The following is a 115343-nucleotide window of genomic DNA, read 5'->3' as shown; positions in this document are numbered from 1 at the left end:
AGGGCGTACGTCATGAGGGGGCGCGGCCCCCCGCCGCGGCCCCGGGGCGCGGCGGCGGCGCGGTCGGTGCCGTCCATGCCGGGATCATGACGGCTCGCTGGCTGGGCATGCTCCTCGACACACGCACGGGCACGCGGACGGATCCAGGCCGTAGGGTTGACGGCACGTGACGCCCTCCCGTAGGTCCGCGGCGTGTCCACGAGAGCGCACGGAAGGCGGAAGCGCGCACACCGACCGGTCCGACCCCAAGGAAACACCGACCTCAGGAATCGAGGACTCACGACGATGGCGGTCCCCACGCCCACGGACGAGACCCGCTGGCGCTGCACGCTGTGCGGCAACCTGACCCGGTTCGATGTGACCCGGTCCAGCAAGGTGGTGGAGTACGTCCATCTGGACCTGGCCGGAGCGCCGAAGGTGGAGGAGCGCGAGGTGCTCAGTGAGACCATCGAGTCCGTGCGCTGCCGATGGTGCAACGCCGTGGACCAGATCGAACTGGTGGACCGGCCCAGCGCTCAGGTGTAGGGCTCGGACAGGACAGGGCTCGACGAATCAGGGCTTGAGACGGCAGGTGTGACCGGTGGAGGAACGGACGGGCGGCGAGCCTCGGCGGCCGGAGGAGGCTGCCGACGCGCCCCCGGGACCGGCCGGTCAGGACACGGGCCCTCAGGCGCGGGGCGGCTCCGGCGGACATGACCCGGACCCCGAGGGCCTGGAGCGGCCCCTGCCGGAGAGGGTGCGCCGGCGCGTCGTCGCGTTCACCGGCGACGCGCTGGGCGGGCTGACCGTCGCGGAACTGCCTCCCCCGCTGCGCCAGTACGCACGCTTCACCCCGCAGCGCCGCGTCAAGTTCGGCGGCAACGCCATGGCGGCGGCCCTGGAGTCGGACGCCGTCTTCCGGCAGCGGATCGCCGCCCGGCTGCGCGAGCAGCTGCCCGAGCTGGCGGGCGCGCTGGACGAGGGCACCCCGCCCCCTGCCGCCGACCCGGTCGACGTGGCCGCCGTCGGCTACGTCCTGCGGCCCGCGGGATGGGCGAAGCTCGTCGCCGCGGCGGGTGAGGAGGCCCAGCGGGCGCAGGCCGAGCGGGCCGGCGAGGAGGCGCAGCGCGAGCTGGCCAGGCTGCGCGAGGAGCTGACCCACGCCAGGAGCGCGGCCCGCGACGAGGCGGAGCGCGCGCGGCGTGACGTGGAGGCGCTGCGCAAGGAGCTCGACGGCGCCCAGCGCAGGCTCCGCAGCGCCCAGGCGGACGTGCGCCGCGGTGAGGCCGCGCTGCGCAAGGTGCGGTCCGAGCTGGAGGCGGCGCGGTCGGCCGCGGGCGCCGACAAGGCGGCCTCCGACAGCGAGGTGCGGCGTCTGAAGTCGAGGCTGGCGGAGAGCGAGTCGGCGCTGGAGGCGCAGCGCCGTGCGGCGCGTGAGGGCCGCAGCGTCGAGGACATGCGGGTGCGGCTGCTGTTGGACACGGTGCTGGACGCGGCGCAGGGGCTGCGCAGGGAGTTGGCGCTGCCGCCGTCCGAGTCGCGTCCTGCCGACACCGTCGAGGCGGTGGAGCCGGGCCGGATGTCGCCCAAGGATGTCGCGGCCAGGGCGTTGTCGGCGACGGATCCCGCGCTGCTCGACCAGTTGCTGGCGCTGCCTCAGGCGCATCTGGTGGTGGACGGCTACAACGTCACCAAGACCGGCTATCCCGCGATGCCGCTGGACAAGCAGCGGCTGCGGCTGCTGGGCGGCCTGGCCGGGCTGGCGGCCCAGTCGAACGCGGAGGTCACCTGCGTGTTCGACGGCGCCGAGCTGGCGGCACCGGTGCTGCTGGCGCCGCCGCGCGGGGTGCGGGTGCTCTTCTCCAAGCCGGGCCAGACGGCGGACGAGCTGATCCGCCGTCTGGTGCGGGCCGAGCCGCCTGGCCGCCCTGTCGTGGTGGTCTCCAGCGACCGCGAGGTGGCGGACGGTTGTGCGGCCGCGGGGGCCAGGCCCGTCGCGGCTGCTCTTCTCCTCAAGCGCCTCGCGCGCACGTAGGGCGCCAGGTCCGCCCTCCTCGAACCCCCGTGCGCACGTAGGGCGTCAGGTCCGCCCTCCTCGAACCCCCGTGCGCGCGTGGGGCGTCAGGTCCGCCCTCCTCGAACCCCCGTGCGCGCGTGGGGCGTCCGCGTGTGATCTTCAGCCGGCCCGTCGCCGTGTCACGTGTGCGAAGCGTGAGGCCGCGCTCGCCCTGAGTGGGTTCCGGGTAAAGAATGCGGCCGCGAGACATCTTTTTTCTGGAGGGATTTGCTCCGATCACTACGCGTGGCTAATCTCTGGCCTCGAACCTCCGCTCGGGTGATCACCTATCCGGGGTGACGGCGGAGGACCGCCTCGTTCCGTCGAGTTGAGACTGGCGCCCCTGTCGGGTGGCGCGGTCCGGCGACGCGGAGCCGGAACTGACCGACCGGCAGGCGGCTGAGAGGAAGAAGGAGCTCGCCCCAGTGGCGTCCCACCGTCGTCCCAAGCAGCCGAACCGCGCTCGCGTCAGTGTCCTCACGATGACCGCCGCCGCGGCCGTCGCCCTCACCTCCCAGGCGGCACACGCCGACCCGCAGACCTCCAAGAAGAGCGTCAAGGAGAAGGTCGACAAGCTCTACGAGGACGCTGAGGCCGCCACCGAGAAGTACAACGGCGCCAAGGAGAAGCAGTCCAAGCTCTCCACTGAGGTCGAGAACCTCCAAGACAGCGTCGCGCGTGGCCAGGGCCAGCTCAACAAGATGCGTGACCAGCTCGGTTCCGTCGCCACCGCGCAGTACCGCACGGGCGGTATCGACCCGTCGCTGCAACTCTTCCTCTCGTCCGACCCGGACAACTACCTGGACAGGGCCTCGGCCATGGACCAGTTGAGCACCAAGCAGACGACCGCGCTCAAGAAGATCCAGACCAAGCAGCGGAGCCTCGCGCAGCAGCGCAAGGAGGCCTCAGGGAAGCTGAAGGACCTCTCCAGCACGCGCACCGCGCTCGGCAAGAAGAAGAAGGAGATCCAGGGCAAGCTCTCCGAGGCCCAGACACTCCTCAACTCGCTGACCGCCAAGGAGAAGGCGAAGCTCGCCGCGAAGCAGAAGCGCGCGGACCGCGCCTCCAGCGGCCGTGCCGACCTGGGCGACGTGAAGCCCGGTTCGGGCCGTGCCGCCGCCGCGCTGGCCGCCGCCAAGACGAAGATAGGCAGCCCCTACGTGTGGGGCGCCACCGGGCCGAGTTCGTTCGACTGCTCCGGGCTGACGTCCTGGGCGTACCAGCAGGCGGGTGTCTCGCTGCCGCGGACCTCCCAGGCGCAGGCGAGCGCCGGCACCCGGATCGCCAGCCAGAGCGCGCTCAAGCCGGGCGACCTGGTCCTCTTCTACGGCGACCTGCACCACATCGGGCTCTACGCCGGCAACGGGCAGGTGCTGCACGCGCCGAAGCCGGGCGCCTCGGTGCGCTTCGAGGCGATGGGCAACATGCCCTTCCAGTACGGCGTCCGGGTGGGCTGAGGGCGCCGGCCCGCACGCGGGTGACGGGGCCGCCCGAACGCGGGGGCACGAGCGGGGGACGGCACCGGCCGCCCCACGATCAACAGCCAGTGTGATGACCGCTAAACGTCCTTCGTCCGGGTGAAAGCCTCCGGCGGCCGATGACCCGGGGACCCGCCCGGTGACCTGCGTGATCGCCGAACACCGCACCGCACGCCAGGACTTACCCGCCGTGAGCGGTCCTTTGCCGTCCGTGAGGGCACGGCTACATTCTGCGGGCGCACGTCGCCTAGCGGAAGGAACGCGTCCCCCAGTGGCATCCCACCGGTCTCCCCGACGTACCTCGCCGCCCGCGCAGGGCTGGACCGCGCGGGTCACCGTGCTGTCCGCCGCTGCCGCGGGTGCGGCGGCCGCGCTCACGCCCGCGCCCGCGGGCGCGGAACCCGGCGGTGACAAACCGACCGCCGAGAGCGTCAACGCCCGTATCGACGGCCTCTACGAGCAGGCGGAGGTCGCCACGGAGAAGTACAACGGGGTGGCGGAGCGCGCTGGCAAGCTGCGCGAACAGGTCTCCGACGCACAGGACGCCGTCGCACGCGGCCAGTCGGAGGTCAACCGGCTGCGCGACACGCTCGGCGGCCTCGCGGGCGCCCAGTACCGCTCAGGAGGCATCGACCCGGCGCTGACGCTGATGCTCACCTCCGACCCCGAGGGCTATCTGGACAAGGCCGCCACCCTCGACCGCATCGGCAGCCGCCAGATGCTCAAGCTGCGCCAGCTGAAATCGGCCCAGCGGAGCCTCGAACAGCGGCGCACCGAGGCCGCAGGGAAGGTCGAGCAGCTCGACGGGTTGCAGGACGCGCTCAGCCGGCAGAAGAAGAGCGTGCGCAAGAAGCTCTCGGCCGCCAAGCGGCTCCTGGGCCGGCTCACCGCCGAGGAGCGCGCCGAGCGGGAGCGCGCCTCCCGGGGCGGGCGCGGCGCCGACGGCGGCCCGAAGGTGGGTTCCGGCGGGGCCAAGGCCTCCTCGGGCCGTGCCGCCGCCGCGGCCGCCGCCGCGCGGTCCGCCGTCGGCCGCCCGTACGCGTGGGGCGCGGCAGGGCCCGGCGCTTTCGACTGCTCGGGGCTGACGCAGTGGGCGTACGCGCAGGCGGGCACCTCGATCCCGCGCACCTCACAGGCGCAGCGCTCGGCGGGCCGCCAGGTCCCGCTCGGCGCGGCACGCCCCGGCGATCTGATCGTCTACCGGGACGACGCCAGCCATGTGGCGATGTACATGGGCAACGGGCAGGTCGTGCACGCCCCTCACCCCGGCGCCCCGGTGCGCTACGACCCGGTGGGCATGATGCCGATCTCGTCCGTCACCAGGCCCTGACCGGCCCCTCACCGGCGCACCGGCCCACCGGCCTGCCGGCACCCGCTCTGCCGGCGCACCGACCCACCCGCCTGTCGGCACCCGCTCTCCCGGACCACCGGCCCGCCGGCCGCGGGGGCCCGCGGCCCGCCGCCCGTACCCTCGATGGGGTGAACAGGCCACACGGTGCCCCCGGCGGGCGCGCAGCCCGCCGGGCGCTCGTGCCCGTCCTGCTGTGCGTGCTCGGCGCCTGCGCTCCGGCCGCCGGCGACGCGGGGGACGAGGGCGGCAGCACCCGCCCCTTCCAGGCCGTCCTGGAAGAGCAGGCGGCCGCCGTGCGCGACGGCGACAGGGCCGCCTATCTGGCCACGCTCGACCCGCACGCCGACCGCTACCGTGCCGCACAGCGGCGGGTCTACGCCAACCTGCGCAGGCTCCCGCTGGGGGAGTGGGGCTACCAGGTGGCGCACGTCAGCCGCGACGGCGACGAGGCCGCGGTGGAGGCCCGGCTGCGCTACCGCCTGGCCGGGTACGACCGGGTCGCCACCACCGACACCGAGCGGCTGCGCTTCGTGCGGCGGGACGGCGACTGGCGCCTGGCCCGGGAGGCGTCCGGCAGCGCCACCCAGCTGTGGGAGCAGGGCACGGTGACCGTCGTGCGTGGCGAGCGCTCTCTCGTGCTGGGCGTGGGCAGGAAGCGGTCGGCGCTGCGCGCCCTCGCGGACGCCGCCGACCGTGCGGTACCCGCCGTCGCGCGGACGTGGCCGCACGGGTGGACCCGCCGCACGGTGCTCCAGGCGCCGTCCTCCTCCGAGGCGATGGGCCGCCTGCTGAGGTCTCCAGCCTCCTCCTACGAGGGGATCGCGGCCGTCACCACGGGAGAGACACCGGACGGGGCCGGAGAGGAGGAGGCGCCCGCCGACCGCATCGTCGTCAACCCGCAAGCCTTCGCCGAACTCAGCGAGCAGGGCAGGCAGGTGGTCCTCACGCACGAGACCACCCATGTGGCGACCCGGCGGCAGACGACCGCCGCGACGCCGATGTGGCTCTCCGAGGGGATCGCCGACTGGTCGGGCTACCGCACCGCGAAGCTCACGCCCCGCCGGGCGGCGCCCGAACTCGCCCGCGCGGTGGACGATTGGGACGCGGGCCGTGGCGGGGCCGCGCCGCTGCGGTCGCTGCCCACCGACGGGGACTTCCGCTTCGACAACGACCCCACCCGCCTCGCCCGCGCCTACGAGGGCGGCTGGCTGGCCTGCCGCATGATCGCCGAGGAGTGGGGCGCGGACGCGCTCGTCGCGCTCTACGAGCGGGCGGGCCGTGAGGACGGCGGTGAGAGCGCGGGAGTGGACGCGGCGCTGCGCTCCGTGCTGGGGGTGAGCCGGGAGAGGTTCACCGACCGGTGGCGGGCGTATGTGACGGCGCAGCTGGGCCCGGAGCGGTCCCCGGGCTGAGCGGCCGGGCCCCGCCGGGGCCCCGCATCCCCGGCAGGGCGCCGCCCCGGGCGCCGTCGGGTCCGTGCCGCTCCGCGCCGTCCGCGTCCCCGTCGTCCTGGCCTTCCTCGCCGCCCCGGCTCTCCCCGTCGTCCCGGCCCCTCCGCGTCCCGGCCACCGTCGTACGCCACAGCCGTGCGCAGGCGAGCACGGCGGCGGCCACCAGCAGGGCGTTGCGGACCGCCAGCGCCAGCAGGCCAGGTCCTTCGCCGCCGACCACGTCGGTGAACCAGACGGGGAACTCCAGCTGGGTCAGCCCCGTCGCCGCCAGCACCAGCCAGGCGGGCAGCGCCTGGCGGCCGGTGTGCAGGGTGAGGCAGACGGCGGCCAGCCCGACCAGCCAGATCAGGTACTGAGGAGAGAGCACCCGGCTGGTGACGACGAAGACCAGCACGGCGGCCAGCGACGCCTGCGCCATGGTGTCCGGCGCCCAGGTCCGCGCCCGCAGCCGCCACAGCAGCAGCCAGCCGAAACACGCCCCGGTCACCACCATGGCCGCGTCGGTCACCAGCCACACCCCGGGCCCGACGAACTCCATCGAGCCGTACCGCAGCAGCACCTGGCCGTCCCAGTCGAAGAAGTACCGGGCCGCGTGCAGCGCCAGCGAGCCGACCGACTCCACCTCGGTGCCGCGGCCGCGCTGCCCGGCCAGGAAGTCCAGGGAGCCGGGCATGGCGGCGGCGAACCCGGCGGCCACCGCCAGCACCGTCGCCAGTGCGGTGAGCCAGACGGTGCGGGTGGTACGGCCGCGCCGGGTGCCGAGCAGCAGCAGGACGGGCCACACCTTCACCATCGCGCCGAGCCCGGCCAGCACCCCGCACATCCGGGGGTGGCGGGCGGCGGCCAGCAGCGCGGCCACGGCGAGAGCGGTCACCATCAGGTCGTAGCGCGCGTACGCGGTCGGGCCCAGCAGCGGCACCCCGGCCACCCACGCCCACACGCCGGCCCGGTGGCGCGGCCCGGCCGCGTCGGCGCGGGCGTCGCGCGGGTTGCGGCGCCGCACGCCGTACAGCAGCAGCGCGAGGACCGCCGCGTCGGCGACGCAGGCCAGCACGAAGAAGGCGGAGGCGTAGCCCAGCAGGCCGGCCAGCAGCCCGGGGGAGAGGATGACGAGGGCGGCGGCCGGCGGGTACTGCCAGGTCACGTCCTGCGACGGGAACGCTCCGGCGCTCAACCGCTCGAACCAGCCGTGGTAGATCACCGAGACGTCCGAGGTGATGTCCATGCCGCCGGGCACCGTGAAGACCTTGAACACGAAGGCCAGCAGCACCGCCCGGGTGGCCACCCAGGCCACCGAGGGCGCCACCACGCCACGCCACTGTTTTCCCGGCGTCCTCGGCGTCCTCGCCCTCCTCGTCCCGCCGCGCATCCCGCCCATTCCCTCGCTGTGCCCGCCCGCGCCCGCGCCACCAGCCCGCGCGCCCGCGCGCGGTACTGTCGGCGGCGATGCACAAGACCCTCATCGTCACCAACGACTTCCCGCCCCGTCCGGGCGGCATCCAGGCCTTCCTGCACAGCATGGCGCTGCGCCTGGACCCGTCCCAGGTCGTGGTGTACGCCTCGACCTGGAAGCGGAGCCGGGAAGGTGTGGAGGCCACCGCGGCGTTCGACGCGGAGCAGCCGTTCACGGTCGTGCGCGACCGCACGACGATGCTGCTGCCCACTCCGCGCGTCACCAAGCGTGCCGTCTCGCTGCTGCGGGAGCACGGATGCCGCTCCGTGTGGTTCGGCGCCGCCGCACCGCTCGGCCTGATGGCGCCCGCGCTGCGCGGCGCCGGGGCCGAACGCATCGTGGCGACCACACACGGGCACGAGGCCGGCTGGGCCCAGCTGCCCGCGGCCCGCACCCTGCTGCGGCGCATCGGCGAGGGTACCGACACCCTCACCTACCTCGGCGAGTACACGCGCAGCCGGATCGCCGCGGCCCTCACCCGCCAGGCGGCCGCCCGGATGGTGCAACTGCCGCCCGGCGTCGACGAGAAGACCTTCCACCCCGGCTCCGGCGGCGACGCGGTCCGCGCCCGGCTGGGGCTGACCGACCGGCCCGTCATCGTGTGCGTCTCGCGGCTGGTGCCGCGCAAGGGCCAGGACACGCTGATCGACGCCATGCCCCGGGTGCTGTCCGCCGTGCCCGAGGCCGTGCTGCTCATCGTGGGCGGCGGCCCCCACCGCGCCGGCCTGGAGAAGCGCGCCGCCTTCCACGGCCTGACCGACGCGGTGCGCTTCACCGGGCCCGTGGCGTGGGAGGAGCTGCCCGCGCACTACGGGGCGGGTGACGTCTTCGCCATGCCCTGCCGCACCCGGCGCGGCGGGCTCGACGTCGAGGGCCTCGGCATCGTCTACCTGGAGGCGTCCGCCACCGGCCTCCCCGTCGTCGCGGGGGACTCGGGCGGGGCGCCCGACGCGGTGCTCGACGGCGAGACCGGCTGGGTGGTGCGCGGCGGCGCGCCGCAGGAGGCCGCCGACCGCCTCGTCGAACTGCTGCGCGACGCGGAGCTGCGGGCCCGCATGGGCGCCCGCGGCCGCCGGTGGGTGGAGGAGCGCTGGCGCTGGGACCTGCTGGCGGACAAGCTACGCGCCCTGCTGTGAGCCCGCGCCGGCGGCCGACCCCGAGCCGCACCCGACGGCCGCGTACGCCCGGCCCGGGTACCGGGCCGGAGCGGCACCGTCCCGGCGGACGGGCAGGCGGCGCCCTACCCGGCGTAGATGGCCTCTATCTCGTCGGCGAAGTCCTTGGCCACCACGCCCCGCTTGAGCTTGAGGGAGGGGGTGACGTGGCCGGACTCCTCGGTGAACTGCTCGCGCAGCACGCGGAACTTGCGGACCGACTCGGCCTTGGAGACGGCGCTGTTGCCCTCGTCGATGGCGGTCTGCAACGCGGCGAGGAGATCGGGGTCGGCGAGCAGCTCTTCGTGGCCGAGCTGCTGCTTGCCGTGCTCGGCGGCCCAGCGGGGCAGGAACTCCTCGTCCACGGTCAGCAGCGCGCCGACGAAGGGACGCCCGTCGCCGACGACCATGCACTCGGCGACGAGCGCGTGGCCGCGGATGCGGTCCTCGATGACGGCCGGCGCGACGTTCTTGCCGCCCGCCGTCACCAGGATCTCCTTCTTGCGCCCTGTGATGGCCAGGTAGCCGTCGACGTCGAGGGTGCCGAGGTCGCCGGTGTGGAACCAGCCGTCGGCCAGCGACTCCTCACTGGCCTGCGGGTTGTTCCAATATCCTGTGAACAGGTGCTCGCCGTGCAGCAGGACCTCGCCGTCGTCCGCGATCCGGATGACGGAGCCGGGCAGCGGCTGGCCCACGGTGCCGATCTTGGGCCGGTCGTAGGGGTTGAAGGCCGTCGCGGCGCAGGACTCGGTCAGCCCGTAGCCCTCCAGCACGGTGAAGCCGACGCCGCGGAAGAAGTGGCCGAGCCGCTCGCCCAGCGGGGCGCCGCCGGAGATGGCGTGAGTGGCCCGGCCGCCGAGGACGGCCCGCAGCTTGCTGTAGACCAGCTTGTCGAAGACCTTGTGCTGGAACCTGAGTTTGAGGGAGGGCCCCTCCGGGTCGTCCAGGGCGCGGCTGTAGGCGCCGGCGACCTCGGCGGCCTTGTCGAAGATCTTGCCCTTGCCCCCCGCGACGGCCTGGGCCCTGGCGGAGTTGAAGACCTTCTCGAAGACGCGGGGCACCCCCAGCACCATCGTGGGCCGGAAGGCGCCGAGTTCGTCGGTGAGGGTCTTCAGGTCGGACACGTGGCCGAGTTTGATGGGCGCCATCACGGCCGCGACCTGTACGAGGCGGCCGAAGACGTGGGCGACGGGCAGGAACAGCAGCACCGAGCCCTCGCCCGGCTGGAACATCGGGCGCAGCCTCTCGACGACGTTGCCGCACTCGGCGAAGAAGCTGCGGTGGGTGAGCACGCAGCCCTTGGGGCGGCCTGTGGTGCCGGAGGTGTAGACGATGGTGGCCGGCGAGTCGGCGTCGGCGACGGAGCTGCGCTCCTCCACCGTCTCGTCGGTGACCTGGGCGCCGAGGGCGGCGAGTCGGGCGACGGCGGCCTCGCCTCCCTCGGCGGCGGGCTCGATCTGCCAGACCTCGCGCAGCGCGGGCAGCCGGTCGCGGACGGACTCGACGGCTGCGGTGTGCGCGTCGGTCTCCACGAGGCAGGCGACGGCGCCGGAGTCGCCGAGGATCCAGGAGATCTGCTCGGGGGAACTGGTCTCGTACACCGGGACGGTGACGCCGCCCGCGCTCCAGATGGCGAAGTCCAGCAGCGTCCACTCGTAGCGGGTGCGCGACATCAGGCCGACGCGGTCGCCCGGCTCGACGCCCGCGGCGATCAGCCCCTTGGCGGCCTCGTGGACCTCGGCGAGGAAGCCGGCGGCGCTCAGGTCCTCCCAGCGGCCCTCGCGCTTGCGTCCGATGACGGTCAGGTCGGGATGCTGAGCCGCGTTCCGGCGGATGAGGTCCGTCAGGTTTCCCTCTGCGGGGACTTCGTAGAGGGCCGGAAGGCTGTACTCGCGCAAGACTGCTGCTCCTCGTCGGCGCGCCAAGAGGGGAGGGCCGCGGGGTCGGCCTCCGTTGGCTCGGCTCCCGGTCCGCGGGACGGTCCTGCGATCCCGGAAGAATGACGGCCCGGACGTTACCCATCGGTACGGGCGTGGGGGTAGAGGGTGACGCGTAGATGTCTTGTGCGTCACAGGTGGAGTTGGCCGATATGCAGCCTAGTCGAGGCGTTCGGGGACACGGAAGCCGCGAGGGAAGAGAGCGGTAAGAGCGGGCGTACGGTGCTTTTCGGCCAGCACCGGTCTGCTCCCTCCCCGCGGGGCCGCGCGCCGGCGGCCCGGCCGACCCCTCCCCGCCCCCGCGGGGAGCGCTCTAGGGTGGGGCGCATGCGAGTCCACGTAGTCAGCGACGTACACGGCAACAGCGAGGACCTCGCGAAGGCGGGCGAGGGCGCGGACGCGCTGGTCTGCCTGGGAGACCTGATCCTCTTCCTCGACTACGCCGACCACTCGCGCGGCATCTTCGCCGACCTGTTCGGCGTCGAGAGCGCGGACCGCATCGTCGCCCTGCGCACCGCCCGCCGCTTCGCCGAGGCCCGCGCCTACTCCCGCGAGCTGTGGGACGGACTGGACCGCGAGGCGGCCATGGAGGCGGCCGTACGCAAGCAGTACGCCGAACTCTTCGCGGCCTTCCCCACCCCCACGTACGCGACCTACGGCAACGTCGACATGCCGCCGCTGTGGCCGGAGTACGCGCGCGCCGGCGTGCACGTCCTGGACGGGGAGACGGCCGTCATCGGCGGGTGGCGCTTCGGCTTCGTCGGCGGCGGGCTGCGCACGCCCATGAACACGCCCTACGAGATCGACGACGAGACCTACGCGGCGAAGATCGCCGCGCTGGGCGAGGTGGACGTGCTGTGCACCCACATCCCGCCCGAGGTGCCCGACCTGTGCTACGACACCGTCGCGCGCCGCTTCGAGCGCGGCAGCGCGCAGCTGCTGGAGGCCCTGCACACGGTGCGCCCGCGCTACCACCTGTTCGGACACGTCCACCAGCCGCTGGTCCAGCGCATGCGCGTCGGCGCGACCGAGTGCGTCAACGTGGGCCACTTCAACGCGACCGGCACCCCGTGGGTGCTGGAGTGGTGAGCGACCGGCTTCCCACGGGTGCCGGAGTGGTGACGGGTGTGGCAGGCGTGAGGGGCGCGGCGGTGAGCAGGGCCACGCCCCGCCCGGCGTCGGGGCCGCCGGACGCGCGGTAGCCTTCCACCGCAGAGACTCCCCGCGCCACGACGGGCATTCGCGCGGTCTTTCCGCGCCACGGCGGGCATTTCGGACACGGGTACATCGGAGGGCCATGGCGATGGCGGAACACACCAGCTCGAGCATCACCGTCGACGCGGCACCCGAGGCCGTGATGGACGTGATCTCCGACTTCCCCCGCTATCCGGAGTGGACAGGCGAGGTGAAGGAGGCCGAGGTCCTCGGCCGGGACGAGCGGGGCCGCGCCGAACAGGTCCGCCTGCTGCTGGACGCCGGAGCCATCAAGGACGAGCACACCCTCGCCTACGAGTGGATCGGCGAGCGCGAGGTGCGCTGGTCCCTGGTGAAGTCCCAGATGCTCCGCTCGCTCGACGGCGTCTACCGCCTCGCCCCCCTCGCCGGCGGCGCGCAGACGGAGGTCACCTACCAGCTCACCGTCGACGTCAAGATCCCCATGCTCGGGATGATCAAGCGCAAGGCCGAGAAGGTCATCATCGACCGCGCCCTCGACGGCCTCAAGAAGCGCGTCGAGTCGGGCGGTGCCCAGGCGCCCGCCACGGACGAGGACGGCAACTGACCGGCCGGCGCCCGCAGACCCTCCTGGTCACCGGCGCGGGCGGAACGGGACGCTCTACGGTCGCCGCCGCCACCGCCTGCGCGGCCGCAGCGCAAGGACACCGCACCCTGCTGCTGAGCCCCGAGCCCGCCCGGCGCCTCGCCGCGCTGCTGAGCCCCGGCGACGGCGCCGACGACGCGGCCCAGTCCGGCGAAGGCGCCGCCCCCGCGCCGGGCCCCGGCGCCTTCGAGGCCGTCACCGGGGTGCCCGGACTGTGGCTGGGGCGGGTCGACTCCGGCGAGGAGTTCCGCAGGCAGGCCGTCGACCTCCAGCAGCGCGGCAAGACCGTGCTCGACCTGCTCGGCGCCGTCCCCCTCGACGAGGACGAGCTGACCGAACTCCCCGGCGCCAACGCCTTCGCACTGCTGCGCGCCCTGCACGCGGCGCACCGCACCGAAGCGCTCCCCGCCTCGGCCGAGAACGGCTGGGACATCGTCGTCGCCGACCTGCCGCCCACGCCCGAAGGTCTCAACCTCCTCGCGCTGCCCGAGCAACTCCGCCGCTACCTGCGCCGCCTCGTCCCCGCCGAACGCCAGACGGCCCGCGCGCTGCGCCCCGTACTCGCCCAGCTGGCCGGCGCCCCCATGCCCGCGCAGTGGCTGTACGAGACCGCCACCCGCTGGTCGGAACGGCTCGCAGCCCTCCAGGAGATCGTCGAAGCGCCCACGACGGTCGTCCGGCTGGTCACCGAGCCAGGACCGCTGGCGGCCGAGTCCCTGCGCACCGCGGGCGCCGGGCTGCGGCTGCACGGGCTCGCGCTGGAATCCGTCGTCGCCAACCGGCTGCTGCCCACCGGATCCTCAGACAGGTGGCTGGCCGCACTGGCCGGACAGCAGCAGGCCGCCCTGCGGGAGCTGCGCGGCACCTGCGCGGCCGATTCCGTCCCGCTGTGCGAGCTGCCCCACCTGGGCCGCGACCCGCGCGGGGTCGAGGACCTGACGGCCCTTGCCGACGCCGCCCGTACCGCCGTCGCGCCCGAGGCGTCCGGCGGGGGCGAGGGCCTTCAGCCGCCGGCCGGAGCGGACACCGCGCCGGGCACCGACGTCGCCTACGGTTGGGTCGAGGACAGGGTCGCCGAGGACGGCAAGCTGGTGTGGCACCTCCCGCTGCCGGGAGCGGGCCGCGACGAGCTCGAACTCGTGCGGCGCGGCGACGAGTTGACCGTCGGAGTCGGCCCCTACCGCCGCGTCCTCGCCCTCCCCTCCGCGCTGCGGCGCTGCCGGGTGACAGGCGCGGGCCTCAAGGGCGGCGTACTCGGCGTCCGCTTCACCCCCGACCCGCAGCTGTGGCCCAAGGACCCCGACGCGGTCCCCCGGCCCTGAACCTTTCCCTGGCCCGTTCCGCGCCTCGGATCGGCCCCCCGTTCGGGTACCGTCGAACCTGCACCGCCCCAGCGACCCCCCTTCGCCCACAGGAGCCCGCCATGAGCGATGACGCCGAGCGCCGCGACGCCCCGGATCCCGACGCCTGGGCGACCGCGTGCGAGGAGGACCTGACCGCCGAGAAGGCGCGCCGCCGCGCCCGGTACGGCCCGCCGCCCACCAGCCCCGCCGAGGAGCTGCGCCGGCTGGCCGACGCGGTGACCGAGAAGGTCGCCGAGATCGGCAAGCCCTTCGTCGGCGCCGCCGGGTCCGCCGCGGCACAGGGCGTGGCACGGCAGCTGTTCGCGCAGGCCAGGTCGACCCTGGAGCCGGTCGTCGAACGGAACCCTGAGTTCTTCGACCACCTCACCGCGGCGGGCGGCGAACTGCTGGCCGCCTACCGCTCCGTCGTCGAGGAGTCGGAGCGCCGCTGGTCCACGCCCAGGGACGCGAACGCGGCCGACCCGGCGGCGGGGGCCGAGCGCGTCGACCGGATCGACGTGGAGGAGGCGGCCGACCTCTCGCACGCCGCCGACCTGGACGGCCGCGTCGTCGACGAGCAGCGCGTCCCCCTCGACAAGGACGGTGACGGCGCCTCCGGCGACGGCGGCAGCGACGGCGAAGGGGACGGCGGCGGCACCGGCGGCCGCCGGGACGAGACCCGAGGGCGGCACGGGGAGCGGGGCCGGGACGAGGCCGGCGGTGAGGAGCCGGGGGGCTCGGGGCGGTCCGGCGACGACGGCTGAACCCGCCACAGCCCTGACGGTGTGACGGTGCCCTGCGCGTCGGGGCCCTCCGGTACGGTTTACGGCGGCGGGGATCAGACCGGACGACCGAGGGACACATGGGACTCACAATCGGGGTCGACATCGGCGGCACGAAGATCGCGGCCGGCGTTGTCGACGAGGAAGGCACGATCCTCGAAACCAGCAAGGTGCCCACGCCCGACACCCCGGAAGCCGTGATCGACGCCATCGCGGACGCCGTACGCCAGGCCAGCGCCGAGTATCAGGTGGAGGCCGTCGGCATCGGCGCCCCCGGATACGTGGACGACAAGCGCGCCACCGTGCTGTTCACCCCCAACCTCAGCTGGCGGCACGAGCCGCTCAAGGACAAGGTCGAACAGCGCATCGACCTGCCCGTCGTGATCGAGAACGACGCCAACGCCGCGGCCTGGGGGGAGTACAAGTTCGGCGTCGGCACGGGACACGAGGACGTCGTCTGCATCACCATCGGTACGGGCCTGGGCGGCGGCACCATCATCGGCGGCAGGCTGCACCGCGGCCGGTACGGCGTGGCCAGCGAGTTCGGTCACATCAGGATGGTCCCCGACGGACTCCTGTGCGGCTGCGGCAACCAGGGCTGCTGGGAGCAGTACGCCTCGGGGCGCGCGCTGTTGCGCTACGCCCAGCAGCGCGCCACCGCCACCCCCGAGCGCGCCGAGACCCTGCTGAGCCTCGGTGACGGCACCACGGAGGGCATCCAGGGCCGGCACATCAGCGAAGCGGCCCGGCGGGGCGACCCGGTGGCCGTCGACTCCTTCCGCGAGCTCGCCCGTTGGGCGGGCGCGGGCCTCGCCGACCTCGCCTCCCTCTTCGACCCCGGCGCCTTCATCGTCGGCGGCGGCGTCTCCGACGAGGGCGAGCTCGTCCTCGACCCGATCCGCAAGTCCTACCGCCGCTGGCTGGTCGGCAGCCGCTGGCGCCCGCACGCCGAGGTGCTGGCCGCCCAACTGGGCAACAAGGCGGGCCTCGTCGGCGTCGCGGACCTGGCCCGCCAGGGCTGAGCGGAGCGGGGACGCGGATGGGGGCGGAGAGAGGCGGCGCGCCCGTACCGGTGCGCGCGGGCGAGCTGCCGGCGTCGCGGACCGAGCCGGACGGCACGACAGTCGTCCGGCTGCTCAGCTACAACGTCCGCTCCCTGCGGGACGACACGGAGGCGCTCGTCCGGGTCGTGCGGGCCTGCGCCCCCGACATCGTCTGCGTCCAGGAAGCCCCGCGCTTCTTCCGCTGGCGCAAGCACGCCGCCCGGCTGGCACGCCGCACCGGCCTGACGTACGTCACGGGCGGTGCGACGGCCGCGGGGCCCATGATCCTCGCCTCGCTGCGGGCCCACGTCGAGCACACCGAGGACGTGCTGCTGCCCCGCACCCCGGGGCTGCACCAGCGGGGCCTGGCCCTCGCGCGGCTCCGCTTCGGGCCCGCGCCCGGCGGCCTTCCCCCGGTCAGGATCGGCGTCGTCAGCTTCCACCTCGGCCTCCAGGCCGCCGAGCGGCGCCGGCAGGCCGGCGCGCTGCGGGAGCGGGCCGCCGTACTCGCCGAGGGCACGAGCGGAGTCGTGGCCGCGGGCGACGTCAACGAGCGGGCGGGCGGCCGCACCTTCCGGCTGCTCGGCCAGGCGCCCTCCGAGGGGCGGCCCGGGGTGGAGCTGCGGGACGCGTGGGCGTCGGCGCCGTGGGGCGCGGAGTACACCTCGACGCCCCGCGAGCCGGTCCAGCGCATCGACGCCGTGTTCGCCACCGAGGGCGTCGAGGTCCTCGCCGCGGGCGTGCCCCGCGGGCTCCCCGGGGTGACGGACGGTGACCTGGTGGCCGCCACCGACCACCTGCCGGTGCTGGCGGCACTGCGGGTACGTCCCAGGAGCTGACCGGCACGGGCACGCCGGCAGGGCCCGGTGGCCCCCTCACACGACGGCGCCGCGGCCCGGGTCGTCCCAGTCGTCGTCATCGCGCCCGTCGCGCAGCCGGGTCAGCAAGGTGGCGAAGCCGCCGAGGAAGCCGCCGACGCCGAGCGTCACGATCCACCAGGTGAGGTCGGCCTGGAGCAGGATCGCGCCGAGCAGCAGCAGCGGCCCGCCGACGGCGGCCAGCCACGCGAACTTCGTCGCCACGTCCGTCTCGGGCAGCGGCGGCGGCTCGGGCGGCTCGAAGTGGCCCTCGCCCTCCTCCTCGGCCGTCTCCCAGTCGCGGGGCCCGGCAGGACCTGTCCCCGCGGCGTAGACGGTGAAGCTGCGCACCTGCGGCCCCGGCGGCTCCTGAGGCGCGCTCGGATCCGGCGGCTCCTTGTCCTGCGCGGGCCGTGACGCGGTGAGGGTGTCGCTCTCGTCGCCGCCCGGGCCGCCGGGCGGGTCCGGCTCCAGGCCGGCTCGCGGACCGGGCTCAGGGTCTGTGGGCTCCTCTCCGTACGCGGCGACGATCGCCGCCCACGCGGCCTCCTCCTCGGGAGGGAGCGGCGAGCCGTCCTCGCGGGGCTCGCCCTCCTCCGGTTCACGCCCCGTCACGTGCCCCCGCCCCTCGCGTCGCCGTGGCCGGTGTCCCCGCGGTGAGCCGGTCGATGAACCCGCGCGTGTCGGCGAAGATCCGTGTCGCGTCGTGGTCGAGCGTGGCGACGTGGAAGCTGTGCTCCAGCACCGTCTCGGTCACGTCGGTGGAGGAGACGCGGCCGAGGACGAGCGCCGAGTCCGAGGGCGGCACCACGTGGTCGGTGCGGCTGTGCAGGAGCAGCAGCGGCTGCGTCACCCCGGGCAGGTCCCGGCGCACGACGCGGTGGTAGGCGCGCAGGGCGTACGCGGCCCGCGTCGGCACCCGGTCGTAGCCCAGTTCGTGACGGCCGTCCTTGGCGATGTCGTCGGTGATGCCGCGCACGGACCTGACGAGGAACCGCCCGGCCGGGACGGCGTACCCCTGGAGCCGGGGGAAGGTCACCGAAGGGTTGACGACGGCGACGCCGCGCACCGCGTCCCCGTGCAGCGCGGCCAGCCGCAGCGCGAGGGCACCGCCCATGGACAGGCCGCAGACGAACACCGTCTCGCAGCGCTCGCGCAGCAGCCGCAGCTCGCGGTCGACGGTGGCGTACCAGTCCTCCCAGCCGGTCATCGCCATGTCCTCCCAGCGGGTGCCGTGCCCCGGCAGCAGCGGCAGCGAGACGGTCAGGCCGTGCCGCGCCAGGTCCTCGGCCCAGGGGCGCAGGGACTGCGGCGACCCGGTGAAGCCGTGACAGAGCAGCACGCCGGTCGCTGATCCGTCGCGGCGGTACGGCTCGGCTCCGGGGAGGATGGGCGGCACGGTGGGCCTCCAGGGGCTCAGCGGGAAGGCGTGCTGCCACCCTAATTCGTCGCCGGTCAGTGCGGCAGTGTCCGAGGCTCCCACGCGCCCCGGCCCGTGCCGGTACCCGGCCACGGGGACGCAACCAGGCAGGGCGGGGCGACGAGGCGAGCGCGCGTGGGGGAACGGCGGCGGGATAGGCTCGAAGGGTCCCACGAAGGAGGTCGCGGTGTTCTACGGGGCGATGAAGCTGTCTGTGGGCAGCGCGCTGAAGCTCACGTTCCGGCCGTGGGTCGAGGGCCTGGAGAACGTGCCGGACGAGGGGCCCGCCATTCTGGCGAGCAATCACCTGTCCTTCTCCGACTCCTTCTTCCTGCCCGCCGTCCTCGACCGCAAGGTCACCTTCATCGCGAAGGCCGAGTACTTCACCTCGCCAGGGCTCAAGGGCAAGCTGACCGCCGCCTTCTTCAAGGGCGTCGGACAGCTGCCGGTCGACCGCTCCGGGGTACGCGGCGCGGGAGAGGCCGCCATCAAAAGCGGGCTCGAAGTGCTGGAGCGCGGGGAGCTGTTCGGCATCTATCCCGAGGGCACCCGCTCGCCCGACGGCCGCCTCTACCGCGGCAAGCCCGGCGGCCTGGCCCGGGTCGCGCTGCGCTCGGGCGCGCCCGTGATCCCCGTCGCGATGATCGACACCGAGAAGATCCAGCCGCCCGGCAAGTCCGTACCCAAACTCATGCGCCCCGGCATCCGGATCGGCGCCCCGCTGGACTTCAGCCGCTATCAGGGCATGGACAACGACCGGTTCATCCAGCGCGCCGTCACCGACGAGGTCATGTACGCCATCTTGAAGCTGTCGGGCCAGGAGTACGTGGACATCTACGCCACGGCGGCCAAGCGGCAGCTCGCCGAGGCCGCGAAGGCGGCGAAGGAGGCGGAGAAGTCCGCGCAGAAGGAGGCCGCGGGGCGGGGCGGCGACGAGGGCGCCGGCGACCGCGCGAGCGGCGGCGGGGACACCAGGACGAGCAGGGGCGACGGGGGCCACGAGAACAACGGCCGGGCCGCCTAGGGACTTTCGTCGTCCGGGCGCCTCCGCCGGGACCCGGGCGGGACACGAGAGGCCCCGAGAGCGGACGCCCGGGGCCCGGAACGGCGGAGGGGGAGACGTGGCCGTGAAGATGATGTCCGTGGAACAGCCGCTGTGGCGCGCGCTGAGCGGCTACCGCATCCTGGCCGTCCTCTACGCCGTCGGCGTCTTCGTCTCCAGCTACCGCGAATACAGCGCGCCCGTGCCCGGAGTGGTGTTCCTGCTCGCCCTGACGTGCTGGACCTTCGCGACGCTGCGCAACGTCGCCTCGGCCGACCGGTGCACCCTGCCTTTCCTGGCCACGGACATCCTGCTGGGCGTCGCCGGCATCCTGCTGTCCCCGGTCGTCGACGGGCACGGCCGGGTCGGCCCGACGCTGCCCTCCATCTGGGTCGCGGGCCCCGTCCTCGCCTTCGCGCTCAAGGGCGGCTGGCGCTGGGCCGCGGGCGTCTCGGTGCTGGTCGGGGCTGCCAACATCATCGAGCGCGGCACGATGACGCGCACCACCTTCCACAACGTCCTGCTCGTCTGCGTGGCGAGCGTGGCCATCGGCTACGTCATCGAGGTGGCCCGCGCGAGCGAGCGCACCCTGGCGCGGGCCCTGCAGATCGAGGCGGCCACGCGCGAACGCGAGCGGCTGGCCCGCGACATCCACGACAGCGTGCTCCAGGTACTGGCCATGGTCCAGCGCCGCGGCACGGCGCTGGGCGGCGACGCGGCGGAGCTCGGCCGGATGGCGGGCGAACAGGAGGTGGCCCTGCGGGCCCTGGTCTCCAGCGGCGTGGCACCACGCCCCTCGCGCCCGAAACCCGACGCGGGTCCTGGGCCCGACGGTGCGATTCTCGGCCCTGACGCGGGCCCTGGGCCCGATGGCGCTGTTCTCGGCCCGGGCGTGGCGGGTGCGCCCGTGGCGGCGGACGGGGACGCCGCCGGCGCCGCGGCCACGGCCGTCACGGCATCCCCCACCACCGCGGGTGGCACGGCCCCCGGCGACGCCGCTCTCGATGACGCGGCCCGCGGCGGGGCCGAGTCCGGTGGGGTCCTCCCGGGCGGTGCCGTATCCGGTGACGCTGAGCCCCGGGGCGCCGTACCTGGCGGTGCCGGGGCGGGCGACGCCGAGTCCGGCGGGGGAGCCCCCGGCGGTGCCGTATCCGGTGAGGGGGCTGCGCGGGGGCGTCGCGCGTGGGCCGGTGGGCGCCGCGCCCGGGGCGCGGCGCGCCGGCGGGAGCGTGCGGAAACCGGCCCGGACGACGACGAGGCGGCGAGCGCCCCTTGCGACGTGCGGGCGCTGCTCACGGCGTACGCGGCCTCGCGCGTCACCTTCGCCGAGCCGGGCGCTCCGGTGCTGCTGCCGGCCCGGTCGGCGGCCGAACTCGCGGCGGCCGTCGGCGCGGCGCTGGACAATGTGCGCCGGCACGCGGGGGACGGGTCAGGGCGCCCGGCGCAGGCGTGGATCCTGCTGGAGGACGAGCCGGACGCGGTGATCGTGACGGTGCGGGACGACGGCCCCGGCATCCCGGCCGGGCGGCTGGCGGACGCGGAGGCCGAGGGCCGGATGGGGGTCGCGCTCTCCATCCGTGGCAGGCTGCGCGAGCTGGGCGGCGTGGCCGAGCTGGTGTCGGTGCCGGGACAGGGCACGGAAGTGGAGATGAGGGTTCCCAAGCATGGCAACTGAGGACCTGTCAGGAGAGGTGCCCGGCGGTGCGCGGGCGGCGGATCCGGTCAAGGTGATGGTCGTCGACGACCATCCGATGTGGCGGGACGCGGTGGCGCGGGACCTGGGTGAGGCCGGGTTCGAGATCGTCGCCACGGCAGGCGACGCCGAGCAGGCGATCCGGCGTGCCCGGGCCACCGGCCCCGACGTCCTGGTGCTGGATCTGAACCTGCCGGACAAGCCGGGTGTCGAGGTGTGCAGGCAGCTGGTCGGCCCTGACTCCGCGCCGCGGGTGCTGGTGCTCTCGGCGAGCGGCGAGCACGCGGACGTGCTGGAGGCCGTCAAGTCGGGCGCGACGGGCTATCTGGTCAAGTCCGCCGGGCCGCAGGAGCTGCTGGAGGCGGTGCGCCGTACGGCGCTGGGCGATCCGGTCTTCACGCCGGGGCTGGCCGGTCTGGTGCTGGGCGAGTACCGCAGGCTGGCGGCGGATCCGGCCCCGGCGGCGCAGGACGGGCCCGACGTGCCGAAGCTGACCGAGCGGGAGACCGAGGTGCTGCGTCTGGTCGCCAAGGGGCTCAGCTACAAGCAGATCGCCGAACGGCTCGTCATCTCGCACCGCACGGTGCAGAACCATGTGCAGAACACCCTGGGCAAGCTGCAACTGCACAACCGGGTCGAACTGGTGCGGTACGCCATCGAGCGCGGCCTGGACGACTAGCGAGCCTTCCCCTTCCCCTCGTCCGCCCGTCTGCCCGTCTGCCCGTCTGCCCGTCCGCCCGAGCGGCCGGGTGGCCGGGCGCGCACGGCTGTCCTTCGTACGGGTGGTTGCCGTCCGCGCGCCCCGCGAATCCAGGCGAAAACGGCGTCTCGCCGCATCCCATGTGACGTGGATCACCGCTAGCGTGGCGGGTGTTGCGCGCTGCGTACAGATGTGTGCGCAGCGCGTCTCCAGGCGTCCACGCGGAGAAGGGAGATCCCATGCGGGTCGGAGTGCTCACGGGCGGCGGCGACTGCCCCGGACTCAACGCGGTCATGCGGGCCGTGGTCCGTAAGGGAGTCCAGGCTTACGGCTATGACTTCACCGGTTTCCGCGACGGCTGGCGCGGTCCCCTCGACGGTGAGACGGTGCGGCTCGACATCCCCGCGGTGCGCGGCATGCTGCCCCGTGGCGGCACGATCCTCGGCTCCTCGCGCACGAACCCGTTCAAGGAGGAGGACGGGGTCCGCCGTATCAAGGACAACCTCGCCAAGTACGAGGTCGACGCGCTCGTCGCCATCGGCGGCGAGGACACGCTCGGCGTCGCGGCCCGGCTCACCGACGAGTACGGCATCCGCTGCGTCGGCGTTCCCAAGACGATCGACAACGACCTCTCGGCGACGGACTACACCTTCGGTTTCAACACGGCCGTCACCGTCGCGACCGAGGCCATCGACCGGCTGCACACCACGGCCGAGTCCCACATGCGGGTGCTGGTGGTGGAGGTGATGGGCCGGCACGCGGGCTGGATCGCCCTGCACTCGGGGCTGGCGGGCGGCGCCAACTGCATCCTCATTCCCGAGCAGCGCTTCGACGTCGAGGAGGTGTGCGGCTGGGTCACCTCCCGTTTCCAGGCGAGTTACGCGCCCATCGTCGTGGTCGCCGAAGGGGCGATGCCCAAGGACGGCCAGATGGTGCTCAAGGACGAGACGACCGACTCGTTCGGCCATGTGCGGCTCTCGGGTGTCGGCGAGTGGCTGGCCAAGGAGATCGAGTCGCGCACCGGCAAGGAGGCCCGCACCACGGTCCTCGGCCACGTCCAGCGCGGCGGTACGCCGACCGCCTTCGACCGCTGGCTCGCCACCCGCTTCGGCCTGCACGCCATCGACGCCGTGCGCGACGAGGCGTGGGGCAGCATGGTCGCCCTGCGCGGTACGGACGTCGTCCGTGTCCCGCTGGCGAAGGCCACGGAGAAGCTGAAGACGGTGGACCCGGCGCTGTACGAGGAGGCAGGCGTCTTCTTCGGGTGAGAGCCCGTGGAACACTACTCCCCGCGGGGCGCGGCCCCTCCCTTCGCGGGACGTCGCGGCCAGGAGCCCGCCTGACGCGGTCAGCGGGGATCCGTACCCCCCCTCCCGGGCGGAGCCGCCCAGGAGGGGGACCCCCGCAGGAACAGGGACGGGAACGGAAACGGGCACGGGAAGGGCGGGGCAGGGCCTCATGCACGGACTGCCGGCCGAAGCCCTCTCCGTGCTGCTCTTGCTGGCCACCCTCGTCTGGGCCGTCGTCCGCCCGCCCCGGTGGCCCGAGGCCGTCGTCGCGGTCCCCGCCGCCGCGGTGGTGATCGCGACGGGTGCGGTCTCCCTCGGTCACGCGCGGGAGGAGGCCGTCCGCCTGGGCCCGGTCATCGCCTTCTTGGCGGCGGTCCTCGTCCTGTCGAAACTCTGCGCCGACGAGGGCCTCTTCCACGCCTGCGGGATGTGGATGGCGCGCAGGGCCTCCCGCGCCCCCGCCGAGGCGCGCCCCGGGCGGCTGCTGGCGGCGGTCTTCGCAGCGGCGTCCCTCACCACGGCGGTGCTGAGCCTGGACACGACGGTGGTGCTGCTGACCCCCGTCGTGTTCGCGACCGCCGCCCGGCTGGGCGTGCGCGCCAAACCGCACGTCTACGCCTGCACCCATCTGTCGAACAGCGCGTCGCTCCTGCTGCCGGTCTCGAATCTGACGAATCTGCTGGCACTGGCCGCGACGGGGCTGACGTTCACCCGGTTCGCTGGGCTGATGCTGCTGCCGTGGCTGGTGGCCGTCGCGGTCGAGTACGTGGTCTTCCGGCGGTTCTTCGCCGCTGACCTCCAGGGCCGTGAGGAGGACCGCGAGGCGCCGGGCTCCCTGGAGACGCCCCGGGTTCCGCTCTTCCCGCTCGTCACCGTCGTCTGCACGCTGGCGGGGTTCGTCGTCACCTCGGTCCTCGGTACCGAACCCGCCTGGGCGGCGGCCGCGGGAGCCCTGGTTCTCGGGGCCAGGGCGCTGCACCGCGGGCACACCTCGCCCCGCGGTCTGGCGGTGGCGGCCGGTGTGCCGTTCCTGGCGTTCGTGGTGGCGCTGGCCGTGGTGGTGCGCGCGGTGGTCGACAACGGGCTCGCCGACTGGCTCGGCCGCCTGGTGCCGGACGGCTCCGGGCTGCTCGAACTGGCGGCCGTGGCGGGGCTGGCGGCCGTGCTGGCGAACCTCATCAACAACCTTCCGGCCGTGCTGGTGCTGCTGCCGCTGACCGCGCCGGGCGGCGCGGGACCTGTGCTGGCCGTGCTGCTCGGCGTCAACATCGGCCCGAACCTGACGTACGCGGGGTCGCTGGCCACCCTGTTGTGGCGGCAGACGCTGCACCAGCACGCGCACCGGGTGGGGTTGCGCGAGTTCACCCGGCTCGGGCTGCTCACGGTGCCGCCGGCGCTGGCGCTGTCGGTCCTGGCCCTGTGGGGCTCCCTGCACGTGCTGGGCTGACGCCTCACGGCCCGTGGCGCGCCCGGCCCCGCTTGTCCGTCCGCGACCTGCGGGGCGCCCGGTCGCGCCGCCCGCGACCTGCCGCGCCCCGGCTGCCCCGTCACCGCTCCCCGTCGCGCCGTCCCTCATCCGCCGGGACGTACCTTCTTCCCCGCCCCCTCGCTCACCGCTGCCAGCAGTCGGGCGACCACCGTGACGCCGTCCAGCGTGAGCACCGACTCGGGGTGGAACTGGACCCCGGCGAATCCGGGCCCGCGCAGGGCGTGGATCTCGCCGCTCGCCGGGTCGCGGCTCAGCTCGATGCCGTGCAGGGCGAGTTCCGTGGCGGTCTCGTCGTCGCAGCGGGCGGTGTAGGAGTTGTAGAAGCCGACGGTCTCGGGTTGTCCGAACAGGTCGATCGTCTCCTGGGCGCCCTGGTGGGGGCGTTGTTTGCGGACGAGGTCGAGGCCGAGTTCGGCGGCGAGCAGTTCGTGTCCCAGGCAGACGCCGAGCAGTGGCTGGCGCGCGCCGGCGACGAGGTCGGCGGCCAGTCCGCGCAGCAGCCGCATCTTCGCATCCGCCGCGTCACGCGGGTCGCCGGGCCCCGGGCCCAGCACCACGGGCCCCGTGTGTTCCAGCGCCGCCGCGCGCAGCCCCGGCTCGTCGAAGCGGCGCACCCGCACGGTGGATCCCGTGGAGCGCAGCAGGTGGGCCAGCATCGAGGTGAAGGTGTCCTCGCCGTCGACGACGAGCACGTCGGACGTGCGCCCCCGGACGGGCGCCGCGCTCGCGCCGCCGTGGCCAGGGCGGTCCGTTCGCATCCGCAGCCAGAACGGGGCCAGCCCCGCGCGCCTGCCCTCCAGGGCCGCCTGCACGCGGGGGTCGTCGGCGAGCCGGGCGCGGGGGCGCCGCGCGGCGTGCACCGGTGCTTGCCGCAGGCCCAGCGCGGTCAGGACGGCGGCCGCCTTGGCGTGGGTCTCGGCGACCTCGCCCGCCGGCTGCGACGCACGCACGAGGGTGGCGCCGACGGGGACGCGCAGCGCTCCGGTGCGCGCGTCGATGTCGACGGTGCGGATGAGGATGGGGGAGTCCAGCGTCTGGGCGCCGGCCGAGTCGTGCCCGATCAGGGCGAGGGCGCCCGCGTAGTAGCCGCGCCCGGTGCTCTCGTGCCGTTCGATGACCCGGCAGGCGTTCTGGACGGGGGAGCCGGTCACCGTCGCCGCGAACATCGTCTCGCGCAGCACCTCGCGGACGTCCAGGGTGCTGCGGCCCCGCAGCTCGAACTCGGTGTGCGCCAGGTGCGCCATCTCCTTCAGCCGCGGGCCGACGACCACGCCGCCCTCGTCACCGACGGTGCACATCATCTTCAGCTCCTCGTCGACCACCATGGACAGCTCCTCGCTCTCCTTGCGGTCGGCCAGGAACTCCAGCAGCCCGGCCGTGTCGGGCCCCTGCGCGGGGTAGCGGTAGGTGCCGCTGATGGGGTTCATCACGACCGTCCCGCCCCGCATCCGCACGTGCACCTCGGGGCTCGCACCGATCAGGAAGCGCCCACGCCCTCGCACTCCGCTTCGCTCCGCCCGGGCGGGAGGTGCCCCCGTGCCCGTGTGCACGACGAACGTCCAGTAGGCGCCCTGTTCGCCCCGCAGCAGCCGGGCGAAGAGCGCGAGCGCGTCAGCGCATGTGAAGCCAAGAACGCGGGCCTCGTAGTCGCGCCTGATGACGAAGTTGGCGCCTTCGCCCGAGCCGATCTCCTCGTCGACCACCCGGCGCACGATCTGCTCGTAGGCGTCGTCGTCCACGTCGAACGCGCCGGGCTCGACCGTCACGTGGTGGCTGGGCAGCGCGGCGAGCACCTCCTCGTACGGCAGCGCGTACCGCTCCTCGGGCAGCAGCACGGACAGGGGTGTGCCGTCGTCCCGTACGTCGAAACCGCGTTCGCGGATCTGCCGGAAGGGGACGAGCGCCAGCGCTCCCGCCTCGCCGCCCGCGCTCACGGGGATGTCGGCGAGCCGGTCGACCTCGCGCACGGTGCCCGTCAGCACCTCGACGACGTCCGCCTCGCGGCCCGGGGTGCGACGGCGCAGCAGGGCGAACGGCGGTGCGTCGGGCCGGGTCAGACGCTCGACGAGGGCGGCGGGCGAGGGCGGGTCGGTGCGGTCCATGGCGGTTCCTTCTCGTGGTGAGGGAGGGAACGGCCGCAGCTACGGAAAAAGGCCGCCCCTCGGGCGGCCTGTCGCGGTACTGAGTAGCGAGTCGCTCAGTGGATACGCGCGTCCTGGCGGGCCGCCGTGCGGGCGGGCCACCACCAGTTCATGGTCGAGTGCGCGTGCATGAGGGACACCCTAGCCCACCGCGGACCCCGGCCGGCCATCCCCCGAAGTCCACCGGCACGGCCCCGACGACGAACCCTCTCGCGCGTCCGGCACCCGGTCCATGTGCTTGACCGTGCGCGGCGCCACCGCGCGCTCGGCGTCCTCTCCCGCGCCGGCCTGCCGCCGGGCCCCGGCGCCGGGATCCACCTGCCATGATCCCGGTCTCGTATGGCGGGCAGCGGGACGGACAGCTCGCGGAACCCCGTAATCTTGGGTCCGTGACTGTGAACGCCAACCCCGACGCCGGTGCCCGCACCTGGCGAGACCTGCCCGCAGCACAGCAGCCCGACTGGCCGGACCACCAGGCTCTGCGCGACGTCCTCGCCGAGCTCGAGTCCTATCCGCCGCTCGTCTTCGCCGGCGAGTGCGACCAGCTGCGGGAGCGGCTGGGTGCGGTCGCGCGCGGTGAGGCGTTCCTGCTCCAGGGTGGCGACTGCGCCGAGGCGTTCGACCAGGTCAGCGCCGAGCACATCCGCAACAAGCTCAAGACGCTCCTCCAGATGGGAGCCGTCCTCACCTACGCCGGCGCCGTGCCCGTGGTGAAGGTTGGACGGATCGCGGGCCAGTACAGCAAGCCCCGCTCCAAGCCGACCGAGACCCGCGACGGGGTCACGCTGCCCACCTACCGCGGCGACTCGGTCAACGGCTTCGAGTTCACCGAGGAGGCCCGCAGGCCCGACCCGGAGCGGCTCAAGCGGATGTACCACGCCTCCTCCGCGACGCTGAACCTGGTGCGGGCCTTCACCACCGGCGGCTACGCCGACCTGCGCCAGGTGCACGCCTGGAACCAGGACTTCGTCAAGACCTCCCCCTCGGGCCAGCGCTACGAGGCGCTGGCGCGGGAGATCGACCAGGCGCTGAAGTTCATGCGGGCCTGCGGCACCGACCCGGAGGAGCTGCGCACCGTCGAGTTCTTCTCCTCGCACGAGGCGCTGCTGCTCGACTACGAGTCGGCGCTCACCCGTGTCGACTCGCGCAGCGGCGACCTGTACGACACCTCGGGGCACATGGTCTGGATCGGCGAGCGCACCCGGCAGCTGGACGGCGCGCACGTCGAGTTCGCCTCCCGGGTGCGCAACCCGATCGGCGTGAAGCTGGGCCCGACGACCACGTCGGAGGAGGCGCTCGCGCTCATCGAGCGGCTCGACCCGGACCGCGAGCCGGGCCGGCTGACCTTCATCACCCGGATGGGGGCCGACAAGATCCGGGACCGGCTGCCCGAGCTGGTGGAGAAGGTCACCGCCTCGGGTGCCCGGGTCGCCTGGGTCTGCGACCCGATGCACGGCAACACCTTCGAGGCGGCCAGCGGCCACAAGACCCGCCGCTTCGACGACGTGCTGGACGAGGTCAAGGGCTTCTTCGAGGTCCACAAGGGCCTGGGCACCCACCCCGGCGGCATCCACATGGAGCTGACCGGTGACGACGTCACCGAGTGCGTGGGCGGCGGCGACGAGATCTTCGTCGACGACCTCCACCAGCGCTACGAGACGGCCTGCGACCCCAGGCTGAACCGCAGCCAGTCGCTCGACCTGGCGTTCCTGGTGGCGGAGATGTACCGCGACCAGTGAGCGGCCGCTGAGCGTGCCGGAACGTGCCCGGGGCCCGCGTCATCGCGTGTGACGCGGGCCCCAGGCGCGTGTGTGGACACCGTTCGATGGGTAAGGTTAGGTTTACCTCAGCAAGCTTGACCTGACCGGAAGCGGAGGTGACCGCGTGTACGTCTGCTCGTGCTTCGGCATCACCGAGGAGCAGGTGCGTGAGCACGCGGCGGCCGGCGCCTGCACCCCGCGCCAGATCGCTTCCGAGAGCAAGGCCGGCACGGACTGCGGCTCCTGCGTCCGCCGGATCCAGGGCATCCTCGGCCGCGGGGCCTGCCCCCGCAGGGCCGCGCTGGAGCGCGGCGAGCCCGTCCTGACGGCACAGGTCTCCACGGCGCCGCAGGCCGCGCCCCGCCAAAGCGAGCAGGAACCCGCCGGATTCCCCGCCGAGCCGGCCCCCGCACAGCCGCTGCGAACGGCGGCCTGACCCGGCCGATACGGCCCCTACGCCTCCGCCTCGCCGCCGCCCGTCGGCTCAGGTCTCGTCCGGGGCCTTCTGCTCGATCTGCTGGGCGATGTAGAGGGGCTCGCCGAGCTTCTCGACCAGCTCCAGCTGCGTGTCGAGGTAGTCGACGTGGTGCTCCTCGTCCGCGAGGATGTCCTCGAAGATGTTGGCCGAGGTGATGTCTCCCTTGGCGCGCATCACCTCGACGCCGCGCCGCAGCCTGTCGATCGCCTCCGCCTCGATCTGCCGGTCGGCCCTGAACATCTCGGTGACCGTCTGGCCCACCCGCACGTGGAAGAGGCGCTGGTAGTTCGGCAGGCCCTCCAGGAAGAGGATGCGGTCGGTCAGCCGCTCCGCGTGCCGCATCTCGTCGAAGGACTCGGAGCGGGTGTACTCCGCCAGCTTCGTCCAGCCGTTGTGCTCCTGCATCTTGGCGTGCAGGAAGTACTGGTTGATCGCCGTCAGCTCGGCGGTCAGCTGCTCGTTCAGGAACTCGATGACCTCGGGGTCGCCCTGCATGGTGGCGGGCTCCTTCCTGGGAGTGACGCGTGAAGCGGGCCGGTCGCGCACGCGGCGCGCAATCGCGCATCCTGTCACCGCTCACCGGATCGATCCAGTAAGTGCAGGCTTACCGTATTTGCCCGCCCCCTGCCCCGAAGGCGGGCCGACGCAGGTCGCGCGCCGCCTCGGGGTGGTCGAGACCACGGCTTCGGGTCTGTCACCATGGAGACATGGGTCAGCCGGCAAGCCGTGAAGGGGAGCAACAGGAGCTTCCGCCCGGCCAGCGGCTCCAGCGCGGGTGGCCCGTCACCCACTACGGGCCCGTACCGAAGTTCAAGCCCGAACGCTGGGAGTTCCGGGTCTTCGGGGCCACCGCTGACAGCGACAAGTACTGCTGGGACCACGAGCAGTTCACCTCGCTGCCGTACGAGACGGTCGTCGCCGACCTGCACTGTGTCGCGAAGTTCAGCATGCTCGGCGCCGAGTGGGGCGGGGTCCGCGCCCGGACCGTCCTCGACCTGGCTCCTCCCGCGCCCGACGTCACCCATGTGATGGTGTGGGCCGAGTACGGCTTCAGCTCCAACCTGCGGCTGTCCGACTTCGCGTCCGACCAGGCGCTCTTCGCCACGCACAGGGCCGGCGAACTGCTGACCGCCGAGCACGGCTTCCCCGTACGGCTGGTCGTTCCTCACCTGTACGCGTGGAAGGGGCCCAAGTGGGTCCGCGGCATCGAGTACATGACGGCGGACCGCCGCGGCTTCTGGGAGGAGCGCGGCTACCACAACATCGGCGACCCGTGGCGGGAGCAGCGCTACTCCTACCAGGAGGAGCCGGGGGACGGCCCCGAGCTGTAGCCGTCCCGCCCGCCTCCCGCAGGTCCCTGCGCCCGGCCCCGGGCCCGCCCGCTCAGGCGTCGCGCAGCTTCTTCAGCAGCGCCACGTCCGCCGCGTGCTCGGTGCCCTTCTTGTCGCTGGGCGTCTCGACCACCAGCGGCACCCCGTCCGTGAGCGGATGGGCCAGCAACTGGGCGAACGGGTCCTGGCCGATGTGGCCCGAACCGATGTTGGCGTGCCGGTCCTTGTGCGCGCCGGCCACGTCCTTGGAGTCGTTGGCGTGGATCAGCCGCAGCCTTCCTGGGCCCGTCGCCGCCACCAGTTCCCGCAGGGTACGGTCCACCCCGCCGGGCGCCGCCAGATCGTGTCCGGCCGCGAAGACGTGGCAGGTGTCGAGGCAGACCCCGAGCTTCGGATGGTGCTCCAGCACCTCGAAGTACGCGGCCAGCTCGTGCGCCTGCGAACAGAGCGAGGCACCCTGGCCGGCGGTCGGCTCCAGCAGCAGCTGCGGCCCGTCCTCGCGGCGCAGCTCCTCCAGCAGCGGCAGCATCAACGAGCGCGCCTGGGCCAGCGCGACGGCGCGCTCGCGGCCGCCGGTCGCAGCTCCGGTGTGGACGACGACACCGAGCGCGCCGATGACGCGGCCGCGCCGCAGTGAATGCCGCAACGACAGCACGGACTTGCGGGCGGTCTCCTCGGTGTGCGAGCCGAAATTGATCAGATAGGGAGCGTGGACGTACACGGGGAGTCCACGCTCGGCGCACGCGGCGCGGAATGCCGCGTCCTGTTCCGGATTTCCGGCGGGGGTCGCCCAGCCCCGGGGATTCGCGACGAATACCTGAAGAGCTTCGGCCCCGATCCTGTCGGCATAGGAAATGCCCGTGGCAGCCAGGCCCCCGGCGACGGGGACATGGCTGCCAACGGGGTTGCGCGCGGCTTGCGTTTCGTTCGTGGTCACACCACTCAGTATGCCGAGTTGACGTTGTCCATCGAACCGTAGCGGTCCGCCGCGTAGTTGCAGGCGGTGACGATGTTGGCGACCGGGTCGTACTGGTCCCAGGAGGTGCCCTCGACGTGGTAGGCGTCGAAGGTCGGCTTGATCACCTGGAGCAGACCCTTGGACGGTACGCCGTTTTGGGCGTTGATGTCCCAGTTGTTGATGGCGCGGGGGTCGCCGCCGGACTCGCGGACGATGTTGCGGTGGATGCCCTCGTAGGAGCCCGGGATGTTGTGCTTGTCCATGATGGCCATGGCCTCACGGATCCAGCCGTCCAGGTTGTCCGGGTAGGACGGCTTCGCCGCGCGCTGCTCGGAACGGTTCGCGGTCTCCTTGGCGGCGCGCTCGGCCTCCGCCTTCTTCTCCGCGTCGGCCTTGGCGGCACGCTCCTTGGCGCCTGCCCGTATCGCGTCCGCGGCCTCGTCGGTGGTGGTGAAGCTCTTCGCGGTCGTGGTGGCGTCCTTGACGCTCCGGACCTGCTGCGCGCCCTCGGGGACGGCGATCAGGGAGTGCTGGGCGGCCGCGATGTCCTTGCCCTGCTTCGGCAGGACGGAGGAGTGGGAGGAGAACGCCACGTTCTCGGCGTTGACCTTCCTGGCCGCCGTGGCCTGGCCGGCGTCGCCGTGGTCCGCGGTGCCGGGGAGCACGGTCAGGGCCAGCGCCGCGGCGCCGGCGGTGCCGATGCCGACGGTCGTCATCTTCCTGGCGCGGGGGCTGAGATTACCGGGACTGAGGCTGGAGATGCTGGGCATGAGAAAGAGCGGAACCTTTCATCGCTAGGCGTCGTCGCAGAGGCGGGGAGCCGGGGAAACGCGCCGAGTTCTGTTTCACGGCGCCGTGCGACGCCGTAATTGTTAGAGGGCCCGTTTTGGGAAATCAACGATGTGACGTACTACCGGAATTCGTTGAACGGGCCCCGGCGATGAAGGGGTGAATACCCCGCATTCCAGGTCGGAGCGGTGAGGCGCTTTCCACTACGGTGTTTCGTAGGTGATGTGCGTCCTATGGGTGGGCTCACATCGGGGCGGGCTTCGCAGCACGGTCGGTAGCGGATCATGCGCACCCCGGCATTACTTTTCACGACTGACCGGACATACCGTGTATGTCGGAATCATGCGCGGGAAAGCCCAGGTCACACGGCCGGGAGGTGCCATGCGAACGGCCCCCGGCCGAAGCCGGGGGCCGCACGGACCGGTGCGCTCCGCTCAGCGCAGCCAGACGGTCACCTCGGAGCCCCGCGGGGCCTCCTCGCCCGCGTCGGGGGACTGGTTGAAGACGGTGTCGCCGAAGAAGACGCGGCGCACCCGCACCTCGAAGCCCGCCTGCTCCAGCTTCGCCTTGGCCTCGCTCTCGCTGCTGTCCTCCACGTCCGGCACCTCGACCATGTCGGGCCCCTTGGAGACGGTCAGCGTCACCGTGTCGCCCTTGGCGAGCCGCGAGCCGTCCGTGGGGGACATGCGGGCGATGGTGCCCTCGTCCTCCTCGGAGTGGACACGCTCCTTGGCGATCTTGACCTTCAGGCCCTCTTCCTTCAGTTCCTCGACGGCGTCGCCCTCGTCGTCACCCACCACGTCGGGCACGTCCACCGGGGCGCCCTTGGAGACCGTCAGCCCCACGGCGGCACCCGGCCTGCGCTCGCTGCCCGGCTTCGGGTCCGTGGCGACGACCGAGCCCTGTGCGGTCTCCTCGTCGAACCGCCGCTTGACCAGCCCGGGCTCGAGTCCCGCGTCCTCCAGCTTGCGCCGGGCGTCGCCGAGCGGGGTGTCGCGCAGATCGGGCACCTTCACCACCTCGGGGCCGCGCGAGACCGTCAGCGTGACCGCGCCCGTCTTGCGCACACGCTCACCCGGCTCCGGGTCGGTACCGATGACGTGGCCGCGCTTCACCCGCTGGCTGTAGTCGCGCTCCACCTTCACGTCGAGACCCGCATCCGCCAGCGCCTTGGCCGCCTCCGACTGCGTCTGGTCCAAGACCGCGGGCGTCTTGGTGAACTGGCCCGAGTTGATGTACCAGACGCCCGTCCCCACCAGCAGCACCAGCAGCACACCCAGCCCCACCAGCACCCAGCGCGGTTGCAGCATCCGCCGCCGGGCCGGGCCGGCGGGCTCCGCCGCCCCGGCGGGCGGTACCGCCGACAGGAGGGCCGTACGGTCCATCGGCTCGGCGTCCGGCACCGGACCACCGGCCGCGGGACGCGGAATCACCGACGTCTCGGCCTCCGACGGCACCACGGCGTCCCCCGGCGTCCCCGTAGCGTCCTGCTCGGCGGGCGCCACCGCCTGCTCCCCGCCGTCCTTGGCCTGCGGAGGCACCGCGTCCAGTTCCTCCTCCGACAGCCCCGCGCGGGTCGAGCGGACCTCCGCGAGCAGCGCCACCGCGTCCTCGGGACGCCCCTCGGGGTTCCGCGCCGTAGCCCGCGCCACCAGCGCGTCCAACGCGGCCGCCATCCCCGGCACCGCGGCCGAGGGAAGCGGCATGTCCTTGTTCAGGTGCTGATAGAGGACCTGTGCGGGGGAAGAGCCCGCGTGCGGCTTGGAGCCCGTCAGCATCTCGTAGAACATCACGCCGCACGCGTACAGATCCGTACGCGGCGTCGCCGTACCCTCCTCGATCTGCTCCGGTGCCAGATAGGAGACCGTGCCCAGGATGGAGTCCGTCGTCGCGGACGTCTGGCTGTCCACCGCCCGCACGAGCCCGAAGTCGGCGACCTTCACCCGGCCGTCGTCCCCTATCAGGACGTTCTCCGGTTTCACGTCCCGGTGCACGAGCCCCGCCCGGTGGGCGGCGCCCAGCGCCGCCAGCACCGGCTCCAGCACGTCCAGTGCGGGGCGCGGCCGCAGCGCGCCCTTGTCGCGCAGGACGTCACGGAGCGTGCAGCCCTCCACGTACTCCATCGCCAGGTACACGTACGTACCGTCCGTGCCCTGGTCGAACACGCCCACCACGTTCGGGTGCGCGAGCCGCGCGGCGGACTTCGCCTCCCGGATGAACCGCGTCACGAACGTCTCGTCCGACGACAGGGAGGTGTGCATCACCTTCAGGGCCAGCACCCGGTCCAGGCGGGTGTCCATGGCGCGGTACACCGTCGCCATCCCGCCGACGGCTACCCGCGCGTCGATGCGGTACCGGCCATCGAGAACCTGACCGACCAGGGGGTCCTTGAGGGTGGTGTCCATTGCGCAGAGTTTACGAGTCCCCCGCGCCGCCTTCGCCCACGGCTGTGTGCTGCCCCCATAATGCAGCCGAACAGTGACAGTCCCCTCCTCCTCGGGGCTCCGCCCCTGGCTCCCATGGTCTTCCCCTTCTTTCTCTGAGGTGCCCTCGGCCGTGGTGGGGGCTCCGCCCCCCTAGGGAGTGTCTTCCCAGTAGCGGCGTCCGCCCGGAGGGCGGGTCTGGCGGTGTCTGGTGCGTGCGCTCGCAAGGCGGAGGAGGGAGTCCCTGCGTGGGGGCACCTCCCGGGGCGAGCGAAGCCGAGCCCTGGGGGAAGCGGCGACCGACGACAACGCCGCGAGCGTGCGTGCCAGGCGCCGCCAGGCAGGCGGGACTTTGAAGACACGACCTAGGAGCCCCCTGGAGTATCTGGGAGGGCCCTCTTGCGTGAGAGATGGCCCAGCACCTGCGTACTGCGGTTCTCTCTGATGTGGGGTCCAGGGAGCGTAGCTCCTTGGCGGGGGTTCCTAGGGGGGGTGGAGCCCCCGTAGCGGGGGGCCTTTGGGGGGCAGCGCCGCCCCAAAGCCTCCCCGGCGAGGGGCCGGGGGTCTGGGGTGGGGGTCCCCCCGGACGGAGTCTGGGGGAGGAGCCCCCCGGATAGAGATCAGCACCCTCGGGGGTGGGTGGCCCCACTGGAAAGGGCAGGCTCTGGGGGGCCCGCCCCAGGCGCTGGGGTATCAGCGAAACGCAGGCCGCTCAGGATCGAAGTCGGCCAAGCCCTCCGCAGGAGAGGACGCCGAGGCATACCACCGCCGCGGAATCCGCCCAGCCCGAAACGCAAGCCGCCCACCCTCGACGGCACACCGCATGCCCGCCGCCATGAGCGCGGGCTCTTGAGCCCGCGTCACCGCGGACGCCAGCATCACGGCGGAGCAGCCGAGTTCCATGGCCAGGGCGGCGTCGGACGCGGTGCCGGCCCCGGCGTCGAGGACGACGGGGATCGTGGCCCGCTCGGTGATGAGGTGGAAGTTGTGCGGGTTGCGGATGCCGAGCCCCGACCCGATGGGGGAGCCGAGCGGCATGATCGCGGCGCATCCGACGTCTTCGAGTTTGCGGGCGAGTACGGGGTCGTCGTTGGTGTAGGGCAGCACGGTGAAGCCGTCGTCGACGAGGGTCTCGGCGGCGTCGAGGAGTTCGACGGGGTCGGGCAGCAGGGTGCGTTCGTCGGCGATGACCTCCAGCTTGACCCAGTCGGTGCCCAGCGCTTCGCGCGCGAGCCGCGCGGTGAGCACCGCTTCGCCCGCCGTGTAGCAGCCCGCGGTGTTGGGCAGGACGCGGATGCCGTGCCGTTCGAGTACGGACAGTACGGAGCCGCTGACGGACGGGTCGAGGCGCCGCATGGCGACGGTGGTCAGTTCGGTGCCGGAGGCCAGCAGTGCCTTCTCCAGCACGTCCAGGCTGGGGGCGCCGCCGGTGCCCATGATCAGCCGGGAGTCGAAGGTGGTGCCGCCGATGGTCAGCGGGTCGTCGGCCATGGTGGTGCTCAGCCTCCCTGGACTGCGGTGAGTACTTCGACGCGGTCTCCGTCGCCCAGCGCCGTGGTGGCCCAGCTGCCGCGGGGGACGACGTTCTCGTTGAGCGCGGCAGCCACCCCCGAGGGCGCGGTGGTGAGGGTGGCCACGAGCTGGTCGAGGGTGGTGCCTTCCCTCAGGTGGCGGGGTGCGCCGTTGACGGAGACGGTGACGCGCGCGGTGGTGGAGGTCATGCGGTCTGCTCCTGCGGCTCGAAGGCGGGGGAGGTGGCGAAGCGGCCCGGGGTGAAGGCCCGGGCCAGGGGCGGCAGCTCGCCGTCGGCCAGCAGGCCGGCCATCACGTCGCCGGTGACCGGGGTGAGCAGCACGCCGTTGCGGTGGTGTCCGGTGGCCAGGTGGAGTCCGGGCAGCTTCGTGGGGCCGAGCAGGGGCGCGTTGTCGGGGGATCCCGGGCGCAGCCCCGCGACGGTTTCGGCGAGCGGCAGTTCGGTGACGCCGGGGACGAGTTCGTGCGCGTCCCGCAGCAGTTCGTAGACGCCGCCTGCGGTGACGGTGGTGTCCCAGCCCAGCTCTTCGCTGGTGGCGCCGACGACCAGTTCGCCGTTCTCGCGCGGCACCAGGTAGAGCGCCCCGCCGCGGACGACGGCGCGGACGGTACGGGAGAGGAACGCCCCGCCGGGGCCCCGGGACGCCGGCATCCGCAGCCGCAGCACCTGGCCCTTGACGGGGCGTACCGGCACCGGCACGTGTGCGGGCACGCCGTCGAGCGTGCCGCTGCGTGAGCCGAGTGCGAGGACGGTCTGTCCGGCGGTCACCTCGCCGCCGTCGGCGGTGGCGGCGCCCGTGGCCCGGCCGCCGGCGGCCAGGAGCCGCCTGGCCGTGGTCCGCAGGAAGGTGACGCGGGTGTGTGCGCAGGCCCGCAGCAGGGCCGCGGCCAGGCGGCGCGGGTCGATCTGGTGGTCGCCGTCGACGCGGACGCCGCCGCGTACGGACGGGGCCAGCATCGGTTCCAGGCGGCGGCATTCGCGCCCGGTCAGCCACTCGGAGCGCAGTCCGCAGCGCTGTTGCAGCGCGTGCAGCTCCCGCAGGTGGGCGCGGTCGTCGGCGTCGAGCGCGACGGCGAGGGTGCCGCAGGCGCGGTGGCCGACGTCGAGCCCTGACGCCTCTTCCAGTTCGGCGACGAAGGCGGGGTAGCGGGCCGCGGAGGCGAGGTTGAGGTTGAGGAGCGTCTCCTCGCCGTAGTGCAGTTCGGTGACGGCCGCGAGCATGCCGGCCGCGACCTGTGCGGCGCCGCCGCCGGGTTCGGGGTCGAGAACGGTGACGCGCAGGCCGCGCCGGGCCGCGCGCCAGGCGGTGACCAGGCCGATGAGGCCGCCGCCGAGGACGAGGACGTCGGGGGTGCCGGACGGCGCTGTGTGAGATGTCGTACCGCGCATGGGGATGCCGCTGCTCCCTTCGCCGGAATGACCCGGATCAGGTTCGGACGGTCGGAGGCCGCCGCAGCCTCCCTCTCAGCCCGGTGCGCCCGGGCTCCCGCGTGTGCTGGATGTAGGCCACCAGCCTACTGCGGTGCTCAGCGCCCGGGCCAGGGCCTCGGTCGGTGGTCGTGCCGGTTCCCGTTCGGCCGCCCGAGTGCGGGCGCGGCGCGGCGGCATACAGTGAGCGGCGTGAGTGGGAGCCAGAGCGCGCGTGGGAGCCAGAAGCAGCAGCGGGTCGTGATCGTGGGTGCCGGCATGGCGGGCGTGCAGACCGCCGTGCACCTGCGGGAGCAGGGCTGGCCGGGGCCCGTGCGGCTGATCGGTGCCGAGCCGCACGCCCCCTACGACCGGCCGCCGCTGTCGAAGGCGGTACTCCTCGGCGCGGGGGAGGAGTCGGAGGAGCCGCTCTTCGACATCGACTTCGCCGGGCTCGACATCGAGCTGGAGCTGGGCCGCACCGTCACGGGGCTGCGTGCGCACGAGCGGCTGCTGGTGACCGACGCGGGCCCTGTCCACTACGACCGCCTGGTGGTGGCGACCGGCGCGGAGCCGGTCGCGCTGCCCGGCAGCGAGGGCGTGCCGGGGGTGCACCTGCTGCGCACCCTGGACGATGCCAGGCGACTGCGTCCTGTGCTGGCCGAGCGCGCCCGTGTCGTCGTGGTGGGGGCGGGCTGGATCGGTGCGGAGTTCGCGACGGCGGCGCGCGAGCGCGGCTGCGAGGTGACGGTGGTCGAGGCCGCGGCCACGCCGCTGCCCGGCGCTCTGCCGGCGCGCGTCTCGGAGCCGATGCGGGCCTGGTACGCGCAGGCCGGGGTGGAGCTGCGGACCGGCGTGGCCGTCTCGGGCGTCGAGCGGGGCGCGGTGCTGCTGTCCGACGGGGGCAGGCTGGCGGCCGACGCGGTCCTCGTCGGCATCGGCGCCCGCCCGGCCACGGGCTGGCTGCGCGACTCCGGCATCGCTCTCGGCCCGGACGGCGCGGTGCGCGCCGACTCCCGGCTGCGCGCCTCGGTGCCCGGTGTCTACGCGGTGGGTGACTGCGCCTCCTTCCCGTCGGCCCGCTACGGCGAGCGGCTGCTGGTCCACCATTGGGACAACGCGCTCCAGGGGCCCCGCACGGTGGCCGCGAACCTGCTGGCCGAGGGGCACGCCGACGGCGGGGCCGACAGCGTCGAGCACGACCCGGTGCCGTACTTCTGGTCAGAGCAGTTCGGCCGCTTCGTGCAGTACGCGGGGCACCACGGCGAGGGCGACGAGCTGGTGTGGCGCGGCGATCCCGAGGGCGCCGCGTGGAGCGTGTGCTGGCTGCGCGGTGAGCGGCTGGCCGCGCTGCTGGCGGTCGGCCGTCCGCGCGATCTCGCGCAGGGCCGCAAGCTGATCCAGCAGGGTGCGGCCGTGGACCCGGCGCTGGTGGCCGATGCGGCCGTCGCCCTGAAGAAGGCGGCGCGGTAGTGGCGCTCACTCCTGGATGGCAGTCTGGGGACCGTGACCGAGATTGACGCAAAGACCGATGCTCTCGTCCCCGCCTGGCTCACCCTGCCCGAGGTCGCCGAGAAGCTCGACGTCGAAGTGACCCGCGTGCGGCAGCTCGTGAAGGAGGGGCAGCTGCTCGCCGTCCGGCGCGAGGCCGAGTCGGGGAACAGGGTGCTACAGGTTCCCGCCGCCTTCGTCGGCGAGGCCCGGATCGTGAAGGGCCTGGCCGGCACGATCACCCTGCTGCGGGACGACGGGTTCAGCGATGAGGAGATGCTGGAGTGGCTGTTCACGGAGGACGAGTCGCTGCCGGGGTCGCCGGTGACGGCCCTGCGGGAGAACAGGGGCACGGAGGTCAAGCGCCGCGCCCAGGCCCTGGCCGTCTGAGCGGCTGATCCGCGGCGGCGGCACACCGAAGGCCGCCGCACGTACCACCGCACATCCACCGGGCGCACGGGCCCTTCCCGGCCCGTGCGCCCCCTCCTGGGGGGAAGCACACCGCCATGTCCCGCACCTCGCCCGCCGCCGTGCGGCGGCCCACCGCCCGCGAGCGGCTCGCCGACGCCCGGCTGTACCTGTGCACCGACGCGCGCAAGGAGCAGGGCGATCTGCCCGCCTTCCTCGACGCGGTGCTGGCGGGGGGTGTGGACATCGTCCAGCTGCGGGACAAGGGCATGGAGGCGGCCGAGGAGCTGGAGCACCTCGCGGTCTTCGCCGACGCCTGCCGCCGGCACGGCGCGCTGCTCGCCGTCAACGACCGGGCCGATGTGGCGCACGCCGCCGCCTCCGACGTGCTCCACCTCGGCCAGGGCGACCTGCCGGTGCCCGCCGCCCGGGCGCTGCTCGGTGACGAGGTGCTGATCGGCCGCTCCACCCACTCCGAGGCCGAGGCGGACGCGGCGCTGCGCGAGCCCGGTGTCGACTATTTCTGCACGGGTCCTTGCTGGCCGACGCCCACCAAGCCGGGCCGCCGGGCACCGGGGCTGGATCTCGTCCGTCACGCGGCGGCCGGAGCGGCGGGGGAGCGGCCGTGGTTCGCGATCGGCGGTATCGACGCCCGGAATCTCGATCAGGTGCTGGAGGCGGGGGCCCGCAGGGTGGTCGTCGTCCGTGCGCTGACCGGGGCGGACGATCCCCGGGCGGCCGCCGCCTCGCTCGCCGGGCGGCTGCGGGAGGCGGCAGAGGGCGACTGAGGGCGACTGAGGGCGGCCGAGGGCGGCAAACCGGGCACGGTCCGGTAGCACGGAGTGGCCGGGCTGTCCACCAGGTGGACATCGGCCATCCGGGAACCGGACAGAACCGCCTTTAACGTCTCCGCGCCGAGCCGCCGCGCAGGCCAGGCCGTTAGCCTGCATGCATGGCCATCGGTATCTCAGCTCCCAGGACAGACCGTCCGCCGACCGTGCGTGACAAGCTCGCGAGCGGCGAGCAGTCCTTCTCCTTCGAGTTCTTCGCGCCGAAGACCGAGAAGGGCGAGCGGACCCTGTGGAACGCGCTGCGCCGCATCGAGGCGGTCTCCCCGACCTTCGTCTCCGTCACCTACGGCGCGGGCGGTTCCTCCCGCGAGGGCACCGTCCGCAACACCGAGCGCATCGCCAACGAGACGACCCTCACCCCGGTCGCGCACCTCACCGCCGTGAACCACTCGCGGACCGAGCTGCGCAACGTCATCGGGCAGTACGCCGACGCCGGCATCCGCGACGTGCTGGCGCTGCGCGGTGACCCGCCCGGCGATCCGCTGGGGGAGTGGGTCAAGCACCCGGAGGGCATCGGCTACGCCGCCGAACTCGTCGAGCTGATCAAGGAGTCCGGCGACTTCTGCGTCGGCGTCGCCGCCTTCCCCGAGATGCACCCCCGCTCCTCCGACTGGGACACGGACATCAGGCACTTCGTGAACAAGTGCAAGGCCGGTGCCGACTACGCCATCACCCAGATGTTCTTCCGGGCCGAGGACTACCTGCGGCTGCGCGACCGTGCCGCCGCCGCCGGCTGCCCGACGCCCATCATCCCGGAGATCATGCCCGTCACGAACGTGAAGCAGATCGAGCGGTTCGCGCAGCTGAGCAACGCCACCCTCCCCGACGGAATGGTGGAGCGACTCCGGGCGGTGGAGGACGATCCGGCGGCGGTACGCTCTGTCGGTATCGAGTACGCCACAGACTTGTGTGCGAGGCTGATGGCCGAGGGCGTCCCGGGACTGCATTTCATTACGCTCAACCACTCCACGGCGACGCTGGAAATCCACCAGAATCTGGGTCTTCGGCAGAAGGCCCAGCTGTCTTGAGACCGCGAGGCAGCCGGGGAGCGGAAGAGGGGCGTAGATGGGCTGGACGGTCCTCTATATCGCGTTCGGCGTCGTGGCGCTGTGGCTGCTGGGCGAGGTGCTGCTCCAGTACAAGGCGCGGCTGCGCTGGCGGCTGCTGGCCTTCGGCGGCTTCCTCGCCGTCGTCGTCGGCACCACCGTGCTGCCGTCCGTCATCGTGATCGGACTCGGCATCGCGGCCTTCGCTCTCGGACAGACCTTCGTGACGCTCTCCGTCCGCAGTGGCTTCACCGAGGGCTGGTCCTACAGCGGCCCCGGTGCGAGCCGGCGCCGCCGCGCCGGGGGTGCCCCCGGCGCGGCGGACCCCTCCCTGGAGGTCACCGACCTGCGCACCCACGGCCCCGACGCCGACCCGGCCCCCTTCGCCGACGCACCCGAGACCACGCCGGTCCAGGTCCCGCTCCCCGAGCCGGTCGACGACTACGGGCAGGCGGGCTATGGGCAGTCCGGCCACGGGCAGTCCGGCTACGGGCAGTCCGGCTACGAACAGCAGGACGGCGCGGGGAGCGCCGGGTACGGGGACCCGGGCTACGCGGGGGCGCCGGGCCACGATCCGATGCCCGGCTACGACCAGCAGCCGGCCTGGGAAGGACACCAGGGCTACGTCCCCTCCTCCGGGTACGGCGGCTACGAGGAGGAGCCCTCCGTCTTCGGAGGCGCGCCCGGCGAGACGCAGGTCTACGCCTACGACGCGGGCCTCGGCGGACCCTACGCGGCGCAGGGGTACCCGGACTACGCGGACTACGCGCAGCCCGCGGGCCACACCGACCCCTTCCACCAGGGCCCGGGAGCGGACGACTCCGCCTACCAGAGCACTCTCGGCTACCCGGAGCACACGCCCTACCCCGACTACCAGGCGTACCAGGAAACCCCGGACCCGTACGGGGGCTACGGCACCTACGGCGCCGAGGAGCAGGGCCAGTACGCCGGCTACGGATACCCGGCCGCACCGCAGCAGCCGTACTACCCCGACGTGCCCGAGACCCCGCCGGGCGGCGTCTGGGTGCCGCAACAGCGCGACGGCACCCCGCCACCGCCGCAGGACCCCTACGGGTACGGGGCCGAGCCCGCCGAGGGGGCCCACTACGGCGACGGTTCCGCCGACGGCTGGGCGCAGCAACAGCAGCCCCGTCCCTACCCGCAGGGCTACTACGGCGACGGCAGGCGCTGAGGCCGCACACCCGGCGCGAGCGGACGAGCCCGGCCGTCCGCCCCTCCCGCCCCGGCGCGGGGGCACAGGGCCCCCGGTGTGAGACGCAGGGCGTCCCGGTGAGACGCGCGCGGGCGCGCCGTGGGGCGACGGCTCAGACCGAGCCGCGCCAGTCCGGGTCCTGGACCAGCCCCGCCGCCATGGCGCCCGACATCCCCGCCGCCGGAAGCCCGCCGCCCGGGTGGGACCAGCCGCCGACCGCGTACAGACCGGACAGCGGCGACGCCTGGTTCGCCGGGCGCAGGAAGGCACCGCCGGCGCCCGGCAGCGAGGGCGGCGGAACCCGGCCGCCCGGCGCACCCGTCTCGGCCTCGTTGTCCGCGGGGGTGCGCACCTCGTGCCACAGCAGCCGCTCGCCCAGCCCGAGCCCCGCCTCGTCCGCCGCGGCCAGCAGCCGCTCGGCCAGCTGCTCGGCCTCGGCGCTCCCGGTCACCGCACCCGGCGGCACCGGAGAGCTGAGGACCGCCGTCTCGTGCGCCTCGTCGGGCCGCAGCGCCGGATCGTCGGGGCGCAGCACCGTCAGCGGCCCGCCGGGCCCCGGAGCGCCGTGCACCAGCGTGCGGTGCGCGGTGCCTCGCGGGCGGGCGCCGCGCAGGGCCAGAAGCACGGTCAGCCGCGCCGCCCCGGCCCCGGTGTCGGCGGGCCCGCCCGGTGCCGCGGGGCCGCCGCCCGCCAGGACCACGTCCGCGTCGGCCGCCGTACCGTCGGCCAGCTCCAGCCCTGCCGCCCGCCCGTCCTTCTCCCGTACGGCCGCCACCTGGCAGCCGAAGCGGAAGACCACCCTCCGCTGGAGGCACCGCTCATGGAGCGCCTCGGCGAGCGCCCGCATGCCGCCTCCCCGCACGTACCAGGTACCGAACGAGTCCTCGACGTAGGCCAGCAGCGCCGCGCCGGCCGGAGTCCGCGCCGGGTCCAGACCGTGCGCCCGCACGCCACCGCACACCATCGCGGCCAGCCGCGGATCGCGCAGTTCGTCCTCCGCGACCTCGGCAAGCGTCGGCCTGCGACCACCCCGCCCTCCCCGTACCAGAGGCAGGCGCGGCAGCCCCCGCCTGCGGAGCGCGGGATAGGCGCCGTCCCGCTCCAGCGCTCCCCGCGAGGACGGCTCCTCGCGCAGCGGCTCCTCCAGCAGCGGGCGCCGGCACACCTCCCACGCCTCGCGGGCCCGGGTCAGCATCTGTGCCCAGCGCTCGCCCGCGCCCGTGCCGAGCCCGTCGTCCAGCGCGGCGACCACCTTGCCCCGTGAGGCGTTGGGCAGCGTGACGCTGGTGCCGTCCTGGAAGACGTGGAGTGCCGTGACCGGCACCTGCACCAGGTCCACCACGTCCTCGAGCCGCTCACGGCCGGTCTTGACGAACAGGTCGCGGTAGACGGCCGGCAGGTGCAGCAGCCCGGGCCCCGTGTCGAAGGCGAACCCGTCGCGGGCGTACCGCCGCACGGCGCCGCCGTACGTGTCGCTCCGCTCGTACACCGTCACCTCGTGGCCCGCGACGGCGAGCCGCGCGGCCGCCGCCATTCCGCCCAGCCCCGCACCGACCACCGCGATCCGTCCCATGACCAGCGACTCTAGCTTCCCGGGGCCTCGCGCCTGAGGGGCGGCTAGGTAGCCGTACTCAGGCGGGCTCTTGAGTAGGAACGCCGATGGAGGCGGGCCGGCGCGGGCGGCAGAGTGAGGGGCCACGGGAGGGCGGGGTACCGGACCGCTGACACGGGGCCGCGGAACGAGACCGTTCGCCCTCCCGGGAACGGACACGCGTGGGCGGCCCGGAGCGGTTGCCGGCCCGGCGCGTGTCTCACCGGGGGTGGCCGGCGACGCGGCCCTGGAGCAGCAGGGACAGGGCCGCGTGGACGTCTTCGAGCGAGCGCTCGGGCTGGAAGGCCTTCCAGTCGAGCGCTGCGACCAGCACCATGCCCACGAGCGCGGCCGCGGTGAGCTGGATGTCGATCTCCTCGCTGAGCTCCCCCTCGGCGACCCCGGCCCGCAGGACGCTCTCCACCACGGCGACGGCCTCCTGCCGCACCATCAGCAGGGTGTCGTTCCAGGCGCGCCCTGTGCGCCACAGTTCGGCGACGTAGAGCTGGGTGAAGGCGGGGTAGTGGTCGATGAACACCAAGCCCGCGCGGACCATGGCGTCGAGCGCGTCCACCCGGCTGCCGCCCCGCTCCTCGGCCCGCCCGGCGGCCTGCCGCAGGTCGGCGGTCAGCAGTTCCACCCCGTGCCGCAGCAGCTCCTCGAACAGTTCGGTTTTGCTGGCGAAGTTGTAGTAGACCGTGCCCTTGGCCACCCCGGCCCGTTCGGCGATCTCCTCCACCGTGGTGGAGGAGAACCCCTGCTCGGCGATGAGGGTCACCGCCGCCTGGAAGAGCTTGTCCCGGGTGGCGCTGCGGCTGCGTGAACTGGTGGTGCGGGCACTCGTCATGCGGTCATTCTCCTCCGCCGGACAGGGCGACCCGCCCGCACGGCACCCGTTCCCGGGCCGTACGGCACCCGTTCACGGACCGCGCGCACCCGTTCACGGGCCTCACAGCGAGATCTCCGGGCGGAGCCGCTCCAGCGTCCACACCTGCTTGCGGCGCGCGGTGAGCGCCGTCAGCGCGAGGGCGCCCACCGCGAACGCCAGCAGCACCAGGCACGCCCGCCACACCGGCCACAGCTGACCGCCGGTGATCAGGTGGCGCAACCCGTCCACCACGTAACTCATGGGCAGGAAGGGGTGGAGCGCGTTGAAGAAGCCGGGGCTGGTCTGGATCGGGTACGTGCCGCCCGCGGAGGTCAGCTGGAGCATCAGCATCGCCAGGACGAGGATTCTGCCCGCGGGCCCGAAACGGGCGTTGAGGAACTGGACGATCGCGGTGAAGCAGGCCGTCACCAGCAGCAGGAAGCCCACCGCGGCCGCACCGCGCGCCATCTGGAGCCCCAGCGCCCAGTGCAGCACGCTCATCAGCGCGGCCACCTGCGCCACACCGATCGCGGCCACCGGCAGCCAGCCCGCCAGCGCGATCCGCCAGCCGGGCGCCCCGGCCGCCAGCGCCCGCTTGTTGAGCGGCTGGAGCAGCATGTAGGCGACCATCGCGCCGACCCACAGGGACAGCGGGATGAAGTACGGCGCGAACCCCGTGCCGTAGTTGGGCGCCGCGTGCGCCTTGTCCGAGGCCAGGCCGACCGGGTCGGCCATCACACCGGTTCGCGCCTCGCGCTCCTTCTCACCCAGGTCGGGTATCTGCTTCACGCCGTCGTGCAGGCCGCCCGCCAGCTTCCCCGAGCCGTCCGCCAGCTTGAACAGCCCCCCGTCGAGGCTCGCGGCACCGTCGGACAGCTTGCCGAGTCCGGTGTCGAGGGTGGCGGCCCCGTCCTTGGCGGTGCCCAGCCCCGTCTGGAGCGTGTGCGCGCCCGTGGAGACCGCGTGGGCGCCGCTGTTGAGCTTGTTGATCTGCCGCACGGCCGCGTCCAGGTCCTGCGTGAGGTGCGGGGCGCGGTCGGCCAGCGCGGTGGCGGCCGTGCCGAGGTCGTCGAGGTGGCCGCCGAGCTCGTCGAGGTGCTTCTCGTTCTTGACGTACCCGTCGACCTTCGCGGCGATCGTGGCGGACCGCCCGGCCGCGTCGGCGGCCTTCTTCAACTGCGGGCAGGACTCCGCGGCGAGGTCCTTCCGCCCACCTGGCCCGGCCGCCTCGGAGGGACTTGGCGAGGCGCCGTCCGACGGCCCGGCGGGCGGAGTGGCGACCGGGCCGGTGGACGGATCGGTGGCCGGGCCGGTGGTCGGGCCTGTCGACGGGCGCGTCGGTGCGCCGGTGCCGCCGGTGCCTTTGCCGCACCGGTTCTCGTACAGCGTCGAGAGGGCGTCGGCCGCCTCCCGTGAGTCCGTCTTGGCGCGCCGGGCCGCGTCGGGCAGCTTGCCGAGGTTCTTCTTGAGCGTCTTGCTCGTCCGGGCGACTCCGCGGGCGGCCTCGCCGATGTCGCCGCTGTGCTCGTCCAGGTACGGGCGTACGGTGCCGGCCGCGCCGTTCACCTTGTCGGCCAGCTTCTGGGTGCCCTCGGCGACCTGCCCCGCGCCCGAGGCGAGGGTTCCGGCGCCCTCGTGCAGCGTCGCGGTGCCGTCCTTGAGGCTCCCGCTGCCCCCTTCGGCCTCGCCGAGCCCTCCCTTGAGCTTGCCGGCGCCCTCCTTCGCCTCGCCGATGCCGTCGCCGAGATCGTCCGCGCCCTTGGCGGCGTCCGCTGTCTTGCCGTGCAGCGTGGAGAACGAGAGGTAGATGTTGTCGTAGAAGCCGCGCGAGACCTTGCTGGAGGCGCCGGCCCGCACCTCGGAGAAGACGGTGCGGGAGATCTGCCCGACGATGTAGTTGTTCGCGTCGTTCGTGCGCACCTTGAGCGCCCCCGTGACGGGGGAGTCCCCGGAGCTGGAGGAGACCCGCTCGCTGAAGTCCTTCGGCACGGTCAGCGACAGGTAGTACCGCCCGTCCTCGACGCCCTTGCGCGCGTCCTCGGCGCTGGTCTCCCGCCAGTCGAAGGAGTCGCTGTCGTGCAGCCCGTGGACGATGTCGTCGCCCGCGGTGATCTTCTTGCCCTCGGCGGTGGCGCCCTGGTCCTCGTTCACCAGCGCGACCGGGATCTTGTCCAGACGGTCGTAGGGGTCCCAGAACGACCACAGGTACAGCGCGCCGTACAGCAGCGGCAGCAGCAGCATCGCGGCCATCGCCGCGCGCGGCAGCCGGCCCCTGCCGAACCGCTTCAGCTCAAGCGCGGCCAGCCTCGGCGATCGCATCTGCCGCCCCCTCCTTGTCCGTCTCCCGTTCGGCTGCCTCGCCGCCGTCTGTCCGGTCGTCGTCTGTCCGGTCGCCGGCCGTCTCGCCGCCGGACGCCTGGTCGCCTTCCGCCTGGTCCCCGACGTCCGCGTCGTCGGTACGGGTGCGGACCACCACGGCGCCCTCGCCGGGCGGGTCGCTGCACACCGCGAGCACCGTGACGCCCGTGTCCGCCACCGCGCGCAGCAGGGCCCAGGCCCTCTCGCGCTCGGACTCGGACAGCTTGAGATCGAGGTCGTCGACGGCCAGCAGACCGGGCTCGCCCAGCAGGGCGAGCGCCACCGACAGCCTCAGCTCCTCCAGCCGCTCCAGGTCCCTCACGGCCGTACGGCCGCCCTTGGGCAACGCGTCCAGGTCCAGGCCGGCGGTGGCCAGGGCCGCTTCGAGCTGCTTCCGGCTCGCGGCGGCGCGCTCCCTGCGGGGCCGCAGCAGCGAGCGCAGCGGACCGCCGAAGCGCCGCCGCAGCAGCACGCGTTCGCGCAGCTGCTCGGTGACGGTCAGCGCGGGATCCAGGTCGTTGACGCCCGGGACCGGGCCGAGGGCGGTGACGCGCCGGACGGCCGCCATCCGCCGCGGCAGCGGGTGACCCGCGACCTTCGCGTGCCCGCGCCCGGCCTTCATCCTCCCCGTCAGCGCGAGCAGCAGGCAGGTGCGGCCCGACCCCGAGGGGCCCGTGACGGCGATCAGCGAGCCCGCCTCGGCCGCGAAGCCGACCCCCTCGAAGACGGGGCCGCGCGGCCCGTCGAGCCCGAAGTCCGCCGCCGAGACGGCGGCTCCCCGCAGCTGTGTCACGGCACCCTCCCGCTGCCCGTCGCGTGTTCGCTGTGCGGCACGCGACCTGTCTTCCGAAGCCTTTCAACTGACCGGTCAGTTCAAAGTATGCCGCAGGCGGTGCCCGGCGGGCCAATCGGGCCGCCCCGCTCCCGGGTTGCGGCCCGTTTGCGCAGGTCAGCGCGGATTGTCAGTGGCATGCGCCACGATGTGTGCATACGACCGGTTCGTCGAACCGGCTTCGACCGACGGGAGGTTGATTCACGTGATGCGACCTTCTCGGGGAGCGCGCCCCGCGCCCCCGCAGCCGACCACGCCCTCCACCCGCCACCACGGCACAGCCGGCCGGGCAGGTGCCGCCGAGGACATCCACCCGGTGCTCCGCCGAGCCACCGCTCCGCCCGCCGCGCTGGATCTGCTCGCGCAGGCGCAGCACGGGCTCGACGAGGCCGCCGAGAGCGAGACGGCCAACGAGTGCTACGCCGCCGCCCACCTCGCCGCCCTGCGCACGGCGGCCGCGGTGCTCGCCGTCCGCGGCCGGCCCGAGCTGGAGGCCGCCCGCAGGGGCGGCACCGCCCGCCGCCCACGGCGCCCCGCGATCCGCAGCGCCTGGGAGGTCCTGCCGGAAGTCGCCCCCGAACTCGCCGAGTGGAGCGCTTTGTTCGCCTCGGGCGCCCCGCGCCGGGCCCGCGCCGAGGCGGGGATAGCCGGGGCCGTCAGCAGGCAGGAGGCCGACGAGCTCGTCCACCACGCCGGCATGTTCCTGCGGCTGGTCGAGCGGATGCTCGTCTCCCAGCCCGCGCTGCCCCGTCCCCGCACCGCCCCCGCCGACGAGCCGCACGCAGGACCGGAGCACCCGCGCGACCGGCGTGCGGGATGAGACGCGCCCCGGCGGGGCGCCGACATCCGAGGCAATAGGGTGGAGGCCGCCCGTCACAGAGCCGAGGAGCAGCCGCATGTCCCGCCCGAGCGCAACCCTCCGTACAGCAGTGGTCTGGGACGTGCTGCGAGGCGCTCTCGACCAGCGCGCCGAACTCTCGGGCCGAACGGAGCTGGACGTGCTCGACACCGGCGGGGGCACAGGGAACTTCGCGGTGCCCGTCGCCCGCCTCGGACACCGGGTCACCGTGGTCGACCCGAGCCCCAACGCGCTCTTCGCCCTGGAGCGCCGCGTCGCCGAGGCGGGCGTCGCCGAGCGCGTACGGGGAGTGCAGGGCGATGTGCGCGGTCTCTTCGACGTCGCCGAGCGCGGCGGCTACGACGTGGTGCTCTGCCACGGTGTCCTGGAGTACGTGGACGACCCCGCCGAAGGGCTGGGCAACACCGTCGCGGCGCTGCGGCCCGAGGGCGGCACCCTGAGCGTGCTGGCGTCCGGGCTCGGCGGAGCCGTGCTGGCCCGCGCGCTGGCCGGGCACTTCACCGAGGCGCGGCACGCGCTCACCTCCCCGGGCGGCCGGTGGGGGGAGAGCGACCCCATGCCCCGCCGCTTCACCCCCGAGCAGCTCACCGCGCTGGTCACCGGCACCGGTCTGGAGGTCATCTCCGTCCACGGCGTGCGCGTCTTCGCCGACCTGGTGCCCGGCGCCCTCGTGGACACCGAGCCGGACGCGCTGGAGGCCCTCGCCAGGCTGGAGGCGACCGCGGCGGAACTGCCCGACTTCCAGTCGGTGGCCAGTCAGCTGCACGTGCTGGCGGAGGTGCCGCCGGGGGTGGCACCGGGTACGCCCGGCTGAGCGCGCCGCGCCTTCCCGCCGTCGCGCCGCGCCTTCCGGCCCTCGCTTCGGCATCCGAGCCGCCGGCTCCTCCGGGACAGGGCGGGCCGCGTCGTTCCGCTCGTTCTCGGCCGCCCGATCAGCGGCTACCCGCCGTATGATCGGGGTACACCGTCCGGCATGGCGGAAAGGTGGCGCGGGAATGTACGGAACACACCCCGGGCACCCCCCGTCCGTCATGTCGGGTGTGGTGGGAGGAACTGGCGTAGAGGGGCGGGTTTCACGGGGGCGATTCCCTGCCTATCCTTGAAGAGTCGCACCCGGTCGCCCCCGCGACCGACGAGTAGGAGGACTCCGTGCCGCTCTCTGAGCACGAGCAGCGGATGCTCGAGCAGATGGAGCGAGCGCTGTACGCCGAAGATCCCAAGTTCGCGACAGCGCTCGAGGGAAGTGAGCTGCGCCGGTACACCCGCAAGCGGGTCTACCAAGCGGTGGCGGGCTTTCTGGTGGGTATCGCGCTCCTCATGGCCGGAATGGTCGCTCAGCAGATCTGGATCAGCGTCGTCGGCTTCCTCGTGATGCTGGGCTGCGCCGTCCTCGCTGTGACCAGCTGGCGGAAAGCCCCCAAGCAGGGCGAGGGCCAGAGCCAGGATCAGGGGCAGGGGCAGACCGCGCAGGGCTCCCCGCGTCGGCAGCAGCCACGGGCTCGCAGGTCGATGATGACCCGGATCGAGGAGCGCTGGCAGCGCCGCCGCGACGAAGGGCAGCACTGAGCACGCGTCCCGTCCCCTCCTCGTCACCACCGCATACCTTCGCCACCGGCCGCAAGCCTCCGCCTGCCTCCGGACGGAAGCCGGGCGGCCGACTCCCCGCACGGCCCCTGGCGTGCCCGCCCCATCGGACGGCGGGCCGCGCCCGCCTCCCCGCACCCAGACCGCCCCGGCCCGGCCGGCCCTCCGGCCGCCGCGTGTCCGGGTAACGTCCGGGCAGCGCCCATTGAGGTGACCGGCCCGGTGCCGGACCCCCGCGGTGCCGCCTGCTCTTGCCGCCGGCCGCCTGCCGTTCGGCCCTGAGGCGCGGACACGAACGCCCGCGACGCACCGACCGGCTGGTACGGACACGAGCGGTACCCCACAGGTTCCGGGGAAGAGACGGTCCCCGCCCCCGGCCCGGCGAGCGAACCGGGAGGCGGCTACCCGCTCACTTGGCCGGCCGGAGGCGGAGTGCCCGGGTCCAGCGGGTGCCCAGGGCGCGGACGCGCTGCCCCGCCGCCGCCCGCAGTCGCGCCGTAGACGCGGGAAGCAGGAGGGCGCGGACCCGCAGGACCCGTGGGGCGGCGGCCCGCAGGCCCTCGCGTACCCGGCGTACGTCGTCCGACAGGCCCGGGGTCGCCCGGGGCACCGGCGCGTAGAGGACCTGTTCCACCGCGAGCGCCACCCGGTGCGCCGCGTCCGCCCCGGCGGGTGGCAGCTGACCGATCCGGGCCAGCCTCGCGGCGGCGTTCCGCGGGGTCGCGGAGTCCTGCGGGACGACGCCCAGGTCCCATCCGGTGTCGATCAGTTCCTGCCAGGCGTCGAGGACGCAGGCCGTCACGGCCGCGGGGTCGTCGGTGGTCCTGGGCCGCAGCCTGCGGGCGCGTCTGCGCATTCGCAGCAGCATCGGCAGCAACAGCAGCACCACCACCGCGAGCGCCGCGGCGAAGATCCCGACGAGGACGCCCACGGGGGTGCCGCCGTCGCGGTCTCCCGAGTCCGGTGGCGGTGCCGCCAGACCGCACTCGGGGTCGGCCTGCTTCTCCTGCGGGGTGCACTCGTCCGGCTGCGAGGGATTGGTGGAGGGCTGGTCGTTCTGGCCGCGGTCGGGCAGCTGCTCGCCCGGGTTCTCGTCGACGTCGGGAGCGTCGGGCTGCGCGTAGGAAGGGGTGGTGCCGCGGGTCGGCGTCGGCTCGAACCGGGTCCAGCCCACTCCCTCGAAGTACAGCTCAGGCCAGGCGTGGGCGTCCTGGAGACCGACCTCCATCTTGCCGTCGCCGCGCGCGGTGCCGGGCGTGAAGCCGACGGCGACCCGTGCGGGGATGCCGAGGGTGCGCGCCATGGACGCCATCGCGAAGGAGAAGTGGATGCAGAAGCCCTCCTTCTGCTCCAGGAAGTTGGCGATGGCGGCGGTGCCGCTGCCGGCCCGCACCTCGGTGTCGTAGGTGAACCCGCCGTCCTCGGCGAACCAGTCCTGGAGCCGCACCGCGCGGTCGTAGTCGTCCTCCGCGCCGCGGGTGACCTTGGCGGCGGTCTTGCGCACGACGTCGGGCAGGGAGTCGGGGACGGCGGTGTACTCGCGTTCGAGACCGGCGGGCGGCTCGGGCGCGTTGCGCAGCTGTTCGGCTGTCGGCCGCACCTGGAGGCTCTCGACCTGGTAGCGCAGATCGCGGGTGGTCTGGCCGTCGTAGCCGACCAGGGTGCGCCCCTCGGGCTCGAAGCGCCACTTGCCCTCGGCCTTCACCCGGTTGGCGGGGAACGGCATGGGCAGCCAGTCCTGCGCGTACCACTTGGCCGCCTTGATGGTGCTGCGCACCTTCGTGGCCCGTACGCCGGGGGAGAGGCCCTGCGGGGTGGGCATCGGGTCGGGGATCTCGCCGATGCGCCGTTCGGACGGCTTCCACGCGGAGCCGTCGAACTTGTCCAGCGCGACGATCCGCATGTAGAGGTCCTGCGTCTCCTCGCTGTCCGTCGAGTAGACGAGCGCGGTGCGGTTCTCGGGCTGGTTGAGGCTGTCCTGGAGGGCGACCAGCGGATTGACGGCGGAGACGGTGCCGCCGCCCTTCCTGCCGCCGCCGTCACCGTCGCCCACACCGTCCAGCAGCCCGCCGCTCAGCGAGGGCAGCGCGAGCGGCACCACGAGTGACAGGCCCAGCGCCACTACGCCGATCCGGCGCCCGGTGCGGACGGGGGCCACGGCTCCGCCGGGCCGGTCGGGGGCCGAGCCGGGGCGCGATCTTTCGGAGAACAGGCGGCCCCACCGGGAGAGCCGCTCCCGGCCCTCGGCGAGCAGGAGCAGCAGGTAGCCGGAGGCGGCGCACAGGAACCACAGCCAGCGGGCGCCGCCCTGGGAGAGCCCGGCGGCGACCGAGTAGAGGGCCAGCAGCGGCAGCCCGGCGGGGGCGGCGCTGCGGTAGGTGACGGCCAGTATGTCCACCAGCAGGCCGACGGCGAGTACGCCGCCGACGAGCATCAGCCGGATCCCGTCCGTGACGGGTGCGGGGATCGCGTACCGGCTCACGTCCCCGGCGCCCTGGGTCAGCAGGTCGGCGAACTGGACGAAGACCCAGGGGGAGGGCAGGAAGCCGCCCGGTGCGTACTCGCGGGCGAAGAGCACGGTGAGCAGCAGCACCGAGACGACGCACTGCGTCAGCACGGTCACGGGGCGGGCCAGCGGCACGCGGCGGGCGGCCGCGCCCACTCCGGTCTGCACGGCCACCAGCAGCGCGGCCTGGAGCAGCCAGGTCGCGGGGTCCACCAGCGGCAGCAGCGCGCAGGCCGCGGCCAGCGTGGCCAGCGCGGCACAGACGGCCAGCCGTCCCCGTCCGCTCATCACGTCCGCCCCCTCGTCACATCCGCCCCCTCATGCCGCTCGCCCCGTCCGTCCCCCGGCGCACGTCACTCCCGCACTCTCGCGCTCCGGGCGTCGGCCTCCTGCCACAGCGCGGGCAACGCCACCCCCGGGCCGCCGGCCAGCGCCGTCCATCCCGCCTCGCGCAGCACCCGCAGCGGCCCTTCCGCCGACGGGCCGGACTGGTCCGAGGGGCCGGAAGGACCGGACGGGCCGGACGCGGTGGGTGGCGAGCCGGCCAGGAACGCGACCGCCCGGCCGCTGCGCTGCCGCATGCGGGCCAAGGTAGCCGCCTGCTCCTCGTCCAGCGCTCCGAGGAACGCCACCAGCAGGCCCTCGTTCCCCGCGCCGCCACCACCGCGCCGCTGCGCGTCGTAGGCGCCTGCCAGCCCCGTTTCCTCGGAGTGCGTGACCACCGCGAGCGTGTCCAGCAGCAGGCCCGCCATGTCCGAGGGGTCGGCGAGGACCCCGCCGCCCTCCGCGGTGGGTGCGGTGGCGCCCGCGTCGGTCAGCAGCCGCACCGACCAGCCGTGCTCCAGCAGATGCAGGCAGACCGAGGCGGCGCCTGCCACCGCCCACTCGAACGGGGAGTCGGGCCCCGCGCCGGTGAACGCGGCGCGGCGGGTGTCCAGCAGCACGGTGCAGCGGGCCTGCTGGGGCTGTTCCTCGCGGCGCACCATCAGCTCGCCGTAGCGCGCGGTCGACCGCCAGTGCACTCGTCGCAGGTCGTCGCCGTGCCGGTAGCCGCGCGGAATCACGTCGTCGTCGCCCGCCAGCGCCACGGCGCGCTGCCGCCCCTCGCCGTAGCCGCCGGTCGCCGACGCGGGCCGGGCGGGCGGCAGCGCCTCGACGGGCGGTACCACGGTGAGCGTGTCGAAGGTGCTGAAGGAGCGCGTCAGCTCGCACATGCCGAACGGGTCCGTGAGCCGCAGCTGGAGCGGTCCCAGCGGGTAGCGGCCCCGCATGTCCGAGCGCACCCGGTAGGAGACCTCCCGCCGCCCGCCGGGCTCGACCCGGTCCAGCACGAACCGGGGGCGCGGGCCGAGGACGTAGGGCACCCGGTCCTGGAGCATCAGCAGCCCGGTGGGCAGCCGGGAGACGTTGTCGACGCGCAGGTGCACGCGCGTCTCCGTGCGCGCCGCCACCCGCGAGGGGGAGAGTCTGCGGTACCCGGTGACGCGGTGGCGGGTGCGGTGCAGCACGAGGACGCACACCAGCGGCAGCACGGCCAGCAGCACGCCGACCCGCAGCAGTTCCTCCTGGCCCAGCGCGTACGCGCAGACGGCGGCGGCCACGCCCGCCGCCAGGAACGACCGGCCGCGCGTGGTCAGCCCGGCGAACGCCTTGCGCAGCGAGCCCCGCCGCTCCTCCGCACGGCCCGCTCCGTCGCCGTCCCCCCTTCGCTGGTCCCCGCCATCCCCGTTCCCGCTCGCACCCGCGCTCTGCGAAGGCCCGGCACCCGAGCCGCCGTACGCGCCCGCGCCGCCGTACGGGCCGGCACCGCCGTACGGCCCCGAGCCGCTGTACGGCCCGGCTCCGGAAGCGGGGCCGCCGGGCGGCGCCGCCGGGGGCGGTCCGTGGGCCATCAATAGCCCCGGGGCTGCCCGGCCGGCGGCCGGCCCGGCTGCTGCGGCTGCCCGAAGGCGCCGGGCGGCGCACCGGCGCCCGGACCCGCCCCGTGCCCCGAACCGGAGCCGAGGGCGGGCACCGGCACCCGTTGCAGGATCTCGCCTACCACCTGATCCGCCGTACGCCGGTTCAACTGCGCCTGCGCGGTCGGCAGCAGGCGGTGGGCCAGCACGGGGACGGCCAGCGCCTGCACGTCGTCGGGCAGTGCGAACTCGCGCCCGGCCAGCGCGGCCGCCGCTCTGGAGGCGCGCAGCAGGTGCAGGGTCGCGCGCGGCGAGGCGCCCAGCCGCAGCTCCGGGTGCGCGCGGGTGGCGGACACCAGCTCGACCGCGTAGCGCCGCACCGGGTCCGCGACGTGCACGCGGCGCACCATCTCGATCAGCTTGACGATGTCGTGCGCGTGCGCCACCGGTTGCAGGTCCTCCAGCGGCGAGGCGCTGCCGTGCACGTCGAGCATCTCCAGCTCGGCGGACGGGCTGGGGTATCCGAGCGAGATCCGCGCCATGAACCGGTCGCGCTGCGCCTCGGGCAGCGGATAGGTGCCCTCCATCTCCACCGGGTTCTGCGTGGCCACGACCATGAACGGGTCGGGCAGCTCATAGGTCTGCCCGTCGATGGTGACCTGCCGCTCCTCCATCGACTCCAGCAGCGCGGACTGCGTCTTGGGCGAGGCGCGGTTGATCTCGTCGCCGATGACGACCTGCGCGAAGACGGCGCCCGGCTTGAACTCGAAGTCCTTGCGCTGCTGGTCGTAGACGCTGACTCCGGTGATGTCGGAGGGCAGCAGGTCGGGGGTGAACTGGATGCGGCGCACCGAACAGTCGACCGACTTGGCCAGCGCCTTGGCGAGCATCGTCTTGCCGACGCCTGGCACGTCCTCGATCAGCAGGTGCCCCTCGGCGAGCAGCACCGTCAACGAGAGCCGCACGGCCTCGGGTTTGCCCTCGATCACCGACTCGACACAGCGGCGCACGTCGCCCGCCGTGGCGCTCAGATCGCTCAGGTTCGCCCGTTCGTCATAGGTCGTCACCGGCCCTCCTCGGCCCCATCCCCGCTCGTACCACCCGCGCGTACGCCCCTCGCGTCCGCTCGACCTGGCCCTGCATTGTGCGCTGTTGCTCATTCTTCACGGCCACAGGGCCTTCCGTCACTCTCCCGGGGCATGCCCGGTACCGAACCGGACCGGTCCCGGCACCCGGGTCGGACCTTCCGGCCGCGGAGGGAGACGCCATTCCGGCCGCGGAGGGAGACGTCACTCCGGCCGCGGACGAAAGGCTCCACTCGGGTCGGGGCCGGCGGCTGCCGGGGGTGGCGGGCACCCCCGGCAGCCGAGGCGGACGGCGCCGGGTTTCAGCCGGGTGCGACCTCGCGCAGCCGCCCCGACGTCACGTCGAAGACGAAGCCGCGCACGTCGTCACGGTGCGGCAGGAACGGCGAGGTCCGCACCCGCTCGATCGACTGGCGCACGTCCTGGTCGAGGTCTTTGAAGGACTCGACGGCCCAGGAAGGGCGCTGTCCCACTTCCTGCTCCAGCTCGTGCCTGAAGTCCTCGGTCAGACCGAGCAGGCCGCACCCGGTGTGGTGGATGAGCACCACGGAGCGGGTGCCCAGCGCCCGCTGGCTGATGGTGAGGGAGCGGATGGTGTCGTCGGTGACGACGCCGCCGGCGTTGCGGATGGTGTGGCAGTCGCCGAGCTCCAGGCCGAGCGCGGCGTGCAGGTCCAGCCGGGCGTCCATGCACGCGACGACCGCGACCCGGCGCACGGGGCGCGCGTCCATGCCGGGGTCGGTGAAGGTGCTCGCGTACGTGAGGTTCGCCGCGACGAGCTGGTCCGTCGTCGAGGGGCTGGGCTCGGACTGAGGGGCGGATATCGACATGGGTATGACGTTAGCCCGCCCCGGCGCCGGCGGCCTGCCCGGAGCCGGGTGAAAGAAGGAACGGTGCACGTGGTTGTGAGGTAATACACAGGCCGGAGCCCCGTCTCACCCGTCCGGCGGGCAACACGTCCACGGATCGGGTGTCAGCCCCTGTCGGGACGCGCCTGGTCCCGTAGTTGACCGAGGGGACGAGTGGACTAAAGTGACGCGAAGTGGGAGGCAAGAACGCTCCCCAAGGACCCCGATTCCCCTCGCGCCCGCGGGCGCGCACGTGCGGCTCGGCCTCCTCCCGCTCCCGGCCGCCGGCGCTTCACGGCGCTGCGGCCACTCCCCTTCGAGCGGGCGGGGACCAAGGAGCACGTGCACGGTGCCCGCCAGATCTGAGAGGGCACAGTGACCACCAACGAGCGTCCCGTGGGCGAACTGCACAATCCCGTGATGCTCCGGCGCACGCTGGACCTGCTCGCTCCCGCGCTGGCCGAGCCCGGCGCGACCGTCCTCGACTGCACCCTCGGTCTCGGTGGCCACAGCCAGGCCCTGCTGTCCACCTTCCCCGCGGCGCGCCTGATCGGCCTGGACCGGGACACCGCCGCGCTGGAGCTGGCGGGCGAGCGCCTGGCCCCGTACGCCGACCGGGCGACGCTCGTGCACGCCGTCTACGACGAGCTGCCCGAGGTGCTGGAGCGCCTCGGCGTCCCCCGCGTCCAGGGCGTCCTGTTCGATCTGGGGGTCTCCTCCCTCCAGCTGGACGAGGCCGAGCGGGGTTTCGCCTACGCGCAGGACGCGCCGCTGGACATGCGCATGGACCAGACGACGGGTCCTGGCGCCGCCGAGGTGCTCAACACCTACGCCCCCGGCGACCTGGTGCGCATCCTGCGCGCCTACGGGGAGGAGAAGCAGGCCCGCCGCATCGTCGAGGCCATCGTGCGGGAGCGGGAGAAGGAGCCCTTCACGCGCAGCGCCCGGCTGGTCGAACTGATCCGCGACGCCCTGCCGCAGGCCGCCAAGCGCACCGGCGGCAACCCGGCCAAGCGCACCTTCCAGGCGCTGCGCATCGAGGTCAACGGGGAGCTGGCCGTGCTGGAGCGGGCGCTGCCGGCCGCACTGGAGGCGCTCGCTGTGGGCGCCCGTATGGTCGTGATGTCCTACCACTCGCTGGAGGACCGGCTGGTCAAACAGCTGTTCGCCGCCGGGGCGGCCAACACCGCCCCCGCGGGGCTGCCGGTGGTGCCGGAGCAGTACCAGCCGCGGCTGCGCCTGCTGACCCGCGGCGCCGAGCAGGCCACCGACGAGGAGATCGCCGAGAACCGCCGGGCCGCCCCGGCCAGGCTCCGGGCCGTCCAGCGCATCAGGGAGGCCACGTGACCACCCGCACGAGCGACCCCCGGGGGGCGAGGTGACCGCACAGCAGCGCCTCGCGCGCCTGGCCCGGCTGGTGCCGGCGGGCAGCGCACAGGCGGCCCGCACCCCCTTCGTCCTGCTGATCGTCCTGCTGCTGGGCAGCGGGCTGCTGGCACTGCTGCTGCTGAACGCCTCCCTCAACAAGGGCTCCTTCCAGCTGTCGAAGCTGGAGAAGGAGACCGAGGAGCTGACGGACCGGCAACAGGCACTCCAGCAGGAGGTGGACGGCTACTCCGCACCCGACCACCTGGAGGACCGGGCCCGCGAACTCGGCCTCGTACCCGGCGGCAACCCCGTCTTCCTGCGCCCCGACGGCACCGTGCTCGGCACACCGGGCGGCGGCGAGGACGGCGAAGCCGGCGCGGGGCAGGTGGGTCCGTGAGCGAGCGCCCCCGCGAACAGGGCCGTGGCGCCGGGCAGGGCCCGCGCAGGGTTCCCCGCCCGAGCAGCAGGGAACCGGGCCGCACCCCGCCGTCGAGGACAACCCCCTCGAACCGCGGCGCCGGATCCGGCCGGAGCGCATCGGGCCGGGGCGCTTCCGGCTCGGCCGCGTCCGGCACGGGCGCGGCCAGGGGCGCCCGCCAGGCCGCCGCGCGGCGGCCACCGCGTACCGGGGGCCGCCCCCCGCAGGGCGGCGGGGCCGGTGCCTCCAGGACGCTGCGGCTGGTGAACCCGCGCCCCCGGCTGCGGCTGGTCGCCGTCGCGCTGACCCTCGTCATGCTCGTCTTCACGGCCAGGCTGCTCCAGGTGCAGGCCGTGGACTCGGGCGCGTACGCGCAGAAGGCCGCCGTCAACCGGTACATCACCGTGCCGCTGGCGGCCGAGCGCGGCACCATCAGCGCGCGGGACGGCTCGGCGCTGGCGACCACGGTGGACGCCTACGACATCACCGCCGACCCGTTCCTGTTCACGCCGAAGCAGGCCAAGGTCGCCGACGCACCGGAGCGCGCGGCCAAGATCCTGGCCCCGCTGCTGGACGAGAGCCCCGCCGAGCTGGTGAAGAAGCTCTCCAAGCCGGACACCCGCTACGTGCTCCTGGCCCGCCAGCAGACCCCGCAGACCTGGCGGAAGATCAAGAAGCTCAAGCAGGAGCTCGCCGAGAAGGCGGCCGGCGCCTCAGGGAACGGGGGGCCGGGCGTGCTGGCGGGGGTCTACCAGGAGAAGCACGCCAAGCGCGTGTACCCGAACAAGCAGCTGGCCGCCTCCGTCCTCGGTTTCGTCAACAGGGAGGGCAAGGGCGGCGCCGGCGTCGAGGCGATGCTCAACCGGAAGCTCGCCGGCGAGAACGGCAAGATCACCTACGCCCAGTCGGGCGGCCGCCAGGTACCCACCGCGGGCGTCCGCGAGCAGGCACCCAGGCCCGGCGCCGACGTGGAGCTGACCCTCGACCGGGACATCCAGTGGGCCGCCCAGGAGGCGATCCGCGACCAAGTGGCGAAGTCGCACGCGGACAGCGGGTACGTCATCGTCCAGGACACCCGGACGGGACAGCTGCTGTCCATGGCCGGCGCACCGGTGTTCGACCCGAACGACATCGCCGGCGCGAAGGTGGACTCCTTCGGCAACCCGGCCGTGCAAGACGCCTACGAGCCCGGCTCCACCAGCAAGGTCATGTCGATGGCGGCCGTGCTGGAGGAGGGCAAGGCCACTGCGCGTACCGCGGTCACCGTACCCAACAGGCTCAAGCGCGCCGACCGCTCCTTCGCCGACGACATCGACCACCCCACCTGGCATCTGACGCTCAACGGCGTCCTGGCCAAGTCCAGCAACATCGGCACCATCCTGGCGACCGAGCAGCTGGGCGAGACGCAGAAGCAGGCCAACAAGGTCCTCCACAGCTATCTGCGCAAGTTCGGCATCGGGCGCCCCACGGGGCTCGGCTTCCCCGGCGGCACCAACGGCCTGCTGGAGAAGCCGGAGAACTGGAGCGCCTCCCAGCAGTACACGATCCCCTTCGGACAGGGCCTGTCCCTCAACGCGGTGCAGGCCGCCTCCATCTACTCGACCATCGCCAACGGCGGTCAGCGGATCGAACCCAGCCTGATCCGCGGCACCACGGGCCCCGACGGGCGCTACAAGCCCGCCGAGCCGCCCGCCAAGCGCCGCGTCGTCAGCGAGAAGACCGCGGGGACGCTCTCCAGGATGCTGGAGTCCGTCGTCTCCGACATGGAGGGCACCGGCACCACGGCGAAGATCCCCGGCTACCGCGTCGCGGGCAAGACGGGTACGGCCAACCGGGTGGATCCCAAGACCGGCCGCTACCACGGCTACACCGCCTCCTTCGCCGGGTTCGCACCCGCCGACAAGCCCCGCGTCACCGTCTACTGCGCCGTCCAGAACCCCAAGAAGGGCAGCTACTTCGGCAGCGACGTGTGCGGGCCCGTCTACAAGAAGGTCATGAAGTTCTCCCTCAAGACCCTCCAGATCCCCCCGACGGGGGCCAAGTCCGCGCGGCTTCCCGTGTCCGCGGAGAAGGACGAGAACGGCTGAGCCATGCACCACGTGAGAACGATCACTGACAGCGAGTGCAACCCCCAGGCAGCCGAGGCGGCGCCGCGCCCCTCGCTTCGCGGCACCACCGCCCCGCCCGGTACGCTCACCGCCGTGCCACAAGCTGATCAGACCTCCCCCGAGTCCTACCCCGGGCCGCCCCGCCCCGCGCGGGTGGAGCCCGTGCCGCTCGCGGAGCTGGCCCGACTGCTGGACGCCGAGGCGCCGGACACGGTCGTGACCGGGACCGGGGACACCGACGTGTCCGCCACCGGCATCACCCACGACTCGCGCGCCGTGCGCCCCGGCGACGTCTACGCCGCACTGCCCGGCGCCCGGCTGCACGGCGCCGACTTCGTGGAGCAGGCGCGCAGCCTCGGCGCCGTCGCCGTGCTCACCGACCCGGGCGGCACGGCCCGCGCCGAGGCCACGGGGCTCGCGGTGCTGACGGTGCCCGACCCGCGCGGCCGTATGGGCGAACTGGCGGCCACCCTCTACGGCAAGCCCGGCGAGGACCTGCTTCAGATCGGCATCACCGGCACCTCGGGCAAGACGACGACCGCGTACCTGGTCGACGGCGGGCTGCGCAAGGCCGCCGAACAGGGGGTGCCGGGCGCGGCGCGTCCTTCCCAGGGCGGCGGTGGGCGACAGGCGGGCGGGCTGACCGGGCTGATCGGCACCGTCGAGTCCCGCATCGGAGACGAGCGGATCAAGTCCGAGCGCACCACTCCCGAGGCGACCGATCTCCAGGCGCTGTTCGCGGTGATGCGGGAGCGCGGCGTCACTTCGGTGGCCATGGAGGTCTCCAGCCACGCGCTCGTCCTCGGCCGGGTGGACGGCTGCGTCTTCGACATCGGGGTGTTCAACAACCTCAGCCCCGAACACCTGGACTTCCACCCGGACATGGAGGACTACTTCCAGGCCAAGCGGCAGCTGTTCACGCCGCGCCGCTCGCGGGCCGCGGTGGTCAACTTCGACGACGAGTACGGCTTCCGGCTGCTGACCGAACTGGGGGAGGAGGGCTTCCCCGTCACCACCTTCTCCGCCGAGGGCCACCCCGACGCGGACTGGCGTGCCGAGGACGTGGTGCTCGGCCCGTTCGGCTCGACGTTCACGGCCGTCGGCCCCGAGGGGCAGAAGGTCTCCGCCGGCGTCCCGCTGGCCGGCCCCTTCAACGTGGCCAACGCGCTCGCCGCGCTGACCGCCCTGGTGGCCGCCGGTATCGACCCGCACACGGCCGCCGAGGGCATCAGCGAGGTGCCCGGCGTCCCAGGACGCCTCCAGCGGGTGGACGCGGGCCAGGACTACCTCGCGATCGTCGACTACGCGCACAAGCCCGACGCCGTCGAGTCGGTGCTCTACGCCGTCCGCAAGGTCACCGACGGTGCGGTGCACGCCGTCCTCGGCTGCGGGGGCGACCGCGACCCGCACAAGCGCCCCGCCATGGGCGCGGCGCTCGCCCGGCTGTCCGACACGGCCGTGCTCACCTCGGACAACCCCCGTACGGAGGACCCGCTGGCGATCCTGGCCACCATGCTCGGCGGCGCCGCCGAGGTCCCCGCCCACGAGCGTGGCACCGTGCTGCTGGAGGAGGACAGGGCCGCCGCCATCCGCGCCGCCGTGGCCCGCGCCGGCAGCGGCGACACCGTGCTCGTCCTGGGCAAGGGACACGAGCAGGGCCAGGACATCGCCGGCGTGGTGCGGCCCTTCGACGACACCCAGGTGCTGGGTGCGGCCATCCACGAGCGGGCCGCCGAGTGTGCCGCGGCCCCGCGGGCCCCCTCCGTGCCGCGGAGCGACCCGTCCCCATCCGCCGACATCCACCGGACAGACGACCAGAACCGATGATCCCCCTCTCCCTCGCTCAGATCGCCGCCCTCACCGGCGGACGGCCGCACGACATAACGGACCAGGATGCGTGGATCACCGGGCCCGTGGTGATCGACTCCCGCCAGGTGGGCCCCGGCGCCCTCTTCGCGGCGTTCCCCGGTGAGCGTGTCGACGGCCACGACTTCGCAGCGGCGGCCGTCGAAGCGGGTGCGCTCGCCGTGCTCGCCACCCGTCCCGTCGGTGTTCCCGCGATCGTCGTCGACGACGTCACCCGTGCCCTCGGCGCCCTGGCCCGGCACACCGTGCAGACCCTCGGCACCCAGGTGGTGGCGCTGACCGGATCCAGCGGCAAGACCAGCACCAAGGACCTCATCGCCCAGCTGCTCTCGCGGCTGGGCCCCACGGTGTGGCCCGAGGGCTCCCAGAACAACGAGATCGGGCTGCCGCTGACGGCGCTCCGTGCCGAGGCGGACACCCGGCACCTGGTGCTGGAGATGGGGGCCCGCGGTATCGGGCACATCCGGTACCTCACCGAGCTGACACCGCCGCGGATCGGCGTCGTCCTCAACGTCGGCACCGCGCACATCGGTGAGTTCGGCGGCCGCGAGGCCATCGCCCAGGCCAAGGGCGAGCTGGTGGAGACGCTGCCCGGCGCGGACGACGGGGGAGTGGCGGTACTCAACGCCGACGATCCGTACGTGCGCGCGATGGCCGCACGCACCGAGGCCCGCGTCCTCCTCTTCGGCGAGGACCGCGAAGCGGACGTACGGGCGGAAAACGTGCGGTTGTCCCAGCGCGGTACCCCCGCCTTCACGCTTCACACACCTACCGGGTGCGGCGACGTGACGCTCCGCCTGTACGGTGAGCACCACGTGTCGAACGCGCTTGCCGCGGCCGCCGTCGCCCACCAACTGGGCATGCCCGCTGGAGACATCGCAGACGCGCTCTCCGCGGCGGGCACGCTCTCCCGGTGGCGGATGGAGGTCACAGAACGCGCCGACGGCGTCACGGTCGTCAACGACGCCTACAACGCCAATCCCGACTCCATGCGGGCCGCGCTGCGCGCGCTGACCGCCATGGGCCAGGCAGCGAAGGCCCGGGGGGGCCGGACCTGGGCGGTGCTGGGCGAGATGGCCGAGCTCGGCGACGACTCGCTCGCCGAACACGACGCGATCGGACGGCTCGCCGTCCGGCTCAACGTCAGCAAGCTCGTGGCAGTCGGAGGCCGGGAGGCCGCCTGGCTCGACATGGGTGCCAAGAACGAGGGTTCGTGGGGTGAGGAGTCGGTGCACGTGTCCGGCACTGAGGCGGCCGTCGACCTGTTGCGTGATCAACTGCGCGCGGGGGATGTCGTACTGGTGAAGGCCTCCAGGTCGGTGGGTCTGGAGAAGGTGGCGGCAGCCCTCCTGGAGGGAACGGCCGGTTCGGCGCACGAGGCCGGAGGCGCCGCCCGATGAGGCAGATCCTTATCTCCGGGGTCATCGGACTCTTCCTGTCCCTGATCGGGACCCCGCTGCTGATCAAGCTGCTCGCCTCGCGGGGCTACGGCCAGTTCATCCGCGACGACGGCCCGCAGAACCACCACAGCAAGCGCGGCACCCCCACCATGGGCGGCATCGCCTTCATCCTGGCGACGCTGCTCGCCTACGCGCTGACCAAGCTGGTCACCGGCGCACCGCCGTCCTTCTCCGGCGTGCTGGTGCTCTTCCTGTTCGCGGGCATGGGCCTGGTCGGCTTCCTGGACGACTACATCAAGATCGTCAAGCAGCGGAGCCTGGGCCTGCGCGCCAAGGCGAAGATGGCCGGGCAGCTCATCGTCGGAATCGCCTTCGCCGCACTCGCCCTCAGTTTCGAGAACGCGCGCGAGCTCACCCCGGCCTCCACCAAGCTCTCCTTCACCCAGGACTTCGGCTGGGCGCTGCCGCCCGTGCTGTTCGTCGTCTGGGCGCTGTTCATGATTTTGGCGATGTCCAACGGCGTGAACCTCACCGACGGTCTCGACGGCCTGGCCACCGGCGCCTCGGTGATGGTCTTCGGCGCTTATGTGTTCATCTGCGTATGGGAGTACCAGGAGTCCTGCGCGCACATCGCCACCGCCGGCCCCGGCTGTTACGAGGTACGGGACCCGCTCGATCTCGCCGTCGTCGCCGCCGCGCTGATGGGCGCCTGCTTCGGCTTCCTGTGGTGGAACACCTCCCCGGCGAAGATCTTCATGGGCGACACCGGCTCCCTGGCGCTGGGCGGCGCGCTCGCGGGCCTCGCCATCTGTTCGCGCACCGAACTGCTGCTGGCCATCCTCGGCGGCCTGTTCGTGCTCATCACCATGTCCGTCGTCATCCAGGTCGGCTCCTTCAGGCTGACCGGCAAGCGCGTCTTCAAGATGGCACCGCTCCAGCACCACTTCGAACTCAAGGGGTGGTCCGAGGTCCTTGTAGTGGTGCGGTTCTGGATCATCCAGGGCATGTGCGCCATCGTCGGCGTCGGCATCTTCTACGCGGGCTGGGCGGCGAGCAAGTGACCTCGCCCAGCGGCGCGCGCGTGACCTCCACCGGCACGGCGGATACGACCGCACTGTCCCGGGAGCTGTCCGGCAGGCACGTGGTCGTGGCCGGGCTCGGCGTCAGCGGCATGCCCGCGGCCAAGGCGGCGCACCGCCTCGGCGCCCGCGTCACGGCGGTCAACGGCGGCGACGGCGAGGGGCCGCGCCGGCAGGCCGCCGAACTGGAGGCCCTCGGCATCGGCGTGCGGCTCGGCGACGACCGCACCCTGCCCGAGGCCACGGACCTGGTCGTCACCACGCCGGGGTTCAAGCCCACCAGCCCCCTCTTCGAGGCGGCGGCCGAGGCGGGCGTCCCGGTGTGGGGCGACGTGGAGCTGGCCTGGCGGCTGCGCGGACCCGACAGCCCGCCGTGGCTCGCGGTCACCGGCACCAACGGCAAGACCACCACCGTGCAGATGCTGGCCGCCGTCCTGCGCGCCGCCGGGCTGCGCACGGCCGCGGTCGGCAACATCGGCGTCTCCCTCATCGACGCGGTGCTGGGCGAGGAGCCCTACGACGGTCTTGACGTGCTCGCCGTCGAACTGTCCAGCTACCAGCTCCACTGGGCCCCCAGCCTGCGCCCGCACTCCGCCGCCGTCCTCAACCTCGCCCCCGACCACCTCGACTGGCACGGTTCGATGGAGGCGTACGCCGCCGCCAAGGGCCGTATCTACGAGGGCAACCAGGTCGCCTGCGTCTACAACGCCGACGATCCCGCCGACGCGAAACCGCGCACCGAGGACCTGGTGCGCGAGGCCGACGTGGCCGAGGGCGCCCGCGCCATCGGCTTCACGCTCGGTGCGCCCGCGCCCTCCCAACTGGGTGTGGTCGACGGGGTGCTCGTCGACCGGGCCTTCGTGCCCGACCGGCAGCAGCAGGCGCAGGAACTGGCCGAAATCGGTGACGTCGACCCTCCGGCCCCGCACAACATCGCCAACGCGCTCGCCGCCGCCGCGCTCGCCCGCGCGTTCGGCGTGCCGCCCTCGGCCGTCCGCGACGGGCTGCGCGCCTTCAGCCCCGACGCGCACCGCATCACGCACGTCGCCGATGTGGACGGCGTGGCCTACGTCGACGACTCCAAGGCGACCAACACCCACGCCACCGAGGCCTCGCTGGCCGCCTACGAACCGATCGTGTGGATCGCGGGCGGGCTGGCCAAGGGCGCGACCTTCGACGACCTGGTGGCCAGGTCGGCTTCGAGGCTGCGCGGTGTGGTCCTCATCGGCGCCGACCGGGAGCTGATCGGACAAGCCCTGTCGCGACACGCCCCCGATGTGCCGGTCACCGACGTGGCCCGCACGGACACTGGGGCGATGGCTTCGGCCGTCCGCGAGGCGAGAGCGCTGGCACGCCAGGGGGATACCGTACTGCTGGCTCCCGCGTGCGCGTCGATGGACATGTTCGTCAACTACAACGCCCGCGGTGACGCGTTCGCCGAGGCGGTCCGCGCACTGGCCGCCGAAGGCCGCGGCGAGCAGTAACCCCGCGCCCCGTCGGCCGTGGACGCGGGGGAGACGGAGGGGATACGGATGACGGCGCGATCCGCCAAACCGCCCACACCCCGGCGCGCGAGCACCCGTCCCGCGCCCCCGCGTGAGCCGGGGCGCCCCCGGGCGACTCCGGGTACCACGGCGCCCCAGCGCCTGTTCCTGCGCGCCAAACGCGCCTGGGACCGGCCCCTGACGGCGTACTACCTGATCCTGGGCGGCAGCCTGCTCCTCACCGTCCTCGGACTGGTGATGGTCTTCTCCGCCTCCCAGATCCAGGCCCTCCAGTCCGGGCTCGCCTCCACCCACTACTTCCGCAAACAACTCGTCGCCGCCGCGCTCGGCGCGGTGCTGCTGCTGGCCGCCGCCCGGATGCCGCTGCGGCTGCACCGGGCGCTGGCCTACCCACTGCTCGCCGGCTCCGTCTTCCTGATGTGCCTCGTCCAGGTGCCGGGCATCGGACAGACCGTCAACGGGAACCGGAACTGGATCTACCTGGGCGGCCCCTTCCAGCTCCAGCCCAGCGAGTTCGCCAAGCTGGCGCTCGTCCTGTGGGGCGCCGACCTGCTGGCACGCAAGGGCGAGAAGAAGATGCTCGCCCAGTGGAAGCACCTGCTGGTCCCGCTGGTGCCCGTCGGCCTGCTGCTCCTCGCGCTCATCATGCTCGGCGGCGACATGGGCACCGCCATCATCCTGGCCGCCGTACTGTTCGGACTGCTGTGGCTGGCCGGGGCACCCACCCGGCTGTTCACCGGGGTGCTCGCGGCGGCGGTCACCGCGGGCGCGGTCCTCATCGTCTCCAGCCCCAACCGGATGTCCCGCCTCGGCTGCATCGCCGCCACGGAACCGGGCCGCGACGACCAGTGCTGGCAGGCCGTGCACGGTATCTACGCGCTGGCCTCGGGCGGCTGGTTCGGTTCCGGACTCGGTGCGAGTATGGAAAAATGGGGTCAACTCCCCGAACCGCACACCGACTTCATCTTCGCCGTGACCGGGGAGGAACTCGGACTGGCGGGGACGCTGTCGGTACTCGCTCTGTTCGCGGCTCTAGGCTATGCGGGTATCCGCGTGGCCGGACGCTCGGAGGAACCCTTCGTGAGGTACGCCGCGGGAGGCGTGACAACGTGGATCACCGCCCAGGCGGTGATCAACATCGGTGCGGTGCTCGGTCTGCTGCCGATCGCCGGCGTCCCCCTTCCGCTGTTCTCCTACGGTGGGTCCGCCCTGCTGCCGACGATGTTCGCCGTCGGGCTGCTGATCGCCTTCGCGCGCAGCGACCCGGCGGCACGTGCGGCGCTGGCCGTGCGACAGCCCGCCCTGCGGCAGCGCGCGGGGGGACTGCCAGGGGTGCTACGTCCGGGGACCACCTACGGGCGGAGGAGTCAGAAGACGATGAGACGGCGCGCCACCCGGCCGCCGTCCGGAGAGCGGTGAAACAGCGTGCACGTCGTACTCGCCGGTGGGGGGACCGCCGGCCACATCGAGCCCGCGCTCGCCCTCGCGGACGCCCTGCGCAGGCAGGACCCGACCGTGGGGATTACAGCCCTCGGTACGGAGCGCGGACTGGAGACGCGGCTCGTGCCCGAGCGCGGCTACGCGCTCGAGTTGATCCCGGCGGTTCCGCTGCCGCGTAAACCCACACCCGAGCTGATCACCGTGCCGGGACGGCTGCGCGGCACCATCAAGGCGGCCGAGCAGATCCTGGAACGCAACAAGGCCGACTGCGTCGTCGGCTTCGGCGGCTACGTCGCCCTTCCCGGTTACCTGGCCGCCAAGCGCGCCGGCGTGCCCATCGTCGTCCACGAGGCCAACGCGCGCCCCGGGCTCGCCAACAAGATCGGCTCCCGGTACGCGCACGGCGTCGCCGTCTCCACCCCCGACAGCAAACTGCGCGGCGCGCGGTACGTCGGCATCCCGCTGCGCCGCTCCATCGCGACGCTCAACCGGGCCGCGCTGCGCGCCGAGGCGCGTGCCGCGTTCGGTCTCTCGCCCAACCTGCCCACGCTGCTGGTGTCCGGCGGCTCGCAGGGTGCGCGGCGGCTCAACGAGGTCGTCCAGCAGGTCGTTCCGCACCTCCAGCGCGCCGGTGTGCAGATCCTGCACGCCGTCGGCCCGAAGAACGAGCTCCCCCACGTGGAGCAGATGCCCGGAATGCCGCCCTATCTGCCGGTACCGTATGTGGACCGGATGGACCTCGCGTACGCCGCGGCCGACATGATGCTCTGCCGCGCGGGCGCGATGACCGTGGCGGAACTCTCGGCCGTCGGGCTCCCCGCCGCCTACGTCCCGCTGCCCATCGGCAACGGTGAACAGCGGCTCAACGCCCAGCCGGTCGTCAAGGCCGGAGGCGGACTCCTCGTCGACGACGCGGAACTGACACCGGAGTGGATCCAGGGCAACGTGCTGCCCGTCCTCACCGACCCGCAGCAGCTCACCGCCATGTCGCGCGCGGCAGCCGAGTTCGGCCGTCCGGACGCCGACGAACTCCTCGTCGGCATGGTGTACGAGGCGATCGCCTCGCGCCGCGAGGGCTGACCCCCGCGCGGCGCGGCGGCGACTCGCCGACAACGCAGAAAGCAGGGTGGTCCGGCGTGGTCAGAGCTGCCAGAACTGCCAAGGCCGCCCAGGCGGAGCAGGCGAACGGCAGGGCCGAAGCGGCGGCGGCGCGGCCACGGGCGCGGACCGCCGAGACCGAGGGCGCGCGCGCCGGCGCCCGCCCTGCGCCCGGCGCCGGGGCGCGCGGCGCCCGCGCCTCCGGTTCGGGTTCCGGTTACGGGCCGGGATCCGAACCGGGCGGTCGGCCGCAGGGCCCCCTCCGTCGGGCCCGGTTGGGGGCGCGCGTGCCGCGCCGCCGCACCCTCGTCCTCGCCCTCGCTCTCGCGCTGCCCCTCGGCGGGTTCGGCACCTGGGTGCTCTACGGCTCCCCGTGGCTGCGCGCCGAGAACGTCTCCGTCGACGGCACCCGGGCCCTGTCCCGCTCCGAGGTCACCCGCGCGGCGGCGGTCCCGCTCGGGGAACCGCTCATGAGTGTCGACAAGGGCGCGGTGCAGCGGCGTGTCCGCGCCGCGCTGCCGCGCGTGCGCGAGGTGGTCGCCGAGCGGGACTGGCCGCACGGCATCACCGTCACCGTCACCGAAAGACGGCCCGAACTCGTCATGGAGAACGCGGGAAAGTACGTCGAGGTGGACGCCGAAGGCGTGCGATTCGCCACAGACGACAAGCCACCGAAAGGCGTTCCGCTTCTCGCCGTGGAACCGAAGAAGGAAGCCGCCGAGAGGTACTTCTCCGCGCGGCGGCTGCGGAAGGAGGCGGCGCGGGTCGCCACTTCCCTGCCCGACGCCGTCCAGGACGCCACCCGGCAGGTAAGAGTCCGCTCATACGACGACATCACCGTCCGCCTCACCGGGGACCGCACCGTGCGATGGGGCAGCGCCGAACGCGGCAAGGCGAAAGCCGCCGCGCTGGCCGCCCTGCTGAAGGCGGCCGAGGACGCCACCCACTTCGACGTCACGGTGCCCAGCGCCCCCGCCGCCTCGGGTGGTTGAACCGCGCCGATCGACCCGCCGTGCCGCGGGCGGCACAACCCCCGTGTACCCCCGGCCGGGTTCGGCGAACGGCTGGAGTCGCCACGCTCGTGGCCGCGTCAGTTGACCGGCGGCGCCCGGCATGTCCAGGCTGAACCCACATCGGTCGGCGGCTCGGTCAGTTGACTGACATAGCCGCTGGTGAGCACCCTGGATGGCTACTGCAAGGCCTGATCACATAGGGTGAAAAGAAAAACGGGAGGTTCGGCGTGTTCGTTGAACACCCAGCACTTGTCGACTTAGTGTCCGTTGCGAAGAGTCCAAGTAAGACAGGCACTGGTAACCCTAAACTTCACGCTTAGGGTTCGGGTCGGCGTTCGGACCGCCCCACAGGGATACGTAACTCGAGGCGAGAGGCCTTCGACGTGGCAGCACCGCAGAACTACCTCGCAGTCATCAAGGTCGTCGGAATCGGCGGCGGTGGCGTGAACGCCATCAATCGGATGATCGAGGTCGGTCTCAAGGGCGTCGAGTTCATCGCGATCAACACTGACGCGCAAGCCCTGTTGATGAGCGACGCCGACGTCAAGCTCGATGTGGGCCGCGAGCTGACTCGCGGCCTCGGCGCCGGCGCCAACCCGGACGTCGGCCGCAAGGCGGCCGAGGACCACCGCGAGGAGATCGAGGAGGTCCTCAAGGGGGCCGACATGGTCTTCGTGACCGCGGGCGAGGGGGGCGGCACCGGCACGGGCGGCGCGCCCGTCGTGGCGAACATCGCCCGCTCGCTCGGCGCCCTCACCATCGGCGTCGTCACCCGCCCGTTCACCTTCGAGGGCCGCCGCCGCGCCAACCAGGCCGAGGACGGCATCGCCGGGCTGCGCGACGAGGTCGACACGCTGATCGTCATTCCGAACGACCGGCTGCTGTCCATCTCCGACCGCCAGGTCAGCGTGCTGGACGCGTTCAAGTCGGCCGACCAGGTGCTGCTCTCGGGTGTCCAGGGCATCACCGACCTCATCACCACTCCCGGGCTGATCAACCTCGACTTCGCCGACGTCAAGTCCGTGATGTCCGAAGCGGGATCGGCCCTGATGGGGATCGGCTCGGCGCGCGGGGACGACCGTGCGGTGGCCGCGGCGGAGATGGCGATCTCCTCGCCGCTGCTGGAAGCCTCCATCGACGGGGCCCGCGGGGTGCTGCTGTCCATCTCGGGCGGCTCGGACCTGGGTCTGTTCGAGATCAACGAGGCCGCCCAGCTGGTGAGCGAGGCCGCGCACCCCGAGGCAAACATCATCTTCGGCGCCGTCATCGACGACGCGCTCGGCGACGAGGTCCGGGTCACCGTCATCGCCGCCGGCTTCGACGGCGGTCAGCCGCCCTCCAAGAAGGGCGAGAAGGCGCTCGGCTCCTCGTCGGGTTCCTCCTCCTCGCAGTCCGCGTACAAGGACGAGTCGCCGTCTTCCAGCAGCGACCCGGAGCCGGAACGCCCCGCCTTCGGCGGCCTCGGCTCCGTGACGCCGCGTGAGGAGGAGGACTCGATCCCGTCCCGCAGGGAGCCCTCGCCGGTGAGTGAGGTGCCGCCGCCTCCGCCCACCACGCCCCAGGTGCCGCCGGCCCGTCCGTACCACGACAGCCAGGCCGAGGAACTGGATGTGCCGGACTTCCTGAAGTGACGCGAGTGTCGAAGTGATGCGAGTGACGAAGTGATATCCGCACAAGAGAACGTCAGCGGCGCGCACTTCGCCTCCACCGACAGGTGGGGCGGGGTGAGCGCCGCTCCGTTTGAGGAGCTGAACCTCGGCGGCGCGGTCGGTGACGCCCCGGAGGCGGTACGCGCCAACCGGGAGCGGGCCGCGCGGGCGCTCGGTCTGTCGCCCGACGAGGTGGTCTGGATGCGTCAGGTGCACGGGTGCGACGTCGCGGTCGTCGACGCGCCGTTCGGTGCCGACGCACCGGAGGCCGACGGGGTCGTGACGGCGCGCCGGGGGCTCGCGCTCGCCGTCCTCACCGCCGACTGCACCCCCGTGCTGCTGGCCGACCCGGTCGCCGGGGTCGTGGGCGCGGCGCACGCGGGGCGGCCCGGGGTGCTGTCCGGGGTGACCGGCGCGACGGTGGAGGCCATGGTCGGGCTCGGCGCCGAGCCGCACCGCATCGTGGCGCGCACGGGCCCCGCGGTGTGCGGCGGCTGCTACGAGGTGCCCGCGTGGATGCGCGACGAGGTCGCGGCCGCCGTTCCCGAGGCGTACGCGACGACCCGTTGGGGGACACCCGCCGTGGACATGGCAGCCGGGGTGCGGGCACAGCTCGCCCGGGCGGGTGTCACGCAAAGGGAACTGTCGTCCGTGTGCACCCTCGAATCGGGTGATCACTTCTCGTACCGGCGGGACAAGACGACGGGAAGGCTTGCGAGTTATGTCTGGATCGAGGCGAACTGAGTAGTGACGGCAGGAATGACCGCGACGCCCCCCGGCGCTGACGGAGAGGCGCGCAAGGCCGAGCTCGCCGCCAACCTCGCCCGGGTGGAGGAGCGCATCGCGCGCGCTTGTGACACGGCGGGGCGCGCACGCGAGGACGTCACTCTCGTCGTCGTCACCAAGACCTACCCCGCCTCGGATGTGCGGCTGCTGGCCGAGCTCGGTGTCGGCGACGTGGCGGAGAACCGCGACCAGGAGGCCGCGCCCAAGGCCGCCGCCTGCGCGGACACCGCGCTGCGCTGGCACTTCGTCGGCCAGCTCCAGACGAACAAGGCCCGCTCGGTGGCCGGTTACGCCGAGCGCGTCCACTCCGTCGACCGGATGCGGCTCGTCACCGCGCTCTCGAACGCCGCGACGCGCGCGGAACGTGAGATCGGGTGCGCGGTGCAGGTGGCCTTCGATGCCGAGGCAGGTTCTGTCGGGGAGCGCGGCGGGGTGGCACCCGACGGTGTGACCGATCTCGCGGGGGCGATCGGGGCGGCCCAAGGTCTGCGGCTCGACGGAGTGATGACCGTCGCACCGCTTGCCGGACCGCTCGCCGGGCGGCCGCAGGAGGCGTTCGAGCAGCTGCGGGAAATCTCAACCGGCCTGCGTACGGCGCATCCTGCTGCGACGATGGTCTCGGCAGGGATGAGTTCGGATCTCGAAGAGGCGGTGCGTGCGGGTGCGACACATGTGCGCGTCGGCAGCGCGGTACTCGGTCGGCGCCCCCCGCTCCGGTAACGTCGCCAAACGAGTTGGGCCACAGCAGAATATATGGTCATTTCCGCCGGAAAAGACCGGTCGGAGAGGCTGCGTGGATCATCCCAGGGCCACCGGTGACGGGGGCTGCGTCGATGGAGTCGATCCACCACAGAGCGGAGGACGCAGAGAATGGCCGGCGCGATGCGCAAGATGGCGGTCTACCTCGGCCTCGTGGAGGACGATGGGTACGACAGCCGGGGGTTCGACCCCGACGACGAGTTCGAGCCCGAGCCCGAGCCCGAACGCGACCGTCGACGATACGAGTCGGAAGAGTCACATCATTCCCTTCACAAGACCGAACCGGACGAACCGGTACGGGTCGTTCACCCGCCGGCGCAGCGGGAACGGGAGACGGAGCCGACTCCGGCAGTTGCCGCCGAAAGTGGACGAGCGGGGAGAATCGCCCCGGTGTCATCCATCACACCTGAACGCCAGAACGTCGAGAAGAGTGCCCCGGTGATCATGCCCAAGGTCGTGTCCGAGCGAGAGCCGTACCGGATCACCACGTTGCATCCCCGGACCTACAACGAAGCCCGTACCATCGGGGAACACTTCCGTGAGGCCACTCCGGTGATCATGAATCTGACGGAGATGGACGACACCGACGCGAAGCGACTTGTCGACTTTGCGGCTGGTCTGGTCTTCGGTCTGCACGGCAGTATCGAGCGAGTGACGCAGAAGGTGTTCCTGCTGTCTCCTGCTAACGTCGATGTCACGGCGGAGGACAAGGCCCGCATCGCAGAGGGCGGGTTCTTCAACCAGAGCTGAGACAGGCAGAGTCCGGAACCGGTCGGCAGGACCGCACAGAGCACCCCAGGGGAGAGGGACGCGCAGATGAGAACCGCTTTGGACGTGGTCCAAATCGTGCTGTGGGTCTACCTACTCGTGTTGATCTTCCGACTGGTGATGGACTACGTGTTCCAGTTCGCCCGCTCTTGGCAACCCGGCAAGGCGATGGTGGTCGTTCTGGAGGCCACCTACACTGTCACCGATCCGCCACTCAAGCTATTGCGGCGGTTCATCCCCCCGCTGCGCTTCGGGGGCGTAGCGCTAGACCTGTCCTTCTTCGTGCTCATGATCATCGTCTACATCCTGATCATCGTCGTGGGCTGGGTGTGAACGATCGGAATGGTCTTGCCGGTATGCCGACGACTTACGTTGAGGTGAAGAGATGCCCCTGACCCCCGAGGACGTGCGGAACAAACAGTTCACGACCGTCCGTCTGCGTGAAGGCTATGACGAGGACGAGGTCGATGCCTTCCTCGATGAGGTCGAAGCCGAACTGACCCGCCTGTTGCGGGAGAACGAGGACCTGCGCGCGAAGCTGGCAGCAGCCACGCGCGCGGCCGCTCAAAACCAGCAACAGGGCGGTATGCGAAAGCCTCCTGAACCTCAGGACAGGCAGCCGCAGCAAGGCGGGGCGCCTGTGCCCGCCGCCATATCCGGACCGCAGCCCGTCCCGCCCCAGCAGCAGGGCATGGGCGGTCCGCCGCAGCTTCCCGGCGCGCAGGCGCAGCTCCCCGCGGGCCCCGGTGGCCCGGGTGGGCACGGCGGTCCCGGTGGCCCGGGCCCGCAGGGCGGTCCGATGGGCCCCGGTGGTCCCGGTCCGCAGCAGGGCGGTCCGATGGGCCCCGGCGGTCCGCAGGGCGGCCCGCAGATGCCGGGCGGTCCCGGCGGCCCCGGTGGTCCCGGCGGCCAGAACAACGACAGCGCCGCGCGCGTGCTGTCGCTGGCCCAGCAGACCGCCGACCAGGCGATCGCGGAGGCCCGTTCCGAGGCCAACAAGATCGTCGGTGAGGCCCGCAGCCGCGCCGAGGGCCTGGAGCGGGACGCCCGCGCCAAGGCCGACGCGCTGGAGCGGGACGCGCAGGAGAAGCACCGCGTGGCGATGGGCTCCCTGGAGTCCGCGCGCGCCACGCTGGAGCGCAAGGTCGAGGACCTGCGCGGCTTCGAACGCGAGTACCGCACGCGGCTGAAGTCGTACCTGGAGAGCCAGCTGCGTCAGCTGGAGAACCAGGCCGACGACTCGCTGGCGCCCCCGCGGACGCCTGCGACCGCCTCGCTGCCCGCGCCCTCGCCCTCCATGGCGACGGCCGGTGCCGGCGGCCCCTCCGGGGGACCCGCGGGCGGTGGCGGTTCCATGGGCGGTCACCAGTCGATGGGTGCCAACGGGCACTCCATGGGCGGTCACGGTGGCCCGGGTGCGGGCTCGCACCACACCCAGGGCGGGGCCGGGCAGTCGTACGGCGGGCAGCAGCAGATGTCGCCCGCGATGACGCAGCCGATGGCGCCGGTCCGCCCGCAGGGCGGCCCTCAGGCGGCGCAGGCCCCCTCGCCGATGCGTGGCTTCCTCATCGACGAGGACGACAGCTGACGCCGAGCACCTGGTAAGACGGCCCGGGCCCGAGAGCACTTCGCTCTCGGGCCCGGGCCGTTGTCGCTCCTCCCGCCCCTTCCGAAGCTCCCCAGGCGCCGCGGACGCCTGCACTCAGTCGCCGGCCGGGCTCCAAGGAGCCCGGCCGGCGCTCTGGGAGGCGGTGCCCCTGGTTCGGGGAGAGGGCCGCTACGCCTTGCGCAACCGGAACGTGAGGGAGAGGGCCTCGTCCTCGACGGAGGGGCCCGCCAACTCCGTGGGGTCGCCCTGCGCGAACTCCGTCGCCAGGACCTCTTCGGCGATGAGGAACGTGTGCTCGGCGAGCGCCCTGGCGACCTCCTCGTCATCGGACTGCCACCGCAGCTCGATGCGGTCGGCCACGTCGAGCCCGGAGTTCTTGCGGGCCTCCTGGATGAGCCGGATGGCGTCCCGGGCCAGGCCCGTGCGCCGCAGCTCCGGGCTGATCTCCAGGTCGAGCGCGACCGTGGCGCCGGTGTCCGAGGCCACCGACCAGCCCTCCCGCGGGGTTTCGGTGATGAGGACCTCTTCGGGGCTGAGCGCGATCGCCGCGCCGTCGACCTCCACCGTGGCGTTGCCCTCCCGCAGCGCCACGGACAGCGCGGCGGCGTCGGCGCCGGCGATGGCCTTGGCGACGGTCTGGGTGTCCTTGCCGAAGCGGCGGCCCAGCGCCCGGAAGTTGGCCTTGGCCGAGGTGTCGACAAGGGAGCCGCCGACCTCGGAGAGCGAGGCCAGCTGTTCGACGTTGAGCTCTTCGGTGATCTGTGTCCGCATCTCGGGGGAGAGCGTCTCGAACCCCTGCGCGGCGATGAGGGCCCGCGAGAGGGGCTGGCGGGTCTTGACGCCGGACTCGGCGCGGGATGCGCGGCCCAGCTCGACCAGGCGCCGGACCAGCAGCATGTCCTGGGACAGTTCGGGGTCGATGCGGCTCAGGTCGGCCTGGGGCCAGGCGGACAGGTGCACGGAGTCGGGGGCGCCGGGGGTGACGGGGACGATCAGGTCCTGCCAGACCCGTTCGGTGATGAAGGGGGTGAGGGGCGCCATCAGCTGGGTGACCGTCTCGACGACCTCGTGCAGGGTGCGCAGCGCGGCCGGGTCGCCCTGCCAGAAGCGGCGGCGGGAGCGGCGCACGTACCAGTTGGACAGGTCGTCGACGAAGGTGGACAGCAGCTTGCCCGCGCGCTGCGTGTCGTAGCCGTCCATGGCGAGCGTGACCTGGTCGACCAGCGCGTGCAGTTCGCTGAGCAGCCAGCGGTCCAGCAGGGGGCGCTCGTGCGGCGCGGGGTCGGACTCGGCGGGCGCCCAGCCGCTGGTGCGCGCGTACAGGGCCTGGAAGGCGACGGTGTTCCAGTAGGTCAGCAGCGTCTTGCGGACGACTTCCTGGATGGTGCCGTGGCCGACCCGGCGGGCGGCCCAGGGGGAGCCGCCGGCGGCCATGAACCAGCGCACCGCGTCGGCGCCGTGCTGGTCCATGAGCGGGATGGGCTCCAGGATGTTGCCCAGGTGCTTGGACATCTTGCGGCCGTCCTCGGCGAGGATGTGGCCCAGGCAGACGACGTTCTCGTAGGACGACTTGTCGAAGACGAGGGTGCCGACGGCCATCAGCGTGTAGAACCAGCCGCGGGTCTGGTCGATGGCCTCGGAGATGAACTGCGCCGGGTAGCGCTTCTCGAACAGTTCCTTGTTCTTGTAGGGGTAGCCCCACTGCGCGAAGGGCATCGACCCCGAGTCGTACCAGGCGTCGATGACCTCGGGGACGCGGGTGGCCTGCCGGCCGCAGCCCTCGGTGGGGCAGGCGAAGGTGACGGCGTCGATGTAGGGGCGGTGCGGGTCGAGGCCCGACTGGTCGGTGCCGGACAGGTCGCTCAGTTCGGCCAGCGAGCCGACGCAGGTGAAGTGGCCCTCCTCGCAGCGCCAGACCGGCAGCGGGGTGCCCCAGTAGCGGTTGCGCGAGAGCGCCCAGTCCACGTTGTTGTCCAGCCAGTCGCCGAAGCGGCCGTGCTTGACGGACTCGGGGAACCAGTTGGTCGCCTCGTTCTCCCGCAGGAGGGCTTCCTTGATCTGGGTGGTGCGGATGTACCAGGACGGCTGGGGGTAGTAGATGAGCGCCGTGTGGCAGCGCCAGCAGTGCGGGTAGCTGTGCTCGTAGGCGACGTGGCGGAAGAGGATGCCGCGCGCGTCCATGTCCGCGACCAGCGCCTCGTCGGCCTTCTTGAAGAACTGCCCGCCGACCAGGTCCAGGTCGGGGTCGAAGGTGCCGTCGGCGCGGACGGGCACGACGGGCTCGATGCCGTTGGCGCGCGCCACCCGGAAGTCGTCCTCACCGAAGGGCGCCAGGTGCACCATGCCGGTGCCGTCCTCGGTGGTGACGTAGGTGTCGTTGACGACGAAGTGCGCATCGGGGATGTCGACGAGGTCGAACGGGCGCCGGTAGTGCCAGCCGTTCATCTCGCGCCCGGTGTAGCGCTGCCCCGTGATGTGCCAGTCCTCCCCGAGGGCCGAGGTCAGCAGCGGCTCGGCGACGACGATCTTGTCGGTGCCGTTGGAGGCGACCACGTAGGTGACGTCGGGGTGGGCGGCGACCGCGAGGTTGGACACCAGCGTCCACGGCGTGGTCGTCCACACCATCAGCGAGGCCTCGCCGGCCAGTGGCCCCGAGGTCAGCGGCAGCGTCACGTAGACCGAGGGGTCCACGACGGTCTCGTAGCCCTGGGCCAGCTCGTGGTCCGAGAGGCCGGTGCCGCAGCGGGGGCACCAGGGGGCGACCCGGTGGTCCTGGACCAGCAGGCCCTTGGCGAAGATCTGCTTAAGCGACCACCAGACCGATTCGATGTACTCGGGGTTCATCGTCCGGTAGGCGTCGTCCAGGTCGACCCAGTAGCCCATCCGGGTGGTCAGCTCGGCGAAGGCGTCGGTGTGCCGGGTGACCGACTCGCGGCACTTGGCGTTGAAGGCGGCGATGCCGAAGTTCTCGATGTCCTGTTTGCCGTTGAAGCCCAGCTCCTTCTCCACGGCCAGCTCGACGGGCAGCCCGTGGCAGTCCCAGCCGGCCTTGCGGGCCACGTGGTAGCCGCGCATGGTGCGGAAGCGGGGGAAGACGTCCTTGAAGACGCGGGCCTCGATGTGGTGCGCGCCCGGCATGCCGTTCGCGGTGGGCGGGCCCTCGTAGAAGACCCACTCGGGGCGGCCCTCGGACATCTCGAGGCTGCGGGCGAACACCTTGTTCTCGCGCCAGAAGTCGAGCACGGCCCGCTCCAGTGCGGGCAGGTCGACCTGGGCGGGCACCTGGTTGTACTGCATCGTCGGGTCTTCTTCCTCCGGCGGACATCCAGAAGGCGGGTGCGCCTTCATTACCGTCGGAGGGACGAGCGTGCCGCCTTGCGGCGGCGGACCCGCGGTACCACCCTCCTTGGCGGCGGGCCCGGTGCGGGCCCTCCGCCCCCTCATTGGGGCAGCGCTGCCGGGTCTACTCGCTCCCGGAGGGTGTCCGTGGAGCTTTCTTCCGGCGGCTCGGGGGTGATCTTCACGCCGCGCTCGCCTCCGGGCTCCCACCGTCCCCGGATCGCTTGGGGCTGCCTACGGGGTTACTCGTCCCCTTCATCGCCTCACGCCGCCCCCAGTGTACGGGGCTCCGCGCGGGGCGGTGGAGCGGTTTTCGACCCGCCGGGCGGGGCACAACGGATGCAGACCCGGCGTGCCCCGTTGCTGTGCGCCCCAAGTCGATTTATCGTTCCGGTCACGTTTCGCGAGCAAGATCACAAAATGTGAAGGGGTCGCGGTCATGGTGGCGGAGGAGAGGGCCGCGAAGAAGGTGGCGAAGAAGGCGGGGGCGAAGAAAGCCACGAAAAAGGCGGCGGCCAAGAAGGTTCCCGGTGGGGAGGCGGGGGAAAAGAAGACGGCGGCCAGGAAGGCGGGGGAGAAGAAGGCACCGGCGAAGGCTCCGGCGAAGAAGGCCGCGGCGAAGAAGGCCGCGGGGGCAAGGCCCGCGGCATCCGAGGCCGCGGCGGAAGTGACAGCGGCCGACGCGGCCGCGGACCGGCCGGGCGACGCTCACCAGGCGCCCGCCGGAGAGGCCGCGCAGAACACGACGGGAGCTGAGACGGTGGCTGCGAAGAAGACGTCCAAGGCGCAGGCCGAGGCGGTGCCCTCGGCGCGGAACGGCACCGGGTCCGCCGCCCCCGGGGAACTGCCCGTCCGCCCCGGCGAGGACCCCTGGTCCCCCGAGGAGGTCGAGGAGGCGCGCTCCGGGCTCCGCGAGGAGGTGTCCCGCCTCAAGCACGAGATCGCCTCGGCGGACGAGGCGCTCAACGGCCTGATGCGCGACTCGGGTGACGGGGCGGGCGACGACGACGCCGACACCGGCACCAAGAACATCACCCGCGAGCACGAGATGGCGCTGGCCGCCAACGCCCGCGAGATGCTGTACCAGACCGAGCGGGCCCTGGAGCGGCTGGACGCGGGCACGTACGGCCTGTGCGAGAACTGTGGCCAGCCGATCGGGAAGGCCAGGATGCAGGCGTTCCCCAGGGCCACGCTGTGCGTGGAGTGCAAGCAGAAGCAGGAGCGCCGCTGACCGCCGATGACCCGCGCCCGGCGCGGGTGTCGTACCCTCAAGGCGTGACTGAGGTGGACCGGACCGGCGAGGGCCCCGACGACCGCGCGGCCGGTGTGGCCGAGGACGCACAGCGAGGTGACGAACAGCGGGGCGAGGGCGGGCAGTCGCCCGCGCCCGCGAAGGGCAGGCGCCGGATCCCCGTGCTGGTCGCGGTGGCGGCGCTCGCCCTCGTGCTGGACCTGGTCAGCAAGCTGGTGGTGGTCGCCGAGCTGGAGAACCACGCGCCGATCGAGGTGCTCGGCTCCTGGCTCCAGCTCAACGTCATCCGCAACCCCGGCGCCGCGTTCGGCGTGGGCGAGGCGCTGACGATCGTGCTGACGGTCATCGCGGCGACCGTCGTCGTCGTGATCGCCCGCATCGCGCGGAAGCTCTACAGCACCCCGTGGGCCATCGCGCTGGGGCTGTTGCTGGGCGGCGCCTGCGGCAACCTGACGGACCGGATCTTCCGCGCGCCCGGGGTCTTCCAGGGCGCCGTGGTGGACTTCATCGCCCCCAGGCACTTCGCGGTCTTCAACCTCGCCGACTCGGCCATCGTCTGCGGCGGCATCCTGATCGTGCTGCTCTCCTTCCGCGGCCTCGACCCGGACGGCACCGTCCACCGGGACTGACCCGCGTCCCGAGTCGTCCGGGACCGCTCGCCGCCTCCGCGGCCTCCGCCCCGCGGCGGTCCCCGGGCGGGCGCGTCCGTTCCCGCCGGTGTCACCCCTCCCGGCCGGGGACGTGCACCCGTATCCGGTAGCCGTCGTGCGTCGCCCCGGTGACCGTGACGCGCACCCCGCCGCGGAAGGTGTGGCTCTCGCCCGGTGTGAACGGTGCGTCGGACATCTCGGCGAGTTCGGTGGGCAGCCGGTCGGCGCAGGCGGGACCGCCGCCGCTGCGCGGCCGGGAGTCGACCACCCGGACGGGACCCTCGCCCGTGGGCGTGCGGGAGTCGACGGTGTAGACGAGGACACCCTCCGCGCAGATGTCCCGGTCGAGACCCGTGCGCGTGCGGGCCTCGGCGACGATGGCGCTGTGGCTGCCGGTCCGCACGACGGTGATGCCCGCGTTCCGGCTGCTGACGGGGGAGAGGGTGTGCTCGCTGGTGCCGGGCGCGGTGACGCAGCCGACGCGGGAGCCGGCCAGCCAGCCGAACTTCCACTTGTGCCAGCCGAGCAGGTCGGATATTCCTGCCATGCTCATCGTGTCCCAGCCGCCCGCGTACTCGACCGAGGCGTTCTGGGAGACGTTGTAGAGGTCGGGCAGCCCGTAGAGGTGGTTGGCCTCGTGGACGAAGTTGCCGCGCTGCCACAGCGCCGAGTCGGAGGCCCGGCCGAAGATGAGCGCGGCTCCGTGCACCGGGGTGCCGCCCGCCCGCAGTCCCTCGAAGGTGTGGGCCTGGGAGACGGTGGGCGGTGCGGGGACGTTGCTGTCGGCGACGACGAAGACCAGGTCGGCGCCGCTCACGTCGGTGCCCTGGCGCTGCGCGGCCTCCAGCGCGTCCCGGACGTAACCGCGCATCAGTCCCGTGGTGATGCCGCGGGTGATCCCGTAGGAGGACCACGGCCGCGGCATGCGTATCCAGTCCGCGCTGGGGGCGACCTCCAGGCGGTACTTGCCGAAGGAGGCGCGGTCGAGGAAGCGGTCGCCGTACCGGGAGAAGAAGCGGGCGCGCTCGCCGGCCGGGGTGGTGGCGGGGTGGTCGGGGAAGTCGACCATCAGCATCAGCGCGCGCTTGTGCCCCCGGGGCCGGACGTAGCCCGCCCCGAGGGGCCCCTCGTCGGTGCCGGACCCGGGCGCTATCGCGCACGGCCCCGTGATGCCCTCGGCGGCCGCTACCGGGACGGGGACGAGGGTGAGGCACGCTGTCGCCAGAGCTGTGACCACGGCCAGGGCGGGGCGCTTGGGTGTCCTGCGCGGCGTCATCCGCTGGTCCCTCCGCATAAGCTCGCCGACCCCCGGGCTCAAGGGCTGTCCGTGGTGACACCGTCCGCTCGCGGCAGGGGCGCCGCACCCCCGGGTGGGCCGCGCGGGTGAGGGAGTGCCCGGGTGCGGCCGTGCGGGCCGTACGGGTGTGTCCGGCATACTCGATCAGGTGAGCACGCTTCCTGAGACCCGGACCCTGCCCGTACCCGACGGCCTGGAGGGTGAGCGCGTCGATGCCGCGCTCGCCAGGATGTTCGGCTTCTCGCGGACCAAAGCGGCGGAGTTGGCCGCGGAGGGGAAGGTGCTGCTGGACGGGGCGCCGGCGGGCAAGTCGGACCGTGTGCAGGGCGGGGCGTGGCTGGAGGTGGAGATGCCCCAGCAGGCGCAGCCGGTGCGGATCGTGGCCGAGCCCGTCGAGGGCATGGAGATCGTCCATGACGACGACGACATCGTGGTGATCGTCAAGCCGGTCGGTGTCGCCGCGCATCCCAGCCCCGGCTGGAGCGGGCCGACCGTCATCGGCGGGCTGGCCGCCGCCGGATACACCATCGCCACCTCGGGCGCCGCCGAGCGCCAGGGCATCGTCCACCGGCTGGACGTGGGCACCTCGGGGCTGATGGTCGTCGCCAAGTCCGAGCGCGCGTACACGCTGCTCAAGCGCCAGTTCAAGGAACGCACCGTGGACAAGCGGTACCACGCGCTGGTCCAGGGCCACCCCGATCCGCTCAGCGGCACCATCGACGCGCCCATCGGCCGCCACCCGCAGCACGACTACAAGTGGGCGGTCACCTCCGACGGCAAGCCCTCGGTGACGCACTACGACCTGATCGAGGCGTTCCGGGCCGCCAGCCTGCTCGACATCAAGCTGGAGACGGGCCGCACCCACCAGATCCGGGTGCACATGGCCGCGCACCGGCATCCGTGTGTGGGCGATCTCACCTACGGGGCCGATCCGAAGCTGGCCAAGCGGCTGCGGGTGGAGCGGCAGTGGCTGCACGCCGTGCGCCTCGGGTTCGAACATCCGGGCGACGGGCGCTGGGTCGAGTACGAGAGTTCCTACCCCGACGATCTCCAGGTGGCGCTCGACCGGGTGCGGGCGGAGAGCTCCTGACCGATGGATCAGCTCGCCCTCTTCTTCGCCCTGCTGCTCGCCGCCGTCGTCATGGTCCCGCTCGGGGACAAGCTCAACCTGCCCTCGCCGGTGCTGATGACCCTGTTCGGCGGGGTGCTGGCGGTCGTCCCCTCCATTCCGAACGTCTCGCTGCCGCCCGAGTACATCCTGCCGCTCGTGCTGCCGCCGCTGATCTACGCGGCGGCGCAGCGCACCTCCTGGCGCCAGTTCGCGGCGAACAAGAGACCGATCTTCCTGATGGCGGTCGCGCTGGTCTTCGTCACCACCGCCGCCGTGGCCGCCGTCGCCAACGCGCTGGTGCCCGGGCTCGGCCTCGCCGGTGCCGTCGCGCTGGGTGCCCTGGTCGCGCCGCCCGACCCGGTCGCGGCCACCGCCGTGGCCGGCAACGTCGGCCTTCCCCGCCGCCTGGTCTCCGCGCTGGAGGGCGAGGGCCTGTTCAACGACGTGACGGCCATCACCCTCTACCACGTGGCGATCGCGGCCGCCGTCACCGGCTCTTTCTCCCTGCCGGTCGCCGCGGGCGAACTGGTGCTCTCCGGCGTGGTCGCGGTCGCCGTGGGACTCGGGCTCGGCTGGCTCGCCAACAAGCTCATGAGCTACCTCGGCGACGCCACCCTCCAGACCGGGCTGACCCTGCTGGTGCCCTTCGCCTCCTACGTGCTCGCCGAGGAGCTGATGGGCTCGGGCGTGCTCGGCGTGCTGACCACCGCGCTCTACCTGGCCTCCGGGCACGCCGTGGACGCGGACGACGTGCAGGGGCGGCTCGCCGGGCAGACGTTCTGGCAGATCGTGGACACCCTGGTCACCGGCATCGCCTTCGGGCTGATCGGACTGGAACTGCACACGATCTTCGGCACGGTCCAGCAGGAGTGGCGCCAGTTGCTGCCCGCGGCGGGCGCGGTCGTCGGCGTCGTCGTCGTGCTGCGGCTGCTGTGGCTGCTGCCGACCGCGTGGCTGGCCCAGCGGCTGCACCGGCGCAAGGACCTGGACGAGGACATTCCGCGCAACTGGCGCGAGACCGTCGTCGTGTGGTGGTCGGGGATGCGCGGAGTCGCCTCGGTCGCGCTGGCGCTGGCGGTGCCGCTGAGTCTGGAGCCGGAGGCGGGCGGCGGTGCGTTCCCCGGGCGCGAGGCGATCATCTTCATCGCGTTCGCCGTGGTCATCGTCACGCTCGTCTTCCAGGGGCTGACCCTGCCGTGGCTCGTCAACCGGCTGAACGTCCAGGCCGACAGCGCCGCGGAGCGCGAGGTCGAGCGGCAGCTGGCGGTGCGGGTGGCCAAGGCGGCCCGCAAGCGGCTCAGGGAGATCGAGGAGGTCGAGGACCTGCCGGAGGAGGTCTCCGAGGCGCTGGCCAGGAGGGTCTGGGACATGGGGGCGCGGATCTCCCCCGACATCGTCGACGACGAGCGCCGGGCCGCCCACCGCAAGCGCGTGGACCGGTTGCAGAAGATGCGGCGCCTCAACGGCGAGCTGCTGTCCGCCGCCCGCCACGAGGTGATCGCCGCGCGCGGCGAGGCCGGGGTGGACCCCGAGGTCGTGGACCGGGTGCTGCACCAGCTCGACGTCCGCAGCTTCCGCGGCGTCTGACCCCACCTGCGCGGACGTCCCCCGGTCAGCCCGCGCGGCCCACTTTCCGGAACGTCCCCCGGGCAGCCCGAGCCCGGGGGCGTGTGAACCGGACGCGCCCAGGGGGCCGGGTCAGAGCGTCTTCTCCTGCGGGGAGGTGACCCGGATACCCGGCAGCGCCTGCGGGTGCTCGTCCCGCAGCCAGGCCAGCAGCTGCTCACGCACCGAGCAGCGCAGTGTCCACAGGTCGCCGGAGGAGCGCGCCGTCATGGCGACCCGTACCTCGATCGTGGAGGGGGTGGTGTCGGTGACGACCAGGCTCCAGCTGCGGCCGTCCCACTCGTCGCTCGCCCTGATCAGCTCCTCGGCCTTGGCGCGCAGTTCGGTGACGGGCGCCGCGTGGTCGAGCTGGAGGTAGACGGTGCCGGTCATCTGGGGACCGCCGCGCGACCAGTTCTCGAACGGGTTGTTGGTGAAGTACGAGACCGGCATGGTGATGCGGCGCTCGTCCCAGGTGAAGATCACCAGGTAGGAGACGGTGATCTCCTCCACGGTTCCCATCTCGCCTTCCACCACGACCTCGTCGCCGATCCGCACCATGTCACCGAAGGCGATCGACAGCCCCGCGAACAGGTTGCCCAGCGTGGACTGGGCGGCGATACCGGCGACGATGCCCAGCACACCGGCCGAGGCCAGCATCGAGGTGCCGAACGTCTTCATGCCGGGGAACTGGAGCAGTACCGCCGCGACCGCGATCACCGTCACCACGGCGGTGATCAGCCGCCGGATCAGCGTCAGTTGCGTGCGCACCCGCCGGCCGCGCGCCGGGTCGTGGGTGGCGCCCGCGTACCGGGTGGCGATCGTCTCGGTTATCGCGGCGACGATCCGCAGGATCAGCCAGGCCGAGGCCCCGATCGTGATGACCGTCAGCCACAGGTCGACCCCTTCCCTGTGGTCCTTGGCCAGGTGGGTGGAGCCGAAGAAACCGCTCACCAGCGCGACGAAGAGCACCGCGTTGAAGGGGACCCGGCCACTGCGCAGCAGGCCCCACATCGGGGTCTCGGGGTGCCGGGCGTCGAGGCGGACCAGCAGGCGGTCGAGAGCCCAGGCGAGTACGTACGACAGCACGATCGCGCCACCGAAGACGATGACGGGCCGGAGCACGTTCTCCATGGTCGCCTTTCTCCTAGGGGACCCCGCGGGCGCCGCGCGCCGGGGGCGACGGCCGCGCGCACGGCCGTGCCCGCGGCCGTCCAGGCCACCGACGACCGTACCTGGCACCATGTGGAGTAACCGGCTCCAGGGCGCTCACCCCGGCCCTTTGTGAAGGAAGTGACATCCAGTGGCACCCCGATCGATCGTCCTCTTCCACTCCGTGTGCGGGCTCACGGCGGACGTGCACGCCGCGGCCGAGCGGCTGCGCGCCGCGGGACACGAGGTGACCACCCCCGACCTGTTCGAGGGCCGGACCGCGGCCTCGGTCGAGGAGGGCATGCGGATGCGGGAGAAGGAGGACAGCCCCGACCGCGACGAGCTGCTGAGGCGGGCCGTGACCGCGACGGCTCCGCTCCTGGACCAGGGGCTGGTCTACGCGGGCTTCTCCCTGGGCGGCTCCGTCGCCCAGACCCTCGCGCTGGCCGACGAGAGGGCCCGGGGCCTCCTGCTCTTCTCGGGGACGTCCGACATCCCCGAGGACGCCGACGTCGACGACCTCCCCGTCCAGCTCCACGTCGGCGACCCGGACGCCTTCGAGCCCCACGACTGGCTCACCGCCTGGTACCTGCGCATGCAGCGCGCCGGCGCCGACGTCGAGATCCACCGGTACCCCGGCGTGGGGCACCTGTACACCCACGCCTCGCTCGACGACCACGACCAGGACGCGGCGGAAGCCACCTGGCGCACGGCGCTGGGCTTCCTGGAGACGCTGTAGCCGCGCGGCGGGCCTGTACCCGGCCCCTGCCGGGGAGAGCGGACGCGCACGCGGCCGGCCGGGCCGTCGCTGACGTGCGATGGTAAGAAGTCGCTGACGTGCGGCGGCAAGAAAGAGGGGCGGACCGCACACACGGTGCGGTCCGCCCCTTCCCTTACGCCGGCCGGGAAGGTCTCAAAAGACCCTCCCGCCGCCGCGGGCGTTACTTCTTCTCTTCCTTGCCGCCCGTCTTCACGTCGACGCCCATGTCCTTGAGCTTGCCCGGCAGGTCCTGCGGCTGGACCTGCTCACCGTCGATCTTGACGGTCGGAGTGCCCTGGATCTCGGCGCCGTTGAAGCTGGCGATCATGTCCTTGGCCCACTTGTTGTACTTCTTGGACTCGACCGCCTTCTCGAACTTCTTGTTGTCCTTCAGAGCGGGGACCTCGTCGGAGACCTTGAGCAGGTAGGCGTTGTCGGCGAACTTGTCGTCCTGCTCCTCGGGGTGCCACTTCTTCGAGTAGAGCTGGTGCTTGTAGTCGACGAAGGCGTCCATGCTCACCGCCTTGGCGGCGCCCAGCGCGCGGGCGGCGTTCTTGGAACCCTTGCCGCCCATGTTGTCGTCGATGATCGAGCCGAGGTGGACGCGCAGCTTGAACTTGCCGTCGTCCGCACCCTTCTGCAACTGCTCGCCCATGGCCTGCTCGAAGCTGGCGCACGCCGGGCAGCGCAGGTCCTCGTAGACGTCGATGGTCTTCTCTGCCTTGGCGCCGCCCGTGGTGACGGCCATGTCGTCGCCGCTGGAGTCCTTGCCGTTCAGCTTGGCGACGGCGACTCCGATGCCGGCCACCACGACCAGCACACCGACCACCGTCAGGGCGACCAGCAACTGCCGCCGGGTGCGCTCCTTCTTGGCCTGCTTCTCCCGCTCGACCCGCAGCCGCTCGCGGGCCGCACGCTTGGCTTCGGGGCTGTTGCGCTTGCTCATGAGTGTTCTTCTCTTCTCCGTGATGTCCGTACGCGAATGGAACCCGACCGTGCTCAGGCCGCCGGGGCGGCGGTGAGCGCGGGCGGGCCGCGACGGTGCACGGAGTGCGTCAGCAGCGGCAGCGCGCGGGGCGCGGGGGCTGCCCGTGGGCGTGCCGGGCGGGCCGGTCCCGTGTTGCCCGAGGCGGTGTGGCAGGCGGCCACGGCGCACCACAGCGGACGGAAGGCGGTGGCGGCGACCGCCCGCAGCATTCGGGCCAGCGCCGCCTCGCCGCGCCGCAGCCACAGCGCGGCCAGCAGGCCCACGCACACGTGCGCGGCCAGCAGCAGCCACGGGAGCGCGGCACCGGGTACGCCGTGCACGCCCAGCGGGTACGCGCCGGTGTCGGCGCCGCGCGCGGCCATCCTGGCCAGCGGGGTGCCGACGTTGCCGCCGCCGCACAGCAGATCCACGCCCACAGAGCGCAGCGGCCCCGTCACCGGACCGCCGGCCTGCCCGTAGCAGGCGTGCTGCCCGGTGGTGAAGACCGTGTCGGCCGCCAGCTCCAGCGGCACGAGAGCGGCGGCGATCCGCCCGAAGCCGCGCTCGCGCCCCGCGAGCGCGAACGCCAGGGCGAAGACGAGGGCCGAGACCGCCAGCAGCGGGCGCAGCGGGACGGGGGCACCGGACAGCAGCACGTGCGAGCCGCAGGACAGCGCGACGCACAGGGCCGTGAAGAGCCCCGCCCGCGCTGTTCGTATGCCTACCGCACCCATGGTGACCGAGTGTGCCATGAGGACGCGTAAGCGGTCCCTAAAGGTCGCGGACCCGGCTGCCTCACGGGCCGCCGGACGCCCGGGATGTTCCCGACGCCCGTAATGGTGCCCGGGCCGACGCCGCGGCCGGGCCTCAGACCCCGGCGATCCGGCCGTTGCGGAACAGGTCGACGAAGATCTGGTGATCGCGGCGGGCGGTGGCGCCGTAGGAGTGCGCGAAGTCCACCAGCATCGCGCGGAAGCCGTCCTCGTCCTTCGAGATCGCCTCGTCGATCGCCTGCTCCGTGGAGAACGGCACCAGGCTGTGGCCGCTCTCCGCTTCGTCGGCCGCCGCGTGCATCGTCGCGGTCGCCCGCCCGAGGTCGGCGGTGACCTGCCCGATCTCGTGCGGGTCCGACAGGTCCGACCAGTCCAGATCCACCGCGTACGGGGAGACCTCCGCCACCAGCTGGCCCGCTCCGTCCAGCTCCGTCCAGCCCAGCCACGGGTCGGCGTGCGCCTGGAGGGCGCGCTGCGAGATCACCGTACGGTGCCCCTCGTGCCGGAAGTAGTCGCGCACCGCCTGGTCGGTGATGTGCCGTGAGACCGCCGGGGTCTGCGCCTGCTTCATGTAGATGACCAGGTCGTTCTCCAGCGCGTCGCTGTGGCCCTCCAGCAGGATGTTGTACGAGGGCAGGCCCGCGCTGCCGATGCCGATGCCCCGCCGCCCCACCACGTCCTTGACCCGGTGCGCGCCGTGCCGCTCGCGGCCCTCGTGGCGCGGCAGCGTCTCCAGGTACGCGTCGAAGGACTCCAGGACCGTCTCCCTGGTCGCCTTGTCCAGCTCGATGGAGCCGCCGCCCGGGGTGAAGCGGCGCTCCCAGTCGCGGATCTCGGTCATGGTGCCCAGCAGCCCGAAGCGGGTGTTCGCGCGGGCGGAGTGCAGGGCGTCCAGCACGGGACCGCGCGCCGTGTCCAGGGTGAGGGCCGGCGGCTCGCTCTCCGAGGCGCCGGAGAGCAGGGCGCGGATGCGGTCGCGGTAGGCGTCGGCGTAGGTGGTCACCAGCGAGGTGATCTGCGTGTCGCTGAACGCCTTGCTGTAGCCCAGCAGCGCCACCGAGGCGGCGAACCGCTGTAGATCCCAGGTGAAGGGGCCGACGTACGCCTCGTCGAAGTCGTTGACGTTGAACAGCAGGCGGCCGTGCGCGTTCATGTAGGTGCCGAAGTTCTCCGCGTGCAGGTCGCCGTGTATCCACACCCGGCTGGTGCGCTCGTCGAGGAAGGGGCCGCTGTCCCGGCCCTCGTGCAGGTCGGCGTAGAAGAGGCAGGCCGTGCCGCGGTAGAAGGCGAAGGCGGAGGCGGCCATCTTGCGGAACTTCGTCTGGAAGGCCGCCGGGTCGGCGGCGAGGAGATCGCCGAAGGCGGTCTCGAAGACCTCCAGAATCGTCTCGCCGCGCTCTGCTTCCTGGCCTGCCTTGGTCATGTGTGCGCTCCGTCGGGTCCGGTCGGTGGATCTGCTGTCCGCCCAACGTACGCCCGCGCGAGCGGGTGCCCGGCGCGCACGGCAGCACCGCCGGGTGTCCCCCGGGGAGCGGGTGGTTCGTCGGCGGACTGTCGGTGCCGGGTCGTAGACTCCTCACTCGCCCCAAAGACCCGCGCCCGGAGGTGGCCTTCGCCGTGAGTGAGCAGCCCTTCACGCATCTGCACGTGCACACGCAGTATTCGCTCCTGGACGGCGCCGCCCGGCTCAAGGACATGTTCGCCGCGTGCAACGAGATGGGCATGTCGCACATCGCGATGACCGACCACGGCAACCTGCACGGGGCCTACGACTTCTTCCACTCCGCGAAGGACGCCGGGGTGACGCCGATCATCGGCATCGAGGCGTACCTGGCCCCCGACCACCGCAGGAACACCCGCCCGGTCAAGTGGGGCACCCCCCACCAGAAGCGGGACGACGTCTCGGGCAACGGCGCCTACACGCACATGACGATGTGGGCGCGCAACGCCACCGGGCTGCACAACCTCTTCCGCGCCCAGTCCCGCGCCAGCCTGGAGGGCTTCTTCCGCAAGCCCCGCATGGACCGCGAGCTGCTGGCCGAGTACGCCGACGGGCTGCTGGCGACCACCGGCTGCCCCTCGGGAGAGGTGAGCACCAAGATCCGGCTCGGCATGGAGGACGAGGCCCTCAAGGCCGCCGGGGAGTATCAGGACATCTTCGGCAAAGAGAACTTCTTCGTCGAGCTGATGGATCACAACATCGAGATCGACAAGCGGGCCAGGGACGGCCTGGAACGCATCGCGCGGAAGATCGACGCGCCCTTCATCGTCACCAACGACTCGCACTACACCTACGAGCGCGAGTCGGCGGCGCACGACACGCTGCTGTGTATCCAGACGGGCAGCAACCTCTCCGATCCCGACCGCTTCAGCTTCGACGGCGCGGGCTACTACCTCAAGTCCGCCGAGGAGATGTACGGCATCGACTCCTCGGACGCCTGGCAGTCCGGCTGCCGCAACACCCAGCTCCTGGTCGCCGAGCGCATCGAGACCGAGGGCATGTTCGAGCCGAAGAACCTGATGCCGAAGTTCGACGTGCCCGAGGGGTACGACGAGATCTCCTGGTTCAAGGAGGAGGTGCGGCGCGGCATGGCCCGCCGCTACCCCGACGGCGTCCCCCACGACCGCCAGGAGCTGGCGGACTACGAGATGAAGGTCATCATCGACATGGGCTTCCCGGGGTACTTCCTCGTGGTCGCCGACTTCATCAACTGGGCCAAGGACAACGGCATCGCGGTCGGCCCGGGGCGCGGCTCGGCGGCGGGCTCGATCGTCTCCTACGCCATGGGCATCACCGACCTCGACCCGGTCACCCACGGGCTGATCTTCGAGCGGTTCCTCAACCCCGAGCGCATCACCATGCCCGACGTCGACATCGACTTCGACGAGCGCAGGCGCGGCGACGTCATCCGGTACGTGACGGAGAAGTACGGCGCAGACAAGGTCGCCATGATCGGTACCTACGGCACCATCAAGGCGAAAGCCGCCATCAAGGACGCCTCCCGCGTGCTGGGCTACCCGTACGCGATGGGCGACCGCATCACCAAGGCCATGCCGGCCGACGTTCTCGGCAAGGGCATCCCGCTGTCCGGCATCACCGACCCCAACCACCCCCGCTACAGCGAGGCGGGCGAGGTGCGGGGGATGTACGAGAACGAGCCGGACGTCAAGAAGGTCATCGACTCGGCCATGGGCATCGAGGGCCTGGTCCGCCAGATGGGCATGCACGCGGCGGGCGTGATCATGTCCAGCGAGCCGGTCATCGACCACGCGCCGATCTTCTCCCCGAAGAACGACGGCACGGTCGTCACCCAGTGGGACTACCCCAGCTGCGAGTCGCTGGGCCTGCTGAAGATGGACTTCCTGGGGCTGCGCAACCTCACCATCATGGACGACGCGGTCAAGATGATCCGCAAGAACAAGGACGTCGACCTCAAGCTCCTCGACCTGCCGCTGGACGACCCGAAGACCTTCGAGCTGCTGTGCCGCGGCGACACCCTGGGCGTCTTCCAGTTCGACGGCGGCCCGATGCGCTCCCTGCTGCGCATGATGAAGCCCGACCACTTCGAGGACATCTCCGCCGTCTCCGCGCTCTACCGCCCGGGCCCGATGGGCATGAACAGCCACATCAACTACGCCCTGCGCAAGAACGGCCAGCAGGAGGTCACCCCGATCCACCCGGAGCTCGAGGAACCCCTCAAGGAGGTCCTCGACATCACCCACGGCCTCATCGTCTACCAGGAGCAGGTGCAAAAGGCCGCCCAGGTGCTCGCCGGCTACTCGCTGGGCCAGGCCGACCTGCTCCGCCGTGCGATGGGCAAGAAGAAGAAGGAGGTTCTCGACAAGGAGTTCGTGAACTTCCAGAAGGGCATGCGGGACAACGGCTACTCCGACGGCGCCATCCAGGCCGTCTGGGACGTGCTGGTGCCCTTCGCCGGCTACGCCTTCAACAAGGCGCACTCCTCCGCCTACGGCCTGGTCACCTACTGGACGGCCTACCTGAAGGCCAACTACCCGGCGGAGTACATGTCGGCGCTGCTCACCTCGGTGCGCGACGACAAGGACAAGTCGGCGGTCTACCTCAACGAGTGCCGCAAGATGGGCATCAAGGTGCTGCCGCCGAACGTGAACGAGTCGGAGGCCAACTTCACCTCGCAGGACGACTCCACGATCGTCTTCGGGCTCACCGCCGTGCGCAACGTGGGCCAGAACGTGGTCGACTCGATCGTCAAGTGCCGCAAGGCCAAGGGCAAATACACCTCCTTCCCCGACTTCCTGGACAAGGTCGAGGCCGTCGTCTGCAACAAGCGCACCGTCGAATCCCTGATCAAGGCCGGCGCCTTCGACGAGATGGGCCACACCCGCAAGGGCCTGACCGCGCAGTTCGAGCCGATGATCGATAACGTGGTGCAGGTCAAGCGCAAGGAGGCCGAGGGGCAGTTCGACCTCTTCGGCGACCTCGGCGGCGACACCGAGGACTCAGGGCCCGGCTTCGGCCTCGACGTGCAGTTCACCGAGGAGGAGTGGGACAAGACCTATCTGCTCGCGCAGGAGCGCGAGATGCTCGGCCTGTACGTCTCCGACCACCCGCTGTTCGGCCTCGAACACGTGCTCAACGACAAGGCGGACGCGGCCATCGCCCAGCTGACCGGCGGCGACTACTCGGACGGCTCCATCGTCACCATCGGCGGCATCATCTCCGGGCTCCAGCGGAAGATGACCAAGCAGGGCAACGCCTGGGCCATCGCGACGGTCGAGGACTTGGCCGGCTCTATCGACTGCATGTTCTTCCCCGCCACCTACCAGCTGGTCTCCACGCAGCTCGTGGAGGACGTCGTCGTGTTCGTCAAGGGCCGCCTGGACAAGCGGGAGGACGTGCCCCGGCTCGTGGCCATGGAGCTGATGGTGCCCGACCTCAGCGAGGCGTCCGCCTCCGCGCCGATCACCATCACCATCCCGACGGTGAAGGTGACGCCGCCGCTGGTGGAGAAGCTGGGGTACGTGCTCACGCAGCACCGGGGCGGCAGCGAGGTCCGGGTGCGCCTGCAAGGCGCTCGCAAGACCACGGTGCTCCGCCTCGACCGCCACCGGGTGACCCCTGACCCGGCCCTCTTCGGTGACCTCAAGGAACTTCTGGGCCCCTCCTGCCTGGCCGGCTAGCCACTCGCCGCCCGGAGGGCCGAGCCCTCCGGGCGGCGAACAACGTGCGGGGGCGGTGGCTCAGTTATGGCCGAAGCGGCGCTGCTTGCCCTTGCGGGACACGTCGCCGGTGGTCGCCCTCTCGTCGTCGGCGCGAGCCCTCTCCTGTTCCTGCTGCCGCTGCTCCGCCGTGCGCCCCTGTCGCCGGGCCTGTTGGCGATCTGTGGTCTTGGCGTTCTTGGCCATGAGTGCCTCCTGGGGCTGGTCTCCGCCCGGTGCCCAGTCTGTCAATTCAGCCTTGCATATCGGTAATAGCTCTGCATTTCGGACAATTACCGGCGGTGCGTTGTCGGTGACGGCGCCACGCCGATGAACGAGGTCGGGCTGATAACGCCGGTGCCGTCGGGCAGACTCGGAGCAGACCCGAAGGACACGGGGAACGGCCAGCACGCGAAGGCAGGGCCTCGGCTGTAGGTCATGACCGAGAGTGGGTGGAACGTTGTGGACCGCTGCGTCGTCCTGGTGGACGCCGGTTACCTGCTGGGCGCCGCCGCCAGCCTGCTGGCGGGGGAGCCGACCCGCTCCCGGATCAGTGTCGATCACTCGGGGCTGATCCAGGCCCTACGCCGGCAGGCGGAGGCCGACACGCAGTGCGCTCTGCTGCGTATCTACTGGTTCGACGGCGCACCCGATCGCGTGCCGCAGCCCGAACACCGCAGGCTCCGCGTGATGCCACGGGTCACGGTGCGGCTGGGCGCGCTGACCCGCAGTGACGGACGGTGGGCGCAGAAGGGCGTGGACGCGGCCATGCACGCCGAACTGACGGAACTCGCCCGCAACCGGGCCTGCTCCGACATCGTGCTCGTGACCGGCGACGGCGACCTGCTGCCCGGGCTGATGTCCGCCAAGGAACACGGGGTGGCCGTCCACCTGTGGGCGGTACAGGCGGCGGACGGCGACTACAACCAGTCCGAGGACCTGGTCGCGGAGGCGGACGAGCGGCGGGTACTGGACCGCAGCTGGATCACACCCGTCGTACGCGCCAAGGACCTGAGCGGCGCCTGCGCGCCGCAGCCCGCGCCGCGCCCGGAGATCGCCGCCATCCTGGCCGCGCCCCTGCCGGAGACCAAGAACGGGGACGGTGCGGGAGAGCGCCGAGCCCCCGCGCCGCCCGCCGGGGCGCCGAAGCCCGTCGAGCCGCAGGAGCGCGCGGCGCCGGCCGGCCCGGAGCCGCAGCCCAAGACGGAGGCGGCCCAGGAGGATCCGGGGCCCGGCGGCGCTCCGCACCGTGCCGAAGGGGTGCCCACGCCCAAGGATCTCGCGGATCTCGGCCGCCACGGGCACCACGCGGGGCCCGTGCAGGGACCGCCGCCGGCGGCGACGCTGCGCTGGTCCTCGGACCGGGGGTGGGTCGAGCGTGCGGCGCCGGCCGAGTCGCCGGAGACGGCGGCGCTGCCCATGCTGGCCCAGCTCACCTCAGCCGAGCAGCGCTGGGCGGACCGTGAGGAGGACATCACGGCGGTCAGCGGGGACCCCTACGAGGTCGGGCAGGTGTTCGCGCGCCGCTGGATCGAGCGGCTGACCAGCGACGCTCCGCTGGGCCGACTCTCGGAGGAGTACCCGCGCATCCCGCACCGCATCGACGGTGAACTGCTGCGCTACGCCGCACGGTTCGGGCTGCTGGCACACAAGGACGACCAGATCGACGAACACGACCGCTACGCGATCCGTGCGGGTTTCTGGCGCGAGGTCGACGGCCGCACCGGGGCCTCGGCCGAGGCCCCGCAGTCCGCTCCGGCCGCCGACTGAGCACGTCGACCGGCGGGTCCCGGACCCGCCGCCGGTGACGGGCGGGCCCGGGACCCGGCGGCGGAACCGGGACGCGTACCCTCATAGGTCGTGGATACGGGCACACGACGGGCGGAGGACAGCTCGGTGACAGGCGCGAGGACGCGCATGGGTGAGCCCGTGCCCGCCGTGCGAGTCGAGGGCCTGGTCAAGACGTACCCGGCGGTTCGGGCCCGGCGCGGGACGCCCGCGGTGCCCGCCGTACGCGCCACCGACGAGGTGTGCCTCGACGTGCGCCGCGGCGAGATCTTCGGGCTGCTCGGGCCCAACGGCGCCGGCAAGTCGACCCTCGTGCGGCAGCTGACCGGCCTGCTGCGGCCCGACGCGGGCGCCGTCGAGGTGCTCGGCCACGACCTGGTCCGCCACCCCGAGCGAGCCGCGCGGCTGCTGGCGTACCTGGGCCAGGAGTCCACCGCGCTGGACGAGCTGACCGTCTCCCTCGCCGCCGAGACCACCGCCAGGCTGCGCGGGATGCCGCTGGCCGCGGCGCGTGCAGCACGCGACGAGATCCTCGCGGAGCTGGGCCTTGAGGAGCTGGCGGGCCGGGCGCTGAAGAAACTGTCGGGCGGCCAGCGGCGGCTCGCGTGTGTGGCGGCCGCGCTGGTGGGGGAGCGGCCCCTGCTGGTGCTGGACGAGCCGACCACCGGCATGGACCCGCACGCCCGGCGCGCGGTGTGGGCCGCCGTGGACCGCCGCCGCGCCGAGCGCGGCGCCACGGTGCTGCTGGTGACCCACAACGTGATCGAGGCCGAGACGGTGCTCGACCGTGTCGCCGTGCTGGACAGGGGCCGGGTCATCGCCTGCGACACGCCGGGCGGGCTCAAGGCCGCGGTCGGTGACGAGGTGCGGCTGGAACTGGTGTGGCGTGAGCGGGCGCCCGTGGAGCTTCCCGGCATCGCCGCGCTCGCCGCGGAGGCGGCCGTCTCCGGCCGCCGCTGGACGCTCCGGCTGCCGCCCGGGCGCGCCCGCGAGGCCGTGACGCTGGTCACCGGCGGTCCCGCCTTCCCCGCCCTGGACGATTTCCGGCTCGCCACCCCGAGCCTGGAGGACGTCTACGTGGCCCTCGGCGGCCGCTCGGCGGGCCAGAGCGGCGCCGAGGGCCTGGTGAAGGCGTGACGCGGGCCCCCACCGCCCGCGACGGTCACGGACGCGCGCCGGCTCCGGGCCACGTGGCCCGGAGCCGGTGGTCAGGCGCGCGGGCGGAAGACGGCACAACGACGCGGCACGGGACGAAGCGGCCCGACGAGCGGGATGTCAGGAGCGAGCTCGGATGAGGACGACGGCGGCCACGACGGACAGCCGACACACGGACGAGACCGCGCCGGCACCGGCGCGAACGCCGCCAGGGCCCGGCGAAGCGGCACCGCCGCCCGCGGATGCGGCGGCCCACCCCACGAGCCCGGCGCGGCCCCCCGCGCCCCCGCCGAACACCACACCGGAGGCGCCCACCCCGCTGGACGCTCCCGCCCTGGCGGAGACGCCCGTTTCCGCCGAGGCGCCCGCCCCGGCCGAGGCGCCCGCCCCGGCCGAGGCGCCCGTCGCCGTCGAGGCGTCCGGTCTGGGGGAGGCGCCCCTCCCGGCAGGGGTGGGCGTGGCCTCGGGGGCGGAGGTTGGAGACGGGGTGGAGGACGGGTTCGGGGGGCGGCACGACGCCGGCGGCGTGGCCCTGGCGCCGCGGGCGCGGTGGTGGCCCGCGTTGGGTGCGGTCTACCGGGCGCAGCTCTCGCGGGCGCGGGTGGCGCGGATTCCGCTGCTGTTCGTGGCGACGTTCCAGTCGCTGGGCATCATGGTCCTGCTGCGCGGCGTGGTGGACGGCGGTGCGGAGGCGCGCGCCGTCGTGGCCGGGTCGAGCGTGCTGGTCGTCGCGTTCGTGGCGCTCAATCTGCTGGCGCAGTACTTCGGCCAGTTGCGCGCCGGGGGCGGCCTCGACCACTACGCCACGCTGCCGGTGCCCGCCGCCTCCGTGGTGCTGGGCGCCGCGGCCGCGTACGCGTCGTTCACGGTGCCGGGTGTGGCGGTCACCGCGGTGGTGGGCAGCCTCCTCTTCCAACTGCCGCTGGGCGGACTGTGGGTGCTCGTCGCTGTCGTACCGCTGGCCGGGGCGGCGCTGGCGGGTCTCGGTGCCGCGTTGGGGCTGCTGGCGCCGCGCCCCGAGCTGGCGACGCTGGGGGGCCAGCTGGGGATGTCGGCGGCGCTGCTGCTGGGCGTGCTGCCGGCCGGCGGGCTGCCGACGGTCGTGGGGTGGGCGCGGGACCTGCTGCCGTCGACGTACGGCGTGGAGGCCTTCGCGCGCACCTTCGAGGCGCACCCCGACTGGGGGAGCGTCCTGGCCGACCTCGGGGTGTGCGCCGCCGTGGGCGTACTGTCACTCGCCGTCGCCACCCGCGCCTACCGGTGGGCGGCCACCCGCTGACGCCCTCCCGGCGCGCGGCCGTGAGGGCCGGGGCCGCCTGCACCGCGCGGGCCTGGCACGATGGCTCCGTGACCGTACCGACGCCCTCTCCGCACGACCCCGACCACCCGCACGCCGGATCGCCCCGGCCGGCGCCGGGCGAGCAGCCCGGCACCGGTTCCGCGGCGCCGCAGCCGGTGCCTCAGCACGGCGTGGAGGCCGGCTACGGCGGTGAGGGCGGGCCTCTTGTCCGGCGCGAGCTGCGCGAGGCCGCCGTGTGCGCCGTGGCCGTCGCCGTCGTCGGGGTCCTGATGGGCCTGCTGTGGCTGTGGCTGGCTCCCCGGGTGCCGCTCTACAACAACGGCCAGGTCGTCCTGTTCAAGGACCCGGAGGGCGAGGAGGCCATCGGCGCCGAGGGCGTCTTCGCGCTGCTCGGTCTGGCCTTCGGGGCGGTCTGTGGCCTGGTTCTCTTCGCGGTGCGCAGGCGCGGGGGCGTCGGCCTGGTGGTCGGTCTGGCGCTCGGCGGGCTGCTGGGCTCCGTGCTGGCGTGGCGGGTCGGTGTGTGGTTCGGCCCGGAGACCGATCTGCCCGCCGCGGCGCGCGCCGCGGGCAAGGGTGCCACCTTCGAGGCCCCGCTGGAACTGCACGCCTACGGGATGCTGTTGGCGTGGCCGGTCGCGGCGACCCTCGTGCACCTGGTGACCACCGCGCTGTTCGGGCCCCGCGAGGCGCCCGAGGCGGTGGCCGGGGCTCCCGAGGGCTGGGAGCGCTGAGCCCCGCCCGCGGGCGGGTGCGCCTCGGGCGCGGGAAGCGGCTCCGCGGTGCGGCTCAGGCGCGGGCCACCGGAGCCAGGACGGCCCCGGTCAGCGCTGCCAGGTCTCCCGGTGCGAGTTCGATCTCCAGGCCGCGGCGGCCCGCCGAGACGCAGATGGTGGGGTGTTCCCCGGCGGAGGTGTCCAAAACGGTGGGCAGCGGCTTGCGCTGGCCCAGCGGGGAGATGCCGCCGCGTACGTATCCGGTGGTGCGCTCGGCGGCGGCCGGGTCGGCCATGACGGCCCGCTTGCCGCCGCGGGCGGACGCCAGCGCCTTGAGGTCGAGCGAGGCCGACACCGGGACGACGGCCACCGTCAGGGCGCCGTCGACCTCGGCCACCAGCGTCTTGAAGACCCGCTCGGCCGGCACTCCGAGGGCCTCGGCGGCTTCCTCACCGAAGGAGGCGGCCGCAGCGTCGTGTTCGTAGGCGTGGGTCTCGAAGGGGATCCCCGCCTCGGTGGCGGCCACGATCGCCGGGGTCGCCGACCCCTGCCGCCTGTTCTTCTTCGCCACGTGTGCCGCTCCCCGGCGGTCGTCAGTTCTGGCTCGTCGGGTTCCTGGTCAGGTCGGCCGCAGGCAGCGAGGGCAGCTTGCCGATGACGGCCGTCTCCCTGCGCAGCAGCTTCAGCTCGTCGGCGAGCCGGGTCGCCGTGTCGGGCGCCTGGAGCAGCCGCTGCTTGGCGGGCGTGTCCAGCACGGTGGCGGCGGCGACCAGGTAGGAGACGACCGACGGGTCGTCCGGCAGGTCCTGTTCCGCTCCGGCGGCCAGGGTCCTCTCGCGGGCGCTGGCCAGCCGCTTCTGGTAGCCGCGGAAGGCGCGCAGTACACCGGAGGCCAGTGCGCCGGCCTCGTCGCCCTCTTCTTCGGGCAACTCCTCGATCTCGCCGGTCAGGTAGGGCCCCGAGGCGTCCACCGACAGCAGCCGGAAGCGGGTGGTGCCGGTGGCCAGTACCTCGTATCCGGTGCTGCTCGCCCGCGGATCGGCGTCGGTCGCCGTCTGCTCGTCCTGGTCGTCCTCGCCCCCCTCGTCCGGGCCGGCGAGGCCCGAGGCGCGTTCGCGGATGGTCGAGGCGTCGGCGACGCAGCCGACGGTGTAGAACGACTTGATCGGTTCCGGGCCGAAGCCCGCGGTCGGGTCGGTGCCTTGCGCTGGCGCCGAGTCGGGCATGCCGGTGGCCGTCGGTGCGACCTCGCGGCCGTCCCGGATGGCGACGACGCCGAAGCGGCGTGGCGCGTCCTCGGGGAGCGCGAGCAGGTCACGCATCAGCGCGCGGTACCGCGGCTCGAAGATGTTCAGCGGCAGCACCAGGCCCGGGAACAGCACCGAGTTGAGGGGGAAGAGCGGAAGCGCGGTTGTCACAACGGGTAAGCCTAAAGCCTCCGGCGTCCGAAGGGGGCCTTGGTGCGCGGTGCGGCCCCGCGCGGCCCCACCGCAGCCCCTCTGCGGCCCCGCCACCGCCGCCGAGAGGCCCCCGCCACCCGGCCGCCGCGAGTCCTCCCCGCCGCCGGCGTCGCGGGGCCTGCGGCCGCCGCAGGCCCCCGCCGCGGGGCGGCTACTGCCGGCGCAGCAGCGGGGTGGCGCCCGCGGCGACCGTCGTGGCCAGTACCCAGCCCGCGAGGACCATCACGGCGGCGATCCACTGGTAGCCGCCCGCCGGGTCCCAGGCCGTGTCCTGGCCGAAGGAGATGACGGGCAGCAGCAGGTCCAGCGCGTACAGGGTGGCGTTCCAGTGCGGTGCCTCGCCGTCCTTGAGCGCGGGCGGCCGGTGTGCCTCGAACAGCAGTGCCCCGGTCAGCCACAGGACGGCCATCCACAGCGCGGCCTGGGCCGGGCGGTAGCCGTAGGCCACCGTCCAGTCCTGTAGGACGCCCCACACCTTGCCCGGCAGCGGCAGCGTCTCCCGGCGGCGGCGCTGTTTGGCCAGCAGCACGATCCGCGCGTTGGTGTCCTCGCCGCCGTTGCGGTACATCGCCGCGAGCTGTTCGTACGGCTCGGGCGCGTACTCGGCGGTGGCCGCGTTGATCCACTGGAGCCGCTCGCGGACGTTGAAGTGGCCTTCCTTGGGGATGGCGTGCGAGTAGGTGAAGCCCGCCATCCACAGCCGGTGGTCCTGCGGCCAGCTGGAGGCGCGGTCCATCAGCTTCTCCACGCTCGCCCCCGACAGCACGACCAGGCCGCGTTCGGGCAGCTGCGGGGTGAAGGTCAGCTCCGGCGTGGTGATGCGCCGCAGCGACAGCTCCTGGTCCCGCTGCATCTCCAGCCGGGCGTTCTCGATCACCAGTGAGGAGCCGAACCGCCCGTCGTCGAGCACCATGCCGCCGGTGCACTCGAAGTGTTTGGTCCTCCACCTGGTGCCGCCCCGGGTGGAGAAGTCGTAGCGGGTGCCGGCCGGCGGGGTGGCGCCGTAGAGCTGCGGGGCGTTGCCGCGGCCCGCGTCGGCGAAGCTGGCCACCTGGTCGACCGTCATCTGCGGCGCGAACAGGGCCACCCGCCCGCGCGGGTTGCGCAGTACGGAGCCGAACATGTGCAGGGAGCTGCCGACCGCGGCGCCGCGCAGACTGACCTGCCCGTCGGTGACCAGCAGGCTGGCCTGGAGCTCCTGCGAGACGTTGACGCCGTCCGCGGCGATGGCACGGGTGCGCCGTCCGCTGCCGACGGTGGCCTCGTTCAGCAGCAGGTCTGTGCCGATGGTGGCGTCCGTCAGCTTGATGCCCTCCGGGATGCTGCACCTGGGCAGGTGCAGGTCACCTTCGGTGGTCAGCCGGGCCGCGTCGAAGCGGGGCAGGTAGCAGTCGACGAAGCGCACGGTGCTCACCCGGGCCTCGGGCATCCGCACCTCGTCCTCGAAGCGGCAGGACCGCAGCTCGAAGTACGGCTCGACGGAGCCGCCCGCCAGGTCGAGGCAGCCGGTGACCACCGCGCCGGTCAGGTGGAGCGAGGAGACCCGGCCCAGCAGCGGCGGAGGACCGTGCAGCAGCAGCAGTGCGATCACCCGGGCCCGCACGGTGCGCTCGGGGCCCCAGGGGTGGTCGCCGTTCGGGTCGTCCAGTTCCGGCTCACCGCAGCGCAGGTCGTGCTCGGTGCCGTTGCGGAAGGCCTGCCACAGCCCCCACTCGGCGGTCGTCAACCGCAGCTCCGGCGGCGGCTCGCCGGAGTCCGGTGGCTCGCTCACGTCTCCCCCTCGTCGCTGTCTCGCGGTCACGTTCTGCGGCCCCGGCGGCCAGGTCGTGGCAGCGGGTGCGAACGTGGTGGTCGTACCGCTCCTCTTCCCGCTCTGTGACGGGATGAACGCACGAGGCGACAAACCTCCCGCGTGGTCGTGTGGAACGCCTGCCGGCCCGTATCAGCCTCTGATACGGGCGGCGGACAGGTGCCGCGGGTCTGAGAGACTTGGGGGTGTGATCTCCCGAATCGATCTGCGTGGTTCCTCGCCCGCCGCGGGCGCGGCGAGCGGAACCCTCGACCGCGACCTGCTGCCCCGTGCCGAGCTCGACGTGGAGGCCGCCCTGCACAAGGTGCGGCCCATCTGCGACGACGTGCGGCATCGTGGCGCGGCGGCGGTGATCGAGTACACGGAGAAGTTCGACGGCGTCAGGCTGGAGCGGCTGCGGGTGCCCGCCGAGGCGCTGGCGAAGGCGCTTGGAGAGCTGGATCCGGCCGTGCGGGCCGCGCTGGAGGAGTCGATCAGGCGGGCCCGGATCGTCCACCACGACCAGCGGCGCACCGACTCCACGGTGCGGGTCGTGCCGGGCGGAACCGTCACCGAGCGGTGGGTTCCCGTCGAGCGCGTCGGTCTGTACGTACCGGGCGGGCGCGCCGTCTACCCGTCGTCGGTCGTGATGAACGTGGTGCCCGCGCAGGAGGCCGGCGTCGGTTCGCTGGCCGTCGCCTCGCCCGCCCAGAAGGAGTTCGGCGGCCTGCCGCACCCCACGATCCTGGCCGCCTGCGCGCTGCTGGGCGTGGACGAGGTGTACGCGGCCGGCGGCGCCCAGGCCGTGGCGATGTTCGCGTACGGCACCGACGAGTGCGCCCCGGTGCAGCTGGTCACGGGCCCTGGCAACATCTACGTGGCGGCCGCCAAGCGGCTGCTCAAGGGCGTCATCGGCATCGACTCCGAGGCGGGACCCACCGAGATCGCGATCCTCGCCGACGACACGGCGGAACCGGCCCACCTGGCCGCCGACCTGATCAGCCAGGCCGAGCACGACGTGGTGGCCGCCGCCGTCCTCGTCACCCCCTCCGAGGCGCTGGCCGAGGCCGTCGAGGCGGAGCTGGCGGCGCAGGTGCCCGCCACCAAGCACAGCGAGCGCATCGCCGAGGCGCTGGCGGGCCGGCAGTCGGGCATCGTGCTCGTCGACTCCCTGGCCCGCGGTCTGGCCGTCGTCAACGCGTACGCCGCCGAGCACCTGGAGATCCAGACCGAGGACGCCGCCGGGTGGGCGGCCCGGGTCGTCAACGCGGGTGCGGTCTTCGTCGGACCGTACGCGCCCGTCTCGCTCGGCGACTACGCCGCGGGCTCCAACCACGTGCTGCCCACCGGCGGCTGCGCCTGCCACTCCTCGGGCCTGTCGGTCCAGTCCTTCCTGCGCGGCATCCACGTCGTCGACTACTCCCGTGACGCGCTGGCCGAGATCACCCCGCACGTCGTCGCCCTGGCCGAGGCGGAGGATCTGCCCGCGCACGGCGCGGCACTCAAAGCCCGTTTTGTCGGAGACGAACGTGGCAAGCACGGCGTCGGAGACGAACGTGGCAAGCACGGCGTCGGAGACGAACGTGGCAAGCACGGCGTCGGAGACGAACGTGGCAAGCACAGTGACTGGAAGGTTCCGGAGAACGGCTCGTGACCGGCAACAACCCCGTGTCCGCACTGGACGGGCTCCCCATCCGCGACGAGCTGCGCGGCAAGTCGCCGTACGGCGCCCCGCAGCTGGACGTCCCCGTGCGGCTGAACACGAACGAGAACCCCTACCCGCTCCCCGAGGAGCTGGTGGCCCGCATCGCCGCACGCGTCACCGAGGCGGCCCGCGGCCTCAACCGCTACCCGGACCGGGACGCGGCCGAGCTGCGGACCCGCCTCGCGGACTACCTGTCGCGCACCGCGGGGCACCCCGTCACCCGCGAGCAGGTGTGGGCGGCCAACGGCTCCAACGAGGTGCTCCAGCAGCTCCTCCAGGCCTTCGGCGGCCCCGGCAGGGTCGCGCTGGGCTTCGAGCCGTCGTACTCGATGCACGCGCTGATCTCGCGCGGCACCGGCACAGGATGGCTCTCCGGGCCGCGCAACGACGACTTCACGATCGACACCGAGGCCGCCGTCGCCGCCATCGCGCAGCACCGGCCCGACGTGGTCTTCATCTGCTCGCCCAACAACCCGACCGGCACCGCCGTCGGCGAGGAGACGGTCCTCGCGCTGTACGAGGCGGCGCAGGCGGCGCGCCCCGAACGCGGCGCGCTGGTGGTGGTGGACGAGGCGTACGGCGAGTTCTCGCACCGCCCCTCGCTGCTGCCGCTGATCGAGGGCCGCCCCACGCTGGCGCTCTCGCGCACCATGTCCAAGGCGTTCGGCGCCGCAGGGCTGCGCCTCGGCTACCTGGCCGCCGACCCGGCCGTGGTCGACGCGGTGCAGCTGGTGCGGCTGCCGTACCACCTCTCGGCCGTCACGCAGGCCACGGCGCTGGCGGCGCTGGAGTACACCGACACCCTGCTCGGCTACGTCGAGCAGCTGAAGACCGAACGCGACCGGCTGGTGCGCGAACTGCGGGCCATGGGCCTCGAGGTCACCGAGTCGGACGCCAACTTCGTGCAGTTCGGCCACTTCGACGGCGCGGCCGGATCCCACGCGGTGTGGGAGGCGCTGCTGGTGCACGGGGTGCTGGTCAGGGACAACGGTGTGCCCGGCCGGCTGCGGGTCTCGGTGGGGACGCCGGAGGAGAACGACGCCTTCCTCGACGCGGTGCGAGCCGTGACGAAGGAGCTGAAGGAGAAGAGCGAAGCATGACGCGCAAGGGCCGGGTGGAGCGCACCACCAAGGAGACGTCCGTCACCGTCGAGATCGACCTCGACGGTACCGGCGAGGTCGACGTCTCGACCGGTGTCGGCTTCTACGACCACATGCTCGACCAGCTCGGCCGCCACGGTCTGTTCGACCTGACGGTCAAGACCGACGGCGACCTGCACATCGACAGCCACCACACCATCGAGGACACCTCGCTGGCGCTGGGCGCCGCGTTCCGCCAGGCGCTCGGCGACAAGCGCGGCATCGTGCGGTTCGCGAACGCCTCGGTGCCGCTGGACGAGTCGCTCGCCCAGGTGACCGTCGACCTGTCGGGCCGCCCTTACCTCGTGCACACCGAGCCCGAGAACATGGCCCCGATGATCGGCTCCTACGACACGACGATGACCCGGCACATCCTGGAGTCCTTCGTCGCCCAGGCACAGGTCGCGCTGCACGTCCACGTCCCGTACGGGCGCAACGCGCACCACATCGTCGAGTGCCAGTTCAAGGCGCTGGCCCGCGCCCTGCGCCACGCCTGCGAGATCGACCCGCGGCAGACGGGGATCCCCTCCACCAAGGGCGCTCTGTGAGCGCCGCGCGCGCGGCTGCCGGGTGGCAGATGGGTACGAGGCCCGCGGGATGCCGTGCGGGCGGAGAAGCGAACGGGGCAGTGCTGTGACAGGGCTGGCGGCGCTCCTGATCTTCGTCGGGCTCTTCCTGGCGGGCGGGGCGATCTCGTTCTGGAAGCAGCAGCTGCCCAAGGGGGTCGTCGTGCTGCTCGGTGCGGCGTCCGCCCTCGCGCTGCTCGCCGGGATCCTGCGACTGGACTGGTGGTCGTGATGGGTGCGGCGAAGAGCGTCGTGGTCTTCGACTACGGCTTCGGCAATGTGCGCTCCGCCGAGCGGGCGGTGGAGCGGGCCGGCGCCCGCGTGGAGATCACCCGCGACTACGACAAGGCCATGAACGCCGACGGCCTCCTCGTGCCCGGCGTCGGCGCGTTCGCCGCCTGCATGCGGGGGCTGACCGAGGCGCGCGGCCACTGGGTCATCGGGCGGCGGCTGGCCGGCGCCCGTCCCGTCATGGGGATCTGCGTCGGCATGCAGATCCTCTTCTCGCGCGGCATCGAGCACGGCGACGAGGCCGACGGCATGGACGAGTGGCCCGGCACCGTGGGACCGCTGGCCACCGACGCCGAGCACCCCGTGCCGCACATGGGCTGGAACACGGTGGAAGCGCCGGCCGACTCGCGCCTCTTCGCGGGGCTGCCGGCCGACGAGCGCTACTACTTCGTGCACTCCTACGCGGTGCACGACTGGGAGCTGGAGACGGCCAACCCGGCCCTCAGGCCCCCGGCCGTCAGCTGGACGACGCACGGCAGCCGGTTCGTCTCCGCCGTGGAGAACGGGCCGCTGTGGGCCACCCAGTTCCACCCCGAGAAGTCCGGCGACGCCGGAGCCCAGTTGCTGCGCAACTGGATCGAAACACTGTGACCTGGCTGACGCCGACGCCCGTCAGCCCCGAGAGCCCCGAGAGCGAGAGCGCCGTGAGCAACCGGCTTGAGCTTCTGCCCGCCGTCGACGTCCGGGACGGTCAGGCCGTCCGTCTCGTCCACGGCGAGTCCGGTTCCGAGACCTCCTACGGTGACCCGCTGGAGGCGGCCCTGGCCTGGCAGCGGGCCGGAGCCGAGTGGCTGCACCTGGTCGACCTGGACGCCGCTTTCGGTACCGGCGACAACCGCGCGCAGATCGCCGAGGTCGCCCGCGCGATGGACGTGAAGGTCGAGCTGTCCGGCGGCATCCGCGACGACGCCTCCCTCGAAGCGGCGCTGGCCACCGGCTGCCGCCGCGTCAACCTGGGCACCGCCGCGCTGGAGTCCCCCGAGTGGGTCGCCAAGGTCATCGCCGAGCACGGCGAGGCCATCGCCGTCGGCCTCGACGTACGCGGCACCACCCTGCGCGGCCGCGGCTGGACCCGCGACGGCGGCGACCTGTACGAGACGCTGGCCCGCCTGGACGCCGAGGGCTGCGCCCGCTACGTCGTCACCGACATCGCCAAGGACGGCACCCTGGGGGGCCCCAACCTGGAGCTGCTGCGGAACGTGTGCGCCCGCACCGACCGGCCCGTCGTCGCCAGCGGCGGCGTGGCCAGCCTCGACGACCTGCGGGCGATCGCCTCTCTGGTGCCGGAAGGTGTCGAGGGAGCCATCGTGGGAAAGGCGCTCTACGCCAAGGCGTTCACCCTGGAAGAGGCGTTGGAGGCGGTTGCCCGATGACCGGAACACACCGAGTGGCGTCCGGCGGTCCCTGGGAGGAGCGGTTCGGGTACTCCCGCGCCGTGGAACTGCCCAACGGGATGGTCCTGGTGGCGGGCTGCACCTCGGTGGTGGACGGGGTGATCGCCGAGGGCGGCCCCTACGAGCAGACGGTCAACGCGTTCTCGGTCGCGCTGGAAGCCCTCAAGGGGCTCGGCCTGGGCGCCGAGGACGTGGTGCGGACCCGCATGTTCCTCACCCACACACGTGACGTGGACGAGGTCGGCCGCGCCCACAAGGACCTGTTCGGCGAGGTGCGCCCGGCCGCGTCGATGGTCATCGTCTCCGGTCTCCTCGACCCCAACCTCGTGGTCGAGGTGGAGGTGGAGGCGTACCGGGCGCAGCCGGACCCAGCAGCAGAAGGAGCACCACAGGCATGAGCCTCGCCGTCCGAGTCATCCCCTGTCTGGACGTCGACGCCGGGCGGGTCGTCAAGGGAGTCAACTTCCAGAACCTGCGCGACGCGGGCGACCCCGTGGAGATGGCGAAGGTCTACGACGCCGAGGGCGCCGACGAGCTGACGTTCCTCGACATCACCGCCTCCTCCGGCGACCGCGAGACCACCTACGAGGTGGTACGGCGCACCGCCGAGCAGGTCTTCATCCCGCTGACCGTCGGCGGTGGTGTCCGCACCCCCGAGGACGTGGACAAGCTGCTGCGCGCCGGCGCCGACAAGGTGGGCGTCAACACCGCGGCCATCGCCCGCCCGGAACTCATCCGCGAGATCGCGCAACGGTTCGGGCGGCAGGTGCTGGTGCTCTCCGTCGACGCGCGGCGCCGCGCCGAGGGCACCGGGTTCGAGGTCACCACCCACGGCGGGCGGCGCGGTACCGGCGTCGACGCCGTCGAGTGGGCTCACCGCGCAGCGGAGCTGGGCGCCGGGGAGATCCTGCTCAACTCCATGGACGCCGACGGCACCAAGGACGGCTACGACACCGAGATGATCGCCGCCGTCCGCGAGCACGTCACCATCCCCGTCGTCGCCTCCGGCGGCGCCGGGCGCCTCGACCACTTCCCGCCCGCCGTCGGCGCCGGCGCCGACGCCGTACTGGCCGCCTCCGTCTTCCACTTCGGCGACCTGCGCGTCGGCGAGGTCAAGCAGACCCTGCGCGAGGCGGGCTGCCCGGTGCGCTGAGGGGGCTTTAGGATCGCTCCATGAAGCGACGTTCAGCAGGATGGTGGGTCCAGGCGACGGCGGTCGGGCACGGGGCGATCGGCGCGGTGCTCTACCGCGACGTGCTCGCGGACATGGCCCGCGCCGGTGTGGTCGCCTCCGTGCCCGAGCGCGGCGACCGCGCCGCCGCCTTCTGGTTCCTGGCCGCGGCACCCGCACTGTGGATGGGCGGCCGGCTGCTGCGCTCGGCCGAGGAGCACGGGGACACCGCCGCGCAACGCACCGCGGGCGCCACGCTGGTGGGCGTGGGCGCGGTGGGTGCCGCGGCGATGCCCAAGGGCGGGTTCTGGCTGCTGCTGGGCCTCGGCGGCGAGGTGCTGCGCAGGTCGCGGGGGTAGTCCGGGGCACGGTCCGCACGCGCGGTTCTCCTCAGGCGAGCCTGCGCACACCCCGGACCAGCCGGTGTGCGAGTACACCGCCCCGGCCAGCGCTGAGCCGACCGCACCGCCCGCGACGCGCTCGTCGCGCTCCTCCCGCGCGGGCATCCGCTGGCCGGTGCGGGGCGGGTGGCGCCTGCCCGGCTCGCCGAGGAGGACATGGTCGACATGCCGTTGGGCTCCGGGATCCGCCGGCACACCGACGCGGCCTTCGCCGCCGCGGGCGCCACCCGTACCGTCGCCTTCGAGGCCGACACCATGGCGCTGCTGGAGCAGCTCGTGGCCCGCGGGCCTCGGTCTCGTGCCCGCGCGACCGCCGCACGGATGGGCGGCCTGCCCACCGTGCCCGTCACCGGGGTGCCGCCGCCCTCACCGCGGCGTCCGCGCCCCCGTGTCACCCGTACCGCTCGCGTTGCCCGCGTCGGCTGTGCCGTCTGCGGTGTCCGTGTCGTCTGCGGTGCCCGTGCCGCGTCGTCGGCTCAGCAGGGTCGTGCCCGTCACGATCAGGCCGACGGCCACGACCTTGGCGAAGCCGAAGGCGATCCCCAGGTGGTCGCCGGGCTGCCACGGGCCGAGGAAGAGGAACAGGGCGCCGACGGAGCCGAGCACGATCAGGACGGCGCCGCCGACCGGCCCCATGCCCGACCACCAGGTGTCGTCCTCCACCCCGTGGGTGGCCTCGGTGGGCTCGGGCCCGGGTTCGGGCTCGGGTCCGGAGGGCAGCGTCTCTGTCCGGGCGTCCGTCCGGGGCTCTTTCTCGGTCACGGGGTTCCCTTCTGCGGTGCTGGGCCGGCCGTGGCAGGCCGTTTGGTCGCGAGGAGGAGCCGGCAGCGCGGGGAGCCGTCCTCGCGCCGGCCCAGCGCGGGCAGCGCCCGCAGCGCGACGTCGAAGCCCGCCTCGTCCAGGTCACGGCGTACGGCGGCCAGTGGCCAGGTGCGGTAGTACATGACGAAGGGCGGCCGCCACACGGCGTTGCGGACGCGCATCGCCGCGTCGAAGCCGAGCAGCGAGAAGTAGGCCGCCGTCCCCGGGCGCGGCGGGGCGGCGAGCGGGAAGGCGAACGTGCCGCCCTCCCGTAGCACTTCGCGGACCTGGCCGAACAGGTGCGGCCGCTCGGCCGGCAGGAAGTGCCCGAAGGCGCCGAAGCTGACGACCAGGTCGAAAGTGGCCGGGCGGAACGGCAGCGCGTGGGCCTCGCCGCGCACCCAGTGCGCTCCTGGGTCCGGCTCGGTCGCCCACCGGAACCTGGCCTCGGCGAGCATGCCCGCGCTGAAGTCCACGCCCACGGTGCGCCCGCCGCACACCCGGCGCAGCACCCGGATGCCCGCGCCGGTGCCGCAGCACAGGTCGAGACCGTCGCCGAACGGGCCCTGCGGCGCGAGGGCTTCGGCCGCGGCGTCCAAGACCGCCTCGGGGGTGCGGTAGGACGTGTGGTCGAACTTCGGTGCCAGCAGGTCGTAGCCGTGCTGCACCGAGGAGAGGGCCTGGCGGGCCAGTTCGACAAGGGTGGGGCGCGAAGGATCACTCATCGTGCCCCGAGTGTAGGTGTCACCGTTTCGCGGCGGCCCGCAGGTACTCCCTGTTCATGGCGGCGATCGACGGCATGGGGATGCCCTTCGGGCAGGCGGTGGCGCACTCGCCGGCCAGAGTGCAGCCGCCGAAGCCCTCGACGTCCATCTGCTCGACCATGTCCAGTACCCGGCTCTCCCGCTCCGGCGCGCCCTGCGGCAGCACGTTCAGGTGGTTCACCTTGGCGGAGGTGAACAGCATGGCGGAGCCGTTGGGGCAGGCGGCCACGCACGCGCCGCAGCCGATGCACTCGGCGTGCGCGAAGGCCGCGTCGGCGGCGGGTTTGGGCACCGCTGTGGCGTGTGCCTCGGGGGCGGACCCTGTGGGCGCCGTGATGTAGCCGCCCGCGCCGACGACCCGGTCGAAGGCGGAGCGGTCGACGACGAGGTCCCTGACGACGGGGAACGCGGCGGCGCGCCAGGGCTCGATGTCGACGGTGTCGCCGTCCGCGAAGTGGCGCATGTGCAGTTGGCAGGTGGTGGTGCGCTCCGGGCCGTGGGCGCGGCCGTCGATGACCATGCCGCAGGCGCCGCAGATGCCCTCGCGGCAGTCGTGGTCGAAGGCGACCGGCTCCTCGCCGCGTTCGGTCAGGGTCTCGTTGAGCGTGTCGAGCATCTCCAGGAACGACATGTCGGGGGAGATGTCCTCCACCTTGTAGGTGACCATCTTGCCGGGCGCCTCGGCGCCGGGCTGCCGCCAGATCCGCAGGGTCAGGTTCACGTGTAGCTCCGCTGGGTGGGGTGGACGTAGGCGAAGTGGAGGGGCTCCGGGTGCAGTACGGGGGATCGGCCGGCGCCGGTGAACTCCCAGGCGGCGACGTAACCGAACTCCTCGTCCTTGCGGGCGGCCTCGCCGTCCGGGGTGCGGGACTCCTCGCGGAAGTGGCCGCCGCAGGACTCGGTGCGGTGCAGCGCGTCCAGGCACATGAGTTCGGCCAGCTCCAGGTGGTCGGCGATCCGGTTGGCCTTCTCCAGCGACTGGTTGAGGGCCTGGCCGGAGCCGGGCACCCTGACCCGCTGCCAGAACTCGGCGCGCAGCTCGGGGATGCGCTCCAGCGCCTTGCGCAGCCCTTCCTCGGTGCGGGACATGCCGCAGTGGTCCCACAGCAGGGCGCCCAACTCGCGGTGGAAGGATTCGGGTGTGCGGTCGCCGTTGGCGGACAGCAGCGCGTCGAGGCGGTCGGTGACCGCGCGGGTCGCCTCGTGGACGGCCGGGTGGTGCTCGCCGATGTCCTCGCGGTCGTCGTGCGGGTGGCGGGCGAGGTAGTCGCCGAGGGTGGCCGGGAGGACGAAGTAGCCGTCGGCCAGGCCCTGCATCAGCGCGGAGGCGCCGAGCCGGTTGGCGCCGTGGTCGGAGAAGTTGGCCTCCCCGACGGCGAACAGCCCGGGGACCGTCGTCATCAGGTCGTAGTCCACCCACAGCCCGCCCATCGTGTAGTGGATGGCCGGGTAGATGCGCATGGGCCGCGACCAGGGGTCCTCCGCGGTGATCCGCGCGTACATCTCGAAGAGGTTGCCGTACTTCTCCTCGACGGCCGCCCGGCCCAGCCGGGCGAGGGCGTCCGCGAAGTCGAGGTAGACCCCCTGTCCTCCCGGTCCCACGCCCCGCCCCTCGTCGCAGACGTTCTTCGCGGCGCGGGAGGCGATGTCGCGGGGCACCAGGTTGCCGAAGGAGGGGTAGAGGCGTTCCAGGTAGTAGTCCCGCTCGTCCTCGGGGATGTCCTGCGGGGCACGCGCGTCGCCGGGCACCTTCGGCACCCAGATGCGGCCGTCGTTGCGCAGCGACTCGCTCATCAGCGTCAGCTTCGACTGGTGGTCGCCGGAGCGCGGGATGCAGGTGGGGTGGATCTGGGTGAAGCAGGGGTTGGCGAAGTAGGCGCCCCTGCGGTGGGCCCGCCAGATCGCTGTCGCGTTGGAGTTCTTGGCGTTGGTGGACAGGTGGAAGACGTTGCCGTAGCCGCCGGTCGCCAGCACCACGGCGTCCGCGACGTAGGTGTCGATACGGCCGGTGAGCAGGTCGCGGGCGACGATGCCGCGGGCCCGCCCGTCGACGACCAGCAGGTCCAGCATCTCGGTGCGCGGGTGCATCTCCACCGTGCCGGCGGCGATCTGCCGGGAGAGCGCCTGGTAGGCGCCGAGCAGCAGTTGCTGTCCGGTCTGGCCGCGGGCGTAGAAGGTGCGGGAGACCTGCACGCCGCCGAAGGAGCGGGTGTCCAGCAGCCCGCCGTACTCGCGGGCGAACGGCACCCCCTGGGCGACGCACTGGTCGATGATCGCGGTGGAGATCTCCGCGAGCCGGTGCACGTTCGACTCGCGGGAGCGGAAGTCGCCGCCCTTGACCGTGTCGTAGAAGAGGCGGTACACGGAGTCGCCGTCGTTGCGGTAGTTCTTCGCCGCGTTGATGCCGCCCTGCGCGGCGACCGAGTGCGCCCGGCGCGGGGAGTCCTGGTAGCAGAACTGCACCACGTGGTAGCCGGCCTCGGCCAGCGTGGCCCCCGCCGAGCCGCCCGCCAGCCCCGTGCCGACGACGATGACGGTGTGCCTGCGCCGGTTGGCCGGGTTGACCAGCTTCGCCTCGAAGCGGCGCCGCGTCCACCGCTGTTCGACCGGCCCGTCCGGTGCCTTGGTGTCGGCGACGGGGGCGCCGGTCGCGTAGCGGGTGTACGGGGTGCTCATCACTCCACCAATCCGGTCATGACGCCGAGGGGGACGGACAGGAAGCCGGCGGTGAGCACCACGGCGAGCACCGTGGCGCCGCCCTTGCACAGCCGCGCGAGGCCCGGCCGGGTCACGCCCAGGGTCTGCGCCGCGCTCCAGAAGCCGTGCTGGACGTGCAGCCCGACGGCGAGCATGGCGACGCAGTAGATGACGTTCGTGTACCAGGTGCCGAATCCGGTGACGATGTTCTCGTAGGGGTGTTCTGCCTGGCCGCGCGGGTTGACGGTGCCCGTCGTCAGATCCAGCAGGTGCCAGACGAGGAACAGGGCGAGGATGATCCCGCCCCAGCGCATGGTGCGGGTCGCGTAGCTCGCGCGGTGCCGCCGGTGCCGGTAGGCGACGGGGCGGGCCGCGAGGTCGCGCCGGCTGAGCTGCCAGGCGCAGACGCCGTGCAGGACGACGGCCGCGAGCAGCACCACCCGCACCCCCCACAGGAACCACTCGTGGTGCAGCACCGGCTCACCGATGGTCCGCAGCCAGTGCGCGTAGCCGTTCATGTCCGCGGGGCCGAAGAACACCTTCAGGTTCCCGAGCATGTGCGCGACCAGATAGGCCAGCATGACCAGTCCGCTGACCGCCATGACCGCCTTCTTGCCGAGCGTGGAGCCCCACAGGGTCCGCAGGAGGCCGCCCCGCCGCGGCCGCGGGGGCGGGGTGGCCCGCGGGCTGGTCCGCGGGGTGGTCTGCCCGCCGGGGGAGGGAGGTGTGCGCGTTGCCGTCGCCATGGCCACGAAAGTAGGGAAGGCTCCGGGCATCAGTCCAAGACATGAAACGGCTGCTCACCATAGGTAGCGGCTATCGTGTTTCCGTATGCTGGCCCCATGCAGCTCCAGCAGCTCCGCTACTTCGTGGCCGTCGCCGACACCCGCCACTTCACGCGCGCGGCCCAGCGCGAGCACGTGGCCCAGCCCTCCCTCTCCCAGCAGATCCGCGCACTGGAGCGGGAACTGGGCGCCGAGCTCTTCCACCGGGCGCGCGGCCACATCTCCCTCACCGACGCGGGGGCCGCCCTGCTGCCGATGGCCCGCCGGGTGCTGGCCGACACCGAGACCGCACGCCGCGAGGTGCAGGAGGTCGCGCAGCTGCGCCGGGGCCGGGTGCGTCTCGGGGCCCCGCCCAGCCTGTGCACCAGCCTCGTCCCCGACGTGCTGCGCGCCTTCCACGACCGCTACCCGGGCGTCGACCTCGTCGTCCACGAGGACGGCTCCCAGGACCTGGTGCGGGTACTGGCGGAGGGCGAACTGGACCTGGCGCTGATCATCACCCCGCTCGCCGGGCAGGGGCCCGTGCTGAGCACCTTCGAACTGCTCAGGGAGGAACTGGTCGTCGTCTCCCCGCCGGACGAGCCCGCGCCGGTGCGCCGCTCCCGCATCCGCGTGGAGGACCTGCGGGGCCGCCCGCTGGCGATGTTCCGGCGCGGCTACGACCTGCGGGAGCTGACGGTCACCGCCTGCCGCGAGGCCGGGTTCGAGCCGGTCTTCGGCGTGGAGGGCGGCGAGATGGACGCCGTGCTCGGCTTCGTCCGGGCGGGTCTCGGACTGGCGGTCGTGCCCAGTATGGTCGCGGCCCGCTCGGGGCTGCGGGTCACCCGCTTCGCGCCCCCCGGGCTCCACCGCACCATCTCGCTCGCCCACCGCGGCGACGTCTCACCGACCCGCGCGGCCGGCGAACTCCAGCACATCCTGACCGAGCGGCTGACGACGGCGTCCCGGTCGGGCAGCTGACGGACGACAGCGAGCAGTTGACGGCATAGGTTGGGGGCAGCAACGCAGACGAACGGGAGTTCACTCATGGCGGATGCCCCTCGCAAGGCGGACCGGGCGGACCGGATCGACTCCTCCGTGCCGCACTCGGCACGGATCTGGGACTACTGGACCGGCGGCAAGGACTGCTACGAGGTCGACCGCGAGGCGGGCGAACGCATACGGGCCGTCTTCCCGGACATCGTGACCCTCGCCCGCGTCGGGCGGCACTTCATCGGTCGCACCGTGCGGTACCTGGTCGAGGAAGCGGGCATCCGCCAGTTCCTCGACATCGGGACGGGGCTGCCGACCGTCGACAACACCCACGAGGTCGCACAGCGGGCCGCCCCGGAGTCCCGGATCGTCTACGTCGACAACGACCCGCTGGTGCTCGCCCACGCCAACGCCCTGCTCACCAGCAGCCCCCAGGGCGCCACGGACTACATCGAGGCCGATGTCGAGGACCCGGTAACGATCCTGCGGGAGGCCGCCCGCACCCTCGACTTCGACCGGCCCGTCGCGGTGATGCTCATGGGCATCCTGGCGCACGTGGCCGACTACGACGAGGCCAGGTCGATCGTGCGGCAGCTGGTGGAAGCGCTGCCCTCCGGCAGCTACCTGGCGGTCCGCGACGGCACCGACACCGACCCCCGCTACGTGAAGGGCCTGACGGACTACAACCGCAGCGGCGCCGTGCCCTACCGGCCGCGCAGCCCCGAGCAGGTGGCCGGGTTCCTGGAGGGCCTGGACCTGGTCGAGCCCGGCGTCGTCTCCTGCCCGCTGTGGCGGCCCGAGGCGCAGGGCGCGGGCGCCACCGCGTTCTCCCCGCTCTACGGAGGTGTCGGCCGCAAGCCGTGAGCGGCCCGTCGGCCCCCTCGATCCTGTCCGCCCGACGAGCGGG

At 72.9% G+C, this 115343-nt stretch carries 101 protein-coding genes, 1 pseudogene and 1 riboswitch (1 of these 103 only partly in view); of the genes and pseudogenes, 66 read left to right on the top strand and 36 right to left on the bottom strand.

Features of this window, described 5'->3' with window-relative positions; genetic code table 11:
• On the bottom strand, positions 1 to 77 hold the 5' end (the start) of the coding sequence (locus DQ392_RS21245; protein WP_245981717.1) for a rhomboid family intramembrane serine protease. The gene continues 658 nt to the left of window position 1, outside the view; the window shows 77 of its 735 coding nt (coding positions 1–77); it begins with the start codon at positions 75 to 77; the stop codon falls past the left edge of the window.
• A gap of 208 nt (positions 78 to 285) precedes the next feature.
• Here DQ392_RS21245 and DQ392_RS21240 point away from each other — a divergent pair, with 208 nt between their 5' ends.
• The 5 genes from DQ392_RS21240 (at position 286) to DQ392_RS21220 (ending at position 6276) form a co-directional block, all read left to right on the top strand.
• Positions 286 to 525: a hypothetical protein gene (locus DQ392_RS21240; protein ID WP_114017220.1), complete on the top strand. Its 240-nt coding sequence runs from the start codon at positions 286 to 288 to the stop codon at positions 523 to 525.
• A 55-nt stretch (positions 526 to 580) separates the two neighbouring features.
• Positions 581 to 2014 carry an NYN domain-containing protein gene (locus tag DQ392_RS21235; protein ID WP_114017219.1) on the top strand — a complete coding sequence of 478 codons (1434 nt, stop codon included), beginning with the start codon at positions 581 to 583 and terminating at the stop codon, positions 2012 to 2014.
• Between the two features lie 446 nt (positions 2015 to 2460).
• Complete coding sequence (locus tag DQ392_RS21230; protein ID WP_114017337.1) at positions 2461 to 3492, top strand: C40 family peptidase; 1032 nt, start codon at positions 2461 to 2463, stop codon at positions 3490 to 3492.
• Positions 3493 to 3784: 292 nt separating this feature from the next.
• Complete coding sequence (locus tag DQ392_RS21225) at positions 3785 to 4843, top strand: C40 family peptidase (protein ID WP_181856508.1); 1059 nt, start codon at positions 3785 to 3787, stop codon at positions 4841 to 4843.
• A gap of 149 nt (positions 4844 to 4992) precedes the next feature.
• Positions 4993 to 6276 (top strand): nuclear transport factor 2 family protein, encoded by a 1284-nt coding sequence (locus DQ392_RS21220; protein WP_114017218.1) that lies wholly within the window; start codon positions 4993 to 4995, stop codon positions 6274 to 6276.
• Here the strand turns inward: DQ392_RS21220 and DQ392_RS21215 are convergent.
• Positions 6215 to 7684 carry a glycosyltransferase 87 family protein gene (locus DQ392_RS21215; protein ID WP_245981716.1) on the bottom strand — a complete coding sequence of 490 codons (1470 nt, stop codon included), beginning with the start codon at positions 7682 to 7684 and terminating at the stop codon, positions 6215 to 6217. The genes DQ392_RS21220 and DQ392_RS21215 overlap by 62 nt on opposite strands.
• A gap of 77 nt (positions 7685 to 7761) precedes the next feature.
• Here DQ392_RS21215 and DQ392_RS21210 point away from each other — a divergent pair, with 77 nt between their 5' ends.
• Positions 7762 to 8904, top strand: coding sequence for a glycosyltransferase family 4 protein (locus DQ392_RS21210; protein WP_114017216.1), 1143 nt, complete (start codon positions 7762 to 7764; stop codon positions 8902 to 8904).
• Positions 8905 to 9008: 104 nt separating this feature from the next.
• Here DQ392_RS21210 and DQ392_RS21205 read toward each other — a convergent pair whose 3' ends face one another.
• Positions 9009 to 10820, bottom strand: a complete 1812-nt coding sequence (locus DQ392_RS21205) for an AMP-dependent synthetase/ligase (protein WP_114017215.1) — start codon at positions 10818 to 10820, stop codon at positions 9009 to 9011.
• Positions 10821 to 11186: 366 nt separating this feature from the next.
• On the opposite strand from DQ392_RS21205, the gene DQ392_RS21200 reads away from it, so the two are divergent.
• From DQ392_RS21200 to DQ392_RS21175, 6 genes are all read left to right on the top strand, one after another.
• Positions 11187 to 11948, top strand: a complete 762-nt coding sequence (locus DQ392_RS21200) for a metallophosphoesterase family protein (protein WP_114017214.1) — start codon at positions 11187 to 11189, stop codon at positions 11946 to 11948.
• Between the two features lie 214 nt (positions 11949 to 12162).
• Positions 12163 to 12639, top strand: coding sequence for an SRPBCC family protein (locus DQ392_RS21195; protein WP_114017335.1), 477 nt, complete (start codon positions 12163 to 12165; stop codon positions 12637 to 12639).
• Positions 12640 to 12662: 23 nt separating this feature from the next.
• Entirely contained in the window at positions 12663 to 14000 is a 1338-nt protein-coding gene (locus tag DQ392_RS21190; protein WP_245981748.1) for an ArsA family ATPase, read from the top strand.
• A 101-nt stretch (positions 14001 to 14101) separates the two neighbouring features.
• Complete coding sequence (locus DQ392_RS21185; RefSeq protein WP_181856507.1) at positions 14102 to 14785, top strand: DUF5304 domain-containing protein; 684 nt, start codon at positions 14102 to 14104, stop codon at positions 14783 to 14785.
• A 98-nt stretch (positions 14786 to 14883) separates the two neighbouring features.
• Entirely contained in the window at positions 14884 to 15825 is a 942-nt protein-coding gene (locus tag DQ392_RS21180; RefSeq protein ID WP_114017213.1) for an ROK family glucokinase, read from the top strand.
• Between the two features lie 17 nt (positions 15826 to 15842).
• Positions 15843 to 16685, top strand: coding sequence for an endonuclease/exonuclease/phosphatase family protein (locus DQ392_RS21175; RefSeq protein WP_114017212.1), 843 nt, complete (start codon positions 15843 to 15845; stop codon positions 16683 to 16685).
• 36 nt (positions 16686 to 16721) lie between these two features.
• Here DQ392_RS21175 and DQ392_RS21170 read toward each other — a convergent pair whose 3' ends face one another.
• Positions 16722 to 17318 carry a hypothetical protein gene (locus DQ392_RS21170; RefSeq protein WP_114017211.1) on the bottom strand — a complete coding sequence of 199 codons (597 nt, stop codon included), beginning with the start codon at positions 17316 to 17318 and terminating at the stop codon, positions 16722 to 16724.
• Positions 17305 to 18102, bottom strand: a complete 798-nt coding sequence (locus tag DQ392_RS21165; RefSeq protein WP_114017210.1) for an alpha/beta hydrolase — start codon at positions 18100 to 18102, stop codon at positions 17305 to 17307. Before DQ392_RS21165 ends, DQ392_RS21170 begins: the two co-directional genes overlap by 14 nt.
• 208 nt (positions 18103 to 18310) lie before the next feature.
• Between DQ392_RS21165 and DQ392_RS21160 the strand changes: the two genes are divergently transcribed.
• The 5 genes from DQ392_RS21160 (at position 18311) to DQ392_RS21135 (ending at position 24294) form a co-directional block, all read left to right on the top strand.
• Positions 18311 to 19147 (top strand): lysophospholipid acyltransferase family protein, encoded by an 837-nt coding sequence (locus DQ392_RS21160; RefSeq protein WP_245981715.1) that lies wholly within the window; start codon positions 18311 to 18313, stop codon positions 19145 to 19147.
• A 109-nt stretch (positions 19148 to 19256) separates the two neighbouring features.
• Positions 19257 to 20840 carry a DUF5931 domain-containing protein gene (locus DQ392_RS35370; RefSeq protein ID WP_245981746.1) on the top strand — a complete coding sequence of 528 codons (1584 nt, stop codon included), beginning with the start codon at positions 19257 to 19259 and terminating at the stop codon, positions 20838 to 20840.
• The gene (locus DQ392_RS21145) at positions 20830 to 21537 is read left to right on the top strand and encodes a response regulator (RefSeq protein ID WP_114017209.1); all 708 of its coding nucleotides are present in this window, start codon (positions 20830 to 20832) and stop codon (positions 21535 to 21537) included. Before DQ392_RS35370 ends, DQ392_RS21145 begins: the two co-directional genes overlap by 11 nt.
• Positions 21538 to 21797: 260 nt before the next feature.
• A complete protein-coding gene (locus DQ392_RS21140) occupies positions 21798 to 22826 on the top strand; it encodes a 6-phosphofructokinase (protein ID WP_114017208.1) in 1029 nt (342 codons plus the stop codon).
• Between the two features lie 190 nt (positions 22827 to 23016).
• Positions 23017 to 24294: an SLC13 family permease gene (locus DQ392_RS21135; RefSeq protein WP_114017207.1), complete on the top strand. Its 1278-nt coding sequence runs from the start codon at positions 23017 to 23019 to the stop codon at positions 24292 to 24294.
• Positions 24295 to 24419: 125 nt separating this feature from the next.
• On the opposite strand, the gene DQ392_RS21130 is transcribed toward DQ392_RS21135, so the two are convergent.
• Complete coding sequence (locus DQ392_RS21130) at positions 24420 to 26438, bottom strand: anthranilate synthase family protein (protein ID WP_114017206.1); 2019 nt, start codon at positions 26436 to 26438, stop codon at positions 24420 to 24422.
• Between the two features lie 428 nt (positions 26439 to 26866).
• Here DQ392_RS21130 and DQ392_RS21125 point away from each other — a divergent pair, with 428 nt between their 5' ends.
• Complete coding sequence (locus DQ392_RS21125; RefSeq protein WP_114017205.1) at positions 26867 to 28216, top strand: class II 3-deoxy-7-phosphoheptulonate synthase; 1350 nt, start codon at positions 26867 to 26869, stop codon at positions 28214 to 28216.
• A 145-nt stretch (positions 28217 to 28361) separates the two neighbouring features.
• The gene (locus DQ392_RS21120) at positions 28362 to 28673 is read left to right on the top strand and encodes a (2Fe-2S)-binding protein (protein WP_114017204.1); all 312 of its coding nucleotides are present in this window, start codon (positions 28362 to 28364) and stop codon (positions 28671 to 28673) included.
• Positions 28674 to 28721: 48 nt separating this feature from the next.
• Here the strand turns inward: DQ392_RS21120 and bfr are convergent, their stop codons facing one another.
• A complete protein-coding gene (gene bfr / locus DQ392_RS21115; RefSeq protein WP_114017203.1) occupies positions 28722 to 29210 on the bottom strand; it encodes a bacterioferritin in 489 nt (162 codons plus the stop codon).
• 212 nt (positions 29211 to 29422) lie between these two features.
• Here bfr and DQ392_RS21110 point away from each other — a divergent pair, with 212 nt between their 5' ends.
• On the top strand, positions 29423 to 30046 hold the full coding sequence (locus DQ392_RS21110; RefSeq protein ID WP_114017202.1) for a sulfite oxidase-like oxidoreductase: 624 nt from the start codon (positions 29423 to 29425) through the stop codon (positions 30044 to 30046).
• 52 nt (positions 30047 to 30098) lie between these two features.
• Here the strand turns inward: DQ392_RS21110 and DQ392_RS21105 are convergent, their stop codons facing one another.
• From DQ392_RS21105 to thiO, 6 genes are all read right to left on the bottom strand, one after another.
• Positions 30099 to 30983: a deoxyribonuclease IV gene (locus DQ392_RS21105; protein WP_114017201.1), complete on the bottom strand. Its 885-nt coding sequence runs from the start codon at positions 30981 to 30983 to the stop codon at positions 30099 to 30101.
• 5 nt (positions 30984 to 30988) lie between these two features.
• Complete coding sequence (locus DQ392_RS21100; protein WP_114017200.1) at positions 30989 to 31774, bottom strand: transglycosylase SLT domain-containing protein; 786 nt, start codon at positions 31772 to 31774, stop codon at positions 30989 to 30991.
• Positions 31775 to 32227: 453 nt separating this feature from the next.
• Positions 32228 to 34198 (bottom strand): Stk1 family PASTA domain-containing Ser/Thr kinase, encoded by a 1971-nt coding sequence (gene pknB / locus DQ392_RS21095; RefSeq protein WP_114017199.1) that lies wholly within the window; start codon positions 34196 to 34198, stop codon positions 32228 to 32230.
• A 711-nt stretch (positions 34199 to 34909) separates the two neighbouring features.
• Positions 34910 to 35707, bottom strand: coding sequence for a thiazole synthase (locus DQ392_RS21085; protein WP_114017197.1), 798 nt, complete (start codon positions 35705 to 35707; stop codon positions 34910 to 34912).
• Positions 35708 to 35715: 8 nt separating this feature from the next.
• The gene (gene thiS, locus DQ392_RS21080; protein ID WP_114017196.1) at positions 35716 to 35937 is read right to left on the bottom strand and encodes a sulfur carrier protein ThiS; all 222 of its coding nucleotides are present in this window, start codon (positions 35935 to 35937) and stop codon (positions 35716 to 35718) included.
• Complete coding sequence (gene thiO / locus DQ392_RS21075) at positions 35934 to 37139, bottom strand: glycine oxidase ThiO (protein ID WP_114017195.1); 1206 nt, start codon at positions 37137 to 37139, stop codon at positions 35934 to 35936. Before thiO ends, thiS begins: the two co-directional genes overlap by 4 nt.
• Positions 37136 to 37250, bottom strand: a riboswitch (TPP riboswitch). (Overlaps the previous gene by 4 nt.)
• 120 nt (positions 37251 to 37370) lie before the next feature.
• Between thiO and DQ392_RS21070 the strand changes: the two genes are divergently transcribed.
• The 5 genes from DQ392_RS21070 (at position 37371) to DQ392_RS21050 (ending at position 42145) form a co-directional block, all read left to right on the top strand.
• Positions 37371 to 38630, top strand: coding sequence for an NAD(P)/FAD-dependent oxidoreductase (locus DQ392_RS21070; protein ID WP_281273020.1), 1260 nt, complete (start codon positions 37371 to 37373; stop codon positions 38628 to 38630).
• A gap of 33 nt (positions 38631 to 38663) precedes the next feature.
• On the top strand, positions 38664 to 39038 hold the full coding sequence (locus DQ392_RS21065) for an Rv2175c family DNA-binding protein (RefSeq protein ID WP_114017194.1): 375 nt from the start codon (positions 38664 to 38666) through the stop codon (positions 39036 to 39038).
• Positions 39039 to 39154: 116 nt separating this feature from the next.
• Complete coding sequence (thiE, locus tag DQ392_RS21060; RefSeq protein ID WP_114017193.1) at positions 39155 to 39844, top strand: thiamine phosphate synthase; 690 nt, start codon at positions 39155 to 39157, stop codon at positions 39842 to 39844.
• A gap of 164 nt (positions 39845 to 40008) precedes the next feature.
• Positions 40009 to 40935 (top strand): methylenetetrahydrofolate reductase [NAD(P)H], encoded by a 927-nt coding sequence (gene metF, locus DQ392_RS21055; RefSeq protein WP_114017192.1) that lies wholly within the window; start codon positions 40009 to 40011, stop codon positions 40933 to 40935.
• Between the two features lie 37 nt (positions 40936 to 40972).
• Positions 40973 to 42145: a hypothetical protein gene (locus DQ392_RS21050; protein ID WP_114017191.1), complete on the top strand. Its 1173-nt coding sequence runs from the start codon at positions 40973 to 40975 to the stop codon at positions 42143 to 42145.
• A gap of 133 nt (positions 42146 to 42278) precedes the next feature.
• Here DQ392_RS21050 and DQ392_RS21045 read toward each other — a convergent pair whose 3' ends face one another.
• The 4 genes from DQ392_RS21045 to DQ392_RS21030 form a co-directional block, all read right to left on the bottom strand.
• A complete protein-coding gene (locus tag DQ392_RS21045; protein ID WP_114017190.1) occupies positions 42279 to 43739 on the bottom strand; it encodes a phytoene desaturase family protein in 1461 nt (486 codons plus the stop codon).
• Between the two features lie 238 nt (positions 43740 to 43977).
• Positions 43978 to 44604, bottom strand: coding sequence for a TetR/AcrR family transcriptional regulator (locus tag DQ392_RS21040; protein ID WP_114017189.1), 627 nt, complete (start codon positions 44602 to 44604; stop codon positions 43978 to 43980).
• A gap of 102 nt (positions 44605 to 44706) precedes the next feature.
• A complete protein-coding gene (locus DQ392_RS21035; protein WP_114017188.1) occupies positions 44707 to 46944 on the bottom strand; it encodes a YhgE/Pip domain-containing protein in 2238 nt (745 codons plus the stop codon).
• Positions 46916 to 47776 carry an ATP-binding cassette domain-containing protein gene (locus tag DQ392_RS21030; protein WP_114017187.1) on the bottom strand — a complete coding sequence of 287 codons (861 nt, stop codon included), beginning with the start codon at positions 47774 to 47776 and terminating at the stop codon, positions 46916 to 46918. The genes DQ392_RS21035 and DQ392_RS21030 overlap by 29 nt, the downstream gene beginning before the upstream one ends.
• 247 nt (positions 47777 to 48023) lie before the next feature.
• On the opposite strand from DQ392_RS21030, the gene DQ392_RS21025 reads away from it, so the two are divergent.
• From DQ392_RS21025 to DQ392_RS21015, 3 genes are all read left to right on the top strand, one after another.
• The gene (locus tag DQ392_RS21025) at positions 48024 to 48635 is read left to right on the top strand and encodes an SAV_6107 family HEPN domain-containing protein (protein ID WP_181856506.1); all 612 of its coding nucleotides are present in this window, start codon (positions 48024 to 48026) and stop codon (positions 48633 to 48635) included.
• A gap of 76 nt (positions 48636 to 48711) precedes the next feature.
• Positions 48712 to 49488 (top strand): methyltransferase, encoded by a 777-nt coding sequence (locus tag DQ392_RS21020; protein ID WP_114017186.1) that lies wholly within the window; start codon positions 48712 to 48714, stop codon positions 49486 to 49488.
• 335 nt (positions 49489 to 49823) lie between these two features.
• The gene (locus DQ392_RS21015) at positions 49824 to 50240 is read left to right on the top strand and encodes a DUF3040 domain-containing protein (RefSeq protein WP_114017185.1); all 417 of its coding nucleotides are present in this window, start codon (positions 49824 to 49826) and stop codon (positions 50238 to 50240) included.
• A gap of 427 nt (positions 50241 to 50667) precedes the next feature.
• On the opposite strand, the gene DQ392_RS21010 is transcribed toward DQ392_RS21015, so the two are convergent.
• The 4 genes from DQ392_RS21010 to DQ392_RS20995 all read right to left on the bottom strand — a co-directional run bounded on the left by DQ392_RS21010 (position 50668) and on the right by DQ392_RS20995 (position 56577).
• Entirely contained in the window at positions 50668 to 53052 is a 2385-nt protein-coding gene (locus DQ392_RS21010; RefSeq protein WP_114017184.1) for a transglutaminase TgpA family protein, read from the bottom strand.
• Between the two features lie 65 nt (positions 53053 to 53117).
• Entirely contained in the window at positions 53118 to 54656 is a 1539-nt protein-coding gene (locus tag DQ392_RS21005; protein ID WP_114017183.1) for a DUF58 domain-containing protein, read from the bottom strand.
• Positions 54656 to 55729, bottom strand: a complete 1074-nt coding sequence (locus tag DQ392_RS21000; protein ID WP_114017182.1) for an AAA family ATPase — start codon at positions 55727 to 55729, stop codon at positions 54656 to 54658. The genes DQ392_RS21005 and DQ392_RS21000 overlap by 1 nt, the downstream gene beginning before the upstream one ends.
• A gap of 320 nt (positions 55730 to 56049) precedes the next feature.
• On the bottom strand, positions 56050 to 56577 hold the full coding sequence (locus DQ392_RS20995; RefSeq protein WP_114017181.1) for a beta-class carbonic anhydrase: 528 nt from the start codon (positions 56575 to 56577) through the stop codon (positions 56050 to 56052).
• Between the two features lie 438 nt (positions 56578 to 57015).
• Between DQ392_RS20995 and rsmH the strand changes: the two genes are divergently transcribed.
• The 16 genes from rsmH to DQ392_RS20915 all read left to right on the top strand — a co-directional run bounded on the left by rsmH (position 57016) and on the right by DQ392_RS20915 (position 75440).
• On the top strand, positions 57016 to 57942 hold the full coding sequence (gene rsmH / locus DQ392_RS20990; RefSeq protein WP_114017331.1) for a 16S rRNA (cytosine(1402)-N(4))-methyltransferase RsmH: 927 nt from the start codon (positions 57016 to 57018) through the stop codon (positions 57940 to 57942).
• A gap of 31 nt (positions 57943 to 57973) precedes the next feature.
• Positions 57974 to 58360 carry a cell division protein FtsL gene (gene ftsL, locus DQ392_RS20985; protein ID WP_114017180.1) on the top strand — a complete coding sequence of 129 codons (387 nt, stop codon included), beginning with the start codon at positions 57974 to 57976 and terminating at the stop codon, positions 58358 to 58360.
• Positions 58361 to 58644: 284 nt separating this feature from the next.
• Complete coding sequence (locus tag DQ392_RS20980) at positions 58645 to 60468, top strand: peptidoglycan D,D-transpeptidase FtsI family protein (protein WP_425470567.1); 1824 nt, start codon at positions 58645 to 58647, stop codon at positions 60466 to 60468.
• 12 nt (positions 60469 to 60480) lie between these two features.
• Positions 60481 to 62316 carry a Mur ligase family protein gene (locus DQ392_RS20975; protein WP_425470566.1) on the top strand — a complete coding sequence of 612 codons (1836 nt, stop codon included), beginning with the start codon at positions 60481 to 60483 and terminating at the stop codon, positions 62314 to 62316.
• Positions 62313 to 63755 carry a UDP-N-acetylmuramoyl-tripeptide--D-alanyl-D-alanine ligase gene (locus DQ392_RS20970; RefSeq protein ID WP_114017178.1) on the top strand — a complete coding sequence of 481 codons (1443 nt, stop codon included), beginning with the start codon at positions 62313 to 62315 and terminating at the stop codon, positions 63753 to 63755. Before DQ392_RS20975 ends, DQ392_RS20970 begins: the two co-directional genes overlap by 4 nt.
• A complete protein-coding gene (gene mraY, locus DQ392_RS20965) occupies positions 63752 to 64816 on the top strand; it encodes a phospho-N-acetylmuramoyl-pentapeptide-transferase (protein ID WP_114017177.1) in 1065 nt (354 codons plus the stop codon). Before DQ392_RS20970 ends, mraY begins: the two co-directional genes overlap by 4 nt.
• 110 nt (positions 64817 to 64926) lie before the next feature.
• Entirely contained in the window at positions 64927 to 66318 is a 1392-nt protein-coding gene (murD, locus tag DQ392_RS20960) for a UDP-N-acetylmuramoyl-L-alanine--D-glutamate ligase (protein ID WP_245981744.1), read from the top strand.
• Positions 66319 to 66366: 48 nt separating this feature from the next.
• Positions 66367 to 67758 (top strand): putative lipid II flippase FtsW, encoded by a 1392-nt coding sequence (gene ftsW / locus DQ392_RS20955; protein ID WP_114017176.1) that lies wholly within the window; start codon positions 66367 to 66369, stop codon positions 67756 to 67758.
• A 6-nt stretch (positions 67759 to 67764) separates the two neighbouring features.
• Positions 67765 to 68859, top strand: a complete 1095-nt coding sequence (gene murG / locus DQ392_RS20950; protein ID WP_114017175.1) for an undecaprenyldiphospho-muramoylpentapeptide beta-N-acetylglucosaminyltransferase — start codon at positions 67765 to 67767, stop codon at positions 68857 to 68859.
• Between the two features lie 56 nt (positions 68860 to 68915).
• Complete coding sequence (locus tag DQ392_RS20945; RefSeq protein ID WP_114017174.1) at positions 68916 to 69869, top strand: cell division protein FtsQ/DivIB; 954 nt, start codon at positions 68916 to 68918, stop codon at positions 69867 to 69869.
• 404 nt (positions 69870 to 70273) lie between these two features.
• A complete protein-coding gene (gene ftsZ / locus DQ392_RS20940; protein WP_114017173.1) occupies positions 70274 to 71521 on the top strand; it encodes a cell division protein FtsZ in 1248 nt (415 codons plus the stop codon).
• A gap of 30 nt (positions 71522 to 71551) precedes the next feature.
• Positions 71552 to 72283 carry a peptidoglycan editing factor PgeF gene (gene pgeF, locus DQ392_RS20935; protein ID WP_114017172.1) on the top strand — a complete coding sequence of 244 codons (732 nt, stop codon included), beginning with the start codon at positions 71552 to 71554 and terminating at the stop codon, positions 72281 to 72283.
• A 15-nt stretch (positions 72284 to 72298) separates the two neighbouring features.
• Entirely contained in the window at positions 72299 to 73045 is a 747-nt protein-coding gene (locus DQ392_RS20930) for a YggS family pyridoxal phosphate-dependent enzyme (protein ID WP_114017171.1), read from the top strand.
• 150 nt (positions 73046 to 73195) lie between these two features.
• Positions 73196 to 73834: a cell division protein SepF gene (locus tag DQ392_RS20925; protein ID WP_114017170.1), complete on the top strand. Its 639-nt coding sequence runs from the start codon at positions 73196 to 73198 to the stop codon at positions 73832 to 73834.
• Between the two features lie 66 nt (positions 73835 to 73900).
• A complete protein-coding gene (locus DQ392_RS20920; RefSeq protein WP_114017169.1) occupies positions 73901 to 74185 on the top strand; it encodes a YggT family protein in 285 nt (94 codons plus the stop codon).
• Positions 74186 to 74237: 52 nt separating this feature from the next.
• On the top strand, positions 74238 to 75440 hold the full coding sequence (locus DQ392_RS20915) for a DivIVA domain-containing protein (RefSeq protein ID WP_114017168.1): 1203 nt from the start codon (positions 74238 to 74240) through the stop codon (positions 75438 to 75440).
• Between the two features lie 189 nt (positions 75441 to 75629).
• Here the strand turns inward: DQ392_RS20915 and ileS are convergent, their stop codons facing one another.
• Entirely contained in the window at positions 75630 to 78758 is a 3129-nt protein-coding gene (ileS, locus tag DQ392_RS20910; RefSeq protein ID WP_114017167.1) for an isoleucine--tRNA ligase, read from the bottom strand.
• 481 nt (positions 78759 to 79239) lie between these two features.
• Between ileS and DQ392_RS20905 the strand changes: the two genes are divergently transcribed.
• Together DQ392_RS20905 and lspA are read left to right on the top strand one after the other, a co-directional pair.
• A complete protein-coding gene (locus DQ392_RS20905; protein ID WP_114017166.1) occupies positions 79240 to 80031 on the top strand; it encodes a TraR/DksA family transcriptional regulator in 792 nt (263 codons plus the stop codon).
• Between the two features lie 44 nt (positions 80032 to 80075).
• A complete protein-coding gene (gene lspA, locus DQ392_RS20900; RefSeq protein ID WP_425470565.1) occupies positions 80076 to 80681 on the top strand; it encodes a signal peptidase II in 606 nt (201 codons plus the stop codon).
• A gap of 91 nt (positions 80682 to 80772) precedes the next feature.
• Here the strand turns inward: lspA and DQ392_RS20895 are convergent, their stop codons facing one another.
• Positions 80773 to 81978, bottom strand: a complete 1206-nt coding sequence (locus DQ392_RS20895; RefSeq protein ID WP_114017164.1) for a metallopeptidase domain-containing protein — start codon at positions 81976 to 81978, stop codon at positions 80773 to 80775.
• A gap of 169 nt (positions 81979 to 82147) precedes the next feature.
• On the opposite strand from DQ392_RS20895, the gene DQ392_RS20890 reads away from it, so the two are divergent.
• Both DQ392_RS20890 and DQ392_RS20885 read left to right on the top strand, forming a co-directional pair.
• Positions 82148 to 83089: an RluA family pseudouridine synthase gene (locus DQ392_RS20890; RefSeq protein WP_114017328.1), complete on the top strand. Its 942-nt coding sequence runs from the start codon at positions 82148 to 82150 to the stop codon at positions 83087 to 83089.
• Between the two features lie 3 nt (positions 83090 to 83092).
• Complete coding sequence (locus DQ392_RS20885) at positions 83093 to 84697, top strand: Na+/H+ antiporter (protein ID WP_114017163.1); 1605 nt, start codon at positions 83093 to 83095, stop codon at positions 84695 to 84697.
• A 111-nt stretch (positions 84698 to 84808) separates the two neighbouring features.
• Here the strand turns inward: DQ392_RS20885 and DQ392_RS20880 are convergent, their stop codons facing one another.
• Positions 84809 to 85849: a mechanosensitive ion channel family protein gene (locus DQ392_RS20880; protein WP_114017162.1), complete on the bottom strand. Its 1041-nt coding sequence runs from the start codon at positions 85847 to 85849 to the stop codon at positions 84809 to 84811.
• Between the two features lie 169 nt (positions 85850 to 86018).
• Between DQ392_RS20880 and DQ392_RS20875 the strand changes: the two genes are divergently transcribed.
• Positions 86019 to 86606: a dienelactone hydrolase family protein gene (locus DQ392_RS20875; protein WP_114017161.1), complete on the top strand. Its 588-nt coding sequence runs from the start codon at positions 86019 to 86021 to the stop codon at positions 86604 to 86606.
• A gap of 202 nt (positions 86607 to 86808) precedes the next feature.
• On the opposite strand, the gene DQ392_RS20870 is transcribed toward DQ392_RS20875, so the two are convergent.
• The 3 genes from DQ392_RS20870 to DQ392_RS20860 all read right to left on the bottom strand — a co-directional run bounded on the left by DQ392_RS20870 (position 86809) and on the right by DQ392_RS20860 (position 89790).
• Positions 86809 to 87573 carry a thioredoxin domain-containing protein gene (locus tag DQ392_RS20870; protein ID WP_114017160.1) on the bottom strand — a complete coding sequence of 255 codons (765 nt, stop codon included), beginning with the start codon at positions 87571 to 87573 and terminating at the stop codon, positions 86809 to 86811.
• A 53-nt stretch (positions 87574 to 87626) separates the two neighbouring features.
• Positions 87627 to 88328 carry a hypothetical protein gene (locus DQ392_RS20865; protein ID WP_114017327.1) on the bottom strand — a complete coding sequence of 234 codons (702 nt, stop codon included), beginning with the start codon at positions 88326 to 88328 and terminating at the stop codon, positions 87627 to 87629.
• 133 nt (positions 88329 to 88461) lie between these two features.
• A complete protein-coding gene (locus DQ392_RS20860; protein WP_114017159.1) occupies positions 88462 to 89790 on the bottom strand; it encodes a DUF2252 domain-containing protein in 1329 nt (442 codons plus the stop codon).
• Between the two features lie 194 nt (positions 89791 to 89984).
• On the opposite strand from DQ392_RS20860, the gene dnaE reads away from it, so the two are divergent.
• Complete coding sequence (dnaE, locus tag DQ392_RS20855) at positions 89985 to 93527, top strand: DNA polymerase III subunit alpha (RefSeq protein ID WP_114017326.1); 3543 nt, start codon at positions 89985 to 89987, stop codon at positions 93525 to 93527.
• A 60-nt stretch (positions 93528 to 93587) separates the two neighbouring features.
• On the opposite strand, the gene DQ392_RS34530 is transcribed toward dnaE, so the two are convergent.
• Positions 93588 to 93752, bottom strand: coding sequence for a hypothetical protein (locus tag DQ392_RS34530; protein ID WP_181856504.1), 165 nt, complete (start codon positions 93750 to 93752; stop codon positions 93588 to 93590).
• A gap of 231 nt (positions 93753 to 93983) precedes the next feature.
• On the opposite strand from DQ392_RS34530, the gene DQ392_RS20850 reads away from it, so the two are divergent.
• From DQ392_RS20850 to DQ392_RS20835, 4 genes are all read left to right on the top strand, one after another.
• Positions 93984 to 95315 (top strand): NYN domain-containing protein, encoded by a 1332-nt coding sequence (locus DQ392_RS20850; protein ID WP_114017158.1) that lies wholly within the window; start codon positions 93984 to 93986, stop codon positions 95313 to 95315.
• Positions 95316 to 95462: 147 nt separating this feature from the next.
• Positions 95463 to 96470 (top strand): ABC transporter ATP-binding protein, encoded by a 1008-nt coding sequence (locus DQ392_RS20845; RefSeq protein ID WP_114017157.1) that lies wholly within the window; start codon positions 95463 to 95465, stop codon positions 96468 to 96470.
• Between the two features lie 505 nt (positions 96471 to 96975).
• Complete coding sequence (locus tag DQ392_RS20840; protein ID WP_181856523.1) at positions 96976 to 97767, top strand: ABC transporter permease; 792 nt, start codon at positions 96976 to 96978, stop codon at positions 97765 to 97767.
• A gap of 68 nt (positions 97768 to 97835) precedes the next feature.
• A complete protein-coding gene (locus DQ392_RS20835) occupies positions 97836 to 98519 on the top strand; it encodes a hypothetical protein (RefSeq protein ID WP_114017324.1) in 684 nt (227 codons plus the stop codon).
• Positions 98520 to 98574: 55 nt separating this feature from the next.
• Here DQ392_RS20835 and ybaK read toward each other — a convergent pair whose 3' ends face one another.
• From ybaK to DQ392_RS20820, 3 genes are all read right to left on the bottom strand, one after another.
• Positions 98575 to 99072, bottom strand: a complete 498-nt coding sequence (gene ybaK / locus DQ392_RS20830; protein ID WP_114017156.1) for a Cys-tRNA(Pro) deacylase — start codon at positions 99070 to 99072, stop codon at positions 98575 to 98577.
• 22 nt (positions 99073 to 99094) lie between these two features.
• Positions 99095 to 99919, bottom strand: coding sequence for an LON peptidase substrate-binding domain-containing protein (locus tag DQ392_RS20825; RefSeq protein ID WP_114017155.1), 825 nt, complete (start codon positions 99917 to 99919; stop codon positions 99095 to 99097).
• 193 nt (positions 99920 to 100112) lie between these two features.
• Positions 100113 to 101732 carry an oxidoreductase gene (locus DQ392_RS20820; RefSeq protein WP_114017154.1) on the bottom strand — a complete coding sequence of 540 codons (1620 nt, stop codon included), beginning with the start codon at positions 101730 to 101732 and terminating at the stop codon, positions 100113 to 100115.
• Positions 101733 to 101958: 226 nt separating this feature from the next.
• On the opposite strand from DQ392_RS20820, the gene hisD reads away from it, so the two are divergent.
• The 10 genes and pseudogenes from hisD to DQ392_RS36240 form a co-directional block, all read left to right on the top strand.
• On the top strand, positions 101959 to 103404 hold the full coding sequence (gene hisD / locus DQ392_RS20815) for a histidinol dehydrogenase (RefSeq protein ID WP_245981713.1): 1446 nt from the start codon (positions 101959 to 101961) through the stop codon (positions 103402 to 103404).
• Positions 103401 to 104555 carry a histidinol-phosphate transaminase gene (locus tag DQ392_RS20810; RefSeq protein WP_245981712.1) on the top strand — a complete coding sequence of 385 codons (1155 nt, stop codon included), beginning with the start codon at positions 103401 to 103403 and terminating at the stop codon, positions 104553 to 104555. The genes hisD and DQ392_RS20810 overlap by 4 nt, the downstream gene beginning before the upstream one ends.
• Positions 104552 to 105142 (top strand): imidazoleglycerol-phosphate dehydratase HisB, encoded by a 591-nt coding sequence (gene hisB, locus DQ392_RS20805; protein WP_114017153.1) that lies wholly within the window; start codon positions 104552 to 104554, stop codon positions 105140 to 105142. The genes DQ392_RS20810 and hisB overlap by 4 nt, the downstream gene beginning before the upstream one ends.
• Before the next feature lie 85 nt (positions 105143 to 105227).
• Positions 105228 to 105392: a hypothetical protein gene (locus DQ392_RS34525; protein WP_181856503.1), complete on the top strand. Its 165-nt coding sequence runs from the start codon at positions 105228 to 105230 to the stop codon at positions 105390 to 105392.
• The gene (hisH, locus tag DQ392_RS20800) at positions 105392 to 106042 is read left to right on the top strand and encodes an imidazole glycerol phosphate synthase subunit HisH (RefSeq protein ID WP_114017152.1); all 651 of its coding nucleotides are present in this window, start codon (positions 105392 to 105394) and stop codon (positions 106040 to 106042) included. The genes DQ392_RS34525 and hisH overlap by 1 nt, the downstream gene beginning before the upstream one ends.
• Before the next feature lie 5 nt (positions 106043 to 106047).
• Entirely contained in the window at positions 106048 to 106824 is a 777-nt protein-coding gene (gene priA, locus DQ392_RS20795) for a bifunctional 1-(5-phosphoribosyl)-5-((5-phosphoribosylamino)methylideneamino)imidazole-4-carboxamide isomerase/phosphoribosylanthranilate isomerase PriA (protein WP_245981743.1), read from the top strand.
• A complete protein-coding gene (locus DQ392_RS20790) occupies positions 106821 to 107243 on the top strand; it encodes a RidA family protein (RefSeq protein WP_114017151.1) in 423 nt (140 codons plus the stop codon). The genes priA and DQ392_RS20790 overlap by 4 nt, the downstream gene beginning before the upstream one ends.
• Complete coding sequence (hisF, locus tag DQ392_RS20785) at positions 107240 to 107998, top strand: imidazole glycerol phosphate synthase subunit HisF (protein WP_114017150.1); 759 nt, start codon at positions 107240 to 107242, stop codon at positions 107996 to 107998. The genes DQ392_RS20790 and hisF overlap by 4 nt, the downstream gene beginning before the upstream one ends.
• Positions 107999 to 108018: 20 nt before the next feature.
• Positions 108019 to 108375, top strand: coding sequence for a DUF6463 family protein (locus DQ392_RS20780; RefSeq protein ID WP_114017149.1), 357 nt, complete (start codon positions 108019 to 108021; stop codon positions 108373 to 108375).
• 120 nt (positions 108376 to 108495) lie between these two features.
• Positions 108496 to 108693: pseudogene (locus tag DQ392_RS36240) on the top strand (LysR substrate-binding domain-containing protein); the annotation flags it as partial.
• A 90-nt stretch (positions 108694 to 108783) separates the two neighbouring features.
• On the opposite strand, the gene DQ392_RS34520 reads toward DQ392_RS36240, so the two are convergent.
• The 5 genes from DQ392_RS34520 to DQ392_RS20750 are packed head-to-tail and all read right to left on the bottom strand — an operon-like array spanning position 108784 to position 113425.
• On the bottom strand, positions 108784 to 109179 hold the full coding sequence (locus DQ392_RS34520; protein ID WP_181856502.1) for a hypothetical protein: 396 nt from the start codon (positions 109177 to 109179) through the stop codon (positions 108784 to 108786).
• Entirely contained in the window at positions 109176 to 109943 is a 768-nt protein-coding gene (locus DQ392_RS20765) for a class I SAM-dependent methyltransferase (protein WP_114017148.1), read from the bottom strand. The genes DQ392_RS34520 and DQ392_RS20765 overlap by 4 nt, the downstream gene beginning before the upstream one ends.
• A 19-nt stretch (positions 109944 to 109962) precedes the next feature.
• Positions 109963 to 110703 carry a succinate dehydrogenase/fumarate reductase iron-sulfur subunit gene (locus DQ392_RS20760; protein WP_114017147.1) on the bottom strand — a complete coding sequence of 247 codons (741 nt, stop codon included), beginning with the start codon at positions 110701 to 110703 and terminating at the stop codon, positions 109963 to 109965.
• On the bottom strand, positions 110700 to 112658 hold the full coding sequence (locus tag DQ392_RS20755; RefSeq protein WP_114017146.1) for a fumarate reductase/succinate dehydrogenase flavoprotein subunit: 1959 nt from the start codon (positions 112656 to 112658) through the stop codon (positions 110700 to 110702). Before DQ392_RS20755 ends, DQ392_RS20760 begins: the two co-directional genes overlap by 4 nt.
• Complete coding sequence (locus DQ392_RS20750; RefSeq protein WP_114017145.1) at positions 112658 to 113425, bottom strand: succinate dehydrogenase cytochrome b subunit; 768 nt, start codon at positions 113423 to 113425, stop codon at positions 112658 to 112660. Before DQ392_RS20750 ends, DQ392_RS20755 begins: the two co-directional genes overlap by 1 nt.
• A gap of 96 nt (positions 113426 to 113521) precedes the next feature.
• Between DQ392_RS20750 and DQ392_RS20745 the strand changes: the two genes are divergently transcribed.
• Together DQ392_RS20745 and DQ392_RS20740 are read left to right on the top strand one after the other, a co-directional pair.
• Positions 113522 to 114424: a LysR family transcriptional regulator gene (locus DQ392_RS20745; protein ID WP_114017144.1), complete on the top strand. Its 903-nt coding sequence runs from the start codon at positions 113522 to 113524 to the stop codon at positions 114422 to 114424.
• A gap of 66 nt (positions 114425 to 114490) precedes the next feature.
• Positions 114491 to 115300, top strand: a complete 810-nt coding sequence (locus DQ392_RS20740; RefSeq protein WP_114017143.1) for an SAM-dependent methyltransferase — start codon at positions 114491 to 114493, stop codon at positions 115298 to 115300.
• Positions 115301 to 115343: the final 43 nt, after the last annotated feature.

This window comes from Streptomyces reniochalinae (genome assembly GCF_003323735.1).
GTDB lineage: Bacteria > Actinomycetota > Actinomycetes > Streptomycetales > Streptomycetaceae > Streptomyces > Streptomyces reniochalinae.
This window is presented reverse-complemented; position numbering and strand designations above follow the sequence as displayed.

Coding starts and splice junctions, on each gene's coding strand:
- DQ392_RS21005 (WP_114017183.1), bottom strand. CDS start 54,656: ATGGCCCACGGACCGCCCCCGGCGGCGCCGCCCGGCGGCCCCGCTTCC.
- DQ392_RS20920 (WP_114017169.1), top strand. CDS start 73,901: ATGAGAACCGCTTTGGACGTGGTCCAAATCGTGCTGTGGGTCTACCTA.
- DQ392_RS21180 (WP_114017213.1), top strand. CDS start 14,884: ATGGGACTCACAATCGGGGTCGACATCGGCGGCACGAAGATCGCGGCC.
- DQ392_RS20895 (WP_114017164.1), bottom strand. CDS start 81,978: ATGACGCCGCGCAGGACACCCAAGCGCCCCGCCCTGGCCGTGGTCACA.
- hisF (WP_114017150.1), top strand. CDS start 107,240: ATGAGCCTCGCCGTCCGAGTCATCCCCTGTCTGGACGTCGACGCCGGG.
- DQ392_RS21200 (WP_114017214.1), top strand. CDS start 11,187: ATGCGAGTCCACGTAGTCAGCGACGTACACGGCAACAGCGAGGACCTC.
- DQ392_RS20790 (WP_114017151.1), top strand. CDS start 106,821: ATGACCGGAACACACCGAGTGGCGTCCGGCGGTCCCTGGGAGGAGCGG.
- DQ392_RS21010 (WP_114017184.1), bottom strand. CDS start 53,052: ATGAGCGGACGGGGACGGCTGGCCGTCTGTGCCGCGCTGGCCACGCTG.
- pknB (WP_114017199.1), bottom strand. CDS start 34,198: ATGGACACCACCCTCAAGGACCCCCTGGTCGGTCAGGTTCTCGATGGC.
- DQ392_RS21020 (WP_114017186.1), top strand. CDS start 48,712: ATGTCCCGCCCGAGCGCAACCCTCCGTACAGCAGTGGTCTGGGACGTG.
- metF (WP_114017192.1), top strand. CDS start 40,009: ATGGCCATCGGTATCTCAGCTCCCAGGACAGACCGTCCGCCGACCGTG.
- DQ392_RS20755 (WP_114017146.1), bottom strand. CDS start 112,658: ATGAGCACCCCGTACACCCGCTACGCGACCGGCGCCCCCGTCGCCGAC.
- DQ392_RS21215 (WP_245981716.1), bottom strand. CDS start 7,684: ATGCGCGGCGGGACGAGGAGGGCGAGGACGCCGAGGACGCCGGGAAAA.
- ileS (WP_114017167.1), bottom strand. CDS start 78,758: ATGCAGTACAACCAGGTGCCCGCCCAGGTCGACCTGCCCGCACTGGAG.
- DQ392_RS21130 (WP_114017206.1), bottom strand. CDS start 26,438: ATGGACCGCACCGACCCGCCCTCGCCCGCCGCCCTCGTCGAGCGTCTG.
- DQ392_RS21175 (WP_114017212.1), top strand. CDS start 15,843: ATGGGGGCGGAGAGAGGCGGCGCGCCCGTACCGGTGCGCGCGGGCGAG.
- DQ392_RS21025 (WP_181856506.1), top strand. CDS start 48,024: ATGCGACCTTCTCGGGGAGCGCGCCCCGCGCCCCCGCAGCCGACCACG.
- DQ392_RS20850 (WP_114017158.1), top strand. CDS start 93,984: ATGACCGAGAGTGGGTGGAACGTTGTGGACCGCTGCGTCGTCCTGGTG.
- DQ392_RS20870 (WP_114017160.1), bottom strand. CDS start 87,573: ATGAGCAAGCGCAACAGCCCCGAAGCCAAGCGTGCGGCCCGCGAGCGG.
- DQ392_RS21195 (WP_114017335.1), top strand. CDS start 12,163: ATGGCGGAACACACCAGCTCGAGCATCACCGTCGACGCGGCACCCGAG.
- thiE (WP_114017193.1), top strand. CDS start 39,155: ATGTCCCGCACCTCGCCCGCCGCCGTGCGGCGGCCCACCGCCCGCGAG.
- mraY (WP_114017177.1), top strand. CDS start 63,752: ATGAGGCAGATCCTTATCTCCGGGGTCATCGGACTCTTCCTGTCCCTG.
- DQ392_RS34530 (WP_181856504.1), bottom strand. CDS start 93,752: ATGGCCAAGAACGCCAAGACCACAGATCGCCAACAGGCCCGGCGACAG.
- DQ392_RS20925 (WP_114017170.1), top strand. CDS start 73,196: ATGGCCGGCGCGATGCGCAAGATGGCGGTCTACCTCGGCCTCGTGGAG.
- rsmH (WP_114017331.1), top strand. CDS start 57,016: ATGCTCCGGCGCACGCTGGACCTGCTCGCTCCCGCGCTGGCCGAGCCC.
- DQ392_RS20905 (WP_114017166.1), top strand. CDS start 79,240: ATGGTGGCGGAGGAGAGGGCCGCGAAGAAGGTGGCGAAGAAGGCGGGG.
- DQ392_RS21035 (WP_114017188.1), bottom strand. CDS start 46,944: ATGCGATCGCCGAGGCTGGCCGCGCTTGAGCTGAAGCGGTTCGGCAGG.
- bfr (WP_114017203.1), bottom strand. CDS start 29,210: ATGCAGGGCGACCCCGAGGTCATCGAGTTCCTGAACGAGCAGCTGACC.
- DQ392_RS21045 (WP_114017190.1), bottom strand. CDS start 43,739: ATGGGACGGATCGCGGTGGTCGGTGCGGGGCTGGGCGGAATGGCGGCG.
- hisH (WP_114017152.1), top strand. CDS start 105,392: ATGGGTGCGGCGAAGAGCGTCGTGGTCTTCGACTACGGCTTCGGCAAT.
- thiO (WP_114017195.1), bottom strand. CDS start 37,139: ATGCGCGGTACGACATCTCACACAGCGCCGTCCGGCACCCCCGACGTC.
- DQ392_RS21110 (WP_114017202.1), top strand. CDS start 29,423: ATGGGTCAGCCGGCAAGCCGTGAAGGGGAGCAACAGGAGCTTCCGCCC.
- hisB (WP_114017153.1), top strand. CDS start 104,552: ATGACGCGCAAGGGCCGGGTGGAGCGCACCACCAAGGAGACGTCCGTC.
- DQ392_RS20740 (WP_114017143.1), top strand. CDS start 114,491: ATGGCGGATGCCCCTCGCAAGGCGGACCGGGCGGACCGGATCGACTCC.
- DQ392_RS20780 (WP_114017149.1), top strand. CDS start 108,019: ATGAAGCGACGTTCAGCAGGATGGTGGGTCCAGGCGACGGCGGTCGGG.
- DQ392_RS20865 (WP_114017327.1), bottom strand. CDS start 88,328: ATGGGTGCGGTAGGCATACGAACAGCGCGGGCGGGGCTCTTCACGGCC.
- DQ392_RS20915 (WP_114017168.1), top strand. CDS start 74,238: ATGCCCCTGACCCCCGAGGACGTGCGGAACAAACAGTTCACGACCGTC.
- DQ392_RS35370 (WP_245981746.1), top strand. CDS start 19,257: ATGATGTCCGTGGAACAGCCGCTGTGGCGCGCGCTGAGCGGCTACCGC.
- thiS (WP_114017196.1), bottom strand. CDS start 35,937: ATGACCTCCACCACCGCGCGCGTCACCGTCTCCGTCAACGGCGCACCC.
- DQ392_RS20765 (WP_114017148.1), bottom strand. CDS start 109,943: ATGAGTGATCCTTCGCGCCCCACCCTTGTCGAACTGGCCCGCCAGGCC.
- DQ392_RS21145 (WP_114017209.1), top strand. CDS start 20,830: ATGGCAACTGAGGACCTGTCAGGAGAGGTGCCCGGCGGTGCGCGGGCG.
- DQ392_RS20970 (WP_114017178.1), top strand. CDS start 62,313: ATGATCCCCCTCTCCCTCGCTCAGATCGCCGCCCTCACCGGCGGACGG.
- ftsW (WP_114017176.1), top strand. CDS start 66,367: ATGACGGCGCGATCCGCCAAACCGCCCACACCCCGGCGCGCGAGCACC.
- DQ392_RS21085 (WP_114017197.1), bottom strand. CDS start 35,707: ATGGCCGACGACCCGCTGACCATCGGCGGCACCACCTTCGACTCCCGG.
- DQ392_RS20880 (WP_114017162.1), bottom strand. CDS start 85,849: ATGGAGAACGTGCTCCGGCCCGTCATCGTCTTCGGTGGCGCGATCGTG.
- DQ392_RS21100 (WP_114017200.1), bottom strand. CDS start 31,774: ATGCCCAGCATCTCCAGCCTCAGTCCCGGTAATCTCAGCCCCCGCGCC.
- DQ392_RS20860 (WP_114017159.1), bottom strand. CDS start 89,790: ATGACCAAGGCAGGCCAGGAAGCAGAGCGCGGCGAGACGATTCTGGAG.
- DQ392_RS21240 (WP_114017220.1), top strand. CDS start 286: ATGGCGGTCCCCACGCCCACGGACGAGACCCGCTGGCGCTGCACGCTG.
- DQ392_RS21185 (WP_181856507.1), top strand. CDS start 14,102: ATGAGCGATGACGCCGAGCGCCGCGACGCCCCGGATCCCGACGCCTGG.
- DQ392_RS21040 (WP_114017189.1), bottom strand. CDS start 44,604: ATGACGAGTGCCCGCACCACCAGTTCACGCAGCCGCAGCGCCACCCGG.
- DQ392_RS20750 (WP_114017145.1), bottom strand. CDS start 113,425: ATGGCGACGGCAACGCGCACACCTCCCTCCCCCGGCGGGCAGACCACC.
- DQ392_RS21140 (WP_114017208.1), top strand. CDS start 21,798: ATGCGGGTCGGAGTGCTCACGGGCGGCGGCGACTGCCCCGGACTCAAC.
- DQ392_RS21210 (WP_114017216.1), top strand. CDS start 7,762: ATGCACAAGACCCTCATCGTCACCAACGACTTCCCGCCCCGTCCGGGC.
- DQ392_RS20885 (WP_114017163.1), top strand. CDS start 83,093: ATGGATCAGCTCGCCCTCTTCTTCGCCCTGCTGCTCGCCGCCGTCGTC.
- DQ392_RS20995 (WP_114017181.1), bottom strand. CDS start 56,577: ATGTCGATATCCGCCCCTCAGTCCGAGCCCAGCCCCTCGACGACGGAC.
- DQ392_RS21135 (WP_114017207.1), top strand. CDS start 23,017: ATGCACGGACTGCCGGCCGAAGCCCTCTCCGTGCTGCTCTTGCTGGCC.
- murD (WP_245981744.1), top strand. CDS start 64,927: ATGCCCGCGGCCAAGGCGGCGCACCGCCTCGGCGCCCGCGTCACGGCG.
- DQ392_RS20845 (WP_114017157.1), top strand. CDS start 95,463: ATGGGTGAGCCCGTGCCCGCCGTGCGAGTCGAGGGCCTGGTCAAGACG.
- DQ392_RS20930 (WP_114017171.1), top strand. CDS start 72,299: ATGACCGCGACGCCCCCCGGCGCTGACGGAGAGGCGCGCAAGGCCGAG.
- DQ392_RS20745 (WP_114017144.1), top strand. CDS start 113,522: ATGCAGCTCCAGCAGCTCCGCTACTTCGTGGCCGTCGCCGACACCCGC.
- DQ392_RS21050 (WP_114017191.1), top strand. CDS start 40,973: ATGGGCTGGACGGTCCTCTATATCGCGTTCGGCGTCGTGGCGCTGTGG.